Source organism: Brachybacterium sp. AOP25-B2-12 (assembly GCF_052378625.1).
Classification (GTDB): Bacteria; Actinomycetota; Actinomycetes; order Actinomycetales; family Dermabacteraceae; genus Brachybacterium.
In genome coordinates, this window is the sequence record NZ_JBQSXW010000005.1 from 56,066 (window position 1) to 167,133 (window position 111,068).

A 111,068-nucleotide genomic window follows, 5' to 3' on the forward strand; every position below is an offset into this window, starting at 1 on the left:
TCCGCGTCCATGCCGTCGGCTTCGTGCTGTGGAGCTTCACCCTCATCTTCGGCGCCATCTGGGCCTCGACGGCCTGGGGCCGCTACTGGGGTTGGGACCCCAAGGAGGTGTGGACCTTCGTGATCTGGGTGGTCTACGCGGCCTACCTGCACGCTCGGGCGACCGTCGGCTTCCGCGGCAGCCGTGCCGCGTGGTTCGCGCTCGTCGGGTTCCTGTGCGTCATCTTCAACTTCACGATCGTCAACACCGTCATCAACGGCCTGCACTCGTACTCCGGCCTCGGCTGATCGCCGCGCCGGAGGCGCCGTTCAGGCGCTCGGGCCGGATCCCTCGTCGCCGTCCGTCCTCTGCTCGCGCTCGCGGCGACGGCGACGGACGTCCTCGTCGAGCTTGCGCAGGAAGTCCGGGTCGTCGTCGGGGGCCAGGGGCCCGCGGCTGGGCGCGCTGCCCGGTCGGCGCGCGGCGCCGTCGCCCTGGGAGCGGTCCCGGCCCACGACCAGCCAGGTCAGCGGGCCCGCCCACGGGATCAGCACGATGAGCACGATCCATGCCCACTTGGGGATCCCGCGCATGCGTGAGGCGTCGGTCTGGATGCAGTCGGCCAGGGCGAAGACGGTCAGGGCCACCGAGGCGACGGCGAGGACGGCGCGCAACATGCCAGCATCGTAGGCGGTGGGGCTGGACCGGGACGGGGAACGCTCGGCATCCGCATCCGCATCCGCATCGGCATCGGCATCGGCATCCGGGTCGGGGTCGGCGCTCAGGGGAGCCTCGGCGCCGCGCTCGGTGTCCCGTGCCGTTCCCAGCGTGCCGCGCCTACCCTGGACCCATGCGCGATCTGCTGGTCTACACCGTCCTGCGGCTGGGCGTGTTCGCCCTCCTGTGGTGGCTGCTCACGCTGGCGGGGCTGCACTACCTCGTGGCGGGTGTGCTCGCCGCCCTGCTCGCCATGCTCATCTCGTTCGTCGCCCTGAATCGGCAGCGCGATCGGGTCGCGATGCGCTGGAAGGCGGCCGATGATCGTCGGCGCGCGCGGCGCGGTGAGGTCCGTGACGAGGACGCCGACGAGGAGGACGCCCTGCTCGAGGGCGCGGACGACGTCAGGGACGACCACGCCGTGGACGACGGCGCCAGGGGCGATGATGACCTGGGCGACGACGACCTGGGGAGCGACGACCCGGGCAGGGACATCACCGCCGACGGCGACACCTCGCCCCGGGACGAGATCCCCGTCGCGGGGGCGTCAGAGGACGAGCCCCGCCAGCACCAGGACTGAGAGCACCAGCTCCACCCGCCCCGTCGCGCCGAGCACGGGGATGAGGTCGCGTCCGGCGGCACCGCGCAGGACCGCCCGCACGGGAGCCACCGCGAACGGCACGGCCAGCAGCACCAGCACCACCGGCCAGTGGTGCACGGCCACCGGCACCAGGAGCACGAACGGGACCACGAGGCACGCGGCGTACAGCAGCCGCGTGCGGCGATCCCCGAGGCGCACCGCGAGGGTGTGCTTGCCCGCCTCGGTGTCCGAGGGGATGTCCCGGAGGTTGTTGGCCACGAGCACCGCGACGGCCAGCAGGCCCACCGCCGCCGCGCACGCCAGCGCGACCCACGACCACCGCAGGGTGATGGCGTAGGAGGTGCCCAGCACCGCGACGAGCCCGAAGAACACGAAGACGAACACCTCGCCCAGGCCCAGGTAGCCGTACGGGCGCGAGCCGCCCGTGTAGAACCATGCCGCGAGCACCGCGGCGACGCCCACCAGGAGCATCCACCACGCGCCCGCGAGCGCCGTCAGCGCGACCCCGAGCAGCCCGCCGATCCCGAGCGCGACGAAGGCGGCCCGCTTGACGGCCTCCGGGCGCGCGGCGCGCGATCCCGTCAGGCGGAAGGGGCCGACGCGGTCGTCGTCGGTGCCGCGGATCCCGTCGGAGTAGTCGTTGGCGTAGTTCACGCCGATCTGCAGCGCGAGCGCGACGCCGAGCGCCAGCAGGGCGCGGGGAACGACGGTGCCGGGCTCGAAGCCGATCTGGTGGATCGCGGCGCCGGTGCCCGCGGCGACCGGGGCGAAGGCCGCCGGCCACGTGCGGGGTCGGGACCCCTGGACCCATTGGGAGATGCTGGCCACCGGGAGCCTTCCTGGACGGGGATCAGGCGCCGCGGGAGATCGCCTCTCGTCGCGCTGCGGACCGGTCGATCTTACCGATCCCCAGGCGGGGCAGGGCATCGAGCACGAGCGTGCTCTTGGGCACGGCGTAGCGGGGGAGGGGCCCGGCACGCAGGGCCGTGCGCACCAGCTCGGGCAGCAGGGCGGTGTCCGCCGCCGCGGTGGGGACGACGAGCGCGACGAGCCGCTGGCCCCACTGGGCGTCCGGCACGCCCACGACGACGCTCGCGGCGACCTGGCCGTCGAGGTCGCCGTCGGCCGCGATGGCCCGTTCGACCTCCTGGGGCAGCACCTTGCGGCCGCCCGTCACGACGACGTCGTCGGCGCGGCCCAGGATGCTCACGCGACCGGCGGTCAGGCGCGCGAGGTCCGAGGTGACGAACATCCGCTGCCGGGTGGAGGCGTCGGCCGTGCGCACGAGGGGGAAGGCCCCGAGGTCCGCGCCGCCGTCGGGCCGGAGGTACCCGGTGGCGAGGGTGGGGGAGGTGATCACGAGGCGTCCCTCGCCCTCCGCGGAGAAGCCCTCGGCGGCCCGATGGTGCCCGGGGCCCTCGGGCGCCGTGGTGGCGGTCTCGCCGTCGGCCGCCTGCTGGATCCTGAGCGCCACGCCGTCCAGCGGGTCGCCGTCGTACACGCAGCCGCCCGCGGTCTCGCTGGCCCCGTAGGTGGTCAGCACGTGGATCCCACGGTCCCGTGCCCGCACCAGGAGGGCCGGGTCGATCGCGGCGCCGCCCACCAGCACGGTGTCGAAGCGCGCCAGCAGGGCGCGGGCGCGCACGCCGGCGTCGCTCGGGTCCTCGAGGATCCGCGTGAGCTGGGTGGGCACGAGGGAGGTGTGCAGCGCGACCCCCGCGGCCTCGGCCTCGGTGAGCGCGGTCGATGCGGAGCGGGCGAAGGACCGCGCCTCGAACCGCTCGGCGAGGGCGGGCAGGACCGAGGGCAACAGGGGACGGGCGCGGCCCAGCAGCTCGGCGGCCCGGCATGCGCGCGCGATGACCTGGATCCCCGCGATGTGGGTGGGCGGCAGGAGCGGCAGCCACATGCCGTGGCCCGGCGCGCGGGGTGACCGGCGGCGGCCCCCTGCGGGCGCGGAGACATCGGCAAGGAGCCGGGCGGTCGCATCGTGCGAGGCCACGAGGGCGGCGCGGGACAGCGCCACGGCCTTGGAGGCCCCCGTGGATCCGGAGGTCGGCACGACCAGGGCGGTGGCTCCGAAGCCCGGGGGCAGGGACGGCGGCGGCGCGAAGCCCGCGAGCCAGAGACGGGAGGCACCGGCCATCAGTGCTGAGATCGCCTCGATGTGCTCGGCGAGGGAGGCGGGGGTGCCGGAGAACGGCACGGGCCGGGTCCAGGCGATGGGCTGCTCGATGGGGGCGGACATGGTCGCCTCAGCCCTGGGGGTGCCCGAACGAGGACCAGTCCGGCGCGCGCTTGCCCAGGAACGCGTCGCGTCCCTCGACGGCCTCGTCGGTCATGTACGCCAGGCGTGTGGCCTCTCCGGCGAAGACCTGCTGGCCCATCAGCCCGTCGTCGGTGAGGTTGAAGGCGAACTTGAGCATGCGGATCGCCTGCGGGGACTTGCCCGCGATCGTCGCGGCCAGGCCCAGCGCGGCGTCCTCGAGCTCCGCATGGGGGACGACGCGGTTGACGCCCCCGAAGTCGTAGGCGTCCTGGGCCGAGTACTCCTCGGCGAGGAAGAAGATCTCCCGGGCGCGCTTCTGCCCCACCTGCTTGGCGAGGTAGGCGCTGCCGTAGCCGCCGTCGAAGGAGCCGACGTCGGCGTCGGTCTGCTTGAAGCGGGCGTGCTCACGGGAGGCGATGGAGAGGTCCGCGACGACGTGCAGGGAGTGCCCGCCGCCGGCCGCCCAGCCGTTGACCACGGCGATGACGACCTTGCCCATCGTCCGGATCAGGCGCTGGACCTCGAGGATGTGCAGGCGGCCCGCCTGGTCGGGGACCACGGCGTCGGAGGTCTCGCCGTCGGCGTACTGATACCCGGAGCGCCCGCGGATCCGCTGGTCCCCGCCCGAGCAGAAGGCCCGACCGCCGTCCTTGGGCGAGGGGCCGTTGCCCGTCAGCAGGATCACGCCCACCCCGGGGTCCAGCCGTGCGTGGTCCAGCGCCCGGTAGAGCTCGTCCACGGTGTGCGGGCGGAAGGCGTTGCGCACCTCGGGGCGATCGAAGGCGATCCGCACGCACGGCAGGTCGAGTCCGGCCGCCCGATCCACCGCCCGGTGGTAGGTGACGTCCGTGAGCGCGGGCCCGCCGAGCTCCTCGGGGCCGATGTCCCGCCAGCGCCGCGGGTCGAACGTCTCGGAGACGTCGCGGGGCAGCGGCGGGACGGCGTCGGGGTGGCCGGGAGCGGTCGATGCGGGCATGCTCCCAGGGTAGGCGGTGCCCCCGACGCACGTCGCCCGGACCGTCACGGCACCGTGCGGGGGAGATGGGCAATGCGCGGCCAGGGGTCGCCGGGCAGACGGCCGTAGGTCAGCACGTCGACCCGCGTCCCGTCCACGAGGAACTTCTCGCGCTCGCGGCCCTCGAGCACGAAACCCGCCGCCCGTGCGACGCCACCGGAGGCGGGGTTGTCCACCCGATGCCCGAGCTCGAGGCGTTCCAGCGCCCCGCCGGCCGGCGCGAGCTGCTCGTCGCACACCGTGGCCACGGCCCGGGAGGTCAGGCCCCGCCCGCGGTGGGACGCGTGCACCCAGTAATGCACCCAGCCGGTGCGCTCGACCGCGTCGACGCGCACCCCGACCACGCCGACGAGCACGCCGTCGGGATCGGCGATCGCCACGGAGCGCGCGCTGTCGTCCCGCAGCCACCCGATGAGGCGCCGGGCGCCGTCCTCGTCGACCACCGCGCCCTGACGGGCCATGTCGGGGGCCGAGGAGAAGGCGGCGAGCACGGCGGGCGCATCCGTCTCCCGCACGGGTCGCAGGACGTAGCCGGCCGTGCGCGAGGAGTCCGGGACGTCGGCGGAGGCGCTGTCGCTCGGGGTGCTCGGCATGTCCGGCATCGTGCCTCGGATCGCCTACCCTCGGGTGTGCCCCCTGGAGCGATGACCGTCCCCGCCGCCCTGCGTGACCTGGGCATCGACCGCGCGCACGCGTGGTCCATCCCGATGACCACGCGGTTCCGCCGCATCACCGTCCGCGAGGGCGTGCTCCTGCGGGGACCGGCCGGCTGGGCGGAGTTCTCGCCCTTCGGGGACTACGACGACGTCGAGTCCTCCGCGTGGCTCGCGGCGGCCCTGGAGGACGCCACGACCGCGCGGCCCGAGCCCCTGCGTGACCGCATCCCCGTCAACGTCACGATTCCCGTCGTCACCCCCGAGCGCGCACACGAGATCGCCCGGGTGGGCGGCGCCCGCACCGCGAAGGTCAAGGTCGCCGACCCCGGGACCACGCCCTCCCAGGACGCCGCACGTCTCGAGGCGGTGCGGGACGCCCTGGGGCCCGCGGCCCGGATCCGCGTCGACGCCAACGCGGCCTGGACCCTCGAGGAGGCGCTCGCGGTGCTGCCGCTGCTGGACCGCGCCGCGGGCGGCCTCGAGTACGCCGAGCAGCCCGTCGCGTCGATCGAGGACATGGCGACCCTGCGGCGCCGGCTCGACGTGCCGCTGGCCGCGGACGAGCTGGTGCGCCGAGCCGAGGACCCGCTGCGCGTGGCGCGTGCCGGCGCCGCGGACCTCCTGGTCATGAAGGTGCAGCCGCTCGGCGGGATCCGCCGATGCCTCACGCTCGCCGCCGAGGCCGGGCTCCCCGTGGTCGTCTCCTCGGCGCTCGAGACGAGCATCGGGCTGGCTGCGGGCTGCGCCGCGGCGGCCGCGCTGCCGGAGCTGCCGTTCGCGTGCGGGCTCGCCACCGGTGCGCTCCTGACCGCCGATGTGACCGCGCACCCCCTGCGCACCGTGGACGGGTTCCTCCCGGTGCGCCGCGACGACCCCGATCCCGACGCGCTCGCCGCCTGCGCCGCGGACGGGGACGTCCGGGAGCGATGGGAGCGTCGTCTCGCGGCCTGCGCCGCGATCACCTGCGGCGATACCCTCGTCCCATGACGAGCGACGCCCCGCGCACCCTGAACCCCTCGGGCTCGGGGGCGGTCGACGAGGCCGCCGCGATCTGGACGGCGCTCGCGGACCTCGGCGTCCGGGACGTGGTGCTGGCCCCTGGTTCCCGCTCCGCTCCCTTCGTGTACGCCCTGCAGCAGCCCGGGCCCGCCGCATCGTTGCGCGCCCACGTCCGGATCGACGAGCGCGCCGCGGCCTTCACCGCCCTGGGGGTATCCCGCGCCGATCCCGCGCACCCGGGCGTGGTCGTCACGACCTCGGGCACCGCCGCCGCGCACCTGCACGCCGCCGTGCTCGAGGCGCACCACGCGGGCGTGCCGCTCCTCGTGATCACCGCGGACCGCCCCGCCGAGCTGCGGGACACCGGCGCCAACCAGACCACCCACCAGGCGGGCCTGTACGGGGACGCCGTGCGCTTCGCCGCGGACCTGCCTGCCCCGACGGCGGACCGGGCGAGCGACCTCGAGGTGCGCACCGCCGTCTCCACCGTCGCGCGCGCCCTCGCGGCCGCGACGGGCGAGCGCCCCGGTCCCGTGCACCTGAACATCGGGCTCCGGGACCCGCTGACCCCACGGATCCACGAGACCGCGCCCGAAGAGCGGGCGGGGACGATCCCCCTGCCCGCGCCCACGCGCCGCATCGTCCCCTCGGCGCCGGCGCCCGTGCCGGTGCTGCTCGCGGACCGCGCCGTGGTCGTCGCCGGGGACGGCGCGGGACCGGTGGCCGCCCGGTTCGCCGAGGCCCACGCGCTGCCTCTTCTGGCCGAGCCCTCCTCGGGCGCCCGGGACGGCACGACCCTGGTCCCTTTCTATCCCGCCGTGCTGCGCGAGGCCCTGGCCGCGGACGCCCACGCCCTGCGGCCCGAGCAGGTGATCGTGTTCGGCCGCCCCACCCTCTCGCGCCCCGTCGTCCGCGGGCTGCTCGGCGCCGACGGGGTCGACGTCGTGGTGGTCGACGCGACGGGGACCTGGCCCGATGCCGCCCGCAACGCCCGCCTGGTGGTCCCCGCGATCGTCGCGGCCGCCGCCCCCGCGGGCACCGGCACGACGGCGCCCGCCGGCGAGCGCCGCTCCCGCTACCTCGTCGCCTGGCAGGAGGCCGGGGCTCGGGCGCTCAGCGCACCGGCGACCTGGCAGGCCCGGGCCGCGCTCGCCGTGTGGAGGGCGACCGGCCCTGCCGACACCCTCGTGCTCGGCTCCTCGAGCCTCGTGCGGGACCTCGAGCTGCTGGCCGGCCCCACCCCGGGCACCGTGGTCGCCAACCGCGGCCTGGCCGGCATCGACGGCATGATCTCCACCGCCACCGGCTACGCGCTGGCGCGTCGGGGCGCATCGGGACGGGTGCGGGTGCTGCTCGGCGACCTCACCGCCGTTCACGACCTCACGGGCCTCGTGATCGGTCCCGGGGAGCCGCAGCCCGATCTCGACGTGGTCGTCGTCGACGACGGCGGGGGTCGGATCTTCTCGGGCCTCGAGCACGCCGCGGCGGACCCGGACGTGCTGCGCCGGTTCTTCACCACCCCGCACGGCACCGACCTCGTCTCCGCCGGACGCGCGCTCGGCGTCGACGCCTCGGCACTGACCGCGGACGCGCTGGCGACCGCCCTCGGTCGGACGCCGCACGGGCGTCGGCTGCTCGTCGTGCGCGATCCCGCGGGGGCCGACCATGCGGACACCACGGCGATCGGCGAGCACGGGGCAGCTGCCGTCGACACCGACCACGCCGCGAGGAGCCGGGGCCATCGGCCCGCATGACACAGCAGGCGCACAGCGCGGTCCCATCGAGCCCCCGGGCATCGCGCCTGTGATGAGTCCCGTCGCGCGGCACGCACCGCTGCCGCGCCGGATCAGATGGACCAGAGAGGCGCGACATGCCTGACGAGAACAGCTACGGATGGGAGACCCGTCCGCAGGCTCCCACCCCCGACCACAGCACCGCCCCCGAGCAGGGCCCCGCCCCCGAGCATCGCCCCACCCACGCGGCCGACGGCACGGCGGCGCAGGGCACGGCCTTCACCCCGGCCTTCACCCCGGCCCCCGCACCGGTCCGCACCCGCCGCGGTCCCTCCTGGGCCGGGGTCATCGGCCTCGTGGCCGCGGGCGGGATCCTGAGCTCGGGCCTGACGCTCGGCGGGGTGCTCGGCTACGACGCCCTGACCGACACGGGCGGCCCGGTCGCCAGTGCGAGCGCCCCGGCGACCGCCGGCGGCACGGCCGCGCGCACGGCCGCCGCGACCGGCAGCATCGACTGGGAGACGGTCGCGTCGGCGGTGTCCCCGAGCACCGTCGCGATCACGGTCGCCACCACGCAGGGACAGGCCGAGGGCACCGGGGTCATCCATGACGCGCAGGGCGACATCGTCACCAACAACCACGTCGTCGCGGGCGCGCAGAAGATCTCCGTGCGCCTGGCCGACGGGCGTGCCTTCTCCGCGAGCGTCGTCGGCACGGACCCCTCGACCGACCTCGCCGTGATCCGGCTCGAGAACCCTCCGGCGGACCTCAAGCCCGCCACCTTCGGCGACTCCTCGCAGGTGACCGTCGGCCAGCCCGTCATGGCCGTCGGCACCCCCTTGGGCCTGGACAACACCGTGACCACCGGCATCATCTCCGCCATCCACCGCCCCGTGAGCACCCAGGGGGAGACGGGCGCGACAGGTGCCGAGGGCAGCGGCGATGCCGCCTACACCTCCGCGCTGCAGACCGACGCCGCCATCAACCCCGGCAACTCCGGAGGCCCCCTGGTCGACGGCTCGGGCACCGTGATCGGGATCAACTCCTCGATCGCGGGCCTGGCGAGCACGGAGGCGACCCAGGAGACGCAGTCCGGCAGCATCGGCCTGGGCTTCGCGATCCCGTCCTCGACGGTCACCCTCATCACCGATCAGCTCATCGAGCACGGCACGGCCCAGCACGCGCTGCTCGGGGTGACCGCCTCGGACGGCGACCAGGACAGCCAGGGCGCGAGCTACAGCGGTGCCCTGGTGCGCTCGGTGGTCGACGGCGGCCCCGCCCAGCAGGCGGGCCTGCGCCAGGGTGATCTGGTGCTGTCGGTGGACGACGTGCCGATCGGGGACGCCACGGGCCTGACGGCGTACGTGCGCAGCCTCGCGGTCGGTTCGACCCACGAGGTGAAGTACCTCCGGGACGGCACCGAGGCGACGGCGTCGGTCACGCTCAGCCAGGCGAGCTGAGCCTCAGGAGCCCAGCGCCCTCAGCGCCGACAGCACCGGACGGGTCTTGGCGAGCGCCTCGGCGTGCTCGGTGACCGGGTCGGAGGCGGCCACCAGGCCGCCTCCGGCCTGGAGCCGCAGGCCCCCGTCCTCGAGCAGATGCGCCATCCGCAGCGCGATCGCCCACTGGCCGTGCCCGTGGGCGTCCATCCAGCCCACGGGGGCCCCGTAGCCGCCCCGGTCGTGGGCCTCGAGCTCGGCGATGATCTCGTCGGCGCGCTCGCGCGGCGTGCCGCTGACGGCCGCCGAGGGATGCAGCACCGAGGCCACGTCCAGGCTCGTCACCCCCGGACGCAACCGGGCGCGGACGTCAGATGCCAGGTGCTCGAGCCCGGGCAGGCGCAGCACGAACGGCTCGGGGGACGCGACCACGTCGTCAGCGACGGCGGTCAGCGCCCGGGTCACGGAGTCGATCGCGAAGGTGTGCTCGGCGCGCTCCTTGGCGTCGGCGCGGAAGGCCCGCCGTTCGTCCTCGGCGAGCTCGCCGCCGTCGGCGACCGGACGCGTCCCGGCCAGGACCCGGCTGAACACGCGCCCGCGCTCGGTCTGCGCCAGCATCTCCGGGGTCGCGCCCACCACGTCCCCCACCCGGTACGCCCACGTCGAGGGATAGCGGTCCGCGAGGCGCCGTACGAGCGCGGAGGGATCGACGGGACCCGACGTCGTGACCTCGGTCGTCTCGGACAGCACGACCTTCTCGGCCTCTCCCGCCCGGATCCGGCGCACGGCCTCGGCCACGAGCCCCTGGTACTCGTCCGGGGTGTGGTCGGGGTCCACGTCGACGTCGACCCGTTGGCCGGGAGGGGTGCTCGTGAAGAGGTCGCGCCAGGAGGCCGGACCTGCGGGCTCGTCGGACCGGCGGATCGTGGTCCAGAAGGCCTCGCCCTCGCTGATGCCGAGCACGGCCCGCGGGACGACGAGCATCGAGGGGCGCGCGGAGGCGTCGGCGTAGGAGAAGGTGCCGAAGGCCATCGGCCCGCTGCCGGGCCTGTTGACCTCGTCCTCGACATCCGCATCGGCCACGAGCGCGCGGAAGGATCGCGAGGCGTCGGCGAAGCGGCCGGGGCCCGAGGAGAGGAGGACCGCCGTGCGGCCCACCGCCACGAAGCCCCGTCCCTGGTGCAGCCAGGCCGCGGTGGCACCCGGAGACAGGTGCGCCGGCAGATCGACGCCCTGCTCGATGCGGGTGCTGCGCACCACGAGCCGGGAGCCCTCGGCGGGGTCGGATCCGGGGTGCGCGGCGCGAGGTCGCGGGCGGTGTGGGGTGGACATCACCGGCCATTATGCGACACGCCCCGGCCGTCCTGGACTTCCGACCCCGGGCGGACCAGCATGGTCCGGAGCCCGGCACGGGCGGCTGTCCGCCCCTCCCGGTGCGGCCAGACCTCGACCCCCGGAACGGAAGCTCCCGCGTGACCTCAGCCAGCACCGATCGCATCACCTCGCCGTGGGTGATGGGCGGCATCGCGGCCCTGGGCGCCCTGGCCGTGGGGCTGGCGCTGTGCATCGTCCCGGCGCTGGCCGCGCAGCTCGGCGCCTCGAACTCCTCGCTCACCGTCCTGGGTGCCGTCCTGCTGGGCATCGACGCCTTCGTCCTCGGGCACGGGGGAAGCCTGGTGATCACGGGGGGAGCCGTGCCCGGTGCGGTGTCGATCCCGCCGCTGGGCCTCATGCTCGTGCTCCTGGCCGTGACCGCCGCGCCCATGCGCCGCATGGGTCGCGCCCTGAGCCTCGTCACCGGCGACGGCACGCTGCGCACCCGCGCCGTCCGCGACGCCGGGTCCGCGCTGGCGGCCTTCGTCCTGGTCTACGGGGCAGGAGGCCTGCTCGTCGCGGCGATCGGACGCAGCGAGCTCGTGGAGCCCGTGGTCGCCTCGGCCGCCCTGGCCTGTGCGCTCGTGGCCGTCCTCGGCGGGATCATCGGCCTGCTGCTGGGGTTGCGCGCCTCGGCGGCGCGCCTCGGCGCCCGGGTGCGGGTCCTGGACCTCCTGCCCTCGCCGTACGACGCGATCGCCCGCGCCGCCGGGATCGCGGTCCTGGCGATGCTCGTGGGCGCCCTGCTGCTGACCCTCGTGGCCGTCGGGCTCGGCGCAGGGCGCATCGGCGCGCTGTGGACGGAGCTGGATCCCGGGATCGTCGGCGGCATCGTGCTCGCCCTCGTCCAGCTCGCGCTGCTGCCCCTGTTCGTGGTCTGGACGCTCGCAGTGCTGGTGGGCGGGACCTTCACCGTCGGGACGGGCACGGCGGTCTCGCTCGCCGGCTCCCAGACCGGCCTCATGCCCGCGCTCCCGCTGCTGGGCGCCATGCCCGGACCCGGGGCGTTCCCCGGGGCCGTGTGGGCGCTGCTGGCGGTGCCGGTGATCGCCGTGGGGCTCGGGGCGGTGCGTCTGGCCCGCGACGTCGCCGGCGGTGCCGTCGGCACCCGGGTCCTGGCCTGGTGCGGCTATGCCGGCGTCGTGGTCGTCGCCGTCCTGCTGCTGCTGGGGCTGTCCGTCGGGGGGATCGGCACCGGTCGCCTGGCCGTGCTGGGACCGGACGTGCTGTCGGCGGTGCCCACCCTGCTGGGGATCGTCCTGGGCGCCACGGCGGTCGTCGCGATCGCCCTGGACACGCCGCTGACCAGCTGGGTGCGGGACCGCTGGCGGGGTCTGCGCACGCGGGTCGAACGGGCCGAGGCGCTCGAGCGACCGACCTCCGGGGACCGCGTGGACGCCACGGAAGGGGCGCTGGACGCGGATCGTGCGCAGGACGCGGACGACACGCGCGACGCCGATCCCGACCGGGCGGCAGCCCCGTCCGCGGACCGGGACTGACCCGCACGCGGATCGGGACCGACCTGCGCACGCGCCGGGGCTGAACTGCGCACGGGCCGGTGCCGAACTGCACGTGGGCCGGTGCCGACCCGCCGCCGGGCCGCGTGCCCGGACCCGTCCACCCTCAGGGGCGGCCCGTCCCCACGTACGTCCACCCGGCCGCCCGCCACGCCTGCGGATCCAGGGCATTGCGCCCGTCGACGATGATCGGCTGGGCCACGATCTCGCGGGTCGCCACCGGATCCAGCGCCAGGAACTCGGGCCACTCGGTGCCCAGGAACACCAGCTCGGCGTTGCGCAGGGCCGCCTCGGCGGAGTCCCGGTGCTTGAGCACCGGGAAGCTGCGGCGCACGTGCTCCATCGCCGCGGGATCGTAGATCCGCACCTTGGCGCCGCGCAGCGCGAGCTTGTCCGCCACCGCGAGCGAGGGGGAGTCCCGGATGTCGTCGGAGTCGGGCTTGAACGCCGCTCCGAGCACCGCGATCCGCCGCCCCGCGAGCACCCCGTCCAGGGCCCGGGTCACCCGGTCGGCGGCCCGCTCGCGCGCCCGCGCGTTGATGAGGTCGATCTCCCGCAGGAACGTCAGGGAGTCCTCGGCGCCCAGCTCCCCGGCACGTGCCATGAACGCGCGGATGTCCTTGGGCAGGCAGCCCCCGCCGAACCCGATCCCCGCATGCAGGAACTTCCGGCCGATCCGGTCGTCGAGCCCGATCGCGTCGGCGAGCACCGTGACGTCCCCGCCGGTGCGGTCGCACAGCTCGGCCATGGCGTTGATGAACGAGATCTTGGTGGCCAGGAACGAGTTGGCGGCGACCTTGACCAGCTCGGCGGTCTCGTAGGTGGTGAGGATCCTCGGGGCGCCCTCGGTCAGCTGCGGGGCGTAGACCGCGTCGAGCAGGGCGACCGCGTCCCCGGACTCGTCGGCATCGGCCACCCCGTACACCAGCCGATCGGGATGCAGCGTGTCCCGCACCGCGCGTCCCTCGCGCAGGAACTCCGGGTTCCACACCAGCTCGATCGGCGTGCCGCCCGTGCGTCCTGCGGCGACCGCCTCCGCGAGCCGCCGAGCCACCTCGCGGGCCGTGCCCACCGGCACCGTCGACTTGCCCGCGACGAGCACAGGGGCCTCGTCCCGGCGGGACGCGGCCGCGCGGGCGAGAGCCTCCACCGCCGCATCGAGGTGGGAGAGGTCCGCACCGGTCCCGTGGACGCGCTGCGGGGTGCCCACCGCGAGGAACTGCACCGCGCAGTCCGCGGCGTCCGCGGCTTCGGTCGAGAAGCGCAGGCGCCCGCTCTCGACGTGCCGGGCCAGCAGCTCCGGCAGCCCGGGTTCGACGAACGGCGCCCGCGCCGCCGCCAGCCGCTCGATCCGGGCGGGATCGACGTCGATCCCGATCACGTCGTGGCCCGCCTCGGCCATGCAGGCCGCATGGACCGCCCCGAGATAGCCGCAGCCGATCACACCGATGCGCATGCATGTCCCTTCGCGAGCCGTCGCACGGCCCTGAGTGCTCGGAGGCCGCCGGTGCGACCTGCCGCCCCGCGGAGGCTAGGGCGACCGGATGGCGGCCGCCCCACCACGGGGTGACCAGCGGGCTTCGCGCAGGCCACCACCGGGTGACGAGATGCGAACGGGACCGGCCGCAGGGATGCAGGTCACGTACTCTGGGGCGGTGATCGCAGCGCCTCCCGTCCCCGTCGTCGTCCTCATCTCGGGCGCCGGCAGCAACCTCGCCGCCCTCCTGAGCGCGGCCCGGCGGCCCGGCGCACCGTTCGCCGTCGTGGGGGTGGTCGCCGATGTGGAGGCCCCGGGGCTGGACCACGCCCGCGAGGCCGGGATCCCGACCCGCGTGATCGCGCTCGCCGATCACCCGGACCGCGCCGCCTGGGACGAGGCGCTCGCCGCCGCCGTCCGCGAGCTCGCGCCGCGCCTCGTGGTGCTCGCGGGCTTCATGCGGATCGTCGGCGCCCCGCTGCTGGACGCCTTCGGCGGACGGATCATCAACACCCACCCCGCGCTGCTGCCGTCCTTCCCCGGCGCGCACGGCGTCCGCGACGCCCTCGCGTACGGGGTCAGGATCACCGGCGCGTCCGTGATCGAGATCGACGCCGGCATCGACACGGGCCGCATCCTCGCCCAGCGCGCCGTCGAGGTCCTGCCCGAGGACACCGAGTCCTCCCTCCACGAGCGCATCAAGGCCGTCGAGCGCGACATGCTCGTCGAGGTGGTCGAGGACCTCACCACCGGCACCTGAACCGTGCCGCGCCGACGCCGCAGCCCCGCAGCACCCCTGAACGCATCCGCACCGCCCGACCCCAGGAGCATCGTGACCGACCGCAACCCCATCCGCCGTGCCCTCGTCTCCGTCTTCGACAAGAACGGGCTCCCCGAGCTCGCCCGCGCGCTCCACGAGGCGGACGTCGAGATCGTCTCGACCGGATCCACCGCCGCCCGGATCCGCGAGCAGGGCATCCCCGTCGCCGACGTCTCCGAGGTCACCGGCTTCCCCGAGATGCTCGACGGCCGCGTCAAGACCCTGCACCCCGCGGTCCACGCCGGCCTGCTCGCCGACCGCCGGCTCGAGAGCCACCGCGCGCAGCTGGCCGAGCAGTCGATCGCCCCGTTCGACCTGGTCGTCGTGAACCTCTACCCCTTCGAGGAGACGGTCGCCGCGGGCGGCACCGACGCCGAGATCATCGAGAAGATCGACATCGGCGGCCCCGCCATGGTGCGCAGCGCCGCCAAGAACTTCGCCTCCGCCGCCGTGATCGTGGACCCCGAGGACTACGTGCGCGCCGGGCGCGCCGCGCGCGCGGGAGGGTTCTCCGCCGAGGAGCGCCGCGAGCTCGCGACGATCGCCTTCGGCCGGATCGCCGAGTACGACGCCGCGATCAGCGACTGGATGCTCTCGCGCCTGGACGACGAGGCCGACGAGGCCCTCGAGGAGGACGTCGCGGCGGCCGAGGCGGCCGGCGGCGAGGACGCCTTCCTCCTGGACATGGACGACGAGGCCGCCGCCGAGGCCGGCCTGCGCACCCTGCGCTACGGCGAGAACCCCCACCAGCGGGCCCGCGTCGCCGTGATCGACGACGACGCCCCGGGGCTGGCCGGTGCCGAGCAGCTCGGCGGCAAGGCCATGAGCTACAACAACTACGTCGACGCGGACGCCGCCGTGCGCGCCGCCTCGGACCACGACGCCCCGTGCGTCGTGGTCATGAAGCACAACAACCCCTGCGGGATCGCGGTCGCCGCCGATGGCGAGGACATCGCCGCGGCCCACGCCCGTGCCCACGCGACCGATCCCGTCTCCGCGTACGGCGGCGTGATCGCCGCCAACCGCGTCGTGACCGCGGCGATGGCCGCGCAGGTCAAGCCCGTGTTCACCGAGGTGATCCTCGCACCCGGCTACGAGGACGAGGCGCTGGAGATCCTGCGCACCAAGAAGAACCTGCGCATCCTGCGCACGGCGGTGCGCCCCCGCGGCGGGGTCGAGATCCGCCAGATCTGGGGCGGCTCCCTGATCCAGGACGCCGATGCCCTCCAGGCGCCCGGGGACGACCCGTCGAGCTGGACCCTCGCCGCGGGCGAGGCCGCCGACGCGGCCACCCTCGCCGACCTCGCCTTCGCCTGGCGCTCCATCCGCGCCGTGAAGTCCAATGCCATCCTGCTGGCCGCAGACGGTGCGGCGGTCGGGATCGGCATGGGGCAGGTCAACCGCCTGGACTCCTGCCGCCTGGCCGTGACCCGGGCGAATGCGCTGGGCGAGCACGCCGAGGGCCAGGTGGCCCCGGAGCGGGCCCGCGGGGCGGTCGCCGCCTCGGATGCGTTCTTCCCCTTCGCCGACGGCGCACAGATCCTCATCGACGCCGGGGTGCGCGCCATCGTGCAGCCCGGCGGGTCCATCCGTGACGAGGAGGTCGTCGCCGCGTGCGCCGACGCCGGCGTCACTCTCTACCTCACCGGCACGCGGCACTTCGCGCACTGAGCCCCGCGTCCCGGGGACAGCGCGTCCCGGGACCTCCGAAAGGATCGATCGTGAGCCCCACCAATCTCTTCAGGCCCGACAACACGAGCCTGCGCGAGTTCATCGAGCAGCTCCGCGACGAGGGGTACACCGTCGCCGACGGCCACACCCCGGATCCCGATCTCATCGATCCGCACGGCAACCCCGTCTACACCTGGCAGGAGGGGTACCCGTACGACACCCGCATGGACCGCGACGCCTACGAGCTCGAGAAGTACCGCCTGCAGATCGAGCTGCTGAAGTTCCAGTACTGGCTCGAGGACAACCACAAGAAGGCGATCATCATCTTCGAGGGCCGCGACGCAGCCGGGAAGGGCGGCACGATCAAGCGGTTCACGGAGCACCTGAACCCGCGGACCGCGCGCACGGTGGCCCTGAACAAGCCGAGTGACCGCGAGCTGGGCCAGTGGTACTTCCAGCGCTACATCCAGCACCTGCCCACGGCCGGCGAGATGGTCCTGTTCGACCGCTCCTGGTACAACCGTGCCGGCGTCGAGCGCGTCATGGACTTCTGCACCGACGAGCAGTACGAGCGGTTCATGAACCAGGCGCCGCAGTTCGAGCGGATGCTCGTGGACTCGGACATCCACGTCACCAAGCTGTGGTTCTCCGTCTCCCAGAAGGAGCAGCGCACGCGGTTCGCGATCCGGCAGCTGGATCCGGTGCGCCGCTGGAAGCTCTCGCCGATGGACCTCGAGTCCCTCGGACGCTGGGAGGACTACACGCGGGCCAAGGAGGAGATGTTCCGCCGCACCGACAAGCGGTACGCGCAGTGGACCATCATCCGCTCCAACGACAAGAAGCGCGCCCGGATCAACGCGATGCGCTTCTTCCTCTCGCAGTTCGACTACGAGGGCAAGGACGACTCCGTCGTCGGCAGCCCGGACCCGCTGCTGGTGATGCGGGGCAAGAAGGAGGAGGCCGACGAGTGAGGGAACGGCGGGCGCCCCCACCGGGCGCCCGCCGTCGTCCCCCTCGCCGTCGGGCGCCCCTGCCGTCAGCTCGGACCGGTGGACCGTCAGCCCTGACCGGTGGAGCCGCCGCCGTCGCTCGCGGGAGCGCTCGGGGCGATCTCATGGGTGACCAGGCCGTGCATGTAGTGCTTGCCGGCCCACATCTGCGCCTGGCCGATCTCGGAGGCCGTCAGGATCGTGAATCCGCCCGCGGCCAGGTCGTCGAGGATCTGCGGCACCGCCTGGACGCTCGTCGGATGGATCTCGTGCATCAGCGCGATGACGCCGCGCGCGGCCCCCGAGCGCATCGCGTCGATGTTCTTCTGGACGTTCTTGGTCTTCCAGTCCAGGGTGTCCACGTCCCAGATCTGGGAGCTCTGGCCCAGCGCGCCCACTGCGTCGTCGACACGGTCGTTGCGGGCGCCGTACGGCGGACGCATGACGAACGGCGCGCGGCCGGCGGCCTGGGCGATCGCGTCGCTGGGCTTGGTGACCTCGTCGATCAGCTTCTGCCCCGACAGCGCCGAGAGCTGCTTGTGCGACCACGAGTGCTCGCCGATCTCGAAGCCGTTGGTCGCCGTGCGCGTGCACCACTCCGGGTACGCGTGCACGGACTGGCCGATCATGTAGAACGTCGCGGCGACGCGGTGCTCGTTGAGCGTGTCGCGGAGCTTCTGGTTGAGCTCGGGCGAGGGGCCGTCGTCGAAGGTCAGGGACAGCGCGTTGAGCCGCGTGGCATCGGGTGCCGGGACGGGGGAGGGGCGCACGCCCGCCCCGGACAGCGGAGCCAGCTGGGACACGGGCCCCGCGCCGTCGCTGTCGCGGGCCTTGGCGGCCGGGCCCACCTCGGGCGGGTCCACGTAGACCTTGTCGCCGTTGGTCGAGCCGTCCCCGGGCACGGTCACCCGGGAGGGATCGAATCCTGCCGGGGCGGCGACCGCGGCCGCGACGGCCTTGCCGTCCTCGGACAGGAGCGCCGGGACCTGGGCCGTGTCGAGGACGACCTCGGCCTCGGTGCGCGTGCCGCTCACGGAGGCCGCCGGGAACACCACGTGCAGGGCGCCGTCGGCGTCGAACAGCAGGCTGGGGCCGTTGCCCCACGGGCGCGGCTGCTCCTGGAGCTGGGAGGCGACGCTCGATGCGTCGAGCCCCTCGACGTCCCCGGCACCCGACGCGACGGCCTTCTCGAACGCCGGCCACTGCTCGGTGGCGATGAGCCCCGGGGAGGTGAACGCACGGTCCCCGTCGGCCCGGTAGTAGAGGACCGAGGCGCCGCGGGCCGTGCCCTCGGTGACCTGGAGCGCGGCGCCGAGCACATCGGCGCCGGCGGCGATCACCTGGCCCGTCGCCGTGAGCTCGCCCGCGGCCTCGCCGGCCCAGACGTGCTCGCGCAGCACCTTGTTGACCGCGACGTCGAGCGCCTCGGAGATGCCGCGTGCGCCGGGCACGCGCGGGAACGCGACCGCGACGGGCTCGGAGAGGGCCGAGAGGTCGATGGTGGCGAGGTCGGGGACATGGGCGCCCTGGTCGGGCAGGGTGTCCAGGATCCGCGGTGCCTTCGTGGGCTCCTCGCTGGGGTCGCCGCCGCCGAAGAGGCCGCCCCCGCCGTCGGAGGCGGAGCTCCCGTCGCCGCCGAGACCGTTCACGACGGCCCAGCCGGCGCCGCCGACCGCGACGACGCCGAGCGCGGCGCCGCCGATGAGGACGCCGCGGCGCCCGGTACGTCCCTCGGGGGCGCGCTCGTGGCGCCCGTTGGTCTGGTCGGAGTGCGTGCCCCCGGGCGTGGTCATCCTCGAGCCTTCCGTCGTCCGTTCCCGTGTCACCGGGCTCTCCCGGCGGTCCGGACCGCCTCCACGACCTTACGACCCCGGGTGCAGCCTCCGGGGGGATCGGATCCCGGAGTCGTCCCGGACCCCCGTCCCCGGGGCTACTCGGCCGCGGCCGTCCCCTCGGCGACGCCCTGGTGGGTGACCTCGCCGGAGTCCGTGGCGCCCTCGTCCAGGGCGGGGATCGATCCGGTGGCGGTGGGGCGGTGCGGTGAGGTCATGAGGCGGGGCGACAGCAGGCGCTCCAGGTGCGCGACGTCCAGCAGCCCCTCCTCCACGACGAGGTCGGCCACGGGACGTCCCGAGCGCAGGGCCTTGGACGCGATGTCCGTCGCACTGGCATAGCCGAGCACGGGGACCAGGGCGGTGACCAGGCCGATCGACGTGCGCACGGTCTGGTCCAGCACGTCGCCGTTGGCGGTGATGCCCCGGATGCAGTGCTCGGTCAGCGTGCGCATCGCGCGGGTCATCACCCGCACCGACTCGAGGATGTTGAAGGCGATGACGGGCTCGAAGGCGTTGAGCTGGAGCTGTCCGGCCTCGGCCGCGAAGGTGACCGTGAGGTCGTTGCCGATCACCTCGAAGGCCACCTGGTTGACCACCTCGGGGATCACGGGGTTCACCTTGCCGGGCATGATCGAGCTCCCGGGCTGCACCGGCGGCAGGTTGATCTCGCCGAACCCCGCGCGGGGGCCCGAGGACAGCAGGCGCAGATCGTTGCAGATCTTCGAGATCTTCACGGCGATCCGCTTGAGCACCCCGGAGAACGTCACGAACGCGCCGGTGTCGCTGGTGGCCTCGACGAGGTCGCTCGAGACCTGGAACTCGATGCCCGTCAGCGCGCTCAGCTCGGCGGTCGCGCGCTGGGCGTACCGGGGGTCGGCCGTGATGCCCGTGCCGATCGCCGTGGCTCCCAGGTTGATCTCCTGGAACAGCCGTGCCGTGCGGGTGAGCCGCTCGACGTCCTCGTGGACCGTGGTGGCCCAGGCGTCGAACTCCTGGCCCAGCGTCATCGGCACGGCGTCCTGCAGCTGCGTGCGACCCATCTTGAGCTGGTCGTGGAACTCCTCGCCCTTGGCGCGCAGCGCCTCGATGAGCTCGTCCATCGCGGTGGCCAGCGCCGGGAAGGACAGCAGGATCCCCAGCCGCACCGCCGTCGGGTACACGTCGTTGGTGGACTGGCCGAGGTTGACGTGGTTGTTGGGGTGGAGGTGCTCGTACTGGCCCTTGGCGTGGCCCAGGAGCTCGAGGGCGCGGTTGGCGATCACCTCGTTGGCGTTCATGTTGGTGCTGGTCCCGGCGCCGCCCTGGATCACGTCCACGACGAACTGGTCGAGCAGTGCACCGCCGGCGATCTCGGCGCATGCCTCGTCGATGGCCCGGGCCCGCGCGTCGTCGAGCGCGCCGAGGGCATGGTTGGCGCGCGCCGCGGCACGCTTGACCAGGGCGAGCGCCTCGATCAGGCGCGGGAAGTGCGCGAGCGGGACGTCCGTGATCCGGAAGTTCTCCTGCGCGCGCAGGGTCTGCACGCCGTAGTAGGCCTCGGCGGGGACCTCCCGGTCGCCGAGCAGGTCGTGCTCGGTGCGCGTCTGGGTCATGACGGATCGTCCTCCTGGAGGTTCGCGTCCCGTCCGCATCGTCGCAGGCCGGGAACACCAACCCTAGTCCGGCGGGGGTGCCCGTACGATGGGGCGGTGCCCGATCGCGCCTCCCCGTACACCGTCCGCGCCGCCCTGCGGCGTCAGGCGGTCCTGCTCGTGGCGCTCCCGGTCCTCGTGGTGATCGTCGTGATCGGCGCCCTGGGCCACGCTCCGCTGGCGGGCGTGCTGCTGGCCGCCGAGCTCGGCGGCCTCGCCCTGGTGCGGGCGGTCCTGCCCGTGCGCGCGGTCGGCGCGCTCGCGGTCCGGCACCGGCCGATCGATGTGGCCGTGCTGCTGGCACTGGCCGTCGGCCTGCTGTTCCTCGCGGGCTCGCCGAACCTCTGACCCCAGCGGTCCGACATCAGCGCGCCGCCCCCGGGCCCCGAGGCGTCCCGTCGCGTCCGGAGAACCCGATCAGGCCGGCAGGGCCGCCTCGACCGGATGCACCAGACCGTCCTCGAGGCCGTACCAGCCGCCCGCGATGAGCACGTCGCCGCGCTCGACCGCCTCGGCGACGATCGGGGACTCCGTGAGCAGGTCCCGCACCGTGCCGGCGACGTGGCGCGCCACGGCGTCGCGGGCCGGATCCTCGGGATCGAGGTGCCCGCGGGTCAGGTCCACCAGGATGTTCATGGCTCCCGGCAGCGGCGCGCCGTCGACCAGGTGGGCGACCGTCGCCGCGATCGCCCCGCACGACTGATGGCCCAGCACGTAGACGACCTTGACGCCGAGCTCGGCGACCGCGAACTCGATCGACGCCTGGGCCGTGCCCGAGCGCCCCATCACGTGCCCGGCGTTGCGCACCACGAACACGTCCCCGAAGCCCTGGTCGAACAGCAGCTCGACGCTGGCGCGGGAGTCCGAGCATCCGAGGACCACCGCGTACGGGGCCTGTCCGCCCTCGAGGAGGCGGCGGTGATCGGCCGTCTGGTGCGGGTGGGCGGGGGTCCCGGCGGCGAAGCGCCGGTTCCCGGCCACCAGGGCGTCGAGGGCTGCGCGGGGCGTGGCGACGGGGGACGATGCGGACATGCGTGATGCTCCTCGGGGTGGGCGTGCGGACGGCGACGTCAGTGTGGCACGATCCTTCGGTGGCCACGGATCTCGCCCGCCTGCACGCGGTGTTCGACCTCGCGATGCGCATCGGCGAGGGCATGCTCTCCAACGGAGCCGCGGCCTCCGAGGTCACGGCCACCGTCCTGCGTTTCATCACCTCCTCCGGGATCCGCAACGTCTCGGTGACCGTCACCTTCGACGAGGTCTCGATCTCGTACCTGCCCGACGACGCCTCGGCGCCCTTCACCCGGATCCGCTCCGCGGGGTACCGCGTGCAGAACTTCTCGCGCCTGGAGTCCTTCGAGACCGTCACCGAGGAGTACGTCCACGGGGTGCTGGACCTCGAGCAGGCCACCGCCCGGGTGCTCGACATCCCGCACAACCCCCGGATCTACCCGCCCTGGCTCATCGCCGCAGGCCTCGCGCTCATGGGCGGCGCGGCCGCGCTGGGGCTCGGCGCACGGCTGCTGGTGGTGTGCGCCGCGACCGCGACGGCGATCATCCTGTTCATCGTCACCGAGCAGCTCTACCGGTGGCGCTTCCCGGCCTTCTACGTGCAGGCGATCGGCGGGTTCGTCGCCGCGCTCGCCACGGTGCTGGTGCACGTGGTCGATCCGTCGAGCGACTCCTCGATCGTCGTGGTCTCGTGCCTGATCATCCTGCTCGCGGGCCTGACGTCGCTCGGTGCGATGCAGGACGCGATCACGGGCTGGTACGTGACCGCCTCGGGACGGATCCTGGAGACCCTCATGCTCACGGTCGGTCTCGTGGTCGGGGTGCGCGGCGGGCTGCTCGTGGCCGAGGCGATCGGCGCCGACGTCTCGGTGGGCGCGGCCCTGCCCGTGACCCTGGCCTCGGCCCTGCCCCTTGCGGTCTCCGGGCTCCTCATCGGCCTCGGATACGCGATCAGCGTCCAGACGCCCCACCGCTCGCTGGCCTGGTGCGCGGGGATCGCGGGACTGACGACCCTCGTCTCCTACGGACTCGGCGTGCTCGGGCTGGACCGGGTGTGGTCGGTCGGTCTCACCTCGCTCCTGGCCGGCGGGCTCGCCGTGCTGCTCGCCGAGCGTCAGCGCGCCCCCGCCCTGACCTTCGTCATGGCCGGTGTGGTCCCGATGGTCCCCGGCAGCCGCATCTACCGCGGCCTGCTCGCGGTGAGCTCCGATCTGCCCGACGGCGCCGGCCAGCTGTTCGAGGCGGGCGAGATCGCCGTGGCCCTCGCCGCCGGTGCCGTGCTGGGACAGGTGCTCGTCACGCGGCTGCAGCGCATGACGGGCCGCGCCGTCAGCGCCTTCACGCCGGTGATCGCGGCGCCGTTCACCACCATCCGCAGGCGGCGCCAGATCTCGACCCCGCGGGCACGCGCCGGTCGCAGGACCGCCACACCCACGGGTGCGATCATGGCGCTCGATCGCGCGTCCGTGCACGGCACGGACGATCCGAACCCCCCACTCGCCCAGCCTTCCCAGGAGACCCCATGACCGCGCACACCGTCGTCGCGACCGGAAGCTACTCGTCCAGCGGGAGGGGACGCGGAGCCGGCATCGATCTGCTCGCGGTCGACCCCGCGGTCCCGTCGCTCGCGCGGCTCGCGTCCCTCCCGATCGAGGACGCCTCGTTCCTCGTCTGGAGCCCGGACGGCACGCTGCTCTACGCCGTCCAGGAGACCAGCCCCACGCGTCTGGTCGCGCTGAAGGTCTCCACGGGTGCCGAGGAGGTCGAGCTCGCGGGCTCCCTCGACCTCACGGGCTCCGGCGGCTGCCACGTCGCCCACGGTGCCGTCGCCGGGACCCTCGTCGTCACCGACTACGGCTCGGGCCATGTCGAGGTGGTGGGCCTGGACGCGGACGGCCTCCCGGAGCGGGTCCTCGACGTGTGCGACCACACCACCTACCGCCACGGCGGCGAGCCCCACCCCCACCAGACCGTCCTGCTGCCGGGCACGCCGGGTCTCCTGGCGGTGAGCGACCTCGGGCTGGACCGGGTGTACGTCTACGCCCAGGCCGCCGACGGGTCGATCGACCTCGCCGGCGAGGTGGCGCTCTCGCGAGGCCAGGGGCCCCGCCACCTCGCGACCGACCACGAGAGCCGCTCGCTCTACATCGCCTGCGAGGTCTCCGGGGAGCTCGCGGTCGCCGTGCGCGCGCGCCCGGCACCGGGGTCGGCACCGTCCGGCGGCACCGAGCAGGCGTCCGGTGCCCCGGCGTGGAGCGTCGTCTCCGAGCAGCCCGCGAGCGGCACGGGGATCCAGGACTACGCCTCGCACATCGAGCTCACGGACGACGAGGCGCACCTGTTCGTCGCCAACCGCGGCCCCGACTCGATCTCCGTGCTGAGCCTGGGGCCGGCCCGGCCCGAGCTCGTCGCCGAGACCGAGGTGGGCGAGCACCCCCGGCACTTCGCCCGGATCGGCGACCTCGTCCTCGTGGCGGCCCAGGAGTCCGATCGCATCGACCTCCTGCGCTGGGACGGGACGCACCTGAGCACCGCCGCGACCCCCGTCCCCTCGCCGTCGGTGTGCTGCATCGCGCCCCGGCCATAATGGTCTCCGCCGCACCGACGGCACCTGCTCCCTGGAAGGACCCGACATGACCACTGCGCCCCACGGCGCCGCCGCCGAGCTCTCGACGGCCCCCGACCGCTCCCGCACCGCCGAGGCGCTGTCGGACCGCTTCACCGACGTGTACGGCTATGCGCCCGACGGTGTGTGGTCCGCGCCGGGGCGCGTCAACATCATCGGCGAGCACGTCGACTACCAGGACGGCCTGTGCCTCCCGATGGCGATCGAGCACCGCACGTTCGTCGCCGCCGCACGCACGCCCACCGACCTGCTGCGCCTGCGGTCCCTCCAGAGCGACGTCGTGTTCGAGATGCAGGCCAAGGACCTCGCCCCGGAGAAGGTCGAGGGCTGGCCCGCGTACGTCGCGGGCGTCCTGTGGGCGCTGCGCCCGTTCTTCTCGGGCTCCCAGACCCGCGGTGCGGACGTGCTCGTCGACGGGTACGTGCCCCTGGGTGCCGGGCTCTCGTCCTCGGCGGCGCTCGAGTGCGCGGCCGCCGAGGCCTTCGAGGCGCTGTTCTCCCTCGGGACGACGCCCCTGGACCGCGTGCGGGCGTGCATCTCCGCCGAGACGGACTTCGCGGGGGCGCCGACGGGGGGACTGGACCAGTCGGCCTCGATCCTGTGCAGCGAGGGCAACGCCCTCCTGCTGGACTGCCGCGACCTCTCCACGCGCGACGTCCCGTGGGACCTGGGCTCCCAGGGGCTCGCGCTGCTCATCTGCGACACCCGCGCCGAGCACTCCCACGTCGACGGCGAGTACGTCGCCCGGCGACGGGACAGCGAGGCGGCGGCCCGCGCGCTCGGCGTCCCGACGCTGCGCGACGTGGACCCGGCCGGTCTCGACCAGGCGCTCGAGCGCATCGAGGACCCGACGGTGCGGCGACGTGCCCGGCACGTGGTCACCGAGATCCAGCGCGTGCGCGATGTCGTCGCCCTGCTGTCCCGGGGGAGCATCCGCGCGCAGGTCGACGAGGTCGGAGCGCTCCTGAACGCCTCGCACGACTCCCTGCGGGACGACTACGAGGTGACGGTGCCCGCGCTCGACGTGGCGGTCGACGCCGCCCGGGCAGCAGGGGCCCACGGTGCCCGGATGACCGGCGGCGGCTTCGGGGGCAGCATCATCGCCCTCGTCGAGTCCGATCGCGCGCAGGCCACCGCCCAGGCGATCACGGACGCGTTCGTCGAGCAGGACCTCGGGACTCCCGAGTTCTTCGTGTCGTTGCCCGCGGACGGCGCCGGCCAGGAGCGTTGAGCCCCGGGGCCCGTCCGCTCAGGCGGCCGAGGCGCCGTCGGCGGGGGACGCCGGCGCGGACCCGGATCCCGGCGGCGCCGCGAGCCAGCCGTACACGCGCGCGAGCATCGAGCGCTTCTCGGCGTCGCCCGCGCGCGAGGCGCGGATCGAGTCCGCGGCGAGATGGGCGATCGCGGCGTCGTCCAGACCGATCGAGCGTGCCGTGACGTACTGGTCCAGCAGCCGCGAGCCGAAGATCAGGGGGTCGTCCGCGGACAGCGCGATGCGGGCGCCCGCGTCGATCAGGCGTCGCAGCGGCACCTCCTCGGGGGAGGCGTAGACCCCCAGGGCGGCGTTCGAGCCCGGGCAGACCTCCAGCGCGATCCCCGCCGCGACGATCCGGTCCAGCAGGCGAGGGTCCTCCGCGGCCCGCACCCCGTGTCCCAGGCGGTCCGGCGCCAGATGGTCGAGCACCTGGCCCACGTGCCGCGGGCCCAGCAGCTCGCCGCCGTGGGGGACGCTCGCGAGCCCCGCCTCCCGCGCGATCCGGAACGCCGGCGCGAAGTCCTCGGTGTCGCCGCGGCGCTCGTCGTTGGAGAGCCCGAAGCCGACCACCGGGCCTGCGTGACGGGCCGCCAGGCGGGCGAGCGTCCGCGCGTCGTAGGGGTGGCGCGTGCGGGAGGCCGCGACGATGATCCCCAGGCTCACCCCGGTCGCGCGCTCGGCGGCGCGGGCCTCGTCGAGCACGATCTCCAGGGCGGGCGTGATCCCGCCGACGAAGGGGGCGTAGCTCGTGGGGTCGACCTGCAGCTCGAGGCGCACGGACCCCTCGGAGGCGTCGTCCTCGGCGGCCTCGCGGACGATCCGCCGCATCTCCGTCTCGGAGTCGACCACCGCCCGGGCGGCGTCGTAGTGCCGCTGGAAGCGGAACCAGCCGCGCGCATCGGGCTCGACCTGCAAGGCCGCAGAGCTCGCGAGGCCGCGGGGCAGCCGCATGCGTCGGCGCTCCGCGAGCTCGAGCAGGGTCCGGGGCCGCATGGACCCGGTGAAGTGCAGGTGCAGGTGCGCCTTGGGCAGGGCGCGCAGGTCGCGCCCGTCGCCGCCGGGGGTCACCGTGCCAGGAGCGCGGCCACCCGGTCGACGCCCTCGGCCAGGTCGGCGTCGGCCAGGGCGTAGGAGAACCGCAGGTGACCGGGGGCGCCGAAAGCCTCTCCGGGGACGATCGCGACCTCGGCATGCTTGAGGATCGCGGCCGCGAGGTCTCCGGAGGTCTCGACGCGGGTGTCGCCGATCGTGCGGCCGAGGACTCCCGTGACGTCCGGGAAGACGTAGAACGCACCCTCGGGGACGGGCACCGTGAACCCCTCGATCGCCGAGAGCTTCTCGACGATCGTGCGGCGGCGGCGGTCGAAGGCGATCCGCATCTCCTCCACGGCGTCCATCGGGCCGTCCAGCGCCGCGATCGCGGCCCGCTGGGCGATGTTGTTGACGTTCGACGTCAGGTGCGACTGCAGGTTCGACGCCGCGGCGACGATGTCGGCGGGGCCGATCATCCAGCCCACGCGCCAGCCGGTCATCGCGTACGTCTTGGCGACGCCGTTGAGCAGGACGCAGGTGTCCGCGAGCTCGGGCACCGCCGACAGCACCGACGTGAACGGCGTCCCGTCGTACGTCAGGTGCTGGTAGATCTCGTCGGAGATCACCCAGATCCCGTGCGCGAGCGCCCAGCGGCCCAGCTCCGTGATCTGCTCGGGGCTCCACACGGCCCCGGTCGGGTTGGACGGGGAGCACAGCAGCACGGCGCGGGTGCGCTCGGTGCGGGCCGCCTCGAGCTGGGCGATGGTGGGCAGGTAGCCCTGGTCGGCGCCGGCCAGCACCGGCACCTCGCGGGCACCGGCCAGGCGGATCGCCTCGGGGTAGGTGGTCCAGTACGGCGCGGGCAGGATCACCTCGTCGCCGGGATCGAGCACGGTCGCGAAGGTCTGGTAGACGGCCTGCTTGCCGCCGTTGGTCACGAGCACCTGGCGGGGCTCGACGGTCACGCCGTCGGTGCGCTCTGTGGCGCGGACGACGGCCTCGCGCAGCTCGGGCAGCCCGGCGCCGGGGGAGTAGCGGTGGTTGCGGGGGTCCGCCGCCGCCTGCTGGGCGGCCTCGACGATCGGGGCGGGGGTCGGGAAGTCCGGCTCCCCGGCACCGAAGCCGATCACGGGGCGCCCGGCGGCCTTCAGAGCCTTGGCCTGGGCGTCGACGGCGAGCGTGGCCGATGGCGAGATCGCGCCCACGCGGCGCGAGACGCGGCGTGCCGCCGCGGGGGAGGTGGATGCGGACCCGGTGCTCTGACCTGTGTTCATCACCCCACCCATGGTGTCAGAGGGTGCCTCCGTGTGCCAGGAGGTCCCGCACCTCGGCCCGGGAGCGGCCACGCGGTCCGGCCCGGCGGCGGTGTGAGGTGACGCGCCAGGATTGGTGCCCGATCCGCGGCCTCGCTATGCTGTCCGCTGGCCCTGTGGTCGGCGCGCCCTCGGGCGCTCCGGGCCGGACGTCCTCCGGGACGCCCCCACGAGGTCGCCTATCATGGGACGTCGGCCGCGGGCCGAGGTGCCGGGAGGCATGAAGGGCAGTGGCGCAATTGGTAGCGCAGCGGTCTCCAAAACCGCAGGTTGCAGGTTCGAGCCCTGTCTGCCCTGCTCCCCCGTCCGGACGTCGGTCCGGGCGGGAGCAGATGATCTCGACGACACCGGACGGAGGGTTCGTGAGCTCCACGCAGCACAGCGCGTCGACCCGCGGCGCACAGGACCCCGACGAGAAGCCCTCGAACCCGATCGCGGCGCTCATCACGTTCGTCCGCCAGGTCGTGACCGAGCTGCGCAAGGTGGTCGTCCCCACCCGACGCGAGCTCGCCGGCTACACGGTCACGGTGCTCGGGTTCGTCTTCGTGATGATCTTCATCGTGTTCGGTCTGGACGCAGGGTTCCACTGGCTCTCCCGCCTCGTGTTCACGAGCGGCGGGGCCTGAGCCCGGCGCACCGAGCGCACCCCCCGCGCCGCCCCGGCGGCCGCACCGACCGACAGACGAGCAGAAAGCAGGTTCACGGTGGCAGACGAACTCGCCCACGAGACCCCTGAGACCCCCGAGCAGGACACCGCGTCCGAGGGCTCGTACGACGGGACCCTCGCGTTCTCCTCGTCCGAGAAGCCCTCCGTCACCGAGGCCGAGGAGGCCCTGGTCGAGGTCGGGGACCCCGACGCCCTCGCAGGTGCCGAGCACGAGGAGCCCGGCGCCGCCGCCGGGACCCCCGTCGAGGAGGCCCCGGACGTGACCGACGAGTCCGACGCCGCGGCCGCCGTGGCCGAGGAGTCCGAGGAGACCGAGGAGGACCCGGTCGACGTGCTGCGTCGCCAGCTCCGCGGCGCCCTGGGCGACTGGTACGTCATCCACTCCTACTCGGGTCACGAGAACCGCGTCAAGACGCAGCTGACCACCCGCATCGAGACCCAGGACATGGAGGAGTTCATCTTCCAGATCGAGGTCCCCATGGAGGATGCGACCGAGGTCAAGAACGGTCAGAAGAAGATCGTCCGCCGCGTCCGGATCCCCGGCTACGTGTACGTGCGGATGGACCTGACCGACGAGTCGTGGCGCGTCGTGCGCGACACGCCCGGCGTCACCGGCTTCGTGGGCAACGCCACGAGTCCGACCCCGCTGACCTTCGACGAGATCTTCTCCGTGCTCGCCCCCTCGGTGGGCCTGCCCGAGAAGAAGCGCGCCGCGGCCTCCGGCAAGGCCGCCGCCGCGCAGAAGATCCCCGACTTCGAGGTGGGCCAGTCCGTCACCGTCATGGACGGCCCCTTCGAGACGATGCCGGCCTCGATCGCCGAGATCGACAACGAGCACCGCAAGCTGCGGGTCCTCGTGTCCATCTTCGGCCGCGAGACCCCGGTCGAGCTCGCCTTCGACCAGGTGACCCGCATCTGACATCGGCCCGACCGATGTGACCTGACCGATAGCCCCGGCGGACGCCGACGGCTATCGTCGATCCTCGGCGCGCTCGACGCGCCGGAACGCGCGACCCCCGTGGTCGCGTCCCGTGGGAGGGGACCGGACAGGTCCCCGCCCGAACCACAGGAGAGTAAGGAAGAGCAATGCCTCCCAAGAAGAAGGTCAAGAGCCTCATCAAGCTCCAGATCCAGGCCGGAGCGGCCACCCCCGCCCCGCCCGTGGGTCCGGCGCTCGGTGCGGCCGGCGTCAACATGATGGAGTTCGTCAAGGCGTACAACGCCGCGACCGAGCACCAGCGCGGGAACATCATCCCGGTCGAGATCACCGTCTACGAGGACCGTTCGTTCACGTTCGTGACGAAGACGCCCCCGGCCGCGGAGCTCATCAAGAAGGCCGCCGGGCTGCAGAAGGGGTCTGCGACCCCGCACACGGACAAGGTCGGTTCCATCACGATGGCACAGGCTCGCGAGATCGCCGAGACCAAGATGCCTGACCTGAACGCGAACGACATCGACGCGGCCGCGAAGATCGTGGCCGGGACCGCGCGGTCCATGGGCATCACGGTGGAGGGCTGATCACGATGGCATTCCGGAGCAAGGCATACAAGGACGGCGCCGCCAAGATCGAGGACGGCCGCCAGTACGCGCCGCTGGACGCCGTGCGTCTGGCCCGCAAGACCTCCGCGACGAAGTTCGACGCCTCCGTCGAGGTCGCGATGCGTCTGGGCGTCGACCCGCGCAAGGCGGACCAGATGGTCCGCGGCACCGTGAACCTCCCCAACGGCACCGGCAAGACCGCCCGCGTGATCGTGTTCGCCTCCGGCCCTCAGGCCGAGGCCGCGCGTGCCGCGGGTGCGGACGAGGTCGGCGACGACGAGCTCATCGAGAAGGTCGCCGGCGGCTGGACCGACTTCGACGCGGCCGTGGCCACGCCGAACCTCATGGGCAAGGTCGGCCGTCTGGGCCGCGTGCTCGGCCCCCGCGGCCTCATGCCCAACCCCAAGACGGGCACCGTCACGATGGACACCGCCAAGGCGGTCTCGGACATCAAGGGCGGCAAGATCGAGTTCCGCACCGATCGTGCGGCGAACCTGCACTACATCATCGGCAAGACCTCGTTCTCCGAGGAGAAGCTGGTGGAGAACTACGTCGCCGCCCTCGAGGAGATCCTGCGGCTGAAGCCGTCCTCCTCCAAGGGTCGCTACATCACGAAGATCACGGTGTCCACGACCATGGGCCCCGGCATCCCCGTGGACGTGACCCGGACGCGCAACCTCGCCGAGGACACCGACGAGGCCTGAGCCCCGTCGTCCCGAGGTCACGAGACCCCCGCACCCGTCGTGGTGCGGGGGTCTCGTGCGTCCGGGAGCGGTGCGAGGCGCGCGGCCGCGAGGGCCCGATGGGCCCGTCAGCCCTCCGGCACGTGCTTCCAGATGACCCCCGGCTCGCCCGGCAACCTGTGCTCGGTGCGGACGTCGTCGATCTCGCCGAGGGCTTCGGCATCCTGACGGGTCAGGTGCAGACGGACCTGGGAGGGTTCGATGAACTCCCACCCGCGTTCCTGCCCGACGTCGATGGACAGCACGACGTCGGGGGAGGTCAGCACGGTTCTCTGGCCCAGTGCCGCCGCGCGGGCCAGGGGCACGAACAGGCTCTGGGAGTCGGAGCCGCCGAACTCGATGACGAGGTCGTCGAGCTGCTCCGTGACGCGGAGCGTCTGGGCGAAGAGCGAGCGGGTCGTGCGCCGGCCCTCGTCGACCGCGACGGTCTCCTGCACGCGCGCCCAGAGCTCGGGGTCGGTCTCCATGCCGGGACGATCGAGCCGGGTCAGCGCCGCGCCCTCGCTCTGGGCCAGGAGGGCGAGCACCGATCGGGTGTCCCCGGTCTGCACGGCCACGAGCTCCTCGGCGGTGATGCCCACGGCGCCCACGAGGTCCACGGTCCCGTGCGGGGTCACCAGGGTGACGGGGTGCAGGGGGTCGTCGAGGAAGGCCAGGGCGCTGAGACCGGTGAGGGCCGCGCCGGAGTCCAAGGCGATGGGGCCGTTGGCATCGAGGTGGTGGCCGGCCCGGATCACGTTGTGGGAGCGGAAGGTGTAGCGCGCGAGGTTCTGCATCAGTCCCACCACCCAGGCGGGCGCGGTCGCCTCCGGATCCGCGGCCGCGGGGTCGACGAGCCGGAACGTCATCTCGATGCCGAAGCCGGAGGGGAACGCCGCCGGGTCGTCCGTGGGAGAGCCCGCCTCCCGGCGCTGGTCGAGGTCGTCGCCGAACAGGTCGGTGTATCCGAAGGTGACGTAGTGCCAGTGGGGCACCGGCTCGGAGGCCCGGTACGCGGAGACCCCGGTCAAGGGGTCGTTGCCGCCCAGCCGGTAGGACAGCAGGGTTCCCCAGTGCTGCGGCTCCTGCCCGGGGTAGGCCGCGGTGAAGACCGCTTCGAGCGCGTCCCAGCCGACCGCCTTGTCGTCGTCGCCATCGTCATCGCCGTCGTGGTCGCCAACGTCATCGACGTCGTCCGCCGGCGTGACGGCCGGCGCTGTGGTCTGGCGCGCCGGTCCCGCGGCCTCGTCGGGCGCCTCCGCGGTGGAGGTCGGGGTCGTGGTCGGCTCCGGCACGGGATCTGGGCCCTGCCCGTGGTCGCGTCGTCCGAAGAGGCGTGAGAGGAAGCTCATACTTCGAGCATATCGGGCGCGATCGTCGGACTCGGGCGGGCCGGCCCCGGGCCCGCCCGGCCCGGGGCCGGCGGGCTCACTCGACGAGCTTGTCAGCGGTGGCCTCCGCCGCGGTCTGCTCTGCCAGGGCGCGGAAGGACTCCGGCGCCTCGGGCAGCGGCTCGAAGACGGGACCGCTCCCGGGGGTCCACACGAAGTTCCCGCGCAGGGCCGGGTCCAGGTCCGGGAAGTCGTCGCGGTTGTGGCAGCCGCGGGTCTCGCGCCGTTCCCGTGCGCACTCGAGCGTGGCGCGGGCAGCGAGCAGCGAGCCCTGCAGGTCGAAGGCGTGCGCGAGGTCCTCGAAGCCGGCGATGTCGGGATGCGCGGTGACGTGGCGCCCGCGGTCCTCGAGGTCCTCGAGGAGGCCGAGCCCTCGGGAGAGCCGGTCCTCGGTGCGCACCACCCCGGCGTGGCCGGTCATGAGGTCGCGCACGGCGCGCTGGAGCATGCGGGGAGGCTGGGTGCCCCGTGCCGTGAGGAACCCGTCCACCTCGCGGCGGGCCTCCTCGACGGCCTCGGGGTCCCGCCGCACCACGGAGCGTCCGGTGACGTAGGCGGCGGCGTCGGCCCCGGTGATGCGGCCGTAGACCATGAGCTCGATGAGCGAGTTGCCGCCGAGCCGGTTGGCCCCGTGCAGTCCCGAGGAGGCCTCGCCGATCGCATACAGCCCCTCGACCCCGGTGCCGTGGTCCTCCGCGCGCACCCACACGCCGCCCATCGAGTAGTGGGCGGTGGGCGCGATCTCGATGGGGCCCTGGGTGATGTCCTTCATCTGCAGGTCGATCACGGTGCGGTACACCCGGGGCAGCCGCTGGAGGATCGTGCTCTCGGGCAGGTGGGAGACGTCCAGCCAGACGCCGCCGTGCTCGGTGCCGCGGCCCTCGCGGATCTCGGTGTCGCACGCTCGCGCGACGCGGTCGCGGGTGGACAGCTCGCGGCGCACGGGGTCGTAGCGGTCCATGAACCGCTCCCCGAGCGCATTGGTGAGGATCCCGCCCTCGCCCCGGGCGGCCTCGGAGATCAGGGTGCCGGCGGCGTCCTCGGGCTCGATGAGCCCCGAGGGATGGAACTGCACCAGCTCCGCATCACGGATCTGGGCGCCCGCGAGCGCCGCGAGGCGGAAGGAGTCCCCGGTGTTCTCGTCGCGCCGCGACGAGGTGTGGCGCCAGATCCGGGTGTGCCCGCCGGCTGCCAGGATCACCGTGTCGGCGTGGATGAGCACCCGCTGTCCCGTGACGATGTCGAAGCCGAAGGCGCCGAACACCACGCCGTCGGCCACGAGCAGCCGCGTGATGTAGAGGGTGTCGACCACCTGCACGTCGAGCTCTGCGACGCGCCGCAGGAGGGTCCGCTGGATCTCCAGGCCGGTGTAGTCCCCGGCGTAGCTGGTCCGGCGGTAGGTGTGGGCGCCGAAGAAGCGCTGGGAGACCCGGCCGTCGGCCTCCCGGGCGAACGGCATGCCCCAGCGCTCGAGGTCCTCGATGCCGATCGCCGCATCGCGGCAGACGGTCTCGACGATCGCGGGGTCGGCCAGGAAGTAGGACTCGCGCAGGGTGTCGGCGGCGTGCTGCTGCCAGGAGTCCTCGGGATCCATGGTCCCCAGGGCGGCGTTGATGCCGCCGGCGGCCAGGGTGGTGTGCGCGTCGTGACGCCGGCGTTTGCCGACCGCGAGCACGTCGATGCCGCGCTCGGCGAGTTCGATGGCCGCGCGGAGCCCGGCGCCGCCGGTGCCGATCACGAGCGCGGAGGCGGACAGGATCGTCGGGGCGTCATCGCCGGAAGGAGCCATGCCGACGACCGTAGGGTCCCGCCGATGATGCGTCCAATGCATAGCATGCATCGGAGCGATACCATCGACGCATGACAATGCGGATGGAGCAGCTGCGGGCCTTCGCGGCGGTCGTCCGGACCGGCTCGTTCACCCGGGCGGCCGATGCGGAGTTCATGACCCAGCCGAGCCTGAGCCGGCAGATCGCGGCGCTGGAGCGCGAGGTGGGGGCCCCGCTGCTCGTGCGGCACCCCGGCGCAGGAGGGGAGCTCACCGCCGCGGGTGAGGTGCTGCTGCCGATCGCCCGGAGGATCCTCGCCGACGAGGAGGACGGACGCCGGCGGGTGGCCGAGGTGCTCGGACTGCGACGGGGACGGGTGCGGATCGGTGCACCGCCGACGGTGTGCGCGACCGTCCTGCCCGAGGTCTTCGCGGACTTCCACGCCCGCCACCCCGGGATCGAGCTCGAGGTGAGCGAGGCGGGATCGCGTCAGCTCGTCGAGGAGCTCGCCCGCGGAGCCGTCGACCTCGCGGTCACCGTGACCCGCCCCGGCACCGCCGAGAGCCCCGCGGTGACGCATCGGGCGCTGTTCAGCGAGGAGCTCGTCGTCGCCTCGGCACGGGAGGGCGGCGACGTGACGGGCGCCCACGGAGGGGCGTCGATGACCCTCGCCGCCGTCGCCCGCGAGCCCCTCGTCGCCTTCGGGCGCTCCTATGACCTGCGGGCCGCGATCGACGCCGCCTTCGAGACCGCGGGCCTGGGCCCCCGCGTCGTGCTCGAGGGCGCGGAGATGGACGCGGTCCTGCGATTCGTCGAGCGCGGGCTGGGGGTCGCGGTGGTCCCGGCGACCGTCCTGCATGACCAGAGCGGGCTGCGGCTGCGGCGCCTGACGGATCCGGTGCTGCGCCGCACCGTGAACCTCTCGCGCCGCGCGGGCGTCGAGCCGGGCCCGGCCGTCCTGGCCATGGAGCGCGCGATCCGGCACCGGGTGGACGAGCTCGTCGCCCCGGGTCAGGCGCTGCGCGACCTCGTGGTCGTCGCCGAGGACCGGGGCCCCGGTGCGGCGGGGGAGAGCGCCCAGGAGCGGGCCCAGGAGCGGGGCGGGCAGGACGCCGGCCCGGTGTGACCCACGCCCCGGGCATCCCGGTGGCGCCGGCCGTGTCGCGGCCGTACGATGGACGCACCGAAGACCGCCGGTTGCCGTGCTCGACCTCGAGGACGACCGAAGTACTCCCGCACGGGAGGGCCTGCGCAGGTGCATCGAACGACCTTCAGCATGACAGGCCCACGCATCGCGTGACCTGTCGACTGCCGGGCCTCGACACCTGCGTGTCGGGGCCTTTTCCGTGTGCACCCCCGGGTGCGGGACCTTCACCGGCGCCTGAGACCTCTGGAAGGAGGGCCATGGCGAAGCCCGAGAAGGTGGACGCCGTCGCCGAGCTCACGGAGCTGTTCCGTGAGTCCGACGCCGCGCTGCTCACCGAATACCGCGGACTGTCCGTGCAGAAGCTCAAGCAGCTGCGACGCGCACTCGGAGACGAGGCGCACTACGCCGTGGTGAAGAACACGCTGACCGAGATCGCCGCCCGTGAGGCCGGCATCGACGCATTCGAGGGCCAGCTCTCGGGTCCGACCGCCATCGCCTTCATCAAGGGTGAGCCGGTCGGGGCCGCGAAGGCCCTGCGTGACTTCGCCAAGGAGAACGACAAGCTCGTCGTCAAGTTCGGCTACTTCGAGGGCAAGCTGCTCTCGAAGGACGACGTCACCAAGCTCGCGGACCTCGAGTCCCGCGAGGTCCTGCTGGCCAAGGCCGCGGGCGCCCTCAAGGGCTCCCTGTCCAAGGCCGCTGCCGTGTTCCAGGCGCCGCTGTCCAAGACGGTGCGCACCGTGGACGCGCTGCGCGACAAGCAGGAGGCCGCCTGAGCCTCCGGCTCGGGTGACCCTCTGCCCCACGCATTCCCAGCGCCGGGCGCACCACCGGCCCGGACGCGCTGAGAACCGGACGGCCCTGCCGGGACGACCGGGAAAGACCTGGCGCACGAGCGCCGCACACCCCAGGACGGGGCCCGCACGACGCGGGTCCTCCCAACAGGAAGGAACGCCACCATGGCGAAGCTCAGCAACGACGAGCTCATCGAGGCTTTCAAGGAGCTCTCCCTCATCGAGCTCTCCGAGTTCATCAAGCAGTTCGAGGAGGTCTTCGACGTCACCGCCGCAGCCCCCGTCGCGGTCGCCGCCGCCGGTGGTGCCGGTGCCGCCGACGCCCCCGCCGAGGAGGAGCAGACCGAGTTCGACGTCATCCTCGACTCGGTCGGCTCGGCCAAGATCGCCGTCATCAAGGAGGTGCGCGCTCTGACGGGCCTCGGTCTGAAGGAGGCCAAGGACCTCGTCGACGGCGCCCCCAAGGCCATCCTGGAGAAGGTCGCCAAGGATGCGGCCGACAAGGCCAAGGAGCAGCTCGAGGGCGCAGGCGCCTCGGCCTCGGTCAAGTGATCCCGGCGCTCCGGCGCTGACCGCAGGTCCTCCTGCAGCATCGAAGGGCCGTCCCGCACCACGCGGGGCGGCCCTTCGTCGCACCCGTGGCAGGATGACCGCCATGCTCCGCTGCGCCGTCACCACCTGGAACCGCGACGGCACCGGCCCCGTCTCGCGCGAGTCCGATCCCGCCGGCGCCGTCGCCGCCCTCCGGGACCGCGACGAGCTCGTGTGGGTCGACGTGCTCGCCCCGACGGTCGCCCAGCTGTCCGAGCTCGGGCGCGACCTCGGGATCCGCGGGCTCGAGATCGAGGACGCGCTGGCGCCGGGGGAGCGCCCCAAGGCGGCACGCCACCAGGGGCATTCGGCCTTCGTCGTGTACGCGCTGACCCCGCGGGAGGACGTCGCCGCGGCGATCGCCGCGGACGCGGATCGGCGGCGCGCGATCGAGGCCGACGACGAGGCCGAGGACCCGGGGCGGTCCCCGGCCGCCGCCGCCATCGATGCCGTGCTCGAGGGGGAGGGGCGCGCGGGCTCCTTCGGACACGCGCTGTTCCGGCCCACCCGCGTCTCGGGCTTCGTGTTCCCCGGCGGCCTCCTGACCGTGCGCAGCGACGAACGGCTCGGCGCCTCCGAGCTGCTGACGCGCTGGACCGAGGTGGGGGACATCCGCCAGATGGGGCCGCACGCGCTCGTCCAGGGCCTGCTGGACCTGATCGTCGACGGCTACTCGGCCGCCGCGCAGTTCCTCGACGACCGGATCGAGGATCTCGAGGACGACCTCTTCTCGCCCGACGGCCGTCTCGACGGTTTCCAGCGCCGCGCCTACGCGATGCGCAAGGAGCTCGTGGCGCTGCGCCGGGTGGTGCTGCCCATGCCGGACGTGCTGGGGGTCCTGTGGCGGCGCCGGCCCGAGGGGGAGGGCGGCACCCCGCACCTCGACGCGCTGTTCGCGGACCTCGCCGACCACGTCCTGCGCGTCACGGAATGGACCGAGTCGCTGCGGGACATGATCTCCACCGTGTTCGAGACCCACCTGTCCCTCCAGGACCAGCGACTGAACCAGATCATGAAGAAGCTCGCCGGCTGGGCCGCCGTGATCTCGGTCCCCACGCTGGTCACGAGCTGGTTCGGGATGAACGTGCCCTATCCCGGGAACGGGAAGCCGGTGGGCCTCATGTTCGCGCTGGCCCTCGCGCTGGTGCCCGCGATCCTCATGTGGTGGGCCATGCGCCGGCGCGACTGGCTGTGATGCGCGCGCGCCCGCTTGACTCCGCGGCGCGCACCCTCCATCCTTGTGCCCAACGAGAGCCGCACCTGCCGGGCTCCCGCGCCCGCCGCCGACGTCGGGGATCCCGGGAGCAGCACCGCACAATCGGGCAGGTGGCTCCGCCTTCCGCGCCAGGCATATGGTGGTCGACGCGGATGGGACCGAGGTGTGCGACACATCTCTTGTCTCCATCCGTGGTACTTTGCTATGCTCAGTCTTTGCGCTGAGCTGTCAGTCGCCTCCCCCGCCGCCCTGTCGTCAGACATGGCAAGAGGGGACGTGTGCTGCCCCGGCCGCGCGCCCACTGTCGTCGGCCTGTGGAAGGACCCCCCTTTGGCTGCCTCGAGCACCGATCTCATCACCGAAACCGCCCGTCGGACCGCGTCGCCCCGCGTGACGTTCGCAAAACTGGGCGACCCGCTGGACGTCCCGGACCTCCTGTCCCTCCAGACCAAGAGCTTCGACTGGCTGCTCGGGAACGAGCGCTGGCAGGCGCGCGCCGAGGCCGCCGCCGCCGCCGGTCGCGAGGACGAGCCGCAGACCTCCGGTCTCGCGGACATCTTCGAGGAGATCTCCCCGATCGAGGACTTCGCGGGCAACATGTCCCTGTCCTTCCGGGACCACACCTTCGACGACCCGCGCTACACGGTCGACGAGTGCAAGGAGAAGGACCTCACCTACGCCGCTCCGCTGTACGTCATCGCGGAGTTCATGAACAACGAGACCGGTGAGATCAAGACCCAGACGGTCTTCATGGGCGACTTCCCGCTCATGACCGACAAGGGCACGTTCATCATCAACGGCACCGAGCGCGTGGTCGTCTCGCAGCTCGTGCGCTCCCCGGGCGTGTACTTCGAGGACTCGATCGACAAGACGAGCGACAAGCGCATCTTCTCGACCAAGGTCATCCCCTCGCGCGGCGCCTGGCTCGAGTTCGAGATCGACAAGCGCGATCAGGTCGGCGTGCGCATCGACCGCAAGCGCAAGCAGTCGGTCACGACCCTGCTGCAGGCCCTGGGCCTCTCGCACAGTGACATCCTCGAGCAGTTCGGCGAGTTCGAGTCCATGCGCTCGACGCTCGAGAAGGACAAGATCTCCTCGCAGGACGAGGCGCTCATGGACATCTACCGCAAGCAGCGTCCGGGCGAGCCGCCCAGCCGCGACGCGGGCGAGGCCATGCTCAACAACCTGTACTTCAACGACAAGCGCTACGACCTCGCCAAGGTCGGCCGCTACAAGATCGACAAGAAGCTGGGCCTGGACGCGCCGCTGGCGCAGTCGACCCTCCAGCTCGAGGACATCGTCGCCGCGATCAAGTACATCGTCGCCCTGCACGACGGCGTCGCCGAGTACGACTCCGCGACCGGGCGCACGCTGCGCGTGGAGACCGACGACATCGACCACTTCGGCAACCGTCGCATCCGCGCGGTGGGCGAGCTCATCCAGAACCAGGTCCGCACCGGCCTGTCGCGGATGGAGCGCGTCGTGCGCGAGCGCATGACGACCCAGGACGTCGAGGCCATCACCCCGCTGACGCTCATCAACATCCGTCCCGTGACCGCGGCCATCAAGGAGTTCTTCGGGACCTCCCAGCTGTCGCAGTTCATGGACCAGAACAACCCGCTGTCGGGACTGACGCACAAGCGTCGCCTCTCGGCGCTGGGCCCCGGCGGCCTGTCGCGCGACCGCGCCGGCATGGAGGTCCGCGACGTCCACCCGAGCCACTACGGGCGCATGTGCCCGATCGAGACCCCCGAGGGCCCGAACATCGGCCTCATCGGCTCGCTCGCGACGTTCGCGCGGATCAACCCGTTCGGCTTCATCGAGACGCCGTACCGCAAGGTCACCGACGGCCAGGTCTCCGAGGAGATCGTCTACCTGACCGCCGACGACGAGGACCGCCACATCATCGCCCAGGCCAACGCGCGCCTGGCCGACGACGGCCGCTTCCTCGAGGACCAGGTGCTCGTGCGCCTGTCCGGCGGCGAGCCCGACCTCGTCCCGGCCTCCGAGGTCGACTACATGGACGTCTCCGCCCGCCAGATGGTGTCCGTCGCGACCGCGATGATCCCCTTCCTCGAGCACGACGACGCCAACCGCGCCCTCATGGGCGCGAACATGCAGCGCCAGGCCGTGCCGCTCCTGCGTGCCGAGATGCCGCTGGTCGGCACCGGCATGGAGCGTCGCGCCGCGGTCGACGCCGGCGACGTGGTCGTCGCAGAGAAGGCGGGTGTCATCGAGGACCTCTCGGCGGACCTCATCTCCGTGATGGCCGACGACGGCACGCGCCAGACCTACCCGATCGGGAAGTTCCAGCGCTCGAACGCGGGCAACTGCTACAACCAGCGCGTCCTGTGGAACGAGGGCGAGCGCGTCGAGGCGGGCTCGATCCTGGCCGACGGCCCCTCCACCGACGAGGGCGAGCTCTCGCTCGGCAAGAACCTGCTGGTCGCGCTCATGTCGTGGGAGGGCCACAACTACGAGGACGGCATCATCCTGTCCTCGCGCATGGTCCAGGACGACGTCCTCACCTCGATCCACATCGAGGAGCACGAGGTCGACGCCCGCGACACCAAGCTGGGCCGCGAGGAGATCACCCGCGACATCCCCAACGTGGGCGACGACGTCCTCGCCGACCTCGACGAGCGCGGGATCATCCGCATCGGCGCCGAGGTCGAGCCGGGCGACATCCTGGTCGGCAAGGTGACCCCCAAGGGCGAGACCGAGCTGACCCCCGAGGAGCGTCTGCTGCGGGCGATCTTCGGCGAGAAGGCCCGCGAGGTGCGCGACACCTCGCTGCGCGTCCCGCACGGCGAGTCCGGCACCGTCATCGGCGTCCAGGTCTTCGACGACGACGAGGACGGGGACATCCTGCCCACCGGCGTCAACGAGATGGTGCGCATCTACATCGCCCAGAAGCGCAAGATCACCGGCGGCGACAAGCTCGCCGGGCGCCACGGCAACAAGGGCGTCATCGCCAAGATCCTGCCCGTGGAGGACATGCCCTTCCTCGAGGACGGCACCCCGGTCGACATCATCCTGAACCCGATGGGCGTCCCCGGACGCATGAACATCGGCCAGGTCATGGAGACCCACCTCGGGTGGGTCGCCAAGAACGGCTGGGATCTCGACAAGGACGCGGAGGTCGCCCAGGACCTGCCCGAGTCGGCCCTGCACGGCGAGCCCGGCACGCCCGTCGCGGTGCCGGTGTTCGACGGCCTGTCCGGCGAGGAGCTCAACGCCCTCATCGCCTCGACGACCCCCAACCGGGACGGCGAGCGGATGATCAAGCAGGACGGCAAGGCGCGCATGTTCGACGGCCGCTCCGGCGAGCCGTTCCCCGAGCCGATCTCGGTGGGCTACATGTACATCCTCAAGCTCCACCACCTGGTCGACGACAAGCTGCACGCCCGCTCGACCGGCCCGTACTCGATGATCACGCAGCAGCCGCTGGGCGGTAAGGCCCAGTTCGGCGGCCAGCGCTTCGGCGAGATGGAGGTGTGGGCGCTCGAGGCGTACGGCGCCGCGTATGCCCTCCAGGAGCTGCTGACCATCAAGTCCGACGACATCTCCGGCCGCGTCAAGGTCTACGAGGCGATCGTCAAGGGCGAGAACGTCCCCGAGCCCGGCATCCCGGAGTCCTTCCGGGTGCTGCTCAAGGAGATGCAGTCGCTGTGCCTGAACGTCGAGGTCCTGTCCTCCGACGGTCGGAGCATGGAGGTCCGCGAGAGCGACGAGGACGTATTCCGCGCCGCCGAGGAGCTGGGCATCGACCTGTCGCGCCGTCCCCACGAGGGCGTCGGCTCCATCGAAGAGGTCTGACGGACAGGGTGCGGGCCGCAGGCGGCGCACAGCGTCGCCGGCCCGCACCTCACCCCGGACCCTGATCCATCAGACCCAACGTTCTCAACGTTTTTCGATCCGAGAGAAGGACATCTGTGCTCGACGTCAACAACTTCGACGAGCTGCGCATCGGTCTTGCGACGGCCGATGACATCCGCACCTGGTCGCACGGCGAGGTCAAGAAGCCGGAGACCATCAACTACCGCACCCTCAAGCCCGAGATGGACGGCCTGTTCTGCGAGCGCATCTTCGGTCCCACCCGGGACTGGGAGTGCTACTGCGGCAAGTACAAGCGCGTCCGCTTCAAGGGCATCGTCTGCGAGCGCTGCGGCGTGGAGGTCACCAAGTCCAACGTGCGCCGTGAGCGCATGGGTCACGTCGAGCTCGCCGCTCCCGTCACCCACATCTGGTACTTCAAGGGTGTCCCCAGCCGTCTGGGCTACCTCCTGGACCTCGCGCCCAAGGACCTCGAGAAGGTCATCTACTTCGCGGCCTACATGATCACCGGGGTGGACTCCGATGCCCGCCACGAGGACCTGCCGGACCTCCAGGCCCGGCACGACCTCGAGATCAAGGAGCTCGAGAAGGAGCGCGACGCGGCGATCAACACCCGCGCGGTCTCCGCCGAGCAGGATCTCGCCAAGCTCGAGGAGGAGGGGGCCAAGGCCGACGCCAAGCGCAAGGTCCGCGACTCCTCCGAGCGCGAGCAGGCCCAGATCCGCAAGAAGTACGACGCCGAGATCGACCGCGTCACCGCCGTGTGGGAGCGCTTCAAGAACCTCAAGGTCGCCGACCTCGAGGGCGACGAGCAGCTCTACCGCGCGATGAAGCTGCGCTACGGCACGTACTTCGAGGGCGGCATGGGTGCCGAGGCCATCCAGAAGCGTCTGCAGGACTTCGACCTGGACGCCGAGGCCGAGACGCTGCGCGAGATCATCGCCACCGGCAAGGGCCAGAAGAAGGCCCGTGCGCTCAAGCGCCTCAAGGTGGTCTCCGCCTTCCGCAGCACCACCAACTCGCCGGTCGGCATGGTCCTCGACGCCGTCCCGGTCATCCCCCCGGACCTGCGCCCGATGGTCCAGCTCGACGGCGGTCGTTTCGCGACGTCCGACCTCAACGACCTGTACCGCCGCGTCATCAACCGCAACAACCGCCTCAAGCGGCTGCTGGATCTCGGCGCTCCCGAGATCATCGTGAACAACGAGAAGCGCATGCTGCAGGAGTCGGTCGACTCCCTGTTCGACAACGGCCGTCGCGGTCGTCCGGTCACCGGACCGGGCAATCGCCCGCTGAAGTCGCTCTCGGACATGCTCAAGGGCAAGCAGGGCCGGTTCCGCCAGAACCTGCTGGGCAAGCGCGTGGACTACTCGGGTCGCTCGGTCATCGTCAACGGCCCCCAGCTGCACCTGCACCAGTGCGGCCTGCCCAAGGGCATGGCTCTGGAGCTCTTCAAGCCCTTCGTCATGAAGCGGCTCGTGGACCTCTCCCACGCGCAGAACGTCAAGGCCGCCAAGCGGATGGTCGAGCGCGCGCGCCCCGAGGTCTGGGACGTGCTCGAGGAGGTCATCACCGAGCACCCGGTGCTGCTGAACCGTGCGCCCACCCTGCACCGTCTGGGCATCCAGGCCTTCGAGCCGCAGCTCGTCGAGGGCAAGGCCATCCACCTGCACCCGCTCGTGTGCGCCGCCTTCAACGCGGACTTCGACGGCGACCAGATGGCGGTCCACGTGCCCCTGTCGGCCGAGGCGCAGGCCGAGGCCCGCATCCTCATGCTGTCCTCGAACAACATCCTCAAGCCCTCCGACGGTCGTCCCGTGACCATGCCCGCCCAGGACATGATCATCGGTCTGTACCACCTGACGACGGTCAAGGACGAGGCCGAGGGCGCCGGACGCGCCTTCTCCTCGGTGTCCGAGGCGATCATGGCCAACGACGCGGGACAGCTCGACCTCAACGCCCCCGCGCGGATCCGCTTCACCGATCTCGTGCCGCCGGTCGGCTGGGAGGCTCCCGAAGGCTGGTCCGAGGGTGACCCGATCACGCTGACGACCACCCTGGGCACGGTCTACTTCAACGAGACGCTGCCGGTCGACTTCCCCTTCGTCGAGGGCCAGGTCGGCAAGAAGCGTCTGGGCGGGATCGTCAACGAGCTCGCCGAGCGCTACCCCAAGGGTCAGGTCGCGGCATCGCTGGATGCCCTCAAGGCCTACGGATTCTCGTGGTCCACGCGCTCGGGCGTCACGTTCGCGTTCTCGGACGTCGTGGCCCCGCCCGACAAGGCGGAGATCATCGCGCGCTACGAGGCCAAGGCCGCCCAGGTCCAGGAGAACCGCGATCTGGGTCTCGTCTCCGAGGTCGAGCGCAACTCCGAGCTCATCGACATCTGGACCGAGGCGACCAACGAGGTCGACCAGGCCATGCGTGCCAACTTCGCCCGCGACAACACCATCTTCCGGATGGTCGACTCCGGCGCCCGCGGCAACTGGATGCAGATCCGTCAGATCGCCGGCATGCGCGGCCTCGTGACGGACCCCAAGGGCGAGATCATCCCGCGTCCGATCCTCTCAAACTACCGCGAGGGTCTGTCGGTGCTCGAGTACTTCATCGCCTCGCACGGCTCCCGCAAGGGGCTGGCGGACACGGCGCTGAAGACCGCGCAGTCGGGCTACCTCACGCGTCGTCTCGTGGACGTGTCCCAGGACGTCATCGTCCGCGAGGACGACTGCGGCACGCCCAAGGGGCTCGTGCTGCCGATCGGCGTCGAGGAGGCGGGCGTCGTCCGCGAGGCCGACGACGTCGAGACGACCGTGTACGGCCGCACGCTGGCCACCCCGGTCCTCGCCGAGGACGGCACGGAGCTCGCCCCGGCGGGTGCCGATGTGGGCGACGAGCTCATCGCGCAGCTCATCGCCGCAGGCGTCACGGAGGTCAAGGTGCGCTCCGTGCTCACCTGCGACAGCGCCGTGGGCACGTGCGCCAAGTGCTACGGCCGTTCGCTCGCGACCGGCCAGCTCGTCGACATCGGTGAGGCCGTCGGCATCGTCGCGGCCCAGTCGATCGGCGAGCCCGGCACGCAGCTGACCATGCGGACGTTCCACACCGGCGGCGTCGCGAGCGCCGACGGCGACATCACCCACGGTCTGCCCCGTGTCCAGGAGCTCTTCGAGGCCCGTACCCCGGCCGGCTTCGCGCCGATCACCGAGGTCGCCGGCCGCGTCGAGATCGAGGAGACGGACAAGCAGCGCCGGATCACCGTCACGCCCGACGACGGCTCCGAGCCGGTGGTCTACACCGTCTCCAAGCGCGTCACGCTGCGCGTGGCCGACGGCGAGTCCATCGCGGTGGGCCAGCAGCTCACCCAGGGCTCGGTGGACCCCAAGCAGGTCCTGCGGATCCTCGGCCCCCGCGCGGTGCAGCAGCACCTCGTGGACGAGGTCCAGAAGGTGTACAACTCCCAGGGCGTGGACATCCACGCCAAGCACATCGAGGTCATCGTGCGGCAGATGCTGCGCCGCGTGACGATCATCGAGTCGGGGGACACCGACCTGCTGCCCGGTGACTTCGCCGAGCGCGTGGTCTTCGAGCGGGAGAACCGTCGGATCGTCGCCGAGGGCGGCCAGCCGGCCTCCGGCCGTCCGGAGCTCATGGGCATCACGAAGGCGTCGCTCGCGACCGACTCGTGGCTGTCCGCCGCGTCCTTCCAGGAGACGACGCGCGTCCTCACCGAGGCCGCGCTGAACCGCCGCAGCGACAAGCTGATGGGTCTCAAGGAGAACGTGATCCTCGGCAAGCTGATCCCGGCGGGCACCGGCCTGTCACGGTTCCGCGACATCGAGGTCGAGCCCACCGACGAGGCCAAGGCCCAGATGTACCAGGTGCCCGGGTACGACGAGCTGGACTACTCCGGCTTCGGCAGCCCGCAGTCCCCGGTCAACCTCGACGACTTCGACTTCTCGGATCCGTTCCGCTCGGACTTCCGCTGATCGTCGCGTCGCACGCACCGGAGGGCCGGTTCCCGCAGCAGCGGGGACCGGCCCTCCGGCCGTTCGCGGGAGCGCGGACGTGACGCCGCCGACGTCGAGCGTCACGGGGGGGTAAAAAGGCATGACCGTTCCGTTCAAGGTGCGCCCCTGACGCTTCCCCGACGCCTCCGGGGTCGGCACCATGGAGGGGCGCGGGCAGCCCGACGCACGAACTTCCCCCCGCGAACCGGACGGATCCGGATCGCGTGCGTGCGCGAGATCCGAGGCGTTCGGCCCCGCACCCGGACCGGCACCCCGTGCCGTCGATGCAGAAGGTGGACCAGTGAAGAAGACTCCCGTGATCGTGACCGGCCTCGCGGCGGCGCTGGTGCTCGGCGGAAGCAGCAGCGCGTTCGCGATGTCGAGCGCGGTGGACGTGACCGTCTACGGGAAGACCTCGAGCGTGCGACTGCTCTCGGGCACCGTGGCCGATGTGCTCGCGGGCCAGGGCGTCGAGGTGCGCCCCACCGACATCGTCACCCCCAGCCTGGACAGCCCGGCCTCGGCCGAGACCCACATCGTGGTCACGCAGCAGCGCCCCGTCACCCTGGTGGTCAACGGCCTGGCGAGCACGAAGCTGACGACCGCGAAGACCGTCGGCGAGGTCCTCGCGGCCGAGGACCTCCCGGACGACGCGCAGATCGCCCAGGCGGCCGACACGAAGCTCGCGGGCGGTGGCACCACGATCGACGTGACGACCCCCAAGAACATCACCTTCGTCGGGCAGCTCGGCTCCACGACGATCCGCGTGCCGGAGGCCACCGTCGCCGACGCCGCCGCCGCGCATCTCCTGGACGTCCAGCCCACGGATCGGTACTACGACGCCACCAGCGGCGCGCCCATCGACGGCAGCACCGCCTTCGGGGACGGCTCGACCGTGCGGATCGAGCGCGTGCGCACGAGCGATGCCACGCAGACCCAGCCGATCGACTTCGCCACGAGCACCCAGGACGACCCCGAGCTGGCCGCGGGCACAACCGAGGTCCGGACCCAGGGCGTCAAGGGCACCAAGGACGTGGTCACGCGCACCACGACCGTCGACGGCGTGGTCTCCGGCCAGGAGGTCGCCTCCGAGACCGTGACCAAAGAGCCCGTCGCCGAGGTCGTCGCCAAGGGCACGAAGAAGGCCACGGCCACCCCGGCCGCGACCGAGGCCCCCGCGACCGCGGACGACGCCTCCACCGCCGGGACCCCGTCCTCCAGCCCCTCGAGCAGCGCGAGCTCGGCGCCGTCGACCGATCAGAGCGGCAGCGCCCAGGGCGACGTCACCACCTGCAAGGCATCGCACTACGGCCGCGGCGACGGCACCGACGGCGGGCCCACCGCCAGCGGCGAGCGGTTCAACGCCGACGCGATGACCGCGGCGCACAAGACGCTCCCGCTGGGCACCCGCATCAAGGTCACCAATCCCGCCTCGGGCAAGAGCGTCGTGGTGCGCATCAACGACCGCGGCCCCTACGTGGGCGGACGCTGCCTCGACCTCTCCGCCGGCGCCTTCGACGCGATCGGCGACACGGGCAACGGCGTCATGACCGTGCAGTTCCAGGTGGTCGGCTGACCCTCTCCGGGATCTCCTCGGCCAGAGGCTCCCGAGGGGCCCCGCACGTCCCCGCCGCTCGGCGGCGCGACGTGCGGGGCCCCTCGCGGTCCCGACGCCCGCCGTGGCCGGGCACCGCGTGCGCCCGGCGATGCGTCCCGTGCCCCGCGCGGATGTGATCTGCGTCGGCGGGACCCTCGTCCTTTGACCACGCGCCGACACACTTTGTAAACTGTCAGGTGCGTTCGGAGCGCCCTCTGGCTGCTCTTGCGGTGCCGATCCCTGCGGATCGGCGGCGCCGGGAGCCCGAGGTCCTCTGACCGGACATGCACCGGGACCAGCACACGGTCCCGGGGAGGAGCATCACGGCAGCGATGTCGTGGCACGAATCCCCGGAGCCCAGGTCCCCCGCGACGAGCGGAATCCTCACGCATGCCCGGGAACGGCCGCCGACGACGTTCCGTCGGCCGAGGCCACGGTGCCGGACGCACGGATGGCTCCGGCCGTCCGAGCGGGTCTCCCGTCGTACCACCCCCGGACGTGGGGGAGACGGGCAGGGTCGCGGGCCGCGTCAGCGGTCGCAAGATGTCGATCTCCGGGTCTGAACAGGGTCCGGGGCACAACAGGAAGAGACGAAGTGCCCACAATCCAGCAGTTGGTGCGCAAGGGGCGCGCGGCGAAGTCCGCGACCTCCAAGACGCCGGCGCTCAAGGGTTCGCCCCAGCGCCGCGGCGTCTGCACGCGCGTGTACACCACCACTCCCAAGAAGCCGAACTCGGCGCTGCGCAAGATCGCGCGCGTCCGCCTCTCCACGGGCATCGAGGTCACGGCGTACATCCCCGGCGTCGGCCACAACCTCCAGGAGCACTCCATCGTGCTCGTGCGCGGTGGCCGTGTGAAGGACCTGCCGGGTGTCCGCTACAAGATCGTCCGCGGCGCCCTCGACACCCAGTCGGTCAAGGGTCGCCAGCAGGCGCGCTCGCGCTACGGCGCGAAGAAGGAGAAGAAGTAATGCCTCGTAAGGGAGCAGCTCCCAAGCGCCAGCTCGTCGTCGACCCCGTCTACGGCTCGCCGCTGGTCACCCAGCTCATCAACAAGATCCTGCTCGACGGCAAGAAGACGGTCGCGGAGTCGATCGTCTACGGCGCCCTCGAGGGCTGCCGCGAGAAGAACGGCCAGGATCCCGTCGCGACCCTCAAGAAGGCCCTGGACAACATCCGTCCGAGCCTCGAGGTCCGCTCCCGCCGCGTCGGCGGCGCGACCTACCAGGTCCCCGTCGAGGTCCGCCCGGGCCGCTCGACGACCCTGGCTCTGCGCTGGCTCGTCGGCTACTCGCGCGCCCGCCGCGAGCACACGATGACCGAGCGGCTCATGAACGAGCTGCTCGACGCCTCCAACGGTCTCGGTGCCGCGGTCAAGCGCCGCGAGGACACCCACAAGATGGCCGAGTCCAACAAGGCGTTCGCCCACTACCGCTGGTGAACCCACCGGGTGGGCGTCCGCACGGACGTCCACCCCCGGTCGGCCCCCGCCGACCCCCTCCGCCCACAGAAAGGCAGCAGCCCGTGGCACTCGCAGTGCTCAGCGACCTCACGAAGGTTCGCAACATCGGCATCATGGCCCACATCGATGCCGGCAAGACCACCACGACCGAGCGCATCCTGTACTACACCGGTGTCAACTACAAGATCGGTGAGACGCACGACGGTGCCGGCACGATGGACTGGATGGAGCAGGAGAAGGAGCGCGGCATCACGATCACGTCGGCCGCGACGACCTGCTACTGGAACGACAACCAGATCAACATCATCGACACCCCCGGTCACGTCGACTTCACCGTCGAGGTGGAGCGGTCGCTGCGCGTGCTCGACGGTGCTGTGGCCGTGTTCGACGGCAAGGAGGGCGTGGAGCCCCAGTCCGAGACCGTCTGGCGCCAGGCCGACAAGTACGACGTGCCCCGCGTCTGCTTCGTCAACAAGATGGACAAGCTCGGTGCGGACTTCTTCTTCACCGTGCGCACGATCATCGAGCGCCTCGGCGCCAAGCCCCTCGTGATCCAGGTGCCGATCGGTGCCGAGAGCGAGTTCCGCGGGATCGTGGACCTCGTCCAGCTCAAGGCCTTCGAGTGGCCCGAGGTCTTCCCCGAGGACGCTCCCGAGCTCGGCAAGAAGAAGGGCGATCCGAGCCTGGGCCAGTACCAGCTCGAGGTCCCGATCCCCGCCGACCTGCAGGACACGGTCGACGAGTACCGTGCCAAGCTCGTCGAGGACGTCGCCGAGAGCTCCGAGGAGCTCATGGAGGCCTACCTCGAGGAGGGCGACCTCACGGTCGAGCAGCTCAAGAAGGGCATCCGCGAGCTGACCATCACCTCGCAGGCCTACCCCGTGCTGGCCGGCTCGGCGTTCAAGAACAAGGGCGTCCAGCTCATGCTCGACGCCGTGATCGACTACCTCCCGTCCCCGCTCGACGTGCCGCCGATGATCGGCCACGACGTCAAGGACGAGGAGAAGGAGCTCACTCGTCGCCCCTCGACCGACGAGCCGTTCTCCGCGCTCGCGTTCAAGGTCGCCTCGCACCCGTTCTTCGGTGCGCTGACCTACGTGCGCGTGTACTCCGGTCACGTCAAGTCCGGTGACCAGGTCCTGAACTCCACCTCGGGCAAGAAGGAGCGCATCGGGAAGCTCTTCCAGATGCACGCCAACCAGGAGAACCCCGTGGACGAGGCCTTCGCCGGCCACATCTACGCGTTCATCGGCCTCAAGGACACCAACACCGGCGACTCGCTCTCGGATCCGGCCAACCCGATCCAGCTCGAGTCGATGACCTTCCCCGAGCCGGTCATCTCCGTGGCCATCGAGCCCAAGACGAAGGGTGACCAGGAGAAGCTGTCGGTCGCGATCCAGAAGCTCGCCAAGGAGGACCCGACCTTCCAGGTCGAGCTCGACGAGGAGACCGGGCAGACCGTCATCAAGGGCATGGGCGAGCTGCACCTCGACATCCTCGTGGACCGCATGCGTCGCGAGTTCAAGGTCGAGGCCAACATCGGCAAGCCGCAGGTGGCGTACCGCGAGACCATCCGTCGCACGGTCGAGAAGTACGACTACACGCACAAGAAGCAGACCGGTGGCTCGGGCCAGTTCGCGAAGGTCCAGATCACGTACGGTCCGCTCACGGATGCCGAGGAGGGCGTGTTCTACGAGTTCAAGAACGCGGTCACCGGCGGTCGCATCCCGCGCGAGTACATCCCGAGCGTCGACGCGGGCATCCAGGACGCGCTGCAGAGCGGCGTGCTGGCCGGCTACCCGGTGGTCAACGTCGCCGCGACGCTCGTCGACGGTGCCTACCACGACGTCGACTCCTCGGAGATGGCCTTCAAGATCGCGGGTTCCATCGCGACCAAGGAGGCCCTGCGTCGGGCCGATCCCGTGCTCCTCGAGCCCCTCATGGACGTCGAGGTGCGCACGCCCGAGGAGTACATGGGCGAGGTCATCGGCGACCTGAACGCACGTCGCGGCCAGGTGCAGTCGATGGAGGACGCGAGCGGCGTCAAGATCGTCCGCGCCCTCGTCCCGCTGTCGGAGATGTTCGGGTACGTCGGCGACCTGCGGTCCAAGACCCAGGGTCGCGCCATGTACACGATGCAGTTCGACAGCTACGCCGAGGTCCCGCGGAACATCTCCGACGAGATCATCGCCAAGACCCGGGGCGAGTGAGACCTGGGGAGGACGGGTAGGATCATCCGGTCCGTCCTTCCCTCGGCCCCCGCGGGCGGCGCGTGCCGCGACTCGTCCGCACCGAGACAGAAGTACCCCAGACAACACGTCCTAGGAGGACAAGAATCATGGCCAAGGCCAAGTTCGAGCGCACCAAGCCGCACGTCAACATCGGCACCATCGGTCACGTCGACCACGGCAAGACCACGCTGACGGCAGCCATCTCGAAGGTCCTGTACGACCAGTACCCGGACATCAACGAGAAGCGCGACTTCGATCAGATCGACAACGCGCCGGAGGAGAAGCAGCGCGGGATCACGATCAACATCTCGCACATCGAGTACCAGACCGAGAAGCGCCACTACGCGCACGTCGATGCGCCGGGTCACGCCGACTACATCAAGAACATGATCACCGGTGCGGCGCAGATGGACGGCGCGATCCTCGTGGTCGCGGCGACCGACGGCCCCATGGCCCAGACGCGCGAGCACGTCCTGCTCGCCCGCCAGGTCGGCGTCCCCTACCTGCTCGTGGCCCTGAACAAGTCGGACATGGTCGACGACGAGGAGATCCTCGAGCTCGTCGAGATGGAGGTCCGGGAGCTGCTCGCCTCGCAGGAGTTCGACGAGGACGCCCCCGTCATCCGCGTGTCCGCGCTCAAGGCCCTCGAGGGCGACGAGAAGTGGGTCAAGTCGGTCCAGGAGCTCATGGCCGCCGTCGACGAGTCCGTGCCGGACCCGGTCCGCGACCTCGACAAGCCCTTCCTCATGCCCGTCGAGGACGTCTTCACCATCCAGGGCCGCGGCACCGTCGTGACCGGCAAGGTGGAGCGCGGCAAGCTCGCCATCAACTCCGAGATCGAGATCGTGGGCATCCGCCCCGCGCAGAAGACCACGGTCACCGGTATCGAGATGTTCCACAAGCAGATGGACGAGGCGTGGGCCGGCGAGAACTGCGGTCTGCTGCTCCGCGGCACCAAGCGCGAGGACGTCGAGCGCGGCCAGGTCGTCGTGAAGCCGGGTTCGATCACCCCCCACACCAACTTCGAGGCGCAGGTCTACATCCTGTCCAAGGACGAGGGTGGGCGTCACAACCCGTTCTACTCGAACTACCGTCCGCAGTTCTACTTCCGGACCACCGACGTCACCGGCGTCATCACGCTGCCCGAGGGCACCGAGATGGTCATGCCCGGCGACTCCACCGAGATGTCGGTCGAGCTGATCCAGCCGATCGCCATGGAGGAGGGCCTCGGCTTCGCCATCCGCGAGGGCGGGCGCACCGTCGGCTCCGGCCGCGTCACCAAGATCGTGAAGTGACGATCGCGGGCTGAGCCCGCACACCGGAGGGCCCGTCCCCTGCTGCGGCAGGGGACGGGCCCTCCTGCTGTCCCCGGGCGCAGCGGAAGGGCCCCGTCCCACCGGATCCGGCGGGGCGGGGCCCTTCGCGTGACGACGCCCGCGACTGCGCGGTGCGGGCCTCAGGCGCGCGGCTCGTGGTCCTCTCGGGGCGGGTCCACGGGGCGGGGCTCGCCGACGTCACCGGGAGCGGACGGCGAGGGCGGGACCGTGGCGCCGGGCGCGGGGGCGCCGTACTGCGGGCGATGTGCGCGCGCGGCGTCGTCGGGGCGCGGGGGAGCGGATGCCGTCTCGGCGGGGCGCCCGAAGCTGGGACGGCCCTCGCGCGCGGGCGCCGGGCTCACGGCCACGGCGGGACGGGAGGTGGGGGGGACGGCGCCCGCTTCGACGAGGATCCGCCGGGCGTCGTCGGCATGGGTGTGCTCGACCAGCAGCTCGAACTGCATGGGGATCGTCGCGGTGGTGGAGGTGAAGTCCCGCCGACCGCCGCTCATGGCGTATCCGATCACGGACCACACCGTGAAGAACACCGCGCCCATCAGCACGCAGAGGACGACGGTCGCCAGGGCGTTCTGGCCCCCGACAAGGGAGAACAGGATCCCGACGAACAGGCCCATCCACATGCCGCTGAGGATTCCGCTGCCGATCACGCGCCCCCAGGTGCGGCGTCCGGTGACCCGCTCCATGAGCTTGAGGTCCGTGCCCACGATCATCGTGTTCTGCACGGCGAACTGATGGTCCGCGAGGGTGTCGACCACGGCCTGCACCTCGGCGTACGTCGAGTAGGTGCCGAGGGACCGCGGGAACTTCAGCGTGAACAGCTGACTGCTGAGCGGATTGGTCTGCGGGTTCGTCATGTGCAGAAGGGTAGACCAGGCACCTCGACGGACCATCGGAATCTGCCGTGACCCAATCGTGACTGTTTGGGGCGTTCGTTGCGCAGATTCATGCACGGAGGTCGGGATACCATCTCGCCACCGGTCCAGTTCGGAGCCCACGTGAGAGGTGCGCCACGAGCATGACACGGTCCCCCACGGGCTCGCGGGCCGAGTCCGACGACGAAAGAAGGCCTCATGAACGAGAACCACTCCATCACCCCTGCCGAGCGGCTCGGTGCGTCGCGTCGCCGGTTCCTCGCCCTCGCAGGCACCAGCGTCTCGGCCGCGACGCTCGCCGCCTGCGCGGGCGGCGGCGGCGGCGATTCGGCCACCGGCGGAGCAGCTGTCAGTGATGGCGGCGGCACCAAGAGCGACACCAACCCGTTCGGCGTCAAGGATGACGCCGCGGTGGACGTCGTCATCTTCGACGGCGGGTACGGCGATCAGTATGCCAAGGACGCGGGCGTCGCGTACAAGAAGCTGCACCCCAAGTCCGACCCCCAGGTCACGTCGACCGTCAACATCCAGCCGGACCTGCAGCCCCGCTTCATCGGCGGCACCCCGCCCGACCTGTTCGACAACACCGGCGCGCAGTCGCTGAACACGAGCGCCCTGATCACCGAGAAGCGCCTGGCGACGATCGACGCCCTGCTCAAGGCGCCGTCGGTGGACGGCGGCACCGTGGAGGAGACCCTGCTCCCGGGCGTCACCTCGCCGGGCACGTACTCCGGGAAGTTCTACGCCCTGAACTACGTCTACACCGTCTACGCCCTGTGGTACTCCGCCTCGCAGTTCGCGGAGAAGGGCTGGAGCGTCCCCAAGACCTGGGACGAGGTCATGTCCCTCGGCGAGTCCGCCAAGGGGGCGGGCCTGGCGCTGTTCCCCTGGGGCGGCCAGAACGCCTCGAACTACTACCAGGAGCTGGCCATCACGATGGCCATCAAGCAGGGTGGAGAGGACGTCCGCAAGAACCTCGACAAGCTCGATGCCAAGGCCTTCGAGCAGCCGGCCATCGTCGACGCCTACAAGGGCATCGAGGACGCCGTCAAGGCCGGCTACTTCCTCGCCGGGGGCGCCGGGATCAAGCACACCGAGGCGCAGTCCCAGTGGGTCAGCGGCAAGGCCGTCATGTACCCCTCGGGCTCCTGGATCGAGAATGAGCAGCGCGGGATCACACCCGACGGCTACCAGATGACCGGGATCCCGGTGCCCACACTCGCCGCCGATTCCAAGCTCCCCTACGAGGCCATCCACAGCGCCGCGGGCGAACCGTTCTTCGTCCCCGCCGACGCCAAGAACGGCCCCGGCGGCCTCGAGTTCCTGCGGGTCATGCTCTCCAAGGAGCAGGCGCAGAACTTCACCAAGCTCACCTCCTCGCCCACCATCGTCAAGGACACCATCCCCGACGACGCCTTCGGCTCCACGGCGCTGGCCTCGACCAACGCCATGATCAAGGCGGCAGGTGACGACGTCTTCACCTTCAGCTTCGTCGACTGGTACAACCTCGGGCCGGACACGGTCAAGCTCTGGACGTCCTTCCTCAACGGCGACATCGGCGCCGACGAGGTCCGGGAGAAGTCCCAGGGCCTCATCGACAAGATCCGTGAGGACGACAAGGTCGAGAAGTTCGACGTCAAGTGATGGCGGTCCTCCCCACCACCGCTCCCACGGCCGCGCCCGCACGGCGCGGCCGTGGCCGGCGGTTCCCGAGCCCACAGCGCCTGGTCTTCTACGTGCTGTTCCTGGGGGTGCCCCTGGCGATCTATCTCGTCTTCGTGGTGTCCCCCTTCTTCCAGGCCTTCTACTACTCGCTGACCGACTGGCGGGGCTTGACCTCCGCGACGACGTTCGTGGGGCTGGACAACTACGTCACGATCTTCGCCGACGAGCAGTACCGCACGGCCCTGTTGCACAACCTGATCCTGCTCATCGTGCTGCCGGTCATCACGATCGGCCTCGCCTTCACCCTCGCCGTGATGGTGACCGTGGGCGGGGACAGCCGCGGAGCGATCACGGGCATCCGGGGCTCGAACATCTACCGGGTCGTGAGCTTCTTCCCCTACGTCATCCCCGCCGTCGTCGTCGGCATCCTCTTCGCCTTCATCTACTCGCCCAACGGCGGCCTCATCAACGGGGTCCTCGGGATCGTGGGACTCGACCGCGGCATCGGCTGGCTCGGTGACCCGCGCTTCGCGCTCGCGGCCATCGTCCTGGCCGTGGTGTGGTCCCTCGTCGGGTTCTACATGGTGCTGTTCGTCGCGGCGATCAAGGCCGTTCCGGCCGAGGTCGTCGAGGCCGCGCGCCTGGACGGCGCCGGCCGCGGGCGGCTGGCCCTGCAGATCATCCTCCCGATGATCCGCGAGAACGTGTCCACGGCGGTCGTGTACATGGGCATCATGGCCCTGGACATGTTCGTCTACATCAGCGTCATGACGCCCAACGGCGGGACCGGAGGCTCCACGGACGTCGTCTCGCGCTACCTCTACCAGACGGCCTTCCAGAAGTCCCAGTTCGGCCTGGCCTCGGCCATGGGCGTCGTGCTCGCCCTGGTCACCATGCTGATGGCCGTGCTGGTCCTCTTCGGCACCCGACAGAAGGACGTGCGATGACCGCGGCGACCTCCGCACCGACCTCGGGCAATCCGGTGATCGGCTCCGCCACCGGGACACCGATCGTTCCGCGCCGGAAGTACCGCTCCGGCGGCGACCGTGCCTTCGCGGCCGTGTCGCACGTCGTGCTGATCCTGTGGGGTCTCGCCGTGGTGCTGCCGCTGCTGTGGACGGTGATCAGCTCGTTCAAGACCTCGCAGGAGATCCTCAACGAACCGCTGTCCCTGCCCGAGGTGTGGCAGTTCGACAACTTCGTCCGGGCGTGGAACGACGCCGGGATCGGGCGCTACTTCCTGAACACCGTGATCGTCGTCGGCGGCGCGCTCGTGCTGGTGATGCTGCTCGGGGCCATGTGTGCCTACGTGCTGGCCCGCTTCGACTTCCCGGGTCGGCGGATCATCTACTACGCCCTCATCGCCGGCCTGACGTTCCCGCTGTTCCTCGCGGTGGTCCCGCTGTTCTTCGTCATCCAGAACCTGGGACTGCAGAACACCTACATGGGCCTGATCCTCACGTACGTGGGGTTCGCGCTCCCGTTCACCGTGTTCTTCCTCTACGCGTTCTTCCGGCAGCTGCCGGAGGAGATCGCGGAGGCGGCGGCCATCGACGGCGCCGGCGACTTCCGGACGTTCTTCCAGATCATGGTCCCGATGGCCGGCCCCGGCCTCATGAGCGTCACGATCTTCAACTTCCTGGGCCTGTGGAACCAGTTCCTCCTGCCGGTGGTCCTGAACACCGACGAATCCAAGTTCGTGCTCGCCCAGGGCCTGAACAACATGCAGGCCCAGCAGGGCTACGCCACCGACTGGGGCGGCATGTTCGCCTCGGTGACCATCACGATCGTGCCGGTGCTCATCGTCTACATCATCTTCCAGCGTCAGCTGCAGGGTGGCATGGGGCCCAGCACCGACAAGTGAGCCGGGTCCGTCCCGGGGCAGACCCCCGGGGCGGGCTCTCCTCCCGTCCTCCGAGCGGAGGGCCGCGGGCCGGGCGGGGCGGGATCCCCGCGCGGCGTCTGCCGTCACGCGGCGGGGGAGCGTCCGGGTCCGCCCGGACACGCAGGGCCGGGGCGTCGTGACGACGTCCCGGCCCTGCCTCGTGTCCGGGACACGGCCTCGTGTCCCGGCCGAGGGGTCCCTCCTCCCGCCGAGGGCATCCGCGCCGGCGATCACCGGGGCGTCCACCGGAGGATCGGCGGGTGGTCGCCGGGGGATCGCGGGCGGATCGCCGGGCCGTCGCCGCACCCCGTGTGATCGGGTCCACCCACGGTCCGCTTGGCATCGGGGCCGGACCCTGGCAGACTGTTCAAGTTGTCTGCGCGGGCCGCCATGCCCGGTTCCGTTCTCCGCGACTGGGTACACACCCCCCGTCGCGGCGAATGATCACCGGATGTGGCCCGTCCCGAGGATGCGAACGGCCGGCTCCTGCCGCCGAGCGCGCATCGTCAGAGGGAATCGCGCCCCGAGGTCACCCGAGGGGACGGCGCAGGCGTGCCGGACACTCCGGCAGCACCTCCCAGTCATGGGATCGTGCATCGGGACGAGGGCGACACGCCCGACCTCGTGTACCGGAGTGACCAGCAGTTTTGTCAGCAGCGTGTGTAGAGAGAGAGTCGAACAAGGCTATGGCGGGACAGAAAATCCGCATCCGGCTGAAGTCGTACGACCACGAGGTGATCGACAGCTCGGCGCGCAAGATCGTCGACACCGTCACCCGTGCGGGTGCGACCGTCGTGGGCCCGGTGCCGCTTCCGACCGAGAAGAACGTGTTCTGCGTGATCCGTTCGCCCCACAAGTACAAGGACTCCCGCGAGCACTTCGAGATGCGGACCCACAAGCGCCTGATCGACATCGTCGATCCCACCCCCAAGGCCGTGGACTCCCTGATGCGTCTCGATCTCCCCGCGGACGTCAACATCGAGATCAAGCTCTGAGGTGACGGTGATGAGCAACGAACTGACAGGGCAGGCCGCCCGCGCCGTCACCGGCGTGCTCGGCACCAAGCTCGGCATGACCCAGGTCTGGGACGAGAACGGCAAGCTCGTGCCGGTCACGGTCGTCCAGGCCGGTCCCTGCGTCGTGACGCAGGTCCGCACGGTCGAGAACGACGGCTACGACGCGGTCCAGATCGCCTTCGGGCAGATCGACCCCCGCAAGGTCTCCAAGCCGCTCAAGGGCCACTTCGACAAGGCCGGCGTGACCCCGCGTCGCCACCTCGTCGAGCTGCGCACGAACGACGCCGCCGACTACACCGTCGGCCAGGAGGTCGCCGCGGACGTGTTCGCGGCCGGCCAGAAGGTCGACGTCGTCGGCACGACCAAGGGCAAGGGCACCGCGGGCGTCATGAAGCGTCACGGCTTCTCCGGCGTCGGCGCCTCCCACGGCGCGCACCGCAACCACCGCAAGCCCGGTTCGATCGGCGGGGCCTCGACGCCCGGCCGCGTCTTCAAGGGCATGCGCATGGCCGGCCGCATGGGCAACGTCCGTGCGAGCGTCCAGAACCTCACCGTCCACGCGGTCGACGCCGACAAGGGCCTCGTGCTCGTCAAGGGTGCCGTCCCCGGCCCCAAGGGCGGCCTCGTGCTGGTCCGTTCGGCCGCCAAGAGCCCCGTGAAGGAGGCCTGACCGATGGCAGCGAACCTGACCGTCGACGTGCTCGACACGGCCGGCAAGAAGTCCGGCACCGCCGAGCTCCCCGCGTCGATCTTCGACGTGCAGACCAACGTCCCGCTGATCCACCAGGTGGTCACCGCGCAGCTCGCGGCCGCCCGCCAGGGGACCCACAAGGCCAAGACGCGTGCGGAGGTCGCCGGTGGCGGCCGCAAGCCCTACAAGCAGAAGGGCACCGGTCGTGCCCGCCAGGGCTCGATCCGCGCACCGCAGTTCGCCGGCGGCGGCGTCGTCCACGGCCCTGTGCCGCGCGACTACAGCCAGCGCACCCCCAAGAAGATGAAGGCCGCCGCCCTGCGCGGGGCCCTCTCGGACCGGGCGCGCAACAGCCGCATCCACGTGGTGACCGAGCTGCTGGTCGGGGAGAACCCCTCGACCAAGGCAGCGCTGAAGACCCTGGCCGCCGCCTCGGAGCGCAACCACGTCCTCGTGGTGCTGCGCCGTGACGACGAGCTCGGCGCCCTCAGCGCCCGCAACCTGCCGACCGCGCACGTCCTGTACGCCGACCAGCTGAACACCTACGACGTCATGCGCAGCGACGACGTCGTGTTCACCTCCGGCGCTCTCGAGGACTTCATCGCGACGGCGACGCTGTCCGTGCCCACCTCGTCCTTCGCGAAGGCGAAGGCCGCGGCGGCCGCTGAGGAGGAGTCCAAGTGACCACGCTGAACAAGGATCCGCGCGACATCCTCGTCGCCCCGGTCGTCTCCGAGAAGAGCTACGGCCTCATGGACGAGGGCAAGTACACGTTCCTCGTGGACGTGCGCGCCAACAAGACCGAGATCAAGATCGCCGTCGAGAAGGTCTTCGACGTCAAGGTCGCCTCGGTCAACACGATCAACCGGCAGGGCAAGACGCGCCGCACGCGCTTCGGGATGGGCAAGCGCAAGGACACCAAGCGCGCGATCATCACCCTCGTCGACGGAACCATCGACATCTTCGGAGGCTCGGTCGCCTGAGGCGATCGAGGTCCGAGGAGCCGTCAGAGAGTCTGAGGGAAACCCACCATGGGAATTCGCAAGCACAAGCCGACCACGCCGGGCCGTCGCGGCTCGAGCGTCGCCGACTTCGTCGAGATCACGCGGAGCGAGCCGGAGAAGTCGCTGGTCCGTCCGCTGTCCAAGACCGGTGGCCGCAACAACAACGGCCGCATCACCTCCCGTCACCGCGGTGGCGGGCACAAGCGCGCCTACCGTCTGATCGACTTCCGTCGTCACGACAAGGACGGCGTCAAGGCCAAGGTCGCGCACATCGAGTACGACCCCAACCGCACCGCCCGCATCGCGCTGCTGCACTACGAGGACGGCGACAAGCGCTACATCCTCGCGCCGTCGCGCCTGCGTCAGGGTGACTGGATCGAGAACGGCGCCGGCGCCGACATCAAGCCCGGCAACAACCTGCCGCTGCGGAACATCCCGCTCGGCACCGTCATCCACGCGATCGAGCTCCGCCCCGGCGGCGGCGCGAAGATCGCGCGGTCCGCGGGCGCCTCGGTCCAGCTCGTCGCCAAGGAGGGCCGCTTCGCGCAGCTGCGCATGCCCTCCGGCGAGATCCGCAACGTCGATCTGCGCTGCCGCGCCTCGATCGGCGAGGTGGGCAACTCCGAGCAGTCGAACATCAACTGGGGCAAGGCCGGCCGCATGCGGTGGAAGGGCAAGCGCCCCCACGTCCGCGGCGTCGTCATGAACCCTGTCGACCACCCGCACGGTGGTGGCGAGGGACGCACCTCCGGCGGCCGTCACCCGGTCTCGCCGTGGGGTCAGCCCGAGGGACGCACGCGCCGCCCGGGCAAGGAGAGCGACAAGCTCATCGTCCGTCGCCGCCGCACCGGCAAGAAGCGCTGATAGGGAGCCATACACATGCCTCGCAGTATTGCCAAGGGCCCGTTCGTCGACGACCACCTGCAGAAGAAGGTGGACGTCGCCAACGAGAAGGGCACCAAGAACGTCATCAAGACCTGGTCGCGCCGGAGTGTCGTCACGCCGGACTTCCTGGGTCACACCTTCGCGGTGCACGACGGGCGCAAGCACGTCACGGTGTTCGTGACGGAGTCGATGGTCGGGCACAAGCTCGGCGAGTTCGCTCCGACGCGGACGTTCAAGGGCCACGAGAAGGACGACCGGAAGGGCCGCCGTCGCTGACCCCGGTCAGTGATGCGCAGCCCTCTCGAATCGAAGAGAAAGCAGGACAGCAATGGAAGCCAAGGCGCAGGTGCGGAATCTCCGCACGACGCCCACCAAGGCCCGGCGCGTCGTGGATCTGATTCGTGGCAAGAGCACGGTCGAGGCACTGGACACCCTGCGGTTCGCACCGCAGGCCGCCAGTGAGCCCGTCCTCAAGCTCGTCCAGTCCGCGATCGCCAACGCCCGTGTCAAGGCGGATCAGGCGGGGGAGCGCTTCGACGAGCGCGAGCTCGTCGTCTCCGCCGCATTCGTCGACGAGGGCCCGACCATGAAGCGGTTCCAGCCGCGTGCTCAGGGTCGTGCCTTCCAGATCAAGAAGCGCACCAGCCACGTCACCGTGGTGGTCGCTCCCGTGAAGAAGTAAGGAGTCCCGCATGGGCCAGAAGGTCAATCCGAACGGGTTCCGTCTCGGGATCACCACGGAGCACACCAGCCGGTGGTTCGCCGACTCCACGAAGGAGGGGCAGCGCTATCGCGACTACGTGAAGGAAGACGTCGCGATCCGCAAGCTCATGTCCGAGGGACTCGAGCGTGCCGGCATCTCCAAGGTCGAGATCGAGCGCACCCGTGACCGCGTGCGCGTCGACCTCCACTCCGCCCGCCCGGGCATCGTCATCGGGCGTCGCGGCGCGGAGGCCGAGCGCCTGCGCGGTGAGCTCGAGAAGCTCACCGGCAAGCAGATCCAGCTGAACATCCTCGAGGTCAAGAACCCCGAGGCCGACGCTCAGCTGGTCGCCCAGAACATCGCCGAGCAGCTCGCGAGCCGTGTCTCGTTCCGCCGCGCGATGCGCAAGGGCATCCAGTCCGCACAGCGGGCCGGCGCCAAGGGCATCCGTGTCGCCGTCTCGGGTCGCCTCGGCGGCGCCGAGATGAGCCGCAGCGAGTTCTACCGCGAGGGGCGCGTGCCGCTGCACACCCTCCGCGCGAACATCGACTACGGCTTCTACGAGGCACGGACAGCCTTCGGCCGCATCGGCGTGAAGGTGTGGATCTACAAGGGCGACGTCACCGCCAAGGAGCTCGCGGCCCAGGCCGCGACGCAGGCCCCCCGTGCAGGCCGGGGCCCGCGTGCCGAGCGTCCGCGCGGTCGTCGCAACGAGCGCAACGCCACCGCCCGTCGTGATGGTGCCGAGCAGTCCGCCCCCGGGCAGACCGCAGAGCAGCCCTCCGAGCAGGCATCGGCGCCCGCCGAGACCCGAACGGAGGCCTGAGCATGCTCATCCCGCGCAGGACCAAGCATCGCAAGCAGCACCATCCCACCCGTCGCGGCATGGCCAAGGGCGGCACCGATCTCGCGTTCGGCGACTACGGCATCCAGGCTCTCGAGCCCGCCTACGTCACCAACCGCCAGATCGAGGCGGCTCGTATCGCCATGACCCGCTACATGAAGCGTGGCGGCAAGGTGTTCATCAACATCTTCCCCGACCGTCCGCTGACCAAGAAGCCCGCCGAGGTCCGCATGGGCTCGGGCAAGGGTGCGGTCGAGTGGTGGGTCGCCAACATCAAGCCCGGCCGCGTCATGTTCGAGGTCACGGGTGTCCCGGAGGATGTGGCGCGTGAGGCTCTCCGCCTCGCCGTCCACAAGCTCCCCATGAAGTGCCGGATCCTGAGCCGAGAGGGTGGTGACATCTGATGGCAGCCACGAAGCTCACCGCCGAGGAGCTCGACAAGCTCGACGACCAGAAGCTGGCCGAGGAGCTGACCAAGGCCAAGGACGAGCTGTTCAAGCTCCGCTTCCAGTCCGCCACCGGGCAGCTCGAGAGCCACGGCCGACTCCGGTCGGTCAAGAAGGACATCGCACGGATCTACACGATCCTGCGCGAGCGCGAGCTGGGGATCCGTCAGGCCCCCGGCACCGCCGAGTGACCGCGAAGCGAGGAACTGAGAACCGATGAACGACACCACCGAGACCGGAACCGACACCGGGGCCGAGGTCGAGGGCGCACACACGTCCTCGCACGAGCGCCCCTACCGCAAGGCGCTGCGCGGCTTCGTGACCTCCGACAAGATGGACAAGACCATCGTCGTCGAGGTCGAGGAGCGCGTGAAGCACGCCCTGTACGGCAAGGTCATGAAGAAGACCAACAAGTTCAAGGCACACGACGAGGACAACGTCGCCGGCATCGGCGACCGCGTGCTCATCGCGGAGACCCGACCGCTGTCCGCCACGAAGCACTGGCGGCTCGTCGAGGTCATCGAGAAGGCCAAGTGACCCCTCGCCGGTGATCCGGGCATCAGCCCGGGACATCGGCGCGGATCCGAGCACGGTCCGGTCCCCGCGGGGGCCGGACCGTTCTCGCATCCGGGCTCGCGGCGGGACGTGGTGCCCAAGACCACAGACCGACCCGCGCCCCACCCTTCCGGCGTGCGCGCCCCTCGCGTATGCTGGACAAGTTGCTCTTGCATGCGGCGGCATGTCCCGCGGGTCCTCTGGATCCCGAGGGATGCCGGAGCATGCGGGATGCGGACGTCAGCGTCCATCCCCCGACGGAGACCTCGCACCGCTTCGATGCGGCCGCCCCGGTTTCACACCGGCGCGTCACGCCCCGCGGCGTGTGCCCGAGTCCGCTGGAGGGTTTTTTGATGCCCGTCGTCGTCCGCGGCGCACGCCCCAGGTGTGCGGGTGACGGTCCACCATTTGTTCCGCCAGGCTCGGCTCGCGCGCAGCAGCGTGCGGGTGAGAACCGGCGAGACGACAGGAGTACTGAGTGATTCAGCAGGAGTCGCGACTGCGTGTCGCCGACAACACGGGTGCCAAGGAGATTCTCTGCATCCGCGTTCTCGGTGGCTCCGGTCGCCGTTACGCAAGCATCGGCGACACCATCGTGGCGACCGTCAAGGACGCCATCCCCGGTGGCAACGTCAAGAAGGGCGACGTCGTCAAGGCCGTCGTCGTGCGCACCACCAAGGAGCGTCGGCGTGCCGACGGCTCCTACATCCGTTTCGACGAGAACGCGGCGGTGATCCTGAAGAACGACGGAGAGCCGCGCGGCACGCGCATCTTCGGTCCCGTCGGTCGCGAGCTGCGCGACCGGCGCTTCATGAAGATCATCTCGCTGGCACCGGAGGTGCTGTGACATGGCAAAGATCAAGATCAAGAAGGGTGACCTGGTCCAGGTCATCACGGGTCGCACCAGCGACACCGACAAGGCCGCGGTGCGCAAGCTGACCGCCGGCGACAAGGGCAAGCAGGGTCGCGTGCTCGAGGTCTTCCCCGAGACCGAGAAGGTCCTCGTCGAGGGCGTCAACCGTCGTACCCACCACCTCAAGGCCACCCCGGCCGGCGGTGCGGGCGGCATCGAGCAGCGCGAGGCCCCCATCCACGTCTCGAACGTGGCGCTCGTGGATCCCGAGGACAACAAGCCGACCAAGGTCGGGTTCCGGGTCGAGACCGTCGAGCTCGAGAACGGCCGCACCAAGCAGGTCCGCGTGCGCTTCGCCAAGCGTTCCGGGAAGGACATCTGATGACCGAGACCACCGCCGCGCCGGCTCCGGCGCCGCGCCTGAAGCTGCGCTACCGCGAGGACATCAAGCCCGCGCTGACCGCGCAGTTCGGCTACTCCAACGTCATGCTCGTCCCGGGTCTGACGAAGATCGTCGTCAACATGGGTGTCGGCGAGGCCGCTCGCGACTCCAAGGTGATCGACGGCGCGATCCGTGATCTCGCCGCCATCACCGGTCAGAAGCCGCAGGTCACCCAGGCCCGCAAGTCGATCGCCCAGTTCAAGCTGCGTGAGGGCATGCCGATCGGCGCGCACGTCACGCTGCGCGGCGACCGCATGTGGGAGTTCCTGGACCGTCTGCTGTCCACGGCCCTGCCCCGCATCCGTGACTTCCGCGGTCTGTCGCCCAAGCAGTTCGACGGCAACGGCAACTACACCTTCGGTCTGACGGAGCAGGTCATGTTCCACGAGATCGACCAGGACAGGATCGACCGGTCCCGCGGCATGGACATCACGGTCGTCACCACCGCCAAGACCGACGACGAGGGACGCGCCCTGCTCAAGGAGCTCGGCTTCCCCTTCAAGGAGAACTGAGATGGCCAAGACCGCTCTCATCAAGAAGCAGGAGGGCACGCCGAAGTTCGGCGTGCGCGCCTACACCCGTTGCCAGCGCTGCGGCCGCCCCCACTCCGTGTACCGGAAGTTCGGGCTGTGCCGTGTGTGTCTGCGCGAGATGGCTCACCGCGGTGAGCTCCCCGGCGTCACCAAGAGCAGCTGGTAAGGACTATCGCCATAGGTCCTGCGGCGTGCCGCAGGAAACCACGGTGAGGAAGAAGCAACCGACATGACCATGACCGACCCGATCGCGGACATGCTGACCCGGATCCGGAACGCCTCAGGCGCTTTCCACGAGACCGTCACCATGCCGTACTCGAAGTTGAAGTCCCGCATCGCGGAGATCCTGAAGACCGAGGGCTACATCCTCGGCTGGCACGAGGAGGAGGCCGAGGTCGGCAAGAACCTCGTGCTCGAGCTGAAGTACAGCACGAGCCGCGAGCGCGCCATCTCCGGCATCCGTCGCATCTCGAAGCCGGGTCTGCGCGTCTACGCGAAGTCCACCCATCTGCCCAAGGTGCTCGGCGGCCTGGGCGTGGCGATCCTGTCCACGTCCTCCGGCCTCCTGACCGACAAGCAGGCGTCCAAGAAGGGTGTGGGTGGGGAAGTCCTCGCCTACATCTGGTAATCGGGAGAGGAAGCCGATATGTCCCGCATCGGACGTCTGCCGGTCCCCGTGCCGGCCTCTGTCCAGAACGTCACCATCGATGACCGCATCATCACGGTCACCGGTCCCAAGGGGGAGCTCACGCACCACGTGCCGGAGCCCCTCACCGTCGACCGCGCGGAGGACGGCACGATCGTCGTCGCCCGCCCGGACGACGAGCGCGAGTCCCGTGCGCTGCACGGCCTGACCCGCACCCTGATCGCCAACATGGTGCACGGCGTCACCGAGGGCTTCACCAAGGGCCTCGAGATCGTCGGCACCGGCTACCGCGTGACCGCCAAGGGCACGGACCTCGAGTTCGCGCTCGGGTTCTCGCACCCGGTCGTCATCAAGGCGCCCCAGGGCATCACCTTCGCGGTGGAGACCCCGACCAAGTTCTCCGTCAGCGGCATCGACAAGCAGCAGGTCGGCGAGGTCGCGGCGAACATCCGCAAGCTCCGCAAGCCCGAGCCCTACAAGGGCAAGGGCGTGCGGTACGCCGGCGAGGTCGTCCTGCGCAAGGCCGGAAAGGCTGGTAAGTGAGCATGGGTTACGCAAGCAAGCACAGCGTCGGTGGGCGCGGGACGCGTCTGCGCGCTCGCGGGCGTCGTCACCTGCGTGTCCGTCGTCGTGTGGTGGGCACCGCCGAGCGGCCCCGCCTCGTCGTCACGCGGTCCCAGCGCCACGTCTTCGTCCAGGTCGTCGACGATTCGCTGGGGCGCACCCTGGCCTCGGCGTCGACCATGGAGAAGGACCTGCGCGGCGCCTCCGAGACGAAGTCGGGCAAGGCCCGGACCGTCGGGACCCTGGTCGCCGAGCGCGCCAAGGCCGCCGGCATCGACGCTGTCGTCTTCGACCGCGGCGGAAACAAGTACCACGGTCGGGTCGCAGCGGTCGCCGAGGGCGCCCGCGAGGCCGGACTGACGCTGTGACCGCCCCCGGGACACAGGAGAAGAGGATCTGATATGCCTGCACAGCAGCGGAACAACGGTCCCGCGGCCTCCGGCCGACGGGGCGAGAACACCACCGAGAACAGCACCAACGACCGCGGCGCCGGGCGCGGCGGTCAGGGCGGCGGACGTCGCGGCGAGGGCCGCGGCGGACGCAACCAGGAGGCCGACAAGTCGGCGTTCCTCGAGCGCGTCGTCGCCATCAACCGTGTGTCGAAGGTCGTCAAGGGCGGTCGTCGTTTCTCCTTCACGGCTCTCGTGGTCGTGGGTGACGGCGACGGCACGGTCGGCGTCGGCTACGGCAAGGCCAAGGAGGTCCCCGCGGCGATCTCCAAGGGTGTCGAGGAGGCGAAGAAGAACTTCTTCCGCGTCCCCCGCATCCAGGGCACCGTGGTCCACCGCGTCCAGGGCGAGGACGCCGCCGGCGTCGTGCTCCTGCGCCCGGCGGCCCCCGGTACCGGCGTGATCGCCGGCGGTCCCGTGCGTGCGGTGCTCGAGTGCGCCGGCGTGCACGACGTGCTCAGCAAGTCGCTCGGGTCGACCAATGCGATCAACATCGTCCGGGCCACCGTCGCGGCCCTGCAGCAGCTCGAGGAGCCGGAGGCCGTCGCGGCCCGCCGTGGCCTCCCGGTCGAGGACGTCGTCCCCGCCCAGCTGCTGCGTGCCCAGGCGGCGGGTCGCGCTGCGGCGCGCGCCGAGAAGGTGGGTGCGTGATGCAGGTCAAGGTGACCCAGGTCCGATCCGTCATCGGCGGCAACCAGACCCAGCGCGCCACCCTGCGAGGCCTCGGCCTCAAGCGCATCGGTGACGTCGTGGTGAAGGAAGACCGCCCCGAGATCCGCGGCATGATCCGCGCCGTCACCCACCTGGTGACGGTCGAAGAGGTGGACTGACAACATGTCTGACAACAACACCGAGAGCCCCCTGAAGCTCCACGACCTGCGCCCCGCGCCCGGTGCCAAGACCGCGCGCACCCGCGTCGGCCGTGGTGAGGGCTCCAAGGGCAAGACCGCCGGTCGTGGCACCAAGGGCACGAAGGCCCGCTACCAGGTGCCGGCCGGCTTCGAAGGCGGCCAGATCCCGCTGCACATGCGTCTCCCGAAGCTGCGCGGGTTCACCAACCCGTTCCGCGTCGAGTACCAGGTCGTGAACCTCGCGACCCTCGGGGAGCTCTTCCCCGAGGGCGGCACGATCACGGTCGAGGACCTCGTGTCCAAGGGCGCCGTGCGGAAGAACCAGCCGGTCAAGGTGCTCGGCTCCGGCGACGTGAGCGCCAAGCTCGACGTCACCGCGCAGAAGTTCTCTGCGTCGGCGGAGCAGAAGATCACCGCGGCAGGCGGGACCGTCACGGTCGCGTGATCGGATTTTGACGGGGTATCGCGGCGCACCATAGCCTGTGCCGCGGTGCCCCGTCGTCCGTCGTCGGCCCGTCCGGCCCGCCCAGGGCCCGCGCGTCCGGTCGACGCGGCCTCCCGGAGCCCCGCTCCGGCCTCGACCCCCTGAGGAGGGACCCGTGAAGAACGCCTTCATCCGCGCGTTCGCGACACCCGAGCTCCGCTGGAAGCTCCTGTTCACGCTCGGACTGCTGGCCATCTACCGGCTGGGCGTCTTCATCCCCACCCCGGGGTTCGACTACACCACCGTGCTGATGTGCTCGGAGAGCACCATGCAGGGCGGCGGTGCCACGGCGCTCGGCATGATCAGCCTGTTCTCCGGCGGCGCCCTCCTGCAGCTGTCGATCTTCTCCCTCGGCGTGATGCCCTACATCACCGCCTCCATCATCATCCAGCTGCTGCGCGTGGTCATCCCGCGCTTCGAGGCCCTCCACAAGGAGGGCCAGAGCGGCACCGCGAAGCTGACCCAGTACACGCGGTACCTCACCATCGGGCTGGCCGTGCTGCAGTCCACCACGATCGTCACCCTCGTGCGCTCGGGCCAGTTCTTCCCGAACTGCCCCGCCGCGGGCCTCGTGCCCGACCAGTCGGTGCTGATCCTGCTGTCGATGGTCCTGACCATGACCGTCGGCACCGTCATCATCATGTGGATGGGCGAGCTCATCACCGAGCGCGGCGTCGGCAACGGCATGTCGTTGCTCATCTTCACCTCGATCGCGGCCTCGTTCCCCGCGGCCATGGGCCAGATCTTCGAGCTCAAGGGCTGGATCTCCTTCTCCCTCGTGATCGTCGTCGCGCTGGTGGTCATGATCGGCGTCATCTTCGTCGAGCAGTCCCAGCGCCGGATCCCCGTGCAGTACGCCAAGCGCATGGTGGGCCGGCGCATGTACGGCGGCACCTCGACCTACATCCCGATCAAGGTGAACCAGGCCGGCGTCATCCCGGTCATCTTCGCGAGCTCGATCCTCGCGGTGCCCCAGCTGATCTCCTCGTTCGGCGACCCGACCGACGGCTGGGTGCAGTGGATCAACACCCACCTGGTCCAGTCCCAGGGCTTCTCCTGGATCTACACGCTCGTCTACTCGGCGCTCATCATCTTCTTCGCCTTCTTCTACACGTCGATCACCTTCAACGCCGAGGAGATCGCCGACAACATGAAGAAGTACGGCGGCTTCGTGCCGGGCGTCCGTGCGGGCAAGCCCACCGAGCGCTACCTGCAGTACGTCATCAACCGCATCCAGACCCCCGGTGCGCTGTACCTCGCGATCATCGCGCTGATCCCGGTGCTGGCCCTCGTCTTCATGGGGACCTCGCAGAACTTCCCGCTGGGCGGCGCCTCGATCCTCATCGTCATCGGCGTCGGGCTCGACACCGTCAAGCAGATCGACGCGAAGCTGCAGCAGCACCACTACGAAGGGATCCTCCGATGACCGAGGTCACCACTGCCCGCCGACTGCTCATCATCGGCCCCCCCGGAGCGGGCAAGGGCACGCAGGCCCAGCGCATCTCCGATGCCCTCGGGATCCCGGCGATCTCCACGGGCGACATCTTCCGCGCCAACGTCTCCCAGGAGACCGAGCTGGGCGTCCTGGCCAAGTCCTTCATGGACAAGGGCGAGTACGTGCCGGACTCGGTCACCAACGACATGGTGGCCGACCGCCTCGCGGCCGACGACGCCGCCGACGGCTTCCTGCTGGACGGCTACCCGCGCACCCCCGCGCAGGTCGATGCCCTCGACGGGATCCTCGCGGACACCGGTCGCTCCCTGGACGCGGTGATCCTGCTCGAGGTCGACCTCGACGCCGTGGTCGAGCGCCTCGTGACGCGAGGCCGCGAGCTGGGCCGCAGCGACGACACCGCCGAGACGATCCGCCACCGGATCGACCTCTACGTCGAGCAGACCGCGCCGCTGGTGGACGTGTACGCGTCCCGCGGCCTGCTCCGGCGGGTCGACGGGGGCGCCTCGATCGACGAGGTCAACGCCGCGATCATGGCGGCGCTCGCCCGGTGAGCCCTCACCTGCGTCGCGAGCGCGTCGAGCTCAAGACCCCCGAGCAGATCGCGCTCATGCGCCGCTCGGGCCTGCTGCTGGCCCGCGTGCACGCGATGCTCGCCGCGCAGCTGCGTCCCGGCATCACGACCGGCCGGCTCGACGCGCTGGCCGAGCAGATGATCCGCGACGAGGGCGCCCTGCCCAACTTCCTGGGGTACCAGGGCTTCCCGGCGACGCTGTGCATCAGCGTCAACGAGGAGGTCGTCCACGGGATCCCCGGGCCGCGCGTGCTCGCCGAGGGCGACGTCGTCTCGATCGACGGCGGCTGCATCGTCGAGGGCTGGCACTCCGATGCCGCCCGCACCCACATCGTCGGCACCCCGCGCTCGAGCGCCGACGAGAAGCTCGTGGCCGTCACCGAGGACGCGCTGTGGGCGGGGATCGCGGCACTGTCCGGCGCCTCCCGGGTGGGCGAGATCGGCGCGGCCGTCGAGGACCTCGTCACCCTCGAGGCGGGGGAGACCCTGGCGCACCTGGAGGGCTTCGGGGGTCACGGGATCGGCCGTGCCATGCACCAGCCGCCGGACGTCATGAACTACCGCACCCGGGACCGCGGACCCAAGGTGGTCCCCGGCATGTGCCTGGCCATCGAGCCGATGCTGATCCAGGGCGACGGCTCCTGGCGGATGCTCGAGGACGACTGGACGGTCGTGGCCACCGGTGGCGGCCGCGCCGCCCACGCCGAGCACTCCGTCGCCGTCACCGAGCAGGGCCTGCTGGTGCTGACCGCCGAGGACGGCGGGCGCGCCGAGCTCGCGGCCCTGGGCATCGAGATCGCACCGGACCCCGCCGCCTGAGCGGCGGCGAGTGACGCAGTCGACCACTCCGACCCCTCGGAACCGCGGCCGGGGCCGTGTAGGATCGTCGATCGGGTGTGTTCCGTGCGCGTTCGGTCCCACCCATCCATGAGCACTGCGCCCCGTGCGCTCCGTGCGGCCGGCCGGCCGGACGTCCCGATGCCCGTCATCGCGATCCCGACCCGGCCCCGCACCCGCCCCGACTGCCGTCGGGGACGTCCGGAGCCGCGGACGCCGTGCTCGGCACACGAGATCGACGCGCATGTCCCGTGCCCCGACAAGGGCCGGGTGGATAGGGGATCAATGGCCAAGAAGGACGGCGTCATCGAGGTCGAGGGCACGGTGACGGAGGCGCTCGCGAACGCGCGCTTCCGCGTCGAGCTCGAGAACGGGCACGTGGTGCTCGCACACATCTCCGGGAAGATGCGGCAGCACTACATCCGGATCCTCCCCGAGGACCGTGTGGTCGTCGAACTCAGCCCCTACGACCTCGACCGCGGCCGCATCGTCTACCGCTACAAGTGACCGCCGGCGCCGCCGCACGGAGCAGCAGAGCTGCCCCCGTGGGACGGACGGGCATCTGGAGAAGGAAGCAATGAAAGTCAAGCCGAGCGTCAAGCCGATCTGTGACAACTGCAAGGTGATCCGTCGCCATCGCGTCGTCATGGTCATCTGCACCAACCCGCGTCACAAGCAGCGCCAGGGCTGAGCCCTCGCTCACGACGCCCCCGCCGCCTCCGCGGCACCGCCCGCCAGGTCCTTTCGACCTGACCGGGCACCGCCCTCCGGGGCACGACAAATGAAGAGTCACCACCGCCCCCGCGCGCTCCGGCGCATGAGGGACACCCGCAGCACGGAGGCTGCGGCGCACCCGGGACCGGACGCCTGACGGCGTCATGGACGGCCCCACGCCGGTGCGAGGTGGTGGTTCAGGCCTCCGACACAGTAGGAGAACTGCACCATGGCACGACTTGTAGGAGTCGATCTCCCGCGCGAGAAGCGCCTCGAGGTCGCCCTCACGTACATCTTCGGGGTGGGACGCACCCGCGCCCAGGAGACCCTCGCCGCGACCGGCATCTCGGGTGACATCCGCGTCCGCGACCTCGGCGACGAGCAGCTGGTCGCCCTGCGCGACTACATCGAGGCGAACTTCCAGATCGAGGGCGATCTGCGCCGCGAGGTCGCCGCCGACATCCGCCGCAAGGTGGAGATCGGCTCGTACGAGGGGCTGCGCCACCGTCGCGGTCTCCCCGTCCGCGGCCAGCGCACCAAGACCAACGCGCGCACCCGCAAGGGCCCCAAGCGCACCGTGGCCGGCAAGAAGAAGACGCGCTGACCCCGCTGGCCCGCACGGTCCAGCAGTTCTTCGCCGCCCCCCGCACCCGCGGGACGCGCGGCACATCGATCACCTGAACCCACCCGAGGAGTTCTGCCGCATGGCACCCAAGATCCGCCAGGCCTCCGGCGCGCGCAAGCCGCGTCGCAAGGACAAGAAGAACGTCGTGAGCGGCCAGGCTCACATCAAGAGCACGTTCAACAACACCATCGTCTCGATCACCGATCCCACCGGGGCCGTCATCTCCTGGGCCTCCGCCGGCCAGGTCGGCTTCAAGGGCTCGCGCAAGTCGACCCCGTACGCCGCGCAGATGGCCGCCGAGGCCGCCGGGCGCCGCGCGCAGGAGCACGGCATGAAGAAGGTCGACGTCTTCGTCAAGGGCCCGGGCTCCGGCCGCGAGACCGCGATCCGCTCGCTCACCGCGACCGGCCTCGAGGTCGGCTCGATCCAGGACGTCACCCCGCAGCCCCACAACGGGACCCGCCCGCCCAAGCGTCGGCGCGTCTGATCCGGTGGCCGGCACCTCGTGACCCCGGGTCACGGTGTGCCGGTCCTCCGCGACCAGCCACCCTTCTTCAGAGGCCATCACCCCTCTTGAGCGTCATATGGCGGACGCTCGCAGAAAGGATTCACCGTGCTCATTGCACAGCGCCCCACGCTGACCGAAGAGGTCGTGTCGGACAACCGCTCACGGTTCGTCATCGAGCCGCTCGAGCCGGGCTTCGGCTACACCCTCGGCAACTCCCTGCGCCGCACCCTCCTGTCGTCCATCCCGGGCGCCGCGGTCACCTCCATCCGGATCGACGGGGTGCTCCACGAGTTCTCCACCATCCCGGGGGTCAAGGAGGACGTCACCGAGATCATCCTCAACGTCAAGAACCTCGTCGTCTCCTCGGAGAACGACGAGCCCGTCGTGATGTACCTCCGCAAGGAGGGCGAGGGCAAGGTGACCGCCGCGGACATCACCCCTCCCGCCGGCGTGGAGATCCACAACCCCGAGCTGCACATCGCGACGCTGAACTCGGGCGGTCGCCTCGAGATCGAGCTGATCGTCGAGCGCGGCCGCGGCTACGTCTCGGCCTCGCAGAACAAGGGCTTCGACGGGGAGATCGGGCGCGTCCCGGTCGACTCGATCTACTCGCCCGTCCTCAAGGTCACCTACAAGGTCGAGGCCACCCGCGTCGAGCAGCGCACCGACTTCGACCGTCTGATCGTCGACGTCGAGACGAAGCCCGCCATCACCCCGCGTGATGCCGTGGCCTCGGCCGGCAAGACGCTGGTGGAGCTGTTCGGCCTGGCCCACGAGCTCAACCAGGAGGCCGAGGGCATCGAGATCGGCCCGTCGCCGACGGACCAGGCCCTGGCCGCGGATCTGGCGCTGCCGATCAACGACCTGAACCTCACCGTGCGCTCGTACAACTGCCTCATGCGCGAGGGTGTGCACACCGTCGGCGAGCTCACCGCGCGCAGCGAGGCGGACCTGCTGGACATCCGCAACTTCGGGCAGAAGTCGATCGACGAGGTCAAGGCGAAGCTGTCCGAGCTCGGCCTGTCGCTGAAGGATTCCCCGGCCGGCTTCGACCCGTCCGCCGCCCTGGAGTCCTACTCGGACGACTTCGGCGACCAGTACTGAGACCTCATCTTTTCCTAGGAGAACGACATGCCTGCACCCAGCAAGGGAGCCCGCCTCGGGGGGTCCCCCGCGCATGAGCGGATGATCCTCGCGAACCTCGCGACGGAGCTCTTCCGCCACAAGTCCATCACCACCACCGAGTCGCGGGCCAAGCGCCTGCGTCCCGTCGCCGAGCGCCTCGTGTCGCAGGCGAAGAAGGGCGACCTCTCGTCGCGCCGTCGCGTCCTGCGCACGGTCCGCGACAAGGGCGTCGTCTACTCGCTGTTCGAGGAGATCGCCCCGACGTTCTCCGAGCGCCCGGGCGGCTACACCCGGATCGTCAAGATCGCGCCCCGCAAGGGCGACAACGCCCCCATGGCCGTGATCGAGCTGGTCCAGGAGGCGTACTCGCCCAAGCAGGCCGTCGTGAAGGAGGCCGAGGGCGCCGCCAAGAACGCCGCCAAGGCCGACGACGCGAAGCCCGCGGACGAGACGACCGACGAGGCCACCTCGGCCGAGGAGACGAAGGACGACGCGGAGACGACCGAGTCCTGACCCCTCCGGGCCCAGCGCCCACCGCGAAGGAGCCGTGATCCCACTGGATCACGGCTCCTTCTGCATGCCCGGGCCCTTCTCGGGCCTCGATCGCATCCGTCTCCGTGCGCCTGCCCGTCCCCTCACGAGATCCGTCGGCCTGCGTGTCTTCCCGGGTCCCCCCCCGGGCCTGTCTCCCGCACCTGGGCGATCGGCGCCTTCACAATGGGGACGGCCGCCTCCCGGTGCGGACGAGCGGCCATCGCATCACCCACTTCCCCGATCCCGCCCTGGAGACGCCATGACACCGTCCGTCGATCCCGACAGCACCCCCACGTCCCTCACCCGCCGCTGCCTCATCGCGGCCGGACTCGTCTCGATCCCGTTCCTGGCCACGGCCGGCCCGGCGGTCGCCGACCCCGGGGACGACGGCACGACCATCGTCGACGTCCCCCTGGCCGATCAGCCGCTGGCCACCTCCGATTCCGGGGCGACCGTCCGGGTGGTCGCGACCGAGGCGGCGACGCTCGTGGGATGCACGTGGTCGGGGGAGCAGCCCGACGAGATCGCGGCCCGGGGCGAGCTCGTCGCGGACGGTTCCTGGACCCCGTGGTTCGAGCTCGACGAGCTCACCGACCCCGAGGACGGCAGGACGACCTCGGGCACCCAGGCCGTGTGGCTCGGGGGCCCCGTGCGCTCGATCCAGGTGCGGGCCACGTCCGCGGGCTCCGACGTCACCGCCGAGCTCGTCGCGCACGTCGTCACCACCACGCGGATCGCCGCCGACGAGAAGGCCGCCCCCCGGCCCTCCGCGCGCTCCGCGCAGGCGCTCAGCTCGAGTTTGGTCCCGGGGATCGGCGCCCCCTGGGTCGTCACCCGTGCGGGCTGGGGCGCGGACGAGTCCCTCGTCAAGGGGCAGCCGTCCTACGCCTCCGAGCTCAAGGCGGCCGTGCTGCACCACACCGAGGGGTCCAACTCCTACTCCGCGGCGGATGTGCCCGGGATCCTCCGCGGGATCCTGAAGTACCACACGCAGTCCCAGGGGTGGAACGACATCGGGTACAACGCCCTCGTGGACCGCTTCGGCACCATCTACGAGGGGCGTGCGGGGGGCCTGACCCGTCATGTGGTCGGCGCGCACGCCACCGGGTCCAACACCGGCACCTTCGGCGTCTCGATGATCGGCTCGACCACGTCCGCGCCGCCCACGGATGCCCAGCTCAACGCCGTTGCCGACGTCATGGCCTGGAAGCTCGGCGGCAGCTACGTGTACGACGTGAGCTCCACGACCGAGCTGGACGACAAGACCCAGCCTCGCGTGTTCGGGCACAAGGACGCCCGGAGCGTGAGCACGGACTGCCCCGGGACCGCGGGCTACGCCCAGCTGCCGCGCCTGCGCGGCCTGGTCCAGGGCCGCCTGGGCATCCATCGGACGAGCTCCTATCTCGCCTACCTCGACAAGGGCGGGGCCGCGCGGCTCGGCACGGTCTCGGAGATCATCCACGTCGACGGCTCCCGCCTGGTGACGGTGCTCTCCAGCGGGAGCACCATCGTCGAGGCCGGGGGGACGGTCCAGGTGCTGGATTCCACGGGCGTGCCGGTGGATCTTCCCGTGTACGGCGCGATCGCCGCCCGCTGGTGGGAGGCTGGCGGCGCCGCGGGCATCGGTCGTCCGACGTCCTTGGAGGGAGACGCGGGAGCCGGTCGCCAGCAGAGCTTCGAGCGCGGGAAGATCACCTGGTCCCAGGGCACCGGGGCACGCGTGACCCTCGGGGCGATCCATGACCGGTGGTCCCGGGAGGGCGGTGCGGCGGGCTGGTTCGGCCTACCCGTCTCCGAGGAGCGCATCGGATTCCCGCAGTCCGGCGTCCGACAGGACTTCCAGAACACGGTCGTCTTTTTCTCGCCCGCGTCAGGCGCGTTCTCGCTCTTCGGGGCGATACGCGGGCGATATGACGCGGTCGAAGGGCCGCTGGGCGGTCTGGGGTACCCGGTCTCCCAGGAGTACGACATCTCGGGTGGACGTGCGCAGGACTTCCAGCGCGGCATTATCGCCTGGACACCGGCACGCGGGGCGGTGGTGGTCGCCGGCGCGCTCTTCGGAGCGTGGAATGCGCAGGGGAGGTTCTCGGGCCGAGGCGCCCCTCTGACCGCCGAGCGCAACGGTCTGGTGCGAGGAGGGGCCGCGCAAGACTTTGCCGATGGGACCATCTACTGGTCTCCTTCGACCGGCGCATTCCCGGTTCGGGCGGCGCTGCTGCCCGTGTACCGGGCCCGCGGCGCCGAGAACTGGATCGGGTACCCGACCTCGACCGAGCGTGCCATGGGGATCGGGTCGCGCCAAGACTTCGAGCGTGGGTACCTCACCTGGACACCCGCTGCAGGGGTCACCATGTCGCCCCGCTGATCACGGACGATCCGCGCGTGTGCCAGGGGATCGATGCCGCCGGCATCGACATCCCGGGCGCCGCTCGGGACGGGTGGTAGCGGGTGACCGGGACACGCCGCGGAATCGACGGCGTGTCCCGGGGTCGGCTCAGCCGAAGCGGCGGCGCAGAGTCTCCTCGCGCAGCGCGCGGAGGTCCCCGACGGCGATCGTGTCCACGCCCTGGAGCTCGAGGGCGTCGCCCGTGGTCACGCCGATCCGCACGAGCGGGAAGGCCCGCGCTGTGCACATGTCGGTGAAGCGGACCTCCTCGGTGCGGGGGACCGCAACGATCGCCCGCGCGGAGGACTCCGCGACCAGGGCGGTCAGCACGTCCACGCCGTCGCGGGCCAGGAGGTCGTCCAGGACGATCCGGGCCCCGACGCCGAAGCGGCACACGGACTCGACGAGGGCTTGCACGAGCCCGCCCTCGGAGAGGTCGTGGGCGGCGTCGACCATGCCGTCGCGCGAGGCCGCCACGAGGATCTCGGCGAGCACCTTCTCCGCGGGCAGGTCGTCGCGCGGGGGCAGACCACCCAGGTGGTCGTGGATGACATCGGCCCAGGCGGAGCCCGAGAGCTCCTCGCGTGTCGTGCCCAGCAGGAAGATCGCCTGTCCCTCCTCCTGCCACCCCGAGGGGGTGCGCCGCGCGACGTCGTCGAGCACGCCCAGGACGCCCACCACCGGCGTGGGGTGGATCGCGGAGTCGATGCGCCCGGGCTCGCCGGTGGAGTTGTACAGCGAGACGTTGCCGCCGGTCACGGGCACGCCGAGCTCCCGGCAGCCCTCCGCGAGGCCGCCGATCGCCTCGACGAGCTGCCACATCGGGCCCGGGTCCTCGGGGGAGCCGAAGTTCAGGCAGTCGGTCACCGCGAGCGGTACGGCACCCGTGGTCGCGACGTTGCGGTACGCCTCGGCCAGGGCCAGCCGGGCGCCGGTGCGGGGATCGAGCTTGGTGTACCGGCCGTTGGCATCGGTCGCGAGCGCCACGCCGCGCCCGGTGGCCTCGTCGACGCGCAGGATCCCGGCGTCGTCCGGCATGGACAGCGCGGTGTTGCCGCCCACGTACCGGTCGTACTGGTCGGTGATCCAGCGGGTGGAGGCGAGGTTCGGGGACGCCAGCAGCGTCCGCACCTGCGCGGCGATCGCGGCCGGGTCGGTGGGCCGCGGCAGGTCCTCGGCGCGGTCGGCCTGGAGAGCGTCCTGCCAGGCCGGCCGGGCGTAGGGCCGGTCGTAGGTGGGGCCGCCGTGGGCCACGGTCACGGGGTCGACGTCGACGATCCGGCTCCCGAAGTGGTCGATCGTCAGGCGGCCGTCGCCGGTGACCTCGCCGATCACGGCGGTCTCGACGTCCCAGCGCCCGGTGATGGCCAGGAACTCCTCGAGCCGCTCGGGCCGGACGACGGCCATCATGCGCTCCTGGGACTCGCTCATGAGGATCTCGCCGGCCGTCAGCGTGGGGTCGCGCAGCAGCACCTCCTCGAGGTGCACGTGCATGCCGGAGCCGCCGTTGGAGGCGAGCTCGCTCGTGGCGCAGGAGATGCCTGCGGCGCCCAGGTCCTGGATGCCCTCGACGACGCCTGCGGCGTACAGGTCCAGGCAGCACTCGATGAGGACCTTCTCCATGAAGGGGTCGCCCACCTGGACGCTCGGGCGCTTGACGGGTCCGCCCTCGTCGAAGGTCTCCGAGGCCAGGATCGAGGCCCCGCCGATCCCGTCGCCGCCCGTCCGCGCGCCGAACAGCACGATCCTGTTGCCGGCACCGGTCGCCGAGGCCAGATGGATGTCCTCGTGGCGCAGCACGCCCACGCACAGCGCGTTGACCAGGGGGTTGGTCTGATAGGCCCGGTCGAACACGGTCTCGCCGCCGATGTTGGGCAGACCCAGGCTGTTGCCGTAGGAGCCCACCCCGGAGACGACGCCGTGGACGACGCGGGCGGTGTCGGGGGCGTCGATCGCGCCGAAGCGCAGCTGGTCCATGACCGCCACGGGGCGCGCGCCCATCGCGATGATGTCGCGGACGATCCCGCCGACGCCGGTCGCGGCGCCCTGGTGGGGCTCGACGTAGCTGGGGTGGTTGTGGGACTCGACCTTGAATGTCACGGCCCAGCCGTCGCCGATGTCCACGACGCCGGCGTTCTCGCCGATCCCCACCAGCAGGTGCTCGCGCATCGCCTCGGTGGTGGTCTCCCCGAACACCGCGAGGTGCTTCTTGGAGGACTTATACGAGCAGTGCTCGGACCACATGACGGAGTACATGGCGAGCTCGGCGTTGGTGGGGCGGCGCCCCAGGATCTCGCGGATCCGCGCGTACTCGTCGTCCTTGAGCCCCAGCTCCGCAAAGGGCTGGGGGCGGTCCGGCGTGGACTGCGCGTCCTCGACGGTGTCGATGTCCTCCCGCGGCGCGGTGGTGTCAGGGTGCACTGCGGGGCCGTGGGCCGAGGTGGGCTCGCTCATCGCTCGCGTCGTGATCCGTTTCGTCTCTCGCGCGGACCCGACGGGGGCCGCTCGTCGGCAGGACGGGCCCGTCCCGGGGCGGGGGACCCGACGACCATCCTACGACCGGGGCCCCGCACCGGAGGACGCTCAGGAGCGGGACCGCGCGCGGCGCTCCTCGTCCCGGCGTGCCCTGTGCAGCGCCTTCTCGCTCACGGGGGCGTCGGCGCTCGCGCGGAGACGGCGGAAGTACGCGGCCGCCTCCTCCTGGCGCTCGTGCTCGGCACCCAGGGCGATCGGCGCGCGCACGTGCGCGGGCTCGAGGCCGAAGGCGTCGACGAGGTCCAGGGCGTGGGGGCGCAGGCGCCACAGCAGGCGCAGCACGTCCTTCTTGAGCGCCCGACCGCGCTGGGCGGAGATCATCCCGTCCAGGAGGAACCAGGCGAGGTCGTCCTCGATGAGGGTGAGCCCGAACAGGTCGCGGAGGTCGGTGAGCACCGCGCGGGTGCCCTCGTCGGCGATGCCCTCGATGCCGGCGGTGAAGGCCCGCCAGCGCACGAGGTCGGCGTGGGCGCGCGAGGCGTCCAGGAGCTCCACCTGGTGCTTGTTGAGGATCGCGGCGGCCTCGTCGGGGGCCTTGCCGCTCGCGGAGCGCAGGGCCAGCGCCACCTCCTCGACCTTCAGGCGGGCGCGCTCGGTGAGCATGGCCTCCTGGAACTCCGCGCTGCGCAGCGACTGCGAGGAGCGCCGGGCGCTGCCTGCGTCCGAGGCGTTCTGCACGAGACGGTTCCACGGCGTGTGCCGCCGCGACAGCGCCTCGGCGCGCTGGGCGATGAAGCGGCCGATCCCCGCGGCGTCGATCGCCTTGAGGTCGCTCGTGTAGTCGGCGAGCAGACGCTTGCCCACGAGCTGCAGCAGGACGGTGTTGTCGCCCTCGAAGGTCGCGTAGACGTCGAGGTCGTGATGCAGCCCGACGAAGCGGTTCTCGGCGAGGAAGCCCTGGCCGCCGCAGGCCTCGCGGCACTCCTGGATGGTGTCCAGCGCGAGGCGGGTCGAGGTGGGCTTGAGCGCGGCCGCGAGCGTCTCGAGGTCCTCGCGGGCCTCCGGGGTGTCGCCGCGACCGGAGAACACGTCGTCGAAGGCGTGGAGCAGCTCCTCGTGGGCGAAGGCCCCGGCATAGGTCGCCGCGAGCTTGGGGAGCAGGCGGGCCAGATGGCTCTGATAGTCCAGCAGCACCGTCTCCTGGGTGGGGGAGGCTCCCGTGAACTGGCGGCGCTGGGTCGCGTAGCGGATCGCGATCTCCAGCGCGAGCTGGCTGGCCCGGATCGCGGAGCCGTCGAGGGACACGCGGCCCTGGACGAGGGTCCCCAGCATCGTGAAGAACCGACGCCCGGGGGACTCGATGGGGGAGGTGTACGTGCCGTCGGCGGCGACGTCGCCGTAGCGGTTGAGCAGGTTGGTCCGCGGGACGCGCACGTGGTCGAAGGCCAGGCGCCCGTTGTCGATGCCGTTCAGACCGCCCTTGGGGCCGTCGTCCTCGGAGCTGATCCCCGGCAGGAGCGCGCCGTCGGCGTCGCGGACGGGCACGTAGAAGCAGTGCACGCCGTGGTCGACGCCCTGGGTGATGAGCCGCGCGAACACGGTGGCGGCGCGGGCGTGGATGGCGGCGTTGCCCAGATAGTCCTTCCAGGCGGCCCGGAAGGGGGTGTTCAGCACCCACTCCTCGGTCTCGGCGTCATAGGTCGCCGTGGTCGCGAGGGACTGGACGTCCGAGCCGTGGCCGATCTCCGTCATCGCGAAGGCGCCGGGCGTCCGCAGCGACATGGCGTCCTCGATCCAGCGCTCGTGGTGCTCGCGCGAGCCGAGCTGGAGGATCGCGGAGGTGAACAGCCCCCACTGGACGCCTGCCTTGATCTGCAGGGAGGGGTCGGCCATGACGAGCTCCTCGAAGCCCGCGAGGTTGCCGCCGTTGTCGTTGGGTCCGCCGAGGGACTCCGGGAGCATGATCCGCGAGACGCCCTCGTCCGCCAGCAGCTGCATCTGCGTGAACACGCGCTCGCGGTGCTGCGCGACGGTGAGGTCCTCGACCCTCTGCAGCTCGGGGCGGGCCACCCGGTCGCGTGCGGCGCGGCGGACCTCCGCCCACGAGCCCAGCAGGACCTCGGTCAGGGCCGGGACGTCGATCCGGGGGGAGCCGGGCGGCGGCACCGGGATCGGACCGGTGGGCGTCGGCGAGGTGCCGGCGGCGGGAAGGGTGTCGGGCAGGGCGCGGGCGGCGGGAGCGGTCATCGGTGATTCTCCTTGAGGTGCGGCAGGATTCCGTGCATGAGCCAGGCGAGGAGCTCGTCGGTGAGCTCCTCGGCGTTGATGTGGGAGGGGGCCTCGTCCTCGGCCGTCATCCAGCGGTCCACGGCGCCCTGGACGAAGCCGACGGCCCCGGAGGACCAGACCTGTGCGCTCGCGGCCGGGATGCCGGACGGCAGGGCGGTGGCGACGAGGCGGGCGACGGACACGAGGAAGTGGTTGAGGCCCTCGCTGGGCCGGGTGACGAAGCGGTAGACGTGCGGGGAGGCCTCGGCCGCGGCGACGTAGGCCGAGATCATCGCCCGGATGCGCTGCTCGGGGCCCGCGGCGGCGCCGGAGTCCGCCTCGAGCTGGTCGAGCTGCTGGACGAGGCGGCGGTGCATGCCGGACAGGATGTGCATGCCGATCGCCCGCTGGAGCTGCGCCTTGTCGGCGAAGTAGCGATAGACGATGGACTTGGAGGTCCCCGAGGCCGCGGCGATGTCCTCCATGGTCACGTCGGGCCCCTGGGCGTGGATGAGGTGGCGGGCGATGTCGAGCATCTCGGCACGGCGCTGCTCGCGGTGCCGGGCCCAGCGCGAGGAGCGGCCGTCGACGCTCGGGACCTCCGGCTCCGAACCCGCGACCGGCACGGATGCCGTCGGGGGAGTGGTCGCGTCGATCGTCGGGGCTTGCGTGTCACCGTTCACGGAACCTAGAGTACCAAGTACCGACGGTTCTATGTAAAGGGGCGGCCGATCGCCGCCCCGGGAGAGGCACTGGCTGTGACCCACGACGGCACCACCCAGGACGGCACCACCACGACCGCTGCGCCCGCGGCCCCGCACGACGGACCGCAGGTGCTGCGCGACGCCCTCGTGCTGGGCGGCAACCGGATCCCCTTCGCCCGCAGCGGCGGCGCCTACGCCCGCGTCTCGGCCCAGGATCTCCTGACCGCCGCACTCGACGGCCTCGTGGCCCGGTACGGCCTCCAGGGCGCGCGCCTCGGCGAGGTCGCCGGCGGCGCCGTGCTCAAGCAGGCGGCGGATCTCAACCTCACCCGCGAGAGCGCGCTGGGCACCCCGCTGGACCCCCGCACCCCCGCGATCGACCTCTCCAAGGCCTGCGCGACCGGCCTGGAGACCGTCGTGCACGTGTCCAACGCGATCCGCCTGGGCCAGATCGACTCCGCGATCGCCTGCGGCGTCGACACCGCCTCGGACGCCCCCATCGAGGTCTCCGACCGCTTGCGACGGATCCTGCACGCCGTCAATGCCGCCAAGACCCCGGCGCAGCGGCTGCAGGCGCTCTCGCGCCTGCGCCCGGCCGATCTCGCCCCCAAGCCGCCCCGCAACGCCGAGCCCCGCACCGGCCTCTCGATGGGTGAGCACCAGGCGCAGACGGCCGCCCGCTGGGGGATCCGCCGCGAGGACCAGGACGCCCTCGCGCTCGCCTCCCACCAGCACCTCGCCGCGGCCTACGACAGCGGTCTGCTGGACGACCTCGTGACCGGGTACCGCGGACTCGCGCGCGACGAGAACCTGCGCCCGGGATCCACGCTCGACAAGCTCGCCTCCCTGAAGCCCGTCTTCGGCACCCGCAGCCCGCAGGTCGCCGAGCCGACGATGACCGCCGGCAACTCCACGCCGCTGAGCGACGGGGCGAGCTCCGTGCTGCTGGGCACCCGCGAGTGGGCCGCCGAGCGCAGGCTCACGCCGCTGGCCCGCTTCGTCGACGCCCGCGCTGGCGCCGTCGACTTCGTCCACGGCGACGAGGGCCTGCTGATGGCCCCCGCGTACGCCGTGCCGGAGCTGCTGGACGCCCACGGTCTCACCCTCGAGGACATCGACCTCGTCGAGATCCACGAGGCCTTCGCCTCCACGGTGCTCTCGACCCTCGCGGCCTGGGAGTCCGAGGAGTTCGGGCGCGAGCGCCTGGGCCGCGACGGCGCCTTCGGCACCGTGGATCGCAGCCGCCTGAACATCGCCGGCAGCTCGCTGGCCGCCGGGCACCCCTTCGCCGCGACGGGCGGTCGGATCGTCGCGACCCTCGCCAAGCTGCTGCACGCCCGCGCCGCCGAGACCGGCCGCCCCCAGCGCGGCCTCATCTCGATCTGCGCCGCCGGCGGGCAGGGCACTGTCGCCCTCCTCGAATCCGTCGCGTGACCGAGCCCCGCCCCGCACCCCGACCGGCCGCAGCGATCCCCCAGGAGAACAGCATGCCCACCACCGATCCCTACACCCGCTTCGTCCGCTCCGGCCCCGGGCGCGCGATCGCCACCAAGCTGGGCCTTCCCCGGCCCTCCCGGCTCCCGCGGCGCGGCGACCGCACCGCCGCGGTCCTGGACCCCGTCGTGGTCCTGGGCGCCGGGACCGGCGCCGAGACCATCGCCGCCGGGCTCCTGGACGGCGGAGCCGACGTGCGCCGCCGCTTCGAGGACCTCCGCGAGGTGGGCTCGGTCGTCATCGTGCTCGACGAGATCGCCCGGCCCACCGACATCGGCGACATCGTGCTCCCGCTGGCCGGGGCGATGCGTTCGCTGGCGCCCGGCGCACGGATCGTCACCATCTCCCGCCCGGCCACCGGCGGCGCCCAGGACCCCGCCACCGAGGCCGCCCGCGGCGGCGTCGAGGGCTTCGTCCGCTCCCTGGGCCACGAGGTCCGTCGCGGCGCCACGGCCAACGGGATCCTGGTGGCCGACGGCATCGCCCTGGACGCACCGTCGGTGACCGGGGCGCTCGGCTTCCTGCTCTCGGCCCGCAGCGCCTTCGTCGACGGGCAGTTCCTCACCGTCTCCACCGATGCCGGGACCCTGCCCGCGGACCCCCGGCGCCCGCTCGCCGGACGCACCGCTCTGGTCACCGGCGCCGCCCGCGGCATCGGCGCCGCGATCGCCCGCACCCTGGCCGCCGACGGCGCGCACCTCGTGCTGCTGGACGTCACCGCGGCGGGCACCGAGCTGGCCCGCCTGGCCAATGAGCTGCACGGCGTGCCGATCCAGCTCGACGTCACCGCGCCGAGCGCCCCGGACCGGCTCCTGGCGTTCTGCCGCGAGCGCGGGCTGCACCTGGACATCGTCGTGCACAACGCCGGGATCACGCGCGACAAGCTGTTCGCCAACATGACGCTCGATCGCTGGGACCCGGTGATCGCCGTGAACCTCTCCTCCCAGATCGCGATCAACGCGGCGCTGCTCGGCGCCCAGGACGTGCTGGGCACGGACCCCCGATTCGTCTCGCTCGCCTCGACGAGCGGGATCGCGGGCAACCGCGGCCAGACCAACTACGCCGTCTCCAAGGCGGGCGTGATCTCGCTGGTCCCGGCGCTGGCCGCACAGCTCGCCGCGCACGGCGGCACCGCCAACGCCGTCGCGCCCGGGTTCATCGAGACCGAGATGACCGCGAAGATCCCGCCCTTGCCGCGGGAGATCGCTCGCCGGGCCAACTCCCTCCAGCAGGGCGGGCTGCCGGTCGACGTCGCCGAGGCCGTCGCCTTCCTCGCCTCCCCGGCCGCGGGCGGCATCCAGGGGGACACCCTGCGGGTGTGCGGCCAGAACCTCGTGGGGCGGTGACCGGCATGAGCACGGACACCCCCGACACCGCCCGCGCCGCCGCCGGGACGGGACGGATCCGCGACCTGCGCGACGTGCCCAGCTTCCCGGCCGTCTGGGCCGCCGCGATCGCGCCGCGTCCCGGCGTGCGCCGCTCCCGCGAGCTGCCGGACGTGGCCTACCGCGTCCGCGACGTGCGGATCGACCCCGATCGCGCCGCCGCCTTCGACCACCTCGTGGGCGGTGCGGCGACGGATATCGTGCACCCCGGCGTGCTGCACGTGCTCGCCTTCCCGGTGTCCCTGGCCCTCATGGCGCGCCCCGGCTTCCCGGCGCCGCTGCCGGGCGTCGTGCACGTGTCCAACCGGATCCTCCAGCATCGGCCCATCCACGTGGGCGAGACCGTCGACGTCGAGTGCCGCGTGCAGGGTCTGCGACCCCACCACCGGGGACGCACCTTCGAGGCGGTCACGACGATCACCAGCGGGGACGACATCGTCGCGACCGACGTCTCGACCTACCTCGCCCGCGGCGAGGGCTCCGCGGGGCAGCGGCCCGAGCGCGAGGAGTTCGTGCCCCCGGCCGTGTCGGCCCGCTGGACGCTCCCGGCCGACATCGGACGCCGCTTCGCGCAGGTCTCCGGGGACGCCAACCCCATCCACGTCTCGGCGCTCGGCGCGAGGGCGTTCGGGTTCGGCTCGGCGATCGCCCATGGCATGTACACCGCATCCCGGGCGTTCTCCGGGGCCCGGGTGGACCTGCATCGGCCCTTCCGCTGGGACGCGACGTTCGACGCGCCGGTGACCATCCCCGGCACCGTGCTCGTGGGCTACACCGATGACGAGGTCGGCGGGCGCCCGCGCACGGGGGCCGTCGGCTGGAAGCCCGCCCGGGAGGGCAGGGCCCCGCGCCCCGCGTTCACGATCGAGGTCGAGACCCTCGGGTGAGCATGCGCGGCGCTGGCCGGCGTCCAGGGGCGGCGGCGGACGCCCCGCCTAGACTGACCGGCATGCCTGTTACCCCTGCGACCTGCCAGGACGTGCCGCTCGCGGACGTGCCGACGTGCCGTCGGAGCCTTCGCGAGGAGGGCCTCCATGTCTGATGCCTCCCACCCGGCTGCCCCCGAGCCCGATCGGGTCGACCGGCTGATCCTCGAGATCGCCGCGACGGAGGCGCCCCTGTCGGCCGCGGGCGCGATCGTCGTCGTCGGCGATGTCACCGGTGCGCTGACCGATGCCGCGCTCGCCGCCGGGGCCCCGGTGCTCTCGTGGTCGGACTCCGCGCACGCCGGCCGCGGCCTCGCGGCGCGTCACCGCGTGGCCTTCGACGCCGGGGCGCTGCGGATCACCGCCGACGACGGACAGGACGCCGAGCACGGCGGGCTCACCGCGGCGATCGCAGACCTCGTCCGCGGGACGGCGCCGGGGCGGGAACGGGTCGTGGTGCTCGCCCGCCTGCCGCGCGCCGTGCGGGCCGTCGCGGACCTCGGCCTCGCGCTGGCCGCCGGTGGCGCCGGGCACCCGGTGGCCCTCGTCGCGGGCGGCCGCGTCAAGCACATGACGCGCGCCTTCAACCCCGCCCTCGAGGAGGGCTTCGCCCACGTCCACGCGACGCGCGGCAGCGGCAGCGCCCGGTGCCTGGTGGCCCGCGGCCCGCGCGAGGCGGCGGACGCGGCCGGCACCTTCGTGGGGACCGCGACGGTGCGCGTCGCCGGGGCGGACCGCACGATCTCCCTGCGCGGCATCGGCGACGTGTTCGGCGGGGCCGATCCCGATCGGGGCAGCCTCCTGCTGCTCGGGGCGCTCGACCGGGCCTGGACGGCCGCCGGATACGGGGCGGACCCCGTGGTGCCGGCCGTCGGCCCGAGCTCGCGCGCCGCCGTGCCGCCCGCGGACGTCCTGGACCTCGGCTCCGGGAACGGCCTGCTCACGGCCTACCTCGCGGCCCGCCTGCCCCATGCGCGGGTCCACGGCAGCGATGACCATCTCGACGCCGTGCGCTCGACCCGTGCCACCCTCGCCGCGTCCGGCCTCCTGCGGTCCGAGGTGACGGTGGGATGGGACGACGCGCTGTCGGCACGGCCGGACGGCTCGGCCGACGCGGTGCTGCTGAACCCGCCCTTCCACGACGGACCGGGCATCGACCCGACGCTCGTGCAGGGCCTGCTCGATGCCGTGGCACGCGTGCTGCGCCCCGGCGGGGAGCTGTGGCTCGTGCACAACTCCCACCTGCGCTACCGCACCGAGATCGAGCGCCGCGTGGGCCGCGTCGTCCAGCGGGCGCGCGACCGGCGCTTCACCGTGCTCTCGGCGGTGCGACGCGGCTGAGGGATGCCCCGTCGCCGAGGCCGGAGGCGCTGCTGCGCCCGGTCGGGTCCGTGCCCGCGGTGATGCACCGGGAGCGCGCGCCGACGGTCGTGCCCGGGTGCGCGCTCCCGGCCCCCGCGGGGATCAGGCGACGAGCGCGCCGATCACCGAGGTGAACAGGCCCAGGCCGTCGGTGCCGGTGCGGGTGCCCCGACCGGGCTCGTCGGGGCCGAAGCCCGCCTCGACCGCGTGCTCGGGGTGGGGCATGAGCCCCACCACGTTGCCGCGCTCGTTCGTGATGCCCGCGATGTCATGGCGCGAGCCGTTGGGGTTGGCCTCGAAGCCCGCAGGGCCGTGCGTCGCGCCCTCGACGTAGCGGAAGACGATCCGGCCGGACCCCTCGAGCTCGGCGAGGGTCTCCTCGTCGGCCACGAACTGCCCGTCCTGGTTCTTCAGCGGGACCCGGATCACCTGGTCCTGCGCGAACACCGAGGTCCACGGGGTGGCGACGTTCTCGACCCGCAGCGGCTGGTCGCGGCACATGAACGTGCGGTGGGCGTTCTTGATCATCGAGCCCGGCAGCAGGTGCGACTCGCACAGGATCTGGAAGCCGTTGCAGATGCCGAGGACGGGCATGCCCCCGCGGGCGGCGTCCACGACGCGGTCCATGACCGGGGCGAAGCGGCTGATGGCGCCGGCGCGGAGGTAGTCGCCGTAGGAGAACCCGCCGGGCAGCACCACGGCGTCGACGCCGTGGAGGTCGGCGTCGCCGTGCCACAGTGCGACGCCCTCGGCGCCCGCGAGGTGCACGGCGCGCAGCGCGTCCCGGTCGTCCAGGGTGCCGGGGAACGTGACGACCCCGATGCGGGTCATGAGCCCTCCCCGGGGACGGCCTCGACGTCGATCGCGACGACGTCCTCGATGACCGGATTGGACAGCAGCGTCGCCGCGGCCTCGCGGAGGTTCGCGAGTACGTCCTCGGTGACCTCGCCGTCGACCTCGAGCTCGAAGCGCTTGCCCTGGCGGACGTCGGAGATGCCCTCGAAGCCCAGGCGGGGCAGGGCGCCGGCGACGGCCTTGCCCTGGGGGTCGAGGATCTCGGGCTTGGGCATCACGTGCACGACGACACGGGGCATGAGGACTCCTGGCAGGCGGTGGGAGGGGCCGGGCCACGGGTGGGCGCGCGGCGGACGTCCCCCCCATTCTAGGGACCGTGGGCGATAGGTTCGAGGCGGACGGATCGCGCGGGCCGTGCGCACGGTGCGGCCGCGACCCCGAGGTGAGGAGACCCCATGCGCATCCAGCACCTGCAGCACGCGTGCCTGCTGGTCGAGACGGCAGGCCGGAGGATCCTCGTGGACCCGGGCGGCTTCAGCCCCGAGGCGGCCGGGGTCTCGGACCTGGACCTCGTGCTCGTGACCCATCAGCACGCCGACCACGTCGACCCGGGCCTGCTCTCCGACCTCCTCGCAGCCAGCCCCCGCGCCCTCGTGGTGGCCGAGCCCGAGACCGCCGCGCAGATCGCGGACGTGGTCCGCGAGGCGCCCGGGGAGCGCACCGTCGAGCCGCTCGCCTCCGGGCAGCGGGTCGAGATCGAGGACGTGTCCGTGGCCGCGGTGGGCGGCGCCCACGCCGAGATCCACCCCGACGTGCCGCGCGTGGGCAACGTCGGCTACGTGATCGCCGCCGACGGCGAGCCGACGCTCGGCATCACCGGGGACTCGCTCGCCGTGGTCGAGGGGTTCCGGGGGATCGACGTGCTGGCCTTCGCGCTCGTGGCCCCGTGGTCCAAGGTCTCCGAGACCGTCGACTTCCTGCGCGCGACCGCACCCCGGCTCGCGCTGCCCGTCCACGACGCCATCGCGAGCGCGGCGGGCCGGGCCGTGCACCTGGGACACGCGACGCGCCTGGCCCCGGCGGTCACGGAGGTCCGGGACTGGCCCGAGGACGGCGTGGTGGAGATCGTGCGCGACTGAGGGCGGGCACCGGACAGGGAGCCGACCTCGGTGTCCCGAGCGGACACCGAGGCCTGCACGCGGTCCCGGCACCCTCGTCCCGGGACCCGGCTCATCGGGTGGACCCGGCGCCCTCGGGCCGGGCCCCGGCTCAGAAGGTGGTGCCGGTCAGCCGCTCGTAGGCCTCGACGTACCGCTCGCGGGTCGCGGCCACGACGGCCTCGGGCAGCACCGGCGGCGGCCCATCGGCGGCGAGGTCCCAGCCGGACTCCGGTGACGTCAGCCAGTCGCGGACGAACTGCTTGTCCAGGCTCGGCTGCACGACGCCCTCGCGGTACGTGTCGGCGAACCAGAAGCGCGAGGAGTCCGGGGTCAGGACCTCGTCGCCGAGGGTGAGCGTGCCGTCGGTGCGGGAATGCCCGAACTCGAGCTTGGTGTCGGCCAGGAGGATCCCGCGGTCCGCGGCGATCTGCAGCGCCCGCTGGTACACCGCGACCGACGTCGCCTCGAGCGTGTCCACGAGCTCCGTGCCCAGGCGCTTCCCGGCCTCGGCCACGGTGATGTTCTCGTCGTGCTCGCCCTGCTCCGCCTTGGTCGCGGGCGTGAAGATCGGTCGGGGGAGTCGCGATGCCTCGACCAGTCCGGCGGGCAGCTCGTGGCCGCCGACGGCCCCCGTGGCGCGGTAGTCGGCCAGGCCCGAGCCCGTCAGGTAGCCCCGCACGACGCACTCCAGCGGCACCATGTCCAGCCCCCGGCACACCAGCGCGCGCCCCTCGACGGCGGCGGGCACCGGCTCGTCGAGCACGTGGTGGGGCACGAGGCCCGCGAGCTGGTCGAACCAGAAGCGGCTCAGCGCGGTGAGGATCCGGCCCTTGTCGGGGATCCCGGGGGACAGGGCATGGTCGTACGCGCTGATGCGGTCGGTCGCGACGACGAGCACGGTGCGGGCCGTGGACGGATCCTCGCCCGAGGGCACGTAGAGCTCGCGGACCTTGCCGCTGACGGCGAGGTCCCAGCCCGGCAGGCTCGGCGCGGAAAGCAGGGGCTCGGACGCGGTGCTCATGCGGTGGCCTCCTGGGTGGGGTCGCCCTGATCTGCCGCCGTGTCCGGGGCCGCGGACTCGGCCCTGCTCGGGGTGGCGTCATCGACCGGGGGAGCGAGGAGGGCGGGAGCGTGCTCCGACGCCGCCTCGGCGATGTCGCGACGGTGGTGGGAGCCCTCCAGCGCCACGGCGTCGGCGCCGGCGAGGGCCTGCGCCCGGGCGCTCGCGAGGTCGGGCCCGGTGCCCACCACGGCCAGCACACGGCCTCCGGCGCTCACGAGCCGTCCCTCGTCGTCGATCGCGGTGCCGGCGTGGATGACGTGCGCTCCGTCGGCCTGTGCGGCGTCGAGCCCGGTGATGGGGTCGCCCGTGCGGGGAGCGGCGGGGTAGCCGGCCGCGGCGACCACCACGGCCACGGCGGCCTCGTCGTGCCAGCGCGGGGCGTCCTGTGCGGCGAGCCGACCCTCGGACGCCGCGAGCAGCAGCGGGGACAGCGGGGAGGCGAGCCGTTCGAGCACGACCTGCGTCTCCGGGTCCCCGAAGCGGGCGTTGAACTCGACCACCCGCACGCCGCGGGCCGTCAGCGCGAGCCCGCAGTAGAGGATGCCGACGAACGGCGTGCCGCGCCGCGCGAGCTCGTCGATCGTGGGGCGGGCGACCGTCCGCACGACCTCGTCGACCAGGTCGGCCGGGGCCCAGGGCAGCGGCGAGTAGGCGCCCATGCCACCGGTGTTGGGGCCTTCGTCGCCGTCCAGGGCGCGCTTGAAGTCCTGGGCGGGCGCGAGGGGGACGACGGCGGTGCCGTCGGAGACGCAGAACAGGGACACCTCGGGGCCGTCCAGGTACTCCTCGAGGACGACGGATCCGCCCGCCGCGAGGCAGGTGCGCCCGTGGGCGAGGGCCGCCTCCCGGTCGCCCGTGACGACGACGCCCTTGCCGGAGGCCAGGCCGTCGGCCTTGACCACGAAGGGCACGTCGCCGAGGGGGTTGACGCGGTCGAGCCCGGCGTCGAGCAACGCGGGGTCCGTGACGGTGACCGAGAGGGCGGTGGGGACGCCCGCCGCCTCCATGATCTCCTTGGCCCAGGTCTTGGAGCCCTCGAGCCGCGCGGCCTCGGCGCTCGGTCCGAAGACCGTGATGCCCGCCTCGCGGAGCCGATCGCCGAGGCCGGCGACCAGCGGCGCCTCGGGGCCGATCACGACGAGGTCCGCCGCGAGGTCGCGGGCCAGGGCCGTGAGGCCGTCGAGGTCGTCCACGGCGACGGCGTGGCAGGCGGCGAGCTCCGCGATGCCGGGGTTGCCCGGCGCGGCGTGCAGCTCGGGGGCGGGGGAGTCGAGGTGCAGACGGCGGACGATCGCGTGCTCGCGACCGCCCCCGCCGATGACGAGGATCTTCACGGGGCCACAGTACCGATCCGTCTACGATCGGACCCCATGGCCGTTCCCGTCCCCGATGCCCCCGTCGCCCCCGAGCTCCCGGCGGCCGCCTTCGCGGCATCGTCGGCCGACGATGCCGCGTCCCGAGGATCCGGGGCTCGAGCAGGCGAGCGGACCGGCGGTTCCGCCGCGGTGACTGCGGACGCCGTCGAGCAGGAGGGCGTGACCTGCGAGGGCTCGACGGTCCGTCTGCGCCTGGACCTCGCCTACGACGGCACCGACTTCTTCGGCTGGGCGGTCCAGCCCGGTCAGCGGACCGTGCAGGGGGTGCTCGAGCACGCCCTCGCGCTGGTGACCCGCGAGCCGGTGCGGGTGGTGGTGGCCGGGCGCACCGATGCTGGGGTCCACGCCCGCGAGCAGGTCGTGCACCTGGATCTCCCCGCCGCCCGCCTGGCCCGGATGCCGGGCCGTTCGGACCGCAGCCCCGAGGAGGCGCTGCTGGACCGGCTGATCGGCGTGCTCCCGGACGATGTGGTCGTGCACCGGCTGCGCCGCGTCCCGCCGGAGTTCGAGGCGCGCTTCGGCGCGCTGTGGCGGCGATACCGCTACCGGATCGCGGACCTCCCCGAGACCCAGGACCCGTTGCGCCGCGACGTGCTGCGTCAGCGACGCCCGCTGGACCTCGCCGCGATGGCGCGGGCCAGCGAGGTGCTGGTCGGGGAGCACGACTTCCTCTCCTTCTGCCGCCCCCGCGAGCACGCGACCACGATCCGGACCCTCCAGGAGCTCAGCTGGACGCGCCCTGCGGCCGGTCGCGTCGACGGCGGGCTCGTCGTCGCGACGGTCCAGGCCGACGCCTTCTGCCACCACATGGTGCGCTCCCTGGTGGGGACCCTGCTCGTGGTGGGGCAGGGACGCCGGGGCGAGGACTACCCCGCCGAGGTGCTGGCGGCCCGCACCCGGCGCGCCGCACGACGCCACGGGGTCGGCTCCGCGCCGCTCGCCGCCGCCGTCGGCCTCACCCTCGAGCACATCGAGTACCCGCCCGATCACCTCCTCGCCGAGCGCGCGGAGGCCGTCCGGAGGCTCCGCGAGGCGCCGGTCGCCTGACCTCGCCCGGGCACGACACGCGGGACGACGCGAGGCGGCCCCGCGGAGCCCCGGCGAGCATCGTGCGGGCAGCTCCGGTCCGCACTGCCGACGTGGACTCGGACACATTCGGTCCGCGAACGCGCGACGTCGCAGGTCAGGTCGAGATGCGGGCGGGCAGGCCGCATCTGCCCACGTTGACCTGCGCCCCCGCGGCCCGGTAGGTTGGACCGCTGTCGTGCCTTGTGCGCGCCCTGCCCGTTGCCGAGATCTCACCCTCGGCGCGCAAGGGGTCCTCACACGCACACACGATCCGCCCCACCGGCACGTCCGGGATCGGGGATGGGCTCGGGGCTCGACGCACAGGCCATGCTTTACCCGAAGGAAGCGTGTCCACGGTCCATCGAATAGCGACCCGGCCACTGCGTGCATCGTCACGCCCGGGTCGCACCGACGAGAGAAGAAGGCACGAGTGCGTACGTTCACCCCGAAGCCCGGCGATGTCGAGCGTTCCTGGTACGTCATCGACGCAACGGATGTCGTCCTCGGCCGGCTCGCTTCCCAGGCTGCTCAGCTGCTGCGGGGCAAGCACAAGCCGGTCTTCGCACCCCACGTGGATGCAGGCGACTACGTCATCATCATCAACGCCGACAAGGTCGCGCTGACCGGGAACAAGCGGGAGACCAAGCTGGCCTACCGCCACTCCGGTCACCCGGGCGGCCTGCGCGGCATCAAGTACTCCGAGCTGCTCGAGAAGCGCCCGGAGAAGGCAGTGGAGAAGGCCATCAAGGGCATGCTCCCGCACAACACGCTGGCGTCCGAGCAGATCAAGAAGCTCAAGGTCTACGCCGGCGCGGAGCACCCCCACGCGGCGCAGCAGCCGCAGACCTTCACCATCACCCAGGTGGCGCAGTGACGGGCTCGCGCCCGCTCACCGCCCAGCAGCACGGAATGTTCTGAGGAGAACCGTGACCGAGACCACCCCCGAGATCGTCGAGGACGAGACCGTCCCCACGAACTTCACCACCGAGTCGTCCGACGAGGCCCCCGTGGGCCGTGGCACGTCGATCAGCGCCCCCGGCGCCGGTACCGGCCGTCGCAAGGAGGCCATCGCGCGCGTGCGCCTGGTCCCCGGCAGCGGCACCTGGACCGTCAACGGGCGCGACCTGGAGACGTACTTCCCCAACAAGGTCCACCAGCAGGAGGTCAACGAGCCCTTCCGCGTGCTGGACCTCCAGGGCCGCTTCGACGTCATCGCCCGCATCAGCGGCGGCGGCGTCTCCGGCCAGGCCGGCGCCCTGCGCCTGGGCGTGGCCCGTGCGCTGAACCAGATCGACGAGGAGACCAACCGCGCGACCCTCAAGAAGGCCGGGTTCCTCACGCGTGACGCCCGCGTCATCGAGCGCAAGAAGGCCGGCCTCAAGAAGGCCCGCAAGGCCCCGCAGTACTCCAAGCGCTGATCGATCCCGATCACCGCTGGTCACAGGACCCCGGCACCGTCATGGTGCCGGGGTCCTGTGCGTCCGGGGGCGTGACCTCCCGTCGGGCGTTCGCGTCGCGGACCACCTCCCACGCGGTGACGAGATCCGTCTGATCGGTCGATGCGACGAGCACCCGCGTGACGGCGACGTCCTCCGGCGTCGCGCCCGCCTCCGCGAGGGCGATCCGCAGGTTCGCGATGCACCTCGCGGCCTGTGCGGCGATGTCGCACGGCCCCTGGTGCGAGGCTCCGAGGACTCCGTGGAGGGGTCACGTGCGAGGTCGCCGGCCCGATGCCGAGGAATGCGCGCACGCGGGATCCGGCGGCGGCCGGCGCCAGGCCCTAGGCTCGCCGCCATGACGACCGGGCGTTCGCGATGGTGGGCCGGTCCGCTGGACGTCGAGACGCTGGCGGCCGAGGCCGTCGACGGCGTCGTCGAGGCCACCGCCGCCGTCGCACGCGCCCGGGGATCCGACGCCGCGGTCTCGACCTGCGATGCGCTCGTCGCGGCGTCCTTCGCCGCCTTCGAGAACCTGCGGATCGACGGGGCGGCGCCGGCGACCTGGGCCGAGCTGTCCGGATTCGTCGCCGCGAGGGACGGCTGGGTGCGGGTGCACGCCAAATACCCCCACCATGCCGAGGCGGTCCGCCGCGCCCTCGGGGTCGAGGGCCGTGGCGACCTCGAGAGGGCATGTGCGCGGAGCGATGCGACGGACCTCGAGGAGCGCATCCTGGGCGCGGGCGGGATCGCCGCGGCCGTGCGGACGCCCGCCCGGTGGAGCGCCGGTCCCCACGGCCTCGCCACGGCGGGAGAGCCATGGTCGCAGGTGACGGATCGGGGTGCCCGTCCGCCGCTTCCCGAGCTGACGGGCGATGCGCACGACCCCTCGAGCCGGACCCCGGGTGCCGGCACGCCGATGCCCGCGGACGCCCGCGGACTGCTGGCGGGGGTGAGGGTGCTGGACCTGACCCGCGTGATCGCGGGGCCCACCTGCAGCCAGCTCCTCGCGTGCCTCGGGGCCGACGTGCTCCGCATCGACCCGCCCCACCGGCCCGAGATCGCGGCGCAGCACCTCGCCACGGGGATGGGGAAGCGGTCTGCCGTCCTGGACCTGCGCCAAGAGGCCCGGGCAGCCCGGGCGCTCGCCCGTGCAGCGGACGTCGTGCTCACGGGGTACCGTCCCGGCGCGCTCGAGGTCCTCGGGCTCGGGACCGAGGATCTCGAGAAGCTGGCACCGGAGGCCGTGGTCGTGCAGCTCTCCGCCTGGGGTGACACCGGACCCTGGGGGCGCCGCGCAGGATTCGACTCGATCGTCCAGGCCGCCACGGGCATCGCGATCCTCTGCGCACCAGGGAGCGTCCGGGCGCTCTGCCGGTGCAGGTGCTGGATCACGCCAGCGGGCACCTGATGGCGGCGCACGTGCTCACGGCGCTCGCCGAGGCCCGCGCCCGCACCGTGCGCGTGAGCCTCCTGGGGGCCGCCCGCACGCTCCTGGCCGCCCCACGGCCGGGACCCGGGGAGGTCGTGACGCCTCCCGTCGACCGCACACGACAGGACAGCGACGGCCTCATTGTGGACGCCGTCCCACCACCGCTCCTGGTCGACGGCACCGGGATCACGCGGAAGATCGGGCCGTACGGGGCCGCTCTGCCGCGGTGGCTCGAGCGGTGAGGTCCCGGCCCGGAGCCCACCTGCGACGGGTACAGTCGCATCGGTCCGGCCCGGGCGGCCCCCGCACGCCCGGCGCCCTGCCCCCGAACCTCATGAGGAGACACCTGTGGCACGACTCTTCGGCACCGACGGCGTGCGCGGACGCGCCAACGTCGACATCACGGCGGAGCTCGCCGTCGAGCTCTCCGTCGCCGCGGCGCACGTCCTGGCGACGCTCGGCGCCTTCGACGGCACCCGCCCGCGCGCGATCGTCGCCCGCGACACCCGCCCCTCCGGCGACTTCCTCTCGGCCGCCGTCGCCGCGGGACTCGCCTCCGCGGGGGTCGACGTGGAGGACGCCGGCGTGCTGCCCACCCCCGGCCTCGCCTACCTCGTGGAGTCCTCGGGCGCGGACCTCGGCGTGATGCTCTCGGCCTCGCACAACCCGGCCCCGGACAACGGCATCAAGTTCTTCGCGCGCGGCGGCACCAAGCTGCCCGACGAGGTGGAGGACGCCATCGAGGCCCGCCTCGACGAGAAGTGGGACCGCCCCCAGGGGGACCGGGTCGGCGCGATCCGCGAGTACCCGCTGGCCGTGGACCAGTACGTCGGCCATCTGGTCCAGACCCTCAGCCGTCCCCTGGACGGCCTGACGGTCGTCGCGGACTGCGCCAACGGCGCCGCCTTCCGCTCGGGACCGGCGGTGCTGCAGGCCGCGGGCGCGACCGTCCACGTGATCGGCGACCGCACCGACGGCAAGCAGATCAACGAGGACTGCGGATCCACCCATCTGGAGGGCCTGCAGGAGGCCGTCGTGCGACGGGGGGCGGACGTCGGCGTCGCCTTCGACGGGGACGCCGACCGCTGCCTCGCGGTCGACGCCGAGGGCACGATCGTCGACGGCGACCAGCTCATGGGCATCCTGGCGCTGGCGCTGTCGGATCGCGGCGAGCTGCCCGACCACACGCTCGTGGCCACCGTCATGTCCAACCTGGGCCTGCGGATCGCGATGCGCAAGCACGGCATCGCGGTGATCCAGACCGCGGTGGGGGACCGCTACGTCCTCGAGGAGATGAACCGCGGCGATCACCCGATCGGCGGGGAGCAGTCCGGCCACGTCGTCATGAGCCGCTACGCGACCACCGGCGACGGCGAGCTCACGGCCCTGCACGTGCTGCAGAGGATGATCGAGACCGGATCCACGCTCGCCGAGCTCGCCGGCGTCGTCCAGCGCCTGCCGCAGGTGATGATCAACGTCCAGGGCGTCGACAAGACCCGCGCGGGCATCGACCGGGGCGTCGTCCAGGCGGTGGCCCAGGCCGAGGCCGAGCTGGGCGAGACCGGCCGGGTGCTGCTGCGGCCCTCCGGGACCGAGCCCGTGGTGCGGGTGATGGTCGAGGCGGCCACCCATGAGCAGGCCCAGGAGATCACCGAGCGCCTGGCCGCGATCGTCCAGGAGCGCCTCGCCCTGTGAGCGGGAGCGCCGCGCGCGTCACGGGGCGTGCGGCGCGCCGTGCACCTCGGTGTGGATCCGCTCCATCCGCACGTCGAGCTCCGTCGCGGACTCCGCCGCGTCCGTGAGGTCGTCCAGCAGCGACTGGGGGACGTGCCCGTCGTACTTGTAGTAGATCTTGTGCTCGAGGCTGGCCCAGAAGTCCATCGCGATGGTGCGGATCTGGATCTCCACGGGAACCAGCGTGCGCTCGGTCGCGAGGTACACGGGCACGTCGACGATCGCGTGCAGGCTCCGGTAGCCGTTGGGCTTGGGATGGGCGATGTAGTCCTTGACCACCCGCACCGAGAGGTCGTCCTGGTTCTGCAGCAGATCCAGCACCCGATACGTGTCGCGGACGAAGCTGCAGGTCACACGCACACCGGCGATGTCCAGCAGGTGCTCGCCCACCTCGGCGGTGGTGGGGCCGATGCCCAGGCGCCGCGCCTTGGCCAGGATCGAGTCCGCGCTCTTGACCCGGCTGGAGACGTGCTCGATCGGGTTGTGGTCGTGCAGGGAGGAGAAGTCGTCGTTGAGGATCGACACCTTCGTCTCGACCTCACGGATCGCGTACTCGTAGCGCAGCATGAACCGGGTGTACTCGTCGCGCAGGGACCGCAGCGTCTCGGGCGTCAGCGGCTCCCGGTGGGCGATCGCCCAGGGCACGACCGAGCCCTCGGCATGGGACGGAAGAGCCGTCTCCGAGGGCTCGGCGGACACGGGCTCGCGGCCCTCGGCGGGGACGGCACTGTCTGCGCTCATGGGGCGATCACACCACCGCGCCCTGGACGGATGGTGACATCCCCGCCCCGGATCGCCCCGTGGTGCCCTGCCGTGAGGGGACGCCCGGCGCCCCTCAGACGCGACGCAGGAGCACGCTGTGCACCTGGTGGTCGCCACCCTTGCGCAGCACGAGGTCCGCGCGGCCGCGGGTGGGCAGGACGTTCTCGACGAGGTTCGGGCCGTTGATCGTGTCCCAGATGCGGTGCGCGGTCGCCCGGGCGTCGTCGTCGCTGAGCTCGGCGTAGCGCCGGAAGTAGGACTGCGGATCGGCGAACGCCGTCTCCTTGAGCCGGAGGAAGCGGTCGACGTACCAGCGGCGCACGTCCTCGGTCCGCGCGTCGACATAGACCGAGAAGTCGAAGTAGTCCGAGACGGCGAGGCCGATCCGGCCGTCCCGCCGGGGCCGGGCCGGCTGCAGGACGTTCAGGCCCTCGAGGATCAGCACGTCGGGCCGCTCGACCACCACGGTCTCGTGCTCGACGATGTCGTAGACGAGATGGGAGTACACGGGTGCCTCGACGCGGTCGAGCCCGGACTTCACGTCGGCCACGAAGCGCAGCAGCGCCCTGCGGTCGTAGCTCTCGGGGAAGCCCTTGCGGTGCATGATGCCGCGCCGCTCGAGCTCGTCGTTGGGGTACAGGAAGCCATCGGTCGTCACGAGCTGCACGCGCGGGGTCTCGGGCCAGCGCGCCATGAGCTCCCGCAGCAGGCGCGCGGTGGTGGACTTGCCGGCCGCGACGGAGCCCGCCACCCCGATCACGTACGGGGTGCGGCGCAGGCTCTCGTCGAGGAACTCCCCGCGGGCATGGCGCAACGACTGCGCGGCCGCGACCTGGATCCCGAGCAGGCGGGAGATCGGCCGGTAGATCTCGTCGACCTCGCGCAGATCCGAGAGGTCCCCGAGCCCCCGCAGCTTCGCGACGTCCTCCTCCGAGAGCGGCAGCGGCGTCTGCCGGGACAGGCGCGCCCAGTCCTCCCGGGGGATCTCGTCGAAGGGGGTGGTGGCGCTGCGCGCCGTCGCGGACCTCATGGATGCACATTGTGCCCGATCGTGACGGCTCGTGCGCGCGGCCAGGCACCCCCGCGCACCCACCCCTCCGGACGTGACCGACACCTCCGCGGGACCCGCCGATCGCGCTGGTCAGCGGCCGATCCGCCGTTAGTGTGAGGGCCATGTGTGGAATCGTCGGATACGCCGGTCCGCGGCGTCAGACCCCGTCCGTCCGCCCTGTCGAGGTCGTCCTCGCGGGCCTGAGCCGTCTGGAGTACCGGGGGTACGACTCGGCGGGTGTGGCCGTCCTCGAGGACGGTCACGTGCGCATCGACAAGCGCGCCGGCAAGCTCGCCAACCTCCGCGAGGCGCTCGCCGGACGCGAGTCCTCCGACAGCCAGGTCGCGATCGGGCACACCCGCTGGGCCACCCACGGCGCGCCCACCGACGCCAACGCCCACCCGCACCGCGGCGGCCGCCACGGCGAGCTGGCCCTGGTCCACAACGGCATCATCGAGAACTTCGCGCCGCTGCGCGACGAGCTCGTGGCCGACGGCTTCACCTTCGTCTCCGAGACCGACTCCGAGGTCGCCGCGCACCTCGTGGCGCGCGAGATGGAGCGCCCGGAGATCGGCGGGGACCTCACCGAGGCGATGCGCCAGGTCGTCGCGCGCCTCGAGGGCGCCTTCACGCTCCTCGCGATCCACGAGGCCGCCCCGGACCGGGTGGTGGCGGCCCGCCGCAACTCCCCGCTGGTCGTCGGCCTCGGGGACGGCGAGAACTTCCTGGGCTCGGACGTCGCCGCCTTCATCGACTCCACCAAGGAGGCGCTCGAGGTGGGACAGGACCAGATCGTCACCGTCACCGCCGAGGACGTCTCCGTGATCGGCTTCGACGGCACGCCCGTCACCGACTCCAAGCGCTACACGATCGAGTGGGACGCGACGGCCGCCCAGAAGGGCGGCTACCCCTCCTTCATGGCCAAGGAGATCCACGAGCAGGCGGCGGCCGTGGCCGACACCCTGCGCGGCCGCATCGAGAACGGGCACCTGCACCTCGACGAGATGAAGATCGACGAGTCGGTGCTGCGCAGCATCGACAAGATCGTCGTCGTCGCCTGCGGGACCGCCGCCAACGCCGGCAGCGTCGTGAAGTACGCGATCGAGCACTGGTGCCGGATCCCCGTCGAGGTGGAGCTGGCCCACGAGTTCCGCTACCGCGACCCCGTGGTCAATGAGAAGACCCTCGTGGTCGCGATCTCGCAGTCCGGGGAGACGATGGACACCCTGATGGCCGTGCGCCACGCCCAGGAGCAGGGCGCCAAGGTCATCGCGATCTGCAACACCCGCGGCTCGACCATCGCCCGCGAGGCCGACGCCGCGCTGTACCTGCACGTCGGGCCGGAGATCGCGGTCGCCTCGACGAAGGCCTACCTGGGACAGATCGCCGCCTGCTACCTGCTGGGGCTCTACCTCGCGCAGGTCCGCGGAAACCTCTACCCCGACGAGATCCAGGCGATCATGGGGGACCTCGAGGAGCTGCCCGGCAAGGTCCAGGAGGTGCTCGACGCCTCGGGGCAGGTCGAGGAGCTGGCCCGCGAGATGGCCGATGCCACCTCAGTGCTGTTCCTGGGTCGCCACGTCGGCTACCCCACCGCGATGGAGGGGGCGCTCAAGCTCAAGGAGATCGCCTACATCCACGCCGAGGGCTTCGCCGCCGGCGAGCTCAAGCACGGCCCGATCGCCCTGGTCGAGCCCGGCCAGCCCGTCTTCGTCATCGTGCCCTCGCCGCGCGGACGCGACTCCCTGCATTCCAAGGTGGTCTCCAACATCCAGGAGATCCGCGCCCGCGGCGCCCGCACCCTCGTGATCGCCGAGGAGGGGGACACCGCCGTCGAGCCCTACGCCGACGTCGTGATCCGGGTGCCCTCGACCCGCACGCTGTTCGCGCCGCTGCTGACGGTGATCCCGCTGCAGATCTTCGCCTGCGAGCTCGCGACGGCCAAGGGGCTCGACGTCGATCAGCCCCGCAACCTCGCCAAGTCCGTCACCGTCGAGTGATACTGCCGGGGTGGCTCCTGACACTCCGGCACATCGACATCGCGCCTCCGATCCGCGGAGGGGAACGCCCGCAGGCGGCGGCACCCGGTACGAGCCCCGCACCGACGGCACGGTCGTCGGCGTGGGGGTCGACGTCGTGGACATCGCCCGTCTCACGGATTCCCTGGCCCGCACCCCGGGCCTGCTGGAGAGACTCCTGACACCGTCCGAGCACTCCCTCTCCCACGCCTCACGGGCCGCGCGGGTCGCCGCCAAGGAGGCCGTGGGCAAGGCGCTCGGGCACCCGGGGGACTTCTCCTGGCACGACGTGACCGTCGAGCGCACGGCCGAGTCCCGCCCCTACCTCGTGCTGCGGGGCGCGACCGAGCGCTGCGCCCACGAGCTCGGCGTGAGCCACCTCCACCTGTCCCTGTCGCACGACGGGCCCGTGGCCACCGCGATCGTCGTCGCCGAGCGGGGCGCCGCCGGGTCCTCCCTGACCACCGCGCCCGGAGGCACCGCATGATCCGCGCCGCCACCCCCGATCAGGTGCGGGCCGCGGAGCGGCCCCTGCTCGAGGCCGGGGTCCCTCTCATGCAGCGCGCCGCCGCGGCGCTCGCGGCCCGCCTGGTCCCGCTGCTCCGCGAGCGCGCGGGGCACCTGAGCGGAGCCCGCCTCGTGATCCTCGCGGGCCCCGGGTCCAACGGCGGCGACGCCCTGCTGGCAGGGGCGCACCTGGCGCGCCGCGGCGTCGCCGTCACCGCCGTGGGCACCTCGGATCGGATCCACGAGGACGGCGCGGCGGCCCTGCGGAGGAACGGCGGACGCCTCGAACGTGCCTGCGACGGGCAGAACGCACTGGCCCGCGCGGACGTCCTGGTCGACGGCGTGCTCGGGATCGGCGGCCGCACCCGGCTCGATGCGCCGCTGCGCGAGCTGCTCGCGGCCGCGATGGCGGCGCCGGCACCGATCGTGGCGGTCGACGTGCCCACCGGCGTCGACGCCGCGACGGGCGTGCCCGGCGAGGGGGCGGTCCGGGCGGACCTCACCGTGACGTTCGGCGCCGCCAAGAGCGGGCTGCTGCTGCCCGGCGCCGCCGAGCACGTGGGTGTGCTCGAAGTGGTGGACGTGGGCCTGGCGCCGCACCTCCCGGCGCCGGCCGACGTGCGCCGCCTGACCGCCGACGACGTCCGCGCCCTGTGGCCCGTCCCGTCGGCGCAGGACCACAAGTACTCCCGGGGCGTCGTCACGATCGACGCGGGATCCGAGGACTTCCCCGGGGCGGCCGTGCTGTCGACCGAGGGTGCCGCGAGGACCGGTGCCGGGATGGTGCGCTACCGCGGCCCCGCCGCCGTGCGCGACCTCATCCTGCAGCGACGACCCGAGGTGGTGGGGACCGACGGGCGCCGCCAGGCGCTCGTGATCGGCTCCGGGCTGCCGCCCGAGGACCCGCGCTGCCGCGCCGGGGTGCTCGAGCTGCGGGCGCCCGACGCGGTCGGGGTGATCGACGCCGGCGCGCTCGGGGCGATCCAGGCGGGGGACCGCTTCGGACCCCGGGTCGTGCTGACCCCGCACGCGGGCGAGGCGGCGCGCCTCGCCGAGGTCCTCGACCTCGACCCGCGGCAGGAGCCCCGCCCGCTCGCGGTGGCGCTCTCCCGGTCCACCGGCGCGACCGTGCTGCTCAAGGGTTCCGTGACGCTCGTCGCACCCGGCGATGACCCGGAGCACGTCTTCTCCCAGGCCGATGCGACGCCGTGGCTCGCGACCGCCGGTGCCGGGGACGTGCTCGGCGGCATCGTCGGGACCCTGCTCGCGGCGGGGATCGAGGGCGGGACGGCCGCGGCGCTCGGCGCCCTCGTGCACGGCCGCGCCGCGGTCAGCGCCTCCCGTGGAGGGGTCGCACCCCTCGTGGCCCTCGATGTCGCCGATGCCGTGCCGGTGGCCCTCGCGGCTATCCTGGGCGACGCGGCCGAGCCGACCGCACGTCGAGGAGGAGCATGAGCGTCGCCATCCCCGCGGAGGACCCGCGGCACATCCCCAACCGTGCCGTCGTCAACCCCGCCGCGATCACGCACAACACCCGCGCCGTGCGCGGGCTCCTCGGCGAGCAGACCGCGCTCATGGCGATCGTCAAGGCCGACGGGTACGGCCACGGCATGCTCACCGCGGCCCGCGCTGCGCTCGAGGGCGGCGCCACCTGGCTCGGCGCGGCCCACCCCGCCTCCGCGCTCGCCCTCGCACGCGCCGGGTTCGACGTGCCGATCTTCACCTGGCTCTACGAGCCCGTGACCGCCGCCGCGGTGCTCCCGGAGATCATCGCCGCCGGCGTCGACGTGTCGGTGGGCTCCGAGCGGATGCTGCGGATGGTCTCCGACGCGAGCCGCGCCGTCGACGGACGGGCTCGCGTGCACGTCAAGATCGACTCCGGCATGGGCCGCAACGGCGTGATCCCCTCGGCCGTCGCGGGACTGGGCAGCGCGATCCGCGAGGACGACCACGTCCAGCTCGTCGCCGCCTGGACCCACCTGTCCTCCGTCGACGACCCCGAGGATCCCGAGACGGACCGCCAGGTCGAGACCTTCGACCGCTCCTGCGCGATCCTCGCCGAGGAGACCGGTCCCGTGCCCCTGCAGCACCTCGCGAACTCCGCGGCCACGATCTCCCGCCCCGATCTGCACCGCGACATCGTCCGACCGGGCATCGCCCTGTACGGCTACCCGCCCCTGCCGATGCCCGAGGGCGTGCGCCTGCGCCCGGCCCTGTCGATCACCAGCCACCTCGCGCTGGTCAAGGACGTCCCGGCCGGCACCCACGTCGGCTATGGCCACACCTGGACGACGCCCGAGGACACCCGGCTCGGTCTGGTCCCCATCGGCTACGCCGACGGCCTGCACCGCGCGGCCTCGGGCGAGGTGGGACTCGTGGTGCGCACCCGCACCGGCGACCAGATCGCCCGCCAGGTGGGCCGGATCTCGATGGACCAGATCGTGCTGGACCTGGGCCCGGAGTCCAAGGCCCAGTCCGGGGACCTCGTGATCGTCCTCGGGGATCCCTCGGCCGCCGTCCTGGACGAGGGAACCGTGCCCACCGCGGAGGATTGGGCCCGTGCCGCCGGGACCATCCCCTACGAGGTCCTCACCTCGGTGAGCTCGCGCGTCTCGCGCGAGGCACGGGCGTGACCGGGCCCGATGCCCCGGACCGTGCGACGGAGCCGGCCCCGCTGATCGTCCACACCGCCGCCGCCGAGGGCAGCCGGGACGTGGCCCGCCGCCTCGCGGCGCACCTGCGCCCGGGGGACCTCCTGGTCCTGGACGGCCCGCTCGGCGCCGGGAAGACCACCTTCACCCAGGGCCTCGGCGAGGCCCTCGGGGTCCGTGGGGCCGTGGCCTCGCCGACGTTCGTCATCTCCCGGGTGCATCCCTCGCTCACCGGCGGCCCGGCCCTCGTGCACGTCGACGCCTACCGGCTGTCCGGGGGCTTCGACATCGAGGACCTCGACCTCGATGCGGACGCCGCCGACGCGGTGACCGTCGTCGAATGGGGCCGGGACCGCGTCGAGGGCCTCTCGGACTCCCACCTGCTGCTCGAGCTGGCCCGCCCCGACACCGTTGAGGCGGGGGAGGACGGCGAGGACCTCGTCGACGAGCCCCGCACCCTGACCCTCACCGGCGTCGGGCCGCGCTGGGACGCCGCCGCGCTCGCCGCCCTGCGCGCGGACCTCGCGGGCCCCGACGCCGCCTCCGGACCTCGCGCACACCACGACCATCACGCCCAGGAGGCCTGACATGTGGCTCGGCATCGACACCTCGGGGACCGTCAGCGTCGCCGTCGCCGACGACCCCGCGGGCTCCGCGACCACGACGGTCCGCGCCGTCCTGGGGGATGACCGCGCGCGCCACCACGACGAGGTCCTGCTGGGGCTCATCGACCAGGCGTTGCGCGACGCAGGGATCACCCGCGGCGATCTGACGGGCATCGTCGCAGGTCGGGGGCCCGGACCGTTCACGGGTCTGCGTGTGGGGCTCGTGGTGGCCCGCACCCTCGCCTTCGTGCTCGACGTGCCGCTGCGCGGTTGCTGCTCCCTGGACGCGCTGGCCCATCAGGCGGCCGCGCGGGTCATCTCGGGCCAGGAGCAGGGGCCGCTCGAGGTCGCCGTGGCCCTGGACGCCCGGCGCCGCGAGGTCTACCACGCCCGCTACACCGCCGATCGCGGATCGCTCGTGCGCACCGAGGGACCCGCCGTCGCCGCCCCCGCCCAGATCGCCCCGCAGCTGCGGCAGGCGAGGGTGCTCGTGGGATCGGGCACCGAGCTCTACCCCGAGCTGCTGCCGGCGACCGCCCCGCTGCACCACGTCGACGCCGGGCACCTGCTGCAGGTCGCGGCGCTCGAGATCGCTGCGGGGGAGGATCTCACCTCGACCGCTCCGCTGTACCTGCGGGCGCCGGACGCCGCACGGCCCACCGCCCGCAAGAGCGCGCTGGGCCGATGACCTCCGCCGGTCCCGACGGCGCGTCCATGCCGGACTGGGAGCTGCGCCCGGCCACCCTCGAGGACGTCGAGGAGATCGCCTTCCTCGAGCTCGAGCTGTTCCCCGACGAGGCCTGGACGGTGTTCCAGCTCGCCGAGGAGGTCGAGCACCCGTTGCGCCGCTACGTCGTCGCGGTGTCCGTGCCTGCGGGCGAGCTGCTCGGCTACGCCGGCACGATGGTCGCCGGCGACGCCGCGGACCTGCACACCATCGGCACCGCACACCCGGGTCACGGGATCGGCCGGGCGCTCCTGGCCTGGTGCGAGGACCGTGCCGCGGAGGCCGGGGCCCACGAGATGCTGCTCGAGGTGCGCGAGGACAACGAGAGGGCCCGCGCGGTGTACGCGCGGGCCGGGTACGAGCCGATCGCCCGGCGATCCGGCTACTACCGGATCACCGGGCGATCGATCGATGCGATCGTCATGCGGCGCGCCCTCGACGACGGGCGCGCAGCGCTCAGAGGAACGCCCTGACCTTCTGGAACAGGTCGACGTAGCGACGGTCCAGGATGCGTGCCGCGCCGCGGACGCAGAGCCACAGGGCCAGCCCCCCGCACAGGACCGAGACGAATCCTGCCGTGAGCTGCAGCACCTCGTTGCCCAGCACGAGCCCCGTGATGGCCAGCGCGATCGCGGGCAGCTGCGGGACCCACAGGCCCAGCATCGCCCCGAAGGTCGAGATGAGCGCGTTGGCCGAGTTCGCGGACTTGTCCTTGAGCGGGTTGGTGCCCGGGGGGCTCGTCGGGTAGGGCAGCAGCACCGCGATCAGGCACGAGGTGCCCCACGCCGACATCATCGCCCCCATCGAGCCGAGCAGCAGCAGCGGGATCAGCCAGGCCATCCCGAGGACCAGCGGGATCGTGACGGAGGCGATCACCGCGAACGGCACCGCGAACACCGCGAGCCCGATGACCCGGCCGATCAGGTTGTCGCGGGCCTTCAGCCCGGCGGTGATGTTGACCCACCCGGCCGGTCCGTCGAAGCCGATCTCGTTGCAGATCGCGATGCTCGACATGGCCGAGATGAACACCACGGCGGCCACCGCGACGTACCGCTGGGGCTCGGAGAACAGGCCCATGGCGGTGAAGAACAGCAGCAGGAGCGGCATGATCCCGATCGAGGCGAGGTAGCGGGCGTCGCGGCGCCAGTAGCGCAGCGAGCGTCCGATCACGGCCCCCAGCGCGTCCTGGCGGGCCAAGCGCGGGACGAGTGCGGTGACCTTGGTGCTGCCCGAGGTCGCGTCGCCGACCAGGGCGGACTGCAGCGCCTTGTCGACCGAGGAGCGCCACCACAGCCACAGCAGCACGATGCTCACGAGGCCGATCACCAGACGGGCGAGGCCCGTGAGGTACTGGCCCTCGGCGAGGTCCACCGGCACCGCGAAGGGTGCTCCCACGGGGGTCCAGGCGACCACCTCGACCACGACGCGCGCGGTCCGGACGAGCACGTCGAGGGAGAACTCGGTGATGTTCTGCGCCAGCAGGGAGATGCCGTAGATCGCGCCGATCATGACGACCATGCCGAGCACCCCGCCGAGCTCTCGACCCCTGCGGGAGGACTGGCGCACGGCAGATCGCGCGAGGATCGCCCGGGGGAGCAGGAGGCACAGGGCCAGGCCCAGCAGGTTCGCCGGCAGCAGCAGGACGATCCCCGCGACGAGACCGGCCGTGGTGGGCACGGGGGACGTCAGCATCCACAGCACCTCGCTGACCGACAGCAGCAGCACACCCGCGAGGGTGAGCACGGCGGGGATGCTGAGCACCGCCGCGGCGAACAGTCCCGGCTGCAGCTCCTTGGCCGAGCGCGGCAGGGTCGCGAAGCGCCGCGGGTCCAGCGTGTCGTCGAGGCCGAAGGCGAAGATCGGGATGAGCAGCCAGCCCAGCACGAGCGCGGCACCGAGGCCGCGGACGAGGAGGCCGAAGGCGTCGGTGCCGGCGCCGTCGATGAGCAGGGCCGCCGCGAACAGCGCGAAGCCCGCGCCCACGAGGCCGCCGACGCCGTAGACCACGCCGAAGCAGGTGCCGATGATCTTGCCGACGTTCTTGCGGAAGGAGCGCTTCCACAGGGTCCATTTCAGGCGCACCAGGATCCGGACGAGCGCGGAGGCCTGCACGGATCCGGCGCCCATGCCGCCGATCGCGTGGAGGGTGCCGACGCCGTGGTGCTCGGCCCCGGGGCGGCTGGACGAGGTGACGGGTGCGGTGGTCATGATCACTCCTCCAGCCAGGAGAGGCTGCCCTCGGCGACGTCGGCGCCGCCGACCATCGACACGAAGCGGTCCACGAGGGAGTCCCCGGCACGGACCTCGTCGAGGGTGCCGGCGGCCAGCACGCGGCCCTCGGCGATCACGGCCACGTGGCTGCACAGCTCCTCGACGAGCTGCATGACGTGGCTGGACAGGATGACGGTGCCGCCGCCGGCGACGAACTGCCGCAGGATCTTGCGGATCACCTCGCCGGAGACGGGATCGACGGCCTCGAGGGGCTCGTCGAGCACGAGCAGGCGCGGCGCGTGGATGAGGGCCCCGGCCAGCAGGATTTTCTTGGTCATGCCGGCCGAGTAGTCGACGACCAGCTTGCCCTCCTCGCCCGCGAGGCCGAGCGCCCCGAGCAGCGAGTCGATGCGCTGGGTGACGACGTCGGCGGACATGCCGCGGATCAGGCCGATGTAGGTGAGCAGCTCACGTCCGGTGAGCCGGTCGAAGGTGCGCAGCCCGTCGGCGAGGACGCCGAGCTGGGACTTGGCGCGTTCGGGCTCGGCCCACATGTCGATGCCGAGGACCTGCGCGGTCCCGGCGTCGGGCCGCAGGAGGCCGGTGGCCATGGACAGCGTCGTGGTCTTGCCGGCGCCGTTGGGCCCGACGAGGCCGTAGAAGGAGCCCCGCGGCACGTCGAGGGAGACGTCGTGGACCACCTCGGTGCGGTCGAAGGACTTGGTGAGGCCGCGCAGCGACAGCGCGGCATCGGTGTCGGCGGGGGGTGCGGCCGCGGGCTCGGACGACGGGGAGTCGGGCACGAGGGCGGGTGCGTGATCGGTGACCATGGTCAGGAAGCTACCCGGGCCGCACGGCCCGCACGAGCCTCCCAGAGGAGATGGCGGCACCGACTTTGGTCGGTGCGTGCCGTCGTCAGCGCTGCGGCTCGAGGAGGGCGTTCTCGGTCGTCTCGCGCACGAGGTGGCGGACGATGTCGCGCCCCGTCGCCCCGGGCTCGGCGGCGACCGCGAGCTGGCGCTGGTAGGAGGCGCCGCGGGTCAGGATCTCCTCGACGCCCGCGAGCTCCGCGACGCAGTCCAGGCGCTCGGCCACCGGTGCCAGGCGTGCCAGCTCGGCACGCACGTGGTCCACGATGAGCTCCTCGCGGTTGTCGCGGCCCACCACGAGGATCGCGTCCATGCCGTACCGCGCGGCGCGCCACTTGTTCTCGGCCACCTGCCAGGCCGTGAGCGTCTCGAGGGCCTCGCCGGCGTCGATCCGCGCAGACAGGTCCTCGACGAGGCACTGGACGTAGGCGGCCAGTGCGAGGACCTCCCGGAGGGTCGGCAGCCCGTCGGCGACCCGCACCTCGATCGTGCCGAACACCGGCACCGGGCGGATGTCCCAGCGGATCTCGTTGATCTGGTCGATGACCCCCATCGTGAGCATGTCCTCGACGTAGGTCTCGTACTCCTGCCAGCTGCCGAACTGGTACGGGAGCCCGGCCGTCGGCAGCTGCTGGAACAGCAGGGAGCGGTTGGAGGCATAGCGCGTGGACTCGCCCTGCCAGTAGGGGCTGGACGCCGTCAGGGACAGGAGGGGACCGGCGGCGGTGAGCAGAGCGTTGGTGATGGGCAGGATCTTGGCGGGGTCCTCGATGCCCACGTGGACGTGCACGCCGTAGATCGTCATCTGGCGCCCCCACCACTGGGTGCGGTCGATGAGCGTCGCGTAGCGGTCGGCGTCGGAGACCTGCTGCTCCTCCCAGCGGGAGAAGGGGTGGGTCCCTGCGCTCGTGACATCCACGCGCATCGGGTCCGCGGCTCGGCGGACCTTGGCCAGCGAGCCGGTGAGATCCTCTCCGGCCTCCCGCACCGTCGTGCACGCCCCCGTCACGAGCTCGACGGTGTTCTGCAGCAGCTCGCCGACGACGCCGGAGGTGCCGGCGTGCTCGTCGTGCACCGCCTCGAGCACCGCGGCGGCGCACTGGCGGGCCGCGCCGGAGTCGCGGTCGACGAGCAGGAGCTCCCACTCGACGCCGAGGGTCGAGCGGGCGGAGGCGGCGACGGGGATGCTGCGGGGACGGGACATGGATCGCATTCTCTCAGGGCCGCGGGAGCTCGTGGCGCCGTGTGACGTCGGGTGACGCGGGGCGACCGGACGGTCGGTGCGCGCCGTGCGTCGCGTTCGCCCGATTCGGTCGCAGGTAGAGTACCGACGTCCCACCCCCGGACCGGACCCACGAGGAGCAGTCGATGACATCCAGGATCCTGACCAGGCGGCTCGCCGAGCGCGACCCCGCCGGCGATGCCCCGCAGGAGGTGCGCGAGATCCCCATCGGGGTGCGCCGCGCCGCCGCGTGGTCGTGGCGGATCCTGCTGATCGTGGCGCTGCTCGCGCTCGTGGTGTGGAGCCTGTCGCAGGTCATGACGCTCGTGATCCCCGTGCTGGTGGCGATCCTGCTCGCCTCGCTGCTGAGCCCCCTCGTCAAGCTCCTGTCGACCCATTCCTTCCTGGGCCGCGGAGCCTCGGCGGGCATCGCGCTCATCGGGCTGATCCTCGTGATCGCCGGGATGCTCACCCTCGCGGGCCGCCAGCTGTTCTCGCAGTACCAGGACATCGCCGACAAGGCCGTCGACGGCTTCAACACGGTGGCCAACTGGGTGACCGGGACCATGGGCATCGACACGCCCACCATCAACTCCTGGCTGGACCAGCTCCTCGGCGAGCTGCAGAAGAACTCCGGGACGATCATCTCCGGCGCCGTCTCCGGCGTCTCGACGGTCGGCAACGTCGTCACCGGCGTCGTGATCTGCCTGTTCACGCTGTTCTTCCTGCTCTCCGGCGGTGCCTCGATCTGGCGCTGGACCGTGGGGCTGCTGCCGCCGGCCGCGCGCGTGCCCACCCATGAGGCGTTCCGGCGCGGATGGAAGGCCCTGTCGGCGTACATGCGCACCCAGGTGCTCGTCGCCGCGGTGGACGCCACCGGCATCGGCCTGGGCATGGTGTTCCTGGGCCTGGGCTCGTACGCGATCCCCGTGTGGCTCATCGTCTTCGTGTTCTCCTTCGTGCCACTGGTCGGTGCGATCGTCTCCGGGGCCATCGCGGTGCTGCTCGTGCTGGTGCTGAAGTCGTGGGTGCTCGCGCTCGTGATGGTAGGCATCGTCGTGGCCGTCCAGCAGATCGAGGGCAACGTCCTGCAGCCCTTCCTCATGGGCAAGGCCGTCGAGCTGCATCCGCTCGCGGTGTTCCTGGGCGTCGCCACCGGCACGATCATCGCGGGCATCCCCGGAGCGCTCTTCTCGATCCCCCTGCTCGCCTTCGTCAACGCCACGATGCTCTACCTCACCGGGCGGGACCCGAGCACCGAGCTCGGCACCGACGACGCGGCGACCCAGGGCTTCGCGCCCGTCCGCCGCACCCCGCACCGCGTCTGATCCGGGCGCGGGGCACCCTCCCCGCAGGAA

The 111,068-nt window shown here is 72.0% G+C and carries 108 protein-coding genes and 1 tRNA gene (1 of these 109 cut by a window edge); 82 read left to right on the top strand and 27 right to left on the bottom strand.

Going from position 1 to position 111,068, the window contains the following annotated elements; all coding sequences use genetic code 11:
* Window positions 1–287 carry the 3' portion of a c-type cytochrome biogenesis protein CcsB gene (ccsB, locus tag ACT3TZ_RS05235; protein WP_444582339.1) on the top strand. Its footprint begins 814 nt before the window's first position, so the window shows 287 of its 1,101 coding nt (coding positions 815–1,101); its start codon lies off the left edge, out of view; it ends in the stop codon at window positions 285–287.
* Between the two features lie 21 nt (window positions 288–308).
* Here the strand turns inward: ccsB and ACT3TZ_RS05240 are convergent, their stop codons facing one another.
* Complete coding sequence (locus tag ACT3TZ_RS05240) at window positions 309–656, bottom strand: PLD nuclease N-terminal domain-containing protein (protein WP_444582340.1); 348 nt, start codon at window positions 654–656, stop codon at window positions 309–311.
* A gap of 173 nt (window positions 657–829) precedes the next feature.
* On the opposite strand from ACT3TZ_RS05240, the gene ACT3TZ_RS05245 reads away from it, so the two are divergent.
* Window positions 830–1,276 carry a DUF4229 domain-containing protein gene (locus ACT3TZ_RS05245; RefSeq protein ID WP_444582341.1) on the top strand — a complete coding sequence of 149 codons (447 nt, stop codon included), beginning with the start codon at window positions 830–832 and terminating at the stop codon, window positions 1,274–1,276.
* Here ACT3TZ_RS05245 and ACT3TZ_RS05250 read toward each other — a convergent pair.
* Genes ACT3TZ_RS05250 through ACT3TZ_RS05265 form a run of 4 tightly spaced genes read right to left on the bottom strand, consistent with a single transcriptional unit; the run spans window position 1,244 to window position 5,174 of the window.
* Window positions 1,244–2,125 (bottom strand): 1,4-dihydroxy-2-naphthoate polyprenyltransferase, encoded by an 882-nt coding sequence (locus tag ACT3TZ_RS05250; RefSeq protein WP_444582342.1) that lies wholly within the window; start codon window positions 2,123–2,125, stop codon window positions 1,244–1,246. The two genes, ACT3TZ_RS05245 and ACT3TZ_RS05250, sit on opposite strands and share 33 nt — an antisense overlap.
* A 22-nt stretch (window positions 2,126–2,147) precedes the next feature.
* Window positions 2,148–3,545, bottom strand: a complete 1,398-nt coding sequence (locus tag ACT3TZ_RS05255; RefSeq protein WP_444582343.1) for an AMP-binding protein — start codon at window positions 3,543–3,545, stop codon at window positions 2,148–2,150.
* 7 nt (window positions 3,546–3,552) lie between these two features.
* The gene (locus ACT3TZ_RS05260) at window positions 3,553–4,542 is read right to left on the bottom strand and encodes a 1,4-dihydroxy-2-naphthoyl-CoA synthase (protein ID WP_444582344.1); all 990 of its coding nucleotides are present in this window, start codon (window positions 4,540–4,542) and stop codon (window positions 3,553–3,555) included.
* Window positions 4,543–4,586: 44 nt separating this feature from the next.
* Entirely contained in the window at window positions 4,587–5,174 is a 588-nt protein-coding gene (locus tag ACT3TZ_RS05265) for a GNAT family N-acetyltransferase (protein ID WP_444582345.1), read from the bottom strand.
* A gap of 51 nt (window positions 5,175–5,225) precedes the next feature.
* On the opposite strand from ACT3TZ_RS05265, the gene ACT3TZ_RS05270 reads away from it, so the two are divergent.
* The 3 genes from ACT3TZ_RS05270 (at window position 5,226) to ACT3TZ_RS05280 (ending at window position 9,429) form a co-directional block, all read left to right on the top strand.
* A complete protein-coding gene (locus ACT3TZ_RS05270; protein WP_444582346.1) occupies window positions 5,226–6,224 on the top strand; it encodes an o-succinylbenzoate synthase in 999 nt (332 codons plus the stop codon).
* A complete protein-coding gene (gene menD / locus ACT3TZ_RS05275) occupies window positions 6,221–7,990 on the top strand; it encodes a 2-succinyl-5-enolpyruvyl-6-hydroxy-3-cyclohexene-1-carboxylic-acid synthase (protein WP_444582347.1) in 1,770 nt (589 codons plus the stop codon). The genes ACT3TZ_RS05270 and menD overlap by 4 nt, the downstream gene beginning before the upstream one ends.
* A 116-nt stretch (window positions 7,991–8,106) precedes the next feature.
* Window positions 8,107–9,429 carry a S1C family serine protease gene (locus tag ACT3TZ_RS05280; RefSeq protein ID WP_444582348.1) on the top strand — a complete coding sequence of 441 codons (1,323 nt, stop codon included), beginning with the start codon at window positions 8,107–8,109 and terminating at the stop codon, window positions 9,427–9,429.
* A gap of 3 nt (window positions 9,430–9,432) precedes the next feature.
* Here ACT3TZ_RS05280 and ACT3TZ_RS05285 read toward each other — a convergent pair whose 3' ends face one another.
* A complete protein-coding gene (locus tag ACT3TZ_RS05285; RefSeq protein ID WP_444582349.1) occupies window positions 9,433–10,740 on the bottom strand; it encodes an isochorismate synthase in 1,308 nt (435 codons plus the stop codon).
* Between the two features lie 140 nt (window positions 10,741–10,880).
* Here ACT3TZ_RS05285 and ACT3TZ_RS05290 point away from each other — a divergent pair, with 140 nt between their 5' ends.
* The gene (locus ACT3TZ_RS05290) at window positions 10,881–12,281 is read left to right on the top strand and encodes a cell division protein PerM (RefSeq protein WP_444582350.1); all 1,401 of its coding nucleotides are present in this window, start codon (window positions 10,881–10,883) and stop codon (window positions 12,279–12,281) included.
* A gap of 124 nt (window positions 12,282–12,405) precedes the next feature.
* Here ACT3TZ_RS05290 and ACT3TZ_RS05295 read toward each other — a convergent pair whose 3' ends face one another.
* Entirely contained in the window at window positions 12,406–13,755 is a 1,350-nt protein-coding gene (locus ACT3TZ_RS05295; protein ID WP_444582351.1) for a UDP-glucose dehydrogenase family protein, read from the bottom strand.
* A 175-nt stretch (window positions 13,756–13,930) separates the two neighbouring features.
* Between ACT3TZ_RS05295 and purN the strand changes: the two genes are divergently transcribed.
* From purN to ppk2, 3 genes are all read left to right on the top strand, one after another.
* Window positions 13,931–14,536, top strand: coding sequence for a phosphoribosylglycinamide formyltransferase (purN, locus tag ACT3TZ_RS05300; protein WP_444582352.1), 606 nt, complete (start codon window positions 13,931–13,933; stop codon window positions 14,534–14,536).
* Window positions 14,537–14,608: 72 nt separating this feature from the next.
* Entirely contained in the window at window positions 14,609–16,267 is a 1,659-nt protein-coding gene (gene purH, locus ACT3TZ_RS05305) for a bifunctional phosphoribosylaminoimidazolecarboxamide formyltransferase/IMP cyclohydrolase (protein WP_444582353.1), read from the top strand.
* A gap of 50 nt (window positions 16,268–16,317) precedes the next feature.
* The gene (gene ppk2 / locus ACT3TZ_RS05310; RefSeq protein WP_444582354.1) at window positions 16,318–17,238 is read left to right on the top strand and encodes a polyphosphate kinase 2; all 921 of its coding nucleotides are present in this window, start codon (window positions 16,318–16,320) and stop codon (window positions 17,236–17,238) included.
* 86 nt (window positions 17,239–17,324) lie between these two features.
* Here the strand turns inward: ppk2 and ACT3TZ_RS05315 are convergent, their stop codons facing one another.
* On the bottom strand, window positions 17,325–19,049 hold the full coding sequence (locus tag ACT3TZ_RS05315; protein ID WP_444582355.1) for a polysaccharide deacetylase family protein: 1,725 nt from the start codon (window positions 19,047–19,049) through the stop codon (window positions 17,325–17,327).
* A 137-nt stretch (window positions 19,050–19,186) separates the two neighbouring features.
* The gene (locus ACT3TZ_RS05320) at window positions 19,187–20,683 is read right to left on the bottom strand and encodes an aspartate ammonia-lyase (RefSeq protein ID WP_444582356.1); all 1,497 of its coding nucleotides are present in this window, start codon (window positions 20,681–20,683) and stop codon (window positions 19,187–19,189) included.
* Window positions 20,684–20,779: 96 nt separating this feature from the next.
* On the opposite strand from ACT3TZ_RS05320, the gene ACT3TZ_RS05325 reads away from it, so the two are divergent.
* Window positions 20,780–21,070: a DUF3017 domain-containing protein gene (locus tag ACT3TZ_RS05325; RefSeq protein ID WP_444582357.1), complete on the top strand. Its 291-nt coding sequence runs from the start codon at window positions 20,780–20,782 to the stop codon at window positions 21,068–21,070.
* A 69-nt stretch (window positions 21,071–21,139) separates the two neighbouring features.
* Here ACT3TZ_RS05325 and ACT3TZ_RS05330 read toward each other — a convergent pair whose 3' ends face one another.
* Complete coding sequence (locus ACT3TZ_RS05330; RefSeq protein WP_444582358.1) at window positions 21,140–21,754, bottom strand: carbonic anhydrase; 615 nt, start codon at window positions 21,752–21,754, stop codon at window positions 21,140–21,142.
* A 59-nt stretch (window positions 21,755–21,813) separates the two neighbouring features.
* On the opposite strand from ACT3TZ_RS05330, the gene ACT3TZ_RS05335 reads away from it, so the two are divergent.
* Genes ACT3TZ_RS05335 through galK form a run of 3 tightly spaced genes read left to right on the top strand, consistent with a single transcriptional unit; the run spans window position 21,814 to window position 25,590 of the window.
* A complete protein-coding gene (locus ACT3TZ_RS05335) occupies window positions 21,814–23,259 on the top strand; it encodes a threonine/serine ThrE exporter family protein (protein WP_444582359.1) in 1,446 nt (481 codons plus the stop codon).
* Entirely contained in the window at window positions 23,256–24,320 is a 1,065-nt protein-coding gene (locus tag ACT3TZ_RS05340) for a lactonase family protein (protein ID WP_444582360.1), read from the top strand. The genes ACT3TZ_RS05335 and ACT3TZ_RS05340 overlap by 4 nt, the downstream gene beginning before the upstream one ends.
* Window positions 24,321–24,366: 46 nt before the next feature.
* Window positions 24,367–25,590 (top strand): galactokinase, encoded by a 1,224-nt coding sequence (galK, locus tag ACT3TZ_RS05345; RefSeq protein WP_444582361.1) that lies wholly within the window; start codon window positions 24,367–24,369, stop codon window positions 25,588–25,590.
* A gap of 18 nt (window positions 25,591–25,608) precedes the next feature.
* On the opposite strand, the gene ACT3TZ_RS05350 is transcribed toward galK, so the two are convergent.
* Together ACT3TZ_RS05350 and ACT3TZ_RS05355 are read right to left on the bottom strand one after the other, a co-directional pair.
* Complete coding sequence (locus ACT3TZ_RS05350) at window positions 25,609–26,682, bottom strand: adenosine deaminase (protein ID WP_444582362.1); 1,074 nt, start codon at window positions 26,680–26,682, stop codon at window positions 25,609–25,611.
* The gene (locus ACT3TZ_RS05355) at window positions 26,679–27,920 is read right to left on the bottom strand and encodes a pyridoxal phosphate-dependent aminotransferase (protein WP_444582474.1); all 1,242 of its coding nucleotides are present in this window, start codon (window positions 27,918–27,920) and stop codon (window positions 26,679–26,681) included. Before ACT3TZ_RS05355 ends, ACT3TZ_RS05350 begins: the two co-directional genes overlap by 4 nt.
* Before the next feature lie 263 nt (window positions 27,921–28,183).
* On the opposite strand from ACT3TZ_RS05355, the gene ACT3TZ_RS05360 reads away from it, so the two are divergent.
* From ACT3TZ_RS05360 to rplA, 5 genes are all read left to right on the top strand, one after another.
* Window positions 28,184–28,256, top strand: a tRNA-Trp gene (locus tag ACT3TZ_RS05360).
* A gap of 65 nt (window positions 28,257–28,321) precedes the next feature.
* Window positions 28,322–28,585 (top strand): preprotein translocase subunit SecE, encoded by a 264-nt coding sequence (gene secE / locus ACT3TZ_RS05365; RefSeq protein ID WP_444582363.1) that lies wholly within the window; start codon window positions 28,322–28,324, stop codon window positions 28,583–28,585.
* A 78-nt stretch (window positions 28,586–28,663) separates the two neighbouring features.
* Window positions 28,664–29,545 (top strand): transcription termination/antitermination protein NusG, encoded by an 882-nt coding sequence (nusG, locus tag ACT3TZ_RS05370; protein WP_444582364.1) that lies wholly within the window; start codon window positions 28,664–28,666, stop codon window positions 29,543–29,545.
* 167 nt (window positions 29,546–29,712) lie between these two features.
* Window positions 29,713–30,144, top strand: a complete 432-nt coding sequence (rplK, locus tag ACT3TZ_RS05375; RefSeq protein WP_444582365.1) for a 50S ribosomal protein L11 — start codon at window positions 29,713–29,715, stop codon at window positions 30,142–30,144.
* Window positions 30,145–30,149: 5 nt separating this feature from the next.
* Window positions 30,150–30,869 (top strand): 50S ribosomal protein L1, encoded by a 720-nt coding sequence (rplA, locus tag ACT3TZ_RS05380; RefSeq protein ID WP_444582366.1) that lies wholly within the window; start codon window positions 30,150–30,152, stop codon window positions 30,867–30,869.
* A 107-nt stretch (window positions 30,870–30,976) separates the two neighbouring features.
* Here rplA and ACT3TZ_RS05385 read toward each other — a convergent pair whose 3' ends face one another.
* Both ACT3TZ_RS05385 and ACT3TZ_RS05390 read right to left on the bottom strand, forming a co-directional pair.
* Window positions 30,977–32,239 carry a suppressor of fused domain protein gene (locus ACT3TZ_RS05385; RefSeq protein ID WP_444582367.1) on the bottom strand — a complete coding sequence of 421 codons (1,263 nt, stop codon included), beginning with the start codon at window positions 32,237–32,239 and terminating at the stop codon, window positions 30,977–30,979.
* Between the two features lie 76 nt (window positions 32,240–32,315).
* Window positions 32,316–34,067, bottom strand: a complete 1,752-nt coding sequence (locus ACT3TZ_RS05390) for an L-aspartate oxidase (protein WP_444582368.1) — start codon at window positions 34,065–34,067, stop codon at window positions 32,316–32,318.
* A 71-nt stretch (window positions 34,068–34,138) separates the two neighbouring features.
* On the opposite strand from ACT3TZ_RS05390, the gene ACT3TZ_RS05395 reads away from it, so the two are divergent.
* From ACT3TZ_RS05395 to tuf, 11 genes are all read left to right on the top strand, one after another.
* On the top strand, window positions 34,139–35,173 hold the full coding sequence (locus ACT3TZ_RS05395) for a LysR family transcriptional regulator (protein WP_444582369.1): 1,035 nt from the start codon (window positions 34,139–34,141) through the stop codon (window positions 35,171–35,173).
* Window positions 35,174–35,451: 278 nt separating this feature from the next.
* Window positions 35,452–35,970 carry a 50S ribosomal protein L10 gene (gene rplJ / locus ACT3TZ_RS05400; RefSeq protein ID WP_444582370.1) on the top strand — a complete coding sequence of 173 codons (519 nt, stop codon included), beginning with the start codon at window positions 35,452–35,454 and terminating at the stop codon, window positions 35,968–35,970.
* Between the two features lie 183 nt (window positions 35,971–36,153).
* Window positions 36,154–36,540 carry a 50S ribosomal protein L7/L12 gene (rplL, locus tag ACT3TZ_RS05405; RefSeq protein ID WP_444582371.1) on the top strand — a complete coding sequence of 129 codons (387 nt, stop codon included), beginning with the start codon at window positions 36,154–36,156 and terminating at the stop codon, window positions 36,538–36,540.
* 103 nt (window positions 36,541–36,643) lie between these two features.
* Window positions 36,644–37,774, top strand: coding sequence for a magnesium transporter CorA family protein (locus tag ACT3TZ_RS05410; protein ID WP_444582372.1), 1,131 nt, complete (start codon window positions 36,644–36,646; stop codon window positions 37,772–37,774).
* A gap of 351 nt (window positions 37,775–38,125) precedes the next feature.
* Complete coding sequence (gene rpoB / locus ACT3TZ_RS05415) at window positions 38,126–41,614, top strand: DNA-directed RNA polymerase subunit beta (RefSeq protein WP_444582373.1); 3,489 nt, start codon at window positions 38,126–38,128, stop codon at window positions 41,612–41,614.
* A gap of 116 nt (window positions 41,615–41,730) precedes the next feature.
* Entirely contained in the window at window positions 41,731–45,618 is a 3,888-nt protein-coding gene (locus tag ACT3TZ_RS05420; protein WP_444582374.1) for a DNA-directed RNA polymerase subunit beta', read from the top strand.
* Window positions 45,619–45,940: 322 nt separating this feature from the next.
* A complete protein-coding gene (locus tag ACT3TZ_RS05425; RefSeq protein ID WP_444582375.1) occupies window positions 45,941–47,215 on the top strand; it encodes a septal ring lytic transglycosylase RlpA family protein in 1,275 nt (424 codons plus the stop codon).
* A gap of 616 nt (window positions 47,216–47,831) precedes the next feature.
* Complete coding sequence (rpsL, locus tag ACT3TZ_RS05430; protein WP_444582376.1) at window positions 47,832–48,206, top strand: 30S ribosomal protein S12; 375 nt, start codon at window positions 47,832–47,834, stop codon at window positions 48,204–48,206.
* Window positions 48,206–48,676, top strand: coding sequence for a 30S ribosomal protein S7 (gene rpsG / locus ACT3TZ_RS05435; protein WP_444582377.1), 471 nt, complete (start codon window positions 48,206–48,208; stop codon window positions 48,674–48,676). The genes rpsL and rpsG overlap by 1 nt, the downstream gene beginning before the upstream one ends.
* Before the next feature lie 83 nt (window positions 48,677–48,759).
* Complete coding sequence (gene fusA, locus ACT3TZ_RS05440) at window positions 48,760–50,907, top strand: elongation factor G (RefSeq protein WP_444582378.1); 2,148 nt, start codon at window positions 48,760–48,762, stop codon at window positions 50,905–50,907.
* A 128-nt stretch (window positions 50,908–51,035) separates the two neighbouring features.
* Window positions 51,036–52,223 carry an elongation factor Tu gene (tuf, locus tag ACT3TZ_RS05445; RefSeq protein ID WP_444582379.1) on the top strand — a complete coding sequence of 396 codons (1,188 nt, stop codon included), beginning with the start codon at window positions 51,036–51,038 and terminating at the stop codon, window positions 52,221–52,223.
* A 161-nt stretch (window positions 52,224–52,384) separates the two neighbouring features.
* Here the strand turns inward: tuf and ACT3TZ_RS05450 are convergent, their stop codons facing one another.
* On the bottom strand, window positions 52,385–53,119 hold the full coding sequence (locus ACT3TZ_RS05450) for a general stress protein (protein WP_444582380.1): 735 nt from the start codon (window positions 53,117–53,119) through the stop codon (window positions 52,385–52,387).
* Between the two features lie 216 nt (window positions 53,120–53,335).
* Between ACT3TZ_RS05450 and ngcE the strand changes: the two genes are divergently transcribed.
* The 34 genes from ngcE (at window position 53,336) to ACT3TZ_RS05620 (ending at window position 76,388) form a co-directional block, all read left to right on the top strand.
* Complete coding sequence (ngcE, locus tag ACT3TZ_RS05455) at window positions 53,336–54,781, top strand: N-acetylglucosamine/diacetylchitobiose ABC transporter substrate-binding protein (RefSeq protein ID WP_444582381.1); 1,446 nt, start codon at window positions 53,336–53,338, stop codon at window positions 54,779–54,781.
* Entirely contained in the window at window positions 54,781–55,749 is a 969-nt protein-coding gene (locus tag ACT3TZ_RS05460; protein WP_444582382.1) for a carbohydrate ABC transporter permease, read from the top strand. The genes ngcE and ACT3TZ_RS05460 overlap by 1 nt, the downstream gene beginning before the upstream one ends.
* The gene (locus ACT3TZ_RS05465; protein ID WP_444582383.1) at window positions 55,746–56,666 is read left to right on the top strand and encodes a carbohydrate ABC transporter permease; all 921 of its coding nucleotides are present in this window, start codon (window positions 55,746–55,748) and stop codon (window positions 56,664–56,666) included. Before ACT3TZ_RS05460 ends, ACT3TZ_RS05465 begins: the two co-directional genes overlap by 4 nt.
* 707 nt (window positions 56,667–57,373) lie before the next feature.
* Window positions 57,374–57,682, top strand: a complete 309-nt coding sequence (gene rpsJ / locus ACT3TZ_RS05470) for a 30S ribosomal protein S10 (RefSeq protein ID WP_006946210.1) — start codon at window positions 57,374–57,376, stop codon at window positions 57,680–57,682.
* Window positions 57,683–57,692: 10 nt separating this feature from the next.
* Complete coding sequence (gene rplC, locus ACT3TZ_RS05475) at window positions 57,693–58,373, top strand: 50S ribosomal protein L3 (RefSeq protein ID WP_444582384.1); 681 nt, start codon at window positions 57,693–57,695, stop codon at window positions 58,371–58,373.
* A 3-nt stretch (window positions 58,374–58,376) separates the two neighbouring features.
* A complete protein-coding gene (gene rplD, locus ACT3TZ_RS05480; protein WP_444582385.1) occupies window positions 58,377–59,078 on the top strand; it encodes a 50S ribosomal protein L4 in 702 nt (233 codons plus the stop codon).
* Complete coding sequence (gene rplW / locus ACT3TZ_RS05485) at window positions 59,075–59,377, top strand: 50S ribosomal protein L23 (RefSeq protein ID WP_444582386.1); 303 nt, start codon at window positions 59,075–59,077, stop codon at window positions 59,375–59,377. Before rplD ends, rplW begins: the two co-directional genes overlap by 4 nt.
* 48 nt (window positions 59,378–59,425) lie before the next feature.
* Window positions 59,426–60,262: a 50S ribosomal protein L2 gene (gene rplB, locus ACT3TZ_RS05490; RefSeq protein WP_444582387.1), complete on the top strand. Its 837-nt coding sequence runs from the start codon at window positions 59,426–59,428 to the stop codon at window positions 60,260–60,262.
* Between the two features lie 15 nt (window positions 60,263–60,277).
* Window positions 60,278–60,559 (top strand): 30S ribosomal protein S19, encoded by a 282-nt coding sequence (gene rpsS, locus ACT3TZ_RS05495; RefSeq protein ID WP_444582388.1) that lies wholly within the window; start codon window positions 60,278–60,280, stop codon window positions 60,557–60,559.
* A 52-nt stretch (window positions 60,560–60,611) separates the two neighbouring features.
* A complete protein-coding gene (rplV, locus tag ACT3TZ_RS05500) occupies window positions 60,612–60,965 on the top strand; it encodes a 50S ribosomal protein L22 (protein ID WP_444582389.1) in 354 nt (117 codons plus the stop codon).
* A gap of 10 nt (window positions 60,966–60,975) precedes the next feature.
* A complete protein-coding gene (gene rpsC, locus ACT3TZ_RS05505) occupies window positions 60,976–61,812 on the top strand; it encodes a 30S ribosomal protein S3 (protein WP_444582390.1) in 837 nt (278 codons plus the stop codon).
* 2 nt (window positions 61,813–61,814) lie between these two features.
* Window positions 61,815–62,234, top strand: coding sequence for a 50S ribosomal protein L16 (rplP, locus tag ACT3TZ_RS05510; RefSeq protein WP_444582391.1), 420 nt, complete (start codon window positions 61,815–61,817; stop codon window positions 62,232–62,234).
* A complete protein-coding gene (gene rpmC / locus ACT3TZ_RS05515; protein WP_444582392.1) occupies window positions 62,234–62,467 on the top strand; it encodes a 50S ribosomal protein L29 in 234 nt (77 codons plus the stop codon). The genes rplP and rpmC overlap by 1 nt, the downstream gene beginning before the upstream one ends.
* Window positions 62,468–62,492: 25 nt before the next feature.
* Window positions 62,493–62,813, top strand: a complete 321-nt coding sequence (rpsQ, locus tag ACT3TZ_RS05520) for a 30S ribosomal protein S17 (RefSeq protein WP_444582393.1) — start codon at window positions 62,493–62,495, stop codon at window positions 62,811–62,813.
* 496 nt (window positions 62,814–63,309) lie between these two features.
* On the top strand, window positions 63,310–63,678 hold the full coding sequence (gene rplN, locus ACT3TZ_RS05525) for a 50S ribosomal protein L14 (protein ID WP_444582394.1): 369 nt from the start codon (window positions 63,310–63,312) through the stop codon (window positions 63,676–63,678).
* Window position 63,679: 1 nt separating this feature from the next.
* Window positions 63,680–64,066, top strand: a complete 387-nt coding sequence (rplX, locus tag ACT3TZ_RS05530; protein WP_444582395.1) for a 50S ribosomal protein L24 — start codon at window positions 63,680–63,682, stop codon at window positions 64,064–64,066.
* A complete protein-coding gene (gene rplE, locus ACT3TZ_RS05535; protein ID WP_444582396.1) occupies window positions 64,066–64,638 on the top strand; it encodes a 50S ribosomal protein L5 in 573 nt (190 codons plus the stop codon). The genes rplX and rplE overlap by 1 nt, the downstream gene beginning before the upstream one ends.
* A gap of 1 nt (window position 64,639) precedes the next feature.
* Window positions 64,640–64,825 (top strand): type Z 30S ribosomal protein S14, encoded by a 186-nt coding sequence (locus ACT3TZ_RS05540; protein WP_444582397.1) that lies wholly within the window; start codon window positions 64,640–64,642, stop codon window positions 64,823–64,825.
* Between the two features lie 63 nt (window positions 64,826–64,888).
* Window positions 64,889–65,287 carry a 30S ribosomal protein S8 gene (gene rpsH, locus ACT3TZ_RS05545; protein WP_444582398.1) on the top strand — a complete coding sequence of 133 codons (399 nt, stop codon included), beginning with the start codon at window positions 64,889–64,891 and terminating at the stop codon, window positions 65,285–65,287.
* Window positions 65,288–65,305: 18 nt separating this feature from the next.
* Window positions 65,306–65,848, top strand: coding sequence for a 50S ribosomal protein L6 (gene rplF / locus ACT3TZ_RS05550; protein ID WP_444582399.1), 543 nt, complete (start codon window positions 65,306–65,308; stop codon window positions 65,846–65,848).
* A 2-nt stretch (window positions 65,849–65,850) separates the two neighbouring features.
* Window positions 65,851–66,237, top strand: coding sequence for a 50S ribosomal protein L18 (gene rplR, locus ACT3TZ_RS05555; protein WP_444582400.1), 387 nt, complete (start codon window positions 65,851–65,853; stop codon window positions 66,235–66,237).
* Window positions 66,238–66,270: 33 nt separating this feature from the next.
* Window positions 66,271–66,969 (top strand): 30S ribosomal protein S5, encoded by a 699-nt coding sequence (gene rpsE / locus ACT3TZ_RS05560; RefSeq protein WP_444582401.1) that lies wholly within the window; start codon window positions 66,271–66,273, stop codon window positions 66,967–66,969.
* Complete coding sequence (gene rpmD, locus ACT3TZ_RS05565) at window positions 66,969–67,148, top strand: 50S ribosomal protein L30 (protein WP_444582402.1); 180 nt, start codon at window positions 66,969–66,971, stop codon at window positions 67,146–67,148. Before rpsE ends, rpmD begins: the two co-directional genes overlap by 1 nt.
* Window positions 67,149–67,152: 4 nt before the next feature.
* Entirely contained in the window at window positions 67,153–67,614 is a 462-nt protein-coding gene (gene rplO, locus ACT3TZ_RS05570) for a 50S ribosomal protein L15 (RefSeq protein ID WP_444582403.1), read from the top strand.
* Between the two features lie 154 nt (window positions 67,615–67,768).
* On the top strand, window positions 67,769–69,079 hold the full coding sequence (secY, locus tag ACT3TZ_RS05575; protein ID WP_444582404.1) for a preprotein translocase subunit SecY: 1,311 nt from the start codon (window positions 67,769–67,771) through the stop codon (window positions 69,077–69,079).
* Window positions 69,076–69,660, top strand: a complete 585-nt coding sequence (locus ACT3TZ_RS05580; protein ID WP_444582405.1) for an adenylate kinase — start codon at window positions 69,076–69,078, stop codon at window positions 69,658–69,660. Before secY ends, ACT3TZ_RS05580 begins: the two co-directional genes overlap by 4 nt.
* The gene (gene map, locus ACT3TZ_RS05585) at window positions 69,657–70,499 is read left to right on the top strand and encodes a type I methionyl aminopeptidase (RefSeq protein ID WP_444582406.1); all 843 of its coding nucleotides are present in this window, start codon (window positions 69,657–69,659) and stop codon (window positions 70,497–70,499) included. Before ACT3TZ_RS05580 ends, map begins: the two co-directional genes overlap by 4 nt.
* A gap of 303 nt (window positions 70,500–70,802) precedes the next feature.
* Window positions 70,803–71,024, top strand: coding sequence for a translation initiation factor IF-1 (gene infA / locus ACT3TZ_RS05590; protein WP_444582407.1), 222 nt, complete (start codon window positions 70,803–70,805; stop codon window positions 71,022–71,024).
* 70 nt (window positions 71,025–71,094) lie between these two features.
* Entirely contained in the window at window positions 71,095–71,208 is a 114-nt protein-coding gene (rpmJ, locus tag ACT3TZ_RS05595) for a 50S ribosomal protein L36 (RefSeq protein ID WP_444582408.1), read from the top strand.
* A 252-nt stretch (window positions 71,209–71,460) separates the two neighbouring features.
* Window positions 71,461–71,835: a 30S ribosomal protein S13 gene (gene rpsM / locus ACT3TZ_RS05600; protein ID WP_444582409.1), complete on the top strand. Its 375-nt coding sequence runs from the start codon at window positions 71,461–71,463 to the stop codon at window positions 71,833–71,835.
* Between the two features lie 100 nt (window positions 71,836–71,935).
* Window positions 71,936–72,343 (top strand): 30S ribosomal protein S11, encoded by a 408-nt coding sequence (gene rpsK, locus ACT3TZ_RS05605; RefSeq protein WP_444582410.1) that lies wholly within the window; start codon window positions 71,936–71,938, stop codon window positions 72,341–72,343.
* A gap of 126 nt (window positions 72,344–72,469) precedes the next feature.
* Window positions 72,470–73,468, top strand: coding sequence for a DNA-directed RNA polymerase subunit alpha (locus ACT3TZ_RS05610; RefSeq protein ID WP_444582411.1), 999 nt, complete (start codon window positions 72,470–72,472; stop codon window positions 73,466–73,468).
* Window positions 73,469–73,495: 27 nt separating this feature from the next.
* Entirely contained in the window at window positions 73,496–74,002 is a 507-nt protein-coding gene (gene rplQ / locus ACT3TZ_RS05615; protein ID WP_444582412.1) for a 50S ribosomal protein L17, read from the top strand.
* Between the two features lie 280 nt (window positions 74,003–74,282).
* A complete protein-coding gene (locus ACT3TZ_RS05620; protein ID WP_444582413.1) occupies window positions 74,283–76,388 on the top strand; it encodes an N-acetylmuramoyl-L-alanine amidase in 2,106 nt (701 codons plus the stop codon).
* A gap of 129 nt (window positions 76,389–76,517) precedes the next feature.
* Here the strand turns inward: ACT3TZ_RS05620 and purL are convergent, their stop codons facing one another.
* From purL to ACT3TZ_RS05635, 3 genes are all read right to left on the bottom strand, one after another.
* The gene (purL, locus tag ACT3TZ_RS05625; RefSeq protein WP_444582414.1) at window positions 76,518–78,863 is read right to left on the bottom strand and encodes a phosphoribosylformylglycinamidine synthase subunit PurL; all 2,346 of its coding nucleotides are present in this window, start codon (window positions 78,861–78,863) and stop codon (window positions 76,518–76,520) included.
* Between the two features lie 129 nt (window positions 78,864–78,992).
* Entirely contained in the window at window positions 78,993–81,131 is a 2,139-nt protein-coding gene (locus ACT3TZ_RS05630) for an acyl-CoA dehydrogenase family protein (RefSeq protein ID WP_444582415.1), read from the bottom strand.
* On the bottom strand, window positions 81,128–81,835 hold the full coding sequence (locus ACT3TZ_RS05635) for a TetR/AcrR family transcriptional regulator (RefSeq protein WP_444582416.1): 708 nt from the start codon (window positions 81,833–81,835) through the stop codon (window positions 81,128–81,130). Before ACT3TZ_RS05635 ends, ACT3TZ_RS05630 begins: the two co-directional genes overlap by 4 nt.
* A 75-nt stretch (window positions 81,836–81,910) precedes the next feature.
* Here ACT3TZ_RS05635 and ACT3TZ_RS05640 point away from each other — a divergent pair, with 75 nt between their 5' ends.
* The 4 genes from ACT3TZ_RS05640 to ACT3TZ_RS05655 all read left to right on the top strand — a co-directional run bounded on the left by ACT3TZ_RS05640 (window position 81,911) and on the right by ACT3TZ_RS05655 (window position 87,002).
* Window positions 81,911–83,290, top strand: a complete 1,380-nt coding sequence (locus ACT3TZ_RS05640; RefSeq protein WP_444582417.1) for an acetyl-CoA C-acetyltransferase — start codon at window positions 81,911–81,913, stop codon at window positions 83,288–83,290.
* Between the two features lie 53 nt (window positions 83,291–83,343).
* Window positions 83,344–84,696: a 3-oxoacyl-ACP reductase gene (locus ACT3TZ_RS05645; protein WP_444582418.1), complete on the top strand. Its 1,353-nt coding sequence runs from the start codon at window positions 83,344–83,346 to the stop codon at window positions 84,694–84,696.
* Between the two features lie 5 nt (window positions 84,697–84,701).
* Window positions 84,702–85,622, top strand: coding sequence for a MaoC/PaaZ C-terminal domain-containing protein (locus ACT3TZ_RS05650; protein ID WP_444582419.1), 921 nt, complete (start codon window positions 84,702–84,704; stop codon window positions 85,620–85,622).
* A 147-nt stretch (window positions 85,623–85,769) separates the two neighbouring features.
* Window positions 85,770–87,002, top strand: coding sequence for a class I SAM-dependent methyltransferase (locus ACT3TZ_RS05655; RefSeq protein WP_444582420.1), 1,233 nt, complete (start codon window positions 85,770–85,772; stop codon window positions 87,000–87,002).
* Window positions 87,003–87,125: 123 nt separating this feature from the next.
* Here the strand turns inward: ACT3TZ_RS05655 and purQ are convergent, their stop codons facing one another.
* Both purQ and purS read right to left on the bottom strand, forming a co-directional pair.
* Entirely contained in the window at window positions 87,126–87,854 is a 729-nt protein-coding gene (gene purQ, locus ACT3TZ_RS05660; RefSeq protein ID WP_444582421.1) for a phosphoribosylformylglycinamidine synthase subunit PurQ, read from the bottom strand.
* On the bottom strand, window positions 87,851–88,117 hold the full coding sequence (gene purS, locus ACT3TZ_RS05665; protein ID WP_444582422.1) for a phosphoribosylformylglycinamidine synthase subunit PurS: 267 nt from the start codon (window positions 88,115–88,117) through the stop codon (window positions 87,851–87,853). Before purS ends, purQ begins: the two co-directional genes overlap by 4 nt.
* A 156-nt stretch (window positions 88,118–88,273) precedes the next feature.
* Between purS and ACT3TZ_RS05670 the strand changes: the two genes are divergently transcribed.
* On the top strand, window positions 88,274–88,957 hold the full coding sequence (locus tag ACT3TZ_RS05670; RefSeq protein WP_444582423.1) for an MBL fold metallo-hydrolase: 684 nt from the start codon (window positions 88,274–88,276) through the stop codon (window positions 88,955–88,957).
* 130 nt (window positions 88,958–89,087) lie between these two features.
* On the opposite strand, the gene ACT3TZ_RS05675 is transcribed toward ACT3TZ_RS05670, so the two are convergent.
* Together ACT3TZ_RS05675 and purD are read right to left on the bottom strand one after the other, a co-directional pair.
* On the bottom strand, window positions 89,088–89,999 hold the full coding sequence (locus tag ACT3TZ_RS05675; protein WP_444582424.1) for a phosphoribosylaminoimidazolesuccinocarboxamide synthase: 912 nt from the start codon (window positions 89,997–89,999) through the stop codon (window positions 89,088–89,090).
* Window positions 89,996–91,375 carry a phosphoribosylamine--glycine ligase gene (gene purD, locus ACT3TZ_RS05680; protein WP_444582425.1) on the bottom strand — a complete coding sequence of 460 codons (1,380 nt, stop codon included), beginning with the start codon at window positions 91,373–91,375 and terminating at the stop codon, window positions 89,996–89,998. Before purD ends, ACT3TZ_RS05675 begins: the two co-directional genes overlap by 4 nt.
* 36 nt (window positions 91,376–91,411) lie before the next feature.
* Between purD and truA the strand changes: the two genes are divergently transcribed.
* The 6 genes from truA (at window position 91,412) to glmM (ending at window position 97,048) form a co-directional block, all read left to right on the top strand.
* Window positions 91,412–92,464 (top strand): tRNA pseudouridine(38-40) synthase TruA, encoded by a 1,053-nt coding sequence (gene truA / locus ACT3TZ_RS05685; protein WP_444582426.1) that lies wholly within the window; start codon window positions 91,412–91,414, stop codon window positions 92,462–92,464.
* 451 nt (window positions 92,465–92,915) lie between these two features.
* Window positions 92,916–93,359: a 50S ribosomal protein L13 gene (gene rplM, locus ACT3TZ_RS05690; RefSeq protein WP_444582427.1), complete on the top strand. Its 444-nt coding sequence runs from the start codon at window positions 92,916–92,918 to the stop codon at window positions 93,357–93,359.
* A 52-nt stretch (window positions 93,360–93,411) separates the two neighbouring features.
* Window positions 93,412–93,903 (top strand): 30S ribosomal protein S9, encoded by a 492-nt coding sequence (rpsI, locus tag ACT3TZ_RS05695; protein ID WP_444582428.1) that lies wholly within the window; start codon window positions 93,412–93,414, stop codon window positions 93,901–93,903.
* Between the two features lie 376 nt (window positions 93,904–94,279).
* Window positions 94,280–95,332 carry a CoA transferase gene (locus tag ACT3TZ_RS05700; RefSeq protein ID WP_444582429.1) on the top strand — a complete coding sequence of 351 codons (1,053 nt, stop codon included), beginning with the start codon at window positions 94,280–94,282 and terminating at the stop codon, window positions 95,330–95,332.
* 11 nt (window positions 95,333–95,343) lie between these two features.
* Window positions 95,344–95,595 (top strand): hypothetical protein, encoded by a 252-nt coding sequence (locus ACT3TZ_RS05705; RefSeq protein WP_444582430.1) that lies wholly within the window; start codon window positions 95,344–95,346, stop codon window positions 95,593–95,595.
* 106 nt (window positions 95,596–95,701) lie between these two features.
* A complete protein-coding gene (glmM, locus tag ACT3TZ_RS05710) occupies window positions 95,702–97,048 on the top strand; it encodes a phosphoglucosamine mutase (protein WP_444582431.1) in 1,347 nt (448 codons plus the stop codon).
* A gap of 18 nt (window positions 97,049–97,066) precedes the next feature.
* Here glmM and ACT3TZ_RS05715 read toward each other — a convergent pair whose 3' ends face one another.
* Both ACT3TZ_RS05715 and coaA read right to left on the bottom strand, forming a co-directional pair.
* Window positions 97,067–97,828, bottom strand: coding sequence for a GTP pyrophosphokinase (locus tag ACT3TZ_RS05715; RefSeq protein WP_444582432.1), 762 nt, complete (start codon window positions 97,826–97,828; stop codon window positions 97,067–97,069).
* Window positions 97,829–97,922: 94 nt separating this feature from the next.
* Entirely contained in the window at window positions 97,923–98,879 is a 957-nt protein-coding gene (coaA, locus tag ACT3TZ_RS05720; protein ID WP_444582433.1) for a type I pantothenate kinase, read from the bottom strand.
* Window positions 98,880–99,022: 143 nt separating this feature from the next.
* On the opposite strand from coaA, the gene glmS reads away from it, so the two are divergent.
* The 7 genes from glmS to ACT3TZ_RS05755 are packed head-to-tail and all read left to right on the top strand — an operon-like array spanning window position 99,023 to window position 105,881.
* Window positions 99,023–100,900, top strand: a complete 1,878-nt coding sequence (gene glmS, locus ACT3TZ_RS05725; protein ID WP_444582434.1) for a glutamine--fructose-6-phosphate transaminase (isomerizing) — start codon at window positions 99,023–99,025, stop codon at window positions 100,898–100,900.
* Between the two features lie 10 nt (window positions 100,901–100,910).
* Window positions 100,911–101,405, top strand: coding sequence for a holo-ACP synthase (locus ACT3TZ_RS05730; protein ID WP_444582435.1), 495 nt, complete (start codon window positions 100,911–100,913; stop codon window positions 101,403–101,405).
* Window positions 101,402–102,880 (top strand): NAD(P)H-hydrate epimerase, encoded by a 1,479-nt coding sequence (locus tag ACT3TZ_RS05735; RefSeq protein ID WP_444582436.1) that lies wholly within the window; start codon window positions 101,402–101,404, stop codon window positions 102,878–102,880. Before ACT3TZ_RS05730 ends, ACT3TZ_RS05735 begins: the two co-directional genes overlap by 4 nt.
* The gene (alr, locus tag ACT3TZ_RS05740; protein ID WP_444582437.1) at window positions 102,877–104,058 is read left to right on the top strand and encodes an alanine racemase; all 1,182 of its coding nucleotides are present in this window, start codon (window positions 102,877–102,879) and stop codon (window positions 104,056–104,058) included. Before ACT3TZ_RS05735 ends, alr begins: the two co-directional genes overlap by 4 nt.
* Before the next feature lie 41 nt (window positions 104,059–104,099).
* Entirely contained in the window at window positions 104,100–104,663 is a 564-nt protein-coding gene (tsaE, locus tag ACT3TZ_RS05745; protein WP_444582475.1) for a tRNA (adenosine(37)-N6)-threonylcarbamoyltransferase complex ATPase subunit type 1 TsaE, read from the top strand.
* A gap of 1 nt (window position 104,664) precedes the next feature.
* A complete protein-coding gene (gene tsaB / locus ACT3TZ_RS05750) occupies window positions 104,665–105,369 on the top strand; it encodes a tRNA (adenosine(37)-N6)-threonylcarbamoyltransferase complex dimerization subunit type 1 TsaB (protein WP_444582438.1) in 705 nt (234 codons plus the stop codon).
* A complete protein-coding gene (locus ACT3TZ_RS05755; RefSeq protein WP_444582439.1) occupies window positions 105,366–105,881 on the top strand; it encodes a GNAT family N-acetyltransferase in 516 nt (171 codons plus the stop codon). Before tsaB ends, ACT3TZ_RS05755 begins: the two co-directional genes overlap by 4 nt.
* On the opposite strand, the gene ACT3TZ_RS05760 is transcribed toward ACT3TZ_RS05755, so the two are convergent.
* The 3 genes from ACT3TZ_RS05760 to ACT3TZ_RS05770 form a co-directional block, all read right to left on the bottom strand.
* A complete protein-coding gene (locus ACT3TZ_RS05760) occupies window positions 105,865–107,616 on the bottom strand; it encodes a hypothetical protein (protein WP_444582440.1) in 1,752 nt (583 codons plus the stop codon). The genes ACT3TZ_RS05755 and ACT3TZ_RS05760 overlap by 17 nt on opposite strands.
* A gap of 2 nt (window positions 107,617–107,618) precedes the next feature.
* Entirely contained in the window at window positions 107,619–108,449 is an 831-nt protein-coding gene (locus tag ACT3TZ_RS05765; protein WP_444582441.1) for an ABC transporter ATP-binding protein, read from the bottom strand.
* Window positions 108,450–108,534: 85 nt separating this feature from the next.
* Complete coding sequence (locus ACT3TZ_RS05770; RefSeq protein ID WP_444582442.1) at window positions 108,535–109,692, bottom strand: glutamate--cysteine ligase; 1,158 nt, start codon at window positions 109,690–109,692, stop codon at window positions 108,535–108,537.
* Window positions 109,693–109,856: 164 nt separating this feature from the next.
* Here ACT3TZ_RS05770 and ACT3TZ_RS05775 point away from each other — a divergent pair, with 164 nt between their 5' ends.
* Complete coding sequence (locus ACT3TZ_RS05775; RefSeq protein WP_444582443.1) at window positions 109,857–111,038, top strand: AI-2E family transporter; 1,182 nt, start codon at window positions 109,857–109,859, stop codon at window positions 111,036–111,038.
* The last annotated feature ends 30 nt before the right edge of the window (window positions 111,039–111,068 follow it).

Excerpts from the sequence above, each read along its gene's own strand:
- rpsH (WP_444582398.1), top strand. The coding sequence starts at position 64,889 with ATGACCATGACCGACCCGATCGCGGACATGCTGACCCGGATCCGGAAC.
- ACT3TZ_RS05735 (WP_444582436.1), top strand. The coding sequence starts at position 101,402 with ATGATCCGCGCCGCCACCCCCGATCAGGTGCGGGCCGCGGAGCGGCCC.
- ACT3TZ_RS05330 (WP_444582358.1), bottom strand. The coding sequence starts at position 21,754 with ATGTCCGCATCGTCCCCCGTCGCCACGCCCCGCGCAGCCCTCGACGCC.
- purS (WP_444582422.1), bottom strand. The coding sequence starts at position 88,117 with ATGCCCCGTGTCGTCGTGCACGTGATGCCCAAGCCCGAGATCCTCGAC.
- rplE (WP_444582396.1), top strand. The coding sequence starts at position 64,066 with ATGACCGAGACCACCGCCGCGCCGGCTCCGGCGCCGCGCCTGAAGCTG.
- ACT3TZ_RS05410 (WP_444582372.1), top strand. The coding sequence starts at position 36,644 with ATGCTCCGCTGCGCCGTCACCACCTGGAACCGCGACGGCACCGGCCCC.
- ACT3TZ_RS05265 (WP_444582345.1), bottom strand. The coding sequence starts at position 5,174 with ATGCCGAGCACCCCGAGCGACAGCGCCTCCGCCGACGTCCCGGACTCC.
- ACT3TZ_RS05355 (WP_444582474.1), bottom strand. The coding sequence starts at position 27,920 with ATGAACACAGGTCAGAGCACCGGGTCCGCATCCACCTCCCCCGCGGCG.
- ACT3TZ_RS05460 (WP_444582382.1), top strand. The coding sequence starts at position 54,781 with ATGGCGGTCCTCCCCACCACCGCTCCCACGGCCGCGCCCGCACGGCGC.
- ACT3TZ_RS05315 (WP_444582355.1), bottom strand. The coding sequence starts at position 19,049 with ATGACCACGCCCGGGGGCACGCACTCCGACCAGACCAACGGGCGCCAC.
- rplV (WP_444582389.1), top strand. The coding sequence starts at position 60,612 with ATGGAAGCCAAGGCGCAGGTGCGGAATCTCCGCACGACGCCCACCAAG.
- rplR (WP_444582400.1), top strand. The coding sequence starts at position 65,851 with ATGGGTTACGCAAGCAAGCACAGCGTCGGTGGGCGCGGGACGCGTCTG.
- ACT3TZ_RS05755 (WP_444582439.1), top strand. The coding sequence starts at position 105,366 with ATGACCTCCGCCGGTCCCGACGGCGCGTCCATGCCGGACTGGGAGCTG.
- rpsG (WP_444582377.1), top strand. The coding sequence starts at position 48,206 with ATGCCTCGTAAGGGAGCAGCTCCCAAGCGCCAGCTCGTCGTCGACCCC.
- ACT3TZ_RS05645 (WP_444582418.1), top strand. The coding sequence starts at position 83,344 with ATGCCCACCACCGATCCCTACACCCGCTTCGTCCGCTCCGGCCCCGGG.
- rpsQ (WP_444582393.1), top strand. The coding sequence starts at position 62,493 with ATGAACGACACCACCGAGACCGGAACCGACACCGGGGCCGAGGTCGAG.
- ACT3TZ_RS05285 (WP_444582349.1), bottom strand. The coding sequence starts at position 10,740 with ATGTCCACCCCACACCGCCCGCGACCTCGCGCCGCGCACCCCGGATCC.
- ACT3TZ_RS05295 (WP_444582351.1), bottom strand. The coding sequence starts at position 13,755 with ATGCGCATCGGTGTGATCGGCTGCGGCTATCTCGGGGCGGTCCATGCG.
- ACT3TZ_RS05655 (WP_444582420.1), top strand. The coding sequence starts at position 85,770 with ATGTCTGATGCCTCCCACCCGGCTGCCCCCGAGCCCGATCGGGTCGAC.
- ACT3TZ_RS05770 (WP_444582442.1), bottom strand. The coding sequence starts at position 109,692 with ATGTCCCGTCCCCGCAGCATCCCCGTCGCCGCCTCCGCCCGCTCGACC.
- rpsM (WP_444582409.1), top strand. The coding sequence starts at position 71,461 with ATGGCACGACTTGTAGGAGTCGATCTCCCGCGCGAGAAGCGCCTCGAG.
- rpsJ (WP_006946210.1), top strand. The coding sequence starts at position 57,374 with ATGGCGGGACAGAAAATCCGCATCCGGCTGAAGTCGTACGACCACGAG.
- ACT3TZ_RS05450 (WP_444582380.1), bottom strand. The coding sequence starts at position 53,119 with ATGACGAACCCGCAGACCAATCCGCTCAGCAGTCAGCTGTTCACGCTG.
- rplX (WP_444582395.1), top strand. The coding sequence starts at position 63,680 with ATGGCAAAGATCAAGATCAAGAAGGGTGACCTGGTCCAGGTCATCACG.
- purL (WP_444582414.1), bottom strand. The coding sequence starts at position 78,863 with ATGAGCGAGCCCACCTCGGCCCACGGCCCCGCAGTGCACCCTGACACC.
- ACT3TZ_RS05385 (WP_444582367.1), bottom strand. The coding sequence starts at position 32,239 with ATGAGCTTCCTCTCACGCCTCTTCGGACGACGCGACCACGGGCAGGGC.
- rpsK (WP_444582410.1), top strand. The coding sequence starts at position 71,936 with ATGGCACCCAAGATCCGCCAGGCCTCCGGCGCGCGCAAGCCGCGTCGC.
- rplL (WP_444582371.1), top strand. The coding sequence starts at position 36,154 with ATGGCGAAGCTCAGCAACGACGAGCTCATCGAGGCTTTCAAGGAGCTC.
- rpsC (WP_444582390.1), top strand. The coding sequence starts at position 60,976 with ATGGGCCAGAAGGTCAATCCGAACGGGTTCCGTCTCGGGATCACCACG.
- tsaB (WP_444582438.1), top strand. The coding sequence starts at position 104,665 with ATGTGGCTCGGCATCGACACCTCGGGGACCGTCAGCGTCGCCGTCGCC.
- ACT3TZ_RS05630 (WP_444582415.1), bottom strand. The coding sequence starts at position 81,131 with ATGACCGCTCCCGCCGCCCGCGCCCTGCCCGACACCCTTCCCGCCGCC.
- ACT3TZ_RS05340 (WP_444582360.1), top strand. The coding sequence starts at position 23,256 with ATGACCGCGCACACCGTCGTCGCGACCGGAAGCTACTCGTCCAGCGGG.
- menD (WP_444582347.1), top strand. The coding sequence starts at position 6,221 with ATGACGAGCGACGCCCCGCGCACCCTGAACCCCTCGGGCTCGGGGGCG.
- tuf (WP_444582379.1), top strand. The coding sequence starts at position 51,036 with ATGGCCAAGGCCAAGTTCGAGCGCACCAAGCCGCACGTCAACATCGGC.
- ACT3TZ_RS05760 (WP_444582440.1), bottom strand. The coding sequence starts at position 107,616 with ATGACCACCGCACCCGTCACCTCGTCCAGCCGCCCCGGGGCCGAGCAC.
- rplO (WP_444582403.1), top strand. The coding sequence starts at position 67,153 with ATGTCTGACAACAACACCGAGAGCCCCCTGAAGCTCCACGACCTGCGC.
- ACT3TZ_RS05255 (WP_444582343.1), bottom strand. The coding sequence starts at position 3,545 with ATGTCCGCCCCCATCGAGCAGCCCATCGCCTGGACCCGGCCCGTGCCG.
- ACT3TZ_RS05270 (WP_444582346.1), top strand. The coding sequence starts at position 5,226 with ATGACCGTCCCCGCCGCCCTGCGTGACCTGGGCATCGACCGCGCGCAC.
- rplP (WP_444582391.1), top strand. The coding sequence starts at position 61,815 with ATGCTCATCCCGCGCAGGACCAAGCATCGCAAGCAGCACCATCCCACC.
- ACT3TZ_RS05540 (WP_444582397.1), top strand. The coding sequence starts at position 64,640 with ATGGCCAAGACCGCTCTCATCAAGAAGCAGGAGGGCACGCCGAAGTTC.
- ACT3TZ_RS05320 (WP_444582356.1), bottom strand. The coding sequence starts at position 20,683 with ATGACCCAGACGCGCACCGAGCACGACCTGCTCGGCGACCGGGAGGTC.
- galK (WP_444582361.1), top strand. The coding sequence starts at position 24,367 with ATGACCACTGCGCCCCACGGCGCCGCCGCCGAGCTCTCGACGGCCCCC.
- ACT3TZ_RS05775 (WP_444582443.1), top strand. The coding sequence starts at position 109,857 with ATGACATCCAGGATCCTGACCAGGCGGCTCGCCGAGCGCGACCCCGCC.
- rplA (WP_444582366.1), top strand. The coding sequence starts at position 30,150 with ATGGCATTCCGGAGCAAGGCATACAAGGACGGCGCCGCCAAGATCGAG.
- ACT3TZ_RS05240 (WP_444582340.1), bottom strand. The coding sequence starts at position 656 with ATGTTGCGCGCCGTCCTCGCCGTCGCCTCGGTGGCCCTGACCGTCTTC.
- rpmD (WP_444582402.1), top strand. The coding sequence starts at position 66,969 with ATGCAGGTCAAGGTGACCCAGGTCCGATCCGTCATCGGCGGCAACCAG.
- truA (WP_444582426.1), top strand. The coding sequence starts at position 91,412 with ATGGCCGTTCCCGTCCCCGATGCCCCCGTCGCCCCCGAGCTCCCGGCG.
- rpmC (WP_444582392.1), top strand. The coding sequence starts at position 62,234 with ATGGCAGCCACGAAGCTCACCGCCGAGGAGCTCGACAAGCTCGACGAC.
- ACT3TZ_RS05465 (WP_444582383.1), top strand. The coding sequence starts at position 55,746 with ATGACCGCGGCGACCTCCGCACCGACCTCGGGCAATCCGGTGATCGGC.
- ACT3TZ_RS05280 (WP_444582348.1), top strand. The coding sequence starts at position 8,107 with ATGCCTGACGAGAACAGCTACGGATGGGAGACCCGTCCGCAGGCTCCC.
- ACT3TZ_RS05620 (WP_444582413.1), top strand. The coding sequence starts at position 74,283 with ATGACACCGTCCGTCGATCCCGACAGCACCCCCACGTCCCTCACCCGC.
- ACT3TZ_RS05245 (WP_444582341.1), top strand. The coding sequence starts at position 830 with ATGCGCGATCTGCTGGTCTACACCGTCCTGCGGCTGGGCGTGTTCGCC.
- ACT3TZ_RS05670 (WP_444582423.1), top strand. The coding sequence starts at position 88,274 with ATGCGCATCCAGCACCTGCAGCACGCGTGCCTGCTGGTCGAGACGGCA.
- rpsE (WP_444582401.1), top strand. The coding sequence starts at position 66,271 with ATGCCTGCACAGCAGCGGAACAACGGTCCCGCGGCCTCCGGCCGACGG.
- rplB (WP_444582387.1), top strand. The coding sequence starts at position 59,426 with ATGGGAATTCGCAAGCACAAGCCGACCACGCCGGGCCGTCGCGGCTCG.
- glmS (WP_444582434.1), top strand. The coding sequence starts at position 99,023 with ATGTGTGGAATCGTCGGATACGCCGGTCCGCGGCGTCAGACCCCGTCC.
- purQ (WP_444582421.1), bottom strand. The coding sequence starts at position 87,854 with ATGACCCGCATCGGGGTCGTCACGTTCCCCGGCACCCTGGACGACCGG.
- infA (WP_444582407.1), top strand. The coding sequence starts at position 70,803 with ATGGCCAAGAAGGACGGCGTCATCGAGGTCGAGGGCACGGTGACGGAG.
- ACT3TZ_RS05390 (WP_444582368.1), bottom strand. The coding sequence starts at position 34,067 with ATGGCTCCTTCCGGCGATGACGCCCCGACGATCCTGTCCGCCTCCGCG.
- ACT3TZ_RS05700 (WP_444582429.1), top strand. The coding sequence starts at position 94,280 with ATGACGACCGGGCGTTCGCGATGGTGGGCCGGTCCGCTGGACGTCGAG.
- rplK (WP_444582365.1), top strand. The coding sequence starts at position 29,713 with ATGCCTCCCAAGAAGAAGGTCAAGAGCCTCATCAAGCTCCAGATCCAG.
- rplQ (WP_444582412.1), top strand. The coding sequence starts at position 73,496 with ATGCCTGCACCCAGCAAGGGAGCCCGCCTCGGGGGGTCCCCCGCGCAT.
- ngcE (WP_444582381.1), top strand. The coding sequence starts at position 53,336 with ATGAACGAGAACCACTCCATCACCCCTGCCGAGCGGCTCGGTGCGTCG.
- rplC (WP_444582384.1), top strand. The coding sequence starts at position 57,693 with ATGAGCAACGAACTGACAGGGCAGGCCGCCCGCGCCGTCACCGGCGTG.
- ACT3TZ_RS05580 (WP_444582405.1), top strand. The coding sequence starts at position 69,076 with ATGACCGAGGTCACCACTGCCCGCCGACTGCTCATCATCGGCCCCCCC.
- rpsS (WP_444582388.1), top strand. The coding sequence starts at position 60,278 with ATGCCTCGCAGTATTGCCAAGGGCCCGTTCGTCGACGACCACCTGCAG.
- purN (WP_444582352.1), top strand. The coding sequence starts at position 13,931 with ATGCAGGTCACGTACTCTGGGGCGGTGATCGCAGCGCCTCCCGTCCCC.
- ACT3TZ_RS05395 (WP_444582369.1), top strand. The coding sequence starts at position 34,139 with ATGACAATGCGGATGGAGCAGCTGCGGGCCTTCGCGGCGGTCGTCCGG.
- ACT3TZ_RS05650 (WP_444582419.1), top strand. The coding sequence starts at position 84,702 with ATGAGCACGGACACCCCCGACACCGCCCGCGCCGCCGCCGGGACGGGA.
- ACT3TZ_RS05675 (WP_444582424.1), bottom strand. The coding sequence starts at position 89,999 with ATGAGCACCGCGTCCGAGCCCCTGCTTTCCGCGCCGAGCCTGCCGGGC.
- ACT3TZ_RS05260 (WP_444582344.1), bottom strand. The coding sequence starts at position 4,542 with ATGCCCGCATCGACCGCTCCCGGCCACCCCGACGCCGTCCCGCCGCTG.
- rplD (WP_444582385.1), top strand. The coding sequence starts at position 58,377 with ATGGCAGCGAACCTGACCGTCGACGTGCTCGACACGGCCGGCAAGAAG.
- rpmJ (WP_444582408.1), top strand. The coding sequence starts at position 71,095 with ATGAAAGTCAAGCCGAGCGTCAAGCCGATCTGTGACAACTGCAAGGTG.
- coaA (WP_444582433.1), bottom strand. The coding sequence starts at position 98,879 with ATGAGGTCCGCGACGGCGCGCAGCGCCACCACCCCCTTCGACGAGATC.
- ACT3TZ_RS05765 (WP_444582441.1), bottom strand. The coding sequence starts at position 108,449 with ATGGTCACCGATCACGCACCCGCCCTCGTGCCCGACTCCCCGTCGTCC.
- rplJ (WP_444582370.1), top strand. The coding sequence starts at position 35,452 with ATGGCGAAGCCCGAGAAGGTGGACGCCGTCGCCGAGCTCACGGAGCTG.
- ACT3TZ_RS05715 (WP_444582432.1), bottom strand. The coding sequence starts at position 97,828 with ATGAGCGCAGACAGTGCCGTCCCCGCCGAGGGCCGCGAGCCCGTGTCC.
- rplF (WP_444582399.1), top strand. The coding sequence starts at position 65,306 with ATGTCCCGCATCGGACGTCTGCCGGTCCCCGTGCCGGCCTCTGTCCAG.
- alr (WP_444582437.1), top strand. The coding sequence starts at position 102,877 with ATGAGCGTCGCCATCCCCGCGGAGGACCCGCGGCACATCCCCAACCGT.